General features: G+C 33.3%; 102 protein-coding genes (1 of these 102 running past the window's edge). 31 read left to right on the top strand and 71 right to left on the bottom strand.

Going from position 1 to position 115343, the window contains the following annotated elements:
• A protein-coding gene (locus tag HHX25_RS14520) for a response regulator (protein WP_169674975.1) crosses the window boundary here: on the bottom strand, window positions 1–145 show its start. It extends 269 nt beyond the left edge of the window; 145 of the gene's 414 nt are visible here — the first part of the coding sequence; the start codon lies at window positions 143–145; its stop codon lies beyond the left edge, outside the window.
• Window positions 146–331: 186 nt separating this feature from the next.
• Between HHX25_RS14520 and HHX25_RS14515 the strand changes: the two genes are divergently transcribed.
• Window positions 332–790: an RNA methyltransferase gene (locus HHX25_RS14515; protein WP_169674973.1), complete on the top strand. Its 459-nt coding sequence runs from the start codon at window positions 332–334 to the stop codon at window positions 788–790.
• Between the two features lie 25 nt (window positions 791–815).
• Here HHX25_RS14515 and HHX25_RS14510 read toward each other — a convergent pair whose 3' ends face one another.
• The 14 genes from HHX25_RS14510 to HHX25_RS14445 form a co-directional block, all read right to left on the bottom strand.
• Window positions 816–2246 carry a rubredoxin domain-containing protein gene (locus tag HHX25_RS14510; protein WP_169674971.1) on the bottom strand — a complete coding sequence of 477 codons (1431 nt, stop codon included), beginning with the start codon at window positions 2244–2246 and terminating at the stop codon, window positions 816–818.
• Entirely contained in the window at window positions 2246–5767 is a 3522-nt protein-coding gene (locus HHX25_RS14505; RefSeq protein WP_169674969.1) for a nitrate reductase, read from the bottom strand. Before HHX25_RS14505 ends, HHX25_RS14510 begins: the two co-directional genes overlap by 1 nt.
• A 249-nt stretch (window positions 5768–6016) precedes the next feature.
• Entirely contained in the window at window positions 6017–7456 is a 1440-nt protein-coding gene (locus HHX25_RS14500) for an MFS transporter (protein WP_169674967.1), read from the bottom strand.
• Window positions 7457–7855: 399 nt separating this feature from the next.
• The gene (locus HHX25_RS14495) at window positions 7856–8509 is read right to left on the bottom strand and encodes a response regulator transcription factor (protein WP_169674965.1); all 654 of its coding nucleotides are present in this window, start codon (window positions 8507–8509) and stop codon (window positions 7856–7858) included.
• A gap of 48 nt (window positions 8510–8557) precedes the next feature.
• Complete coding sequence (locus tag HHX25_RS14490; protein WP_169674963.1) at window positions 8558–8947, bottom strand: RidA family protein; 390 nt, start codon at window positions 8945–8947, stop codon at window positions 8558–8560.
• 17 nt (window positions 8948–8964) lie between these two features.
• Window positions 8965–10779: an ATP-binding protein gene (locus HHX25_RS14485; RefSeq protein ID WP_169674961.1), complete on the bottom strand. Its 1815-nt coding sequence runs from the start codon at window positions 10777–10779 to the stop codon at window positions 8965–8967.
• Window positions 10780–10790: 11 nt separating this feature from the next.
• Entirely contained in the window at window positions 10791–11375 is a 585-nt protein-coding gene (locus HHX25_RS14480) for a DUF4202 domain-containing protein (RefSeq protein ID WP_169674958.1), read from the bottom strand.
• Between the two features lie 68 nt (window positions 11376–11443).
• Window positions 11444–11821 (bottom strand): nitrite reductase small subunit NirD, encoded by a 378-nt coding sequence (gene nirD / locus HHX25_RS14475; protein WP_169674956.1) that lies wholly within the window; start codon window positions 11819–11821, stop codon window positions 11444–11446.
• Window positions 11822–11947: 126 nt separating this feature from the next.
• A complete protein-coding gene (nirB, locus tag HHX25_RS14470; protein WP_169674954.1) occupies window positions 11948–14467 on the bottom strand; it encodes a nitrite reductase large subunit NirB in 2520 nt (839 codons plus the stop codon).
• A gap of 157 nt (window positions 14468–14624) precedes the next feature.
• Complete coding sequence (locus HHX25_RS14465) at window positions 14625–16922, bottom strand: FdhF/YdeP family oxidoreductase (RefSeq protein ID WP_169674952.1); 2298 nt, start codon at window positions 16920–16922, stop codon at window positions 14625–14627.
• A 310-nt stretch (window positions 16923–17232) separates the two neighbouring features.
• The gene (locus HHX25_RS14460; RefSeq protein ID WP_169674950.1) at window positions 17233–17844 is read right to left on the bottom strand and encodes a nucleotidyltransferase family protein; all 612 of its coding nucleotides are present in this window, start codon (window positions 17842–17844) and stop codon (window positions 17233–17235) included.
• A 10-nt stretch (window positions 17845–17854) separates the two neighbouring features.
• Window positions 17855–18874, bottom strand: coding sequence for an XdhC family protein (locus tag HHX25_RS14455; RefSeq protein ID WP_169674948.1), 1020 nt, complete (start codon window positions 18872–18874; stop codon window positions 17855–17857).
• Window positions 18875–18883: 9 nt separating this feature from the next.
• Window positions 18884–21103 (bottom strand): xanthine dehydrogenase family protein molybdopterin-binding subunit, encoded by a 2220-nt coding sequence (locus HHX25_RS14450; protein ID WP_169674946.1) that lies wholly within the window; start codon window positions 21101–21103, stop codon window positions 18884–18886.
• A gap of 22 nt (window positions 21104–21125) precedes the next feature.
• Window positions 21126–21587: a (2Fe-2S)-binding protein gene (locus HHX25_RS14445; RefSeq protein WP_169674944.1), complete on the bottom strand. Its 462-nt coding sequence runs from the start codon at window positions 21585–21587 to the stop codon at window positions 21126–21128.
• 278 nt (window positions 21588–21865) lie between these two features.
• Between HHX25_RS14445 and HHX25_RS14440 the strand changes: the two genes are divergently transcribed.
• Entirely contained in the window at window positions 21866–23005 is a 1140-nt protein-coding gene (locus HHX25_RS14440) for a sodium:calcium antiporter (protein WP_169674942.1), read from the top strand.
• A gap of 172 nt (window positions 23006–23177) precedes the next feature.
• Here the strand turns inward: HHX25_RS14440 and HHX25_RS14435 are convergent, their stop codons facing one another.
• From HHX25_RS14435 to HHX25_RS14420, 4 genes are all read right to left on the bottom strand, one after another.
• Window positions 23178–25115, bottom strand: a complete 1938-nt coding sequence (locus HHX25_RS14435; protein ID WP_169674940.1) for a CASTOR/POLLUX-related putative ion channel — start codon at window positions 25113–25115, stop codon at window positions 23178–23180.
• 49 nt (window positions 25116–25164) lie between these two features.
• Window positions 25165–25791 carry a tellurite resistance TerB family protein gene (locus HHX25_RS14430; RefSeq protein ID WP_169674937.1) on the bottom strand — a complete coding sequence of 209 codons (627 nt, stop codon included), beginning with the start codon at window positions 25789–25791 and terminating at the stop codon, window positions 25165–25167.
• Window positions 25792–25908: 117 nt separating this feature from the next.
• A complete protein-coding gene (gene kbl / locus HHX25_RS14425; RefSeq protein ID WP_169674936.1) occupies window positions 25909–27096 on the bottom strand; it encodes a glycine C-acetyltransferase in 1188 nt (395 codons plus the stop codon).
• A 30-nt stretch (window positions 27097–27126) separates the two neighbouring features.
• Window positions 27127–28077, bottom strand: a complete 951-nt coding sequence (locus HHX25_RS14420) for an NAD-dependent epimerase/dehydratase family protein (RefSeq protein ID WP_169674934.1) — start codon at window positions 28075–28077, stop codon at window positions 27127–27129.
• 164 nt (window positions 28078–28241) lie between these two features.
• Here HHX25_RS14420 and HHX25_RS14415 point away from each other — a divergent pair, with 164 nt between their 5' ends.
• Window positions 28242–28703 (top strand): Lrp/AsnC family transcriptional regulator, encoded by a 462-nt coding sequence (locus tag HHX25_RS14415; protein WP_169674932.1) that lies wholly within the window; start codon window positions 28242–28244, stop codon window positions 28701–28703.
• Window positions 28704–28881: 178 nt separating this feature from the next.
• On the opposite strand, the gene HHX25_RS14410 is transcribed toward HHX25_RS14415, so the two are convergent.
• From HHX25_RS14410 to pabB, 13 genes are all read right to left on the bottom strand, one after another.
• Window positions 28882–29436 (bottom strand): hypothetical protein, encoded by a 555-nt coding sequence (locus HHX25_RS14410; RefSeq protein WP_169674930.1) that lies wholly within the window; start codon window positions 29434–29436, stop codon window positions 28882–28884.
• 200 nt (window positions 29437–29636) lie between these two features.
• A complete protein-coding gene (locus HHX25_RS14405) occupies window positions 29637–30509 on the bottom strand; it encodes an SDR family oxidoreductase (RefSeq protein WP_169674928.1) in 873 nt (290 codons plus the stop codon).
• Window positions 30510–30517: 8 nt separating this feature from the next.
• Entirely contained in the window at window positions 30518–30904 is a 387-nt protein-coding gene (locus HHX25_RS14400) for a DUF6326 family protein (protein WP_169674926.1), read from the bottom strand.
• Window positions 30905–31004: 100 nt separating this feature from the next.
• A complete protein-coding gene (locus HHX25_RS14395; protein ID WP_169674924.1) occupies window positions 31005–31580 on the bottom strand; it encodes a Crp/Fnr family transcriptional regulator in 576 nt (191 codons plus the stop codon).
• Between the two features lie 203 nt (window positions 31581–31783).
• A complete protein-coding gene (locus HHX25_RS14390) occupies window positions 31784–32371 on the bottom strand; it encodes an SMI1/KNR4 family protein (protein WP_169674922.1) in 588 nt (195 codons plus the stop codon).
• A 276-nt stretch (window positions 32372–32647) separates the two neighbouring features.
• A complete protein-coding gene (locus HHX25_RS14385; RefSeq protein WP_169674920.1) occupies window positions 32648–33250 on the bottom strand; it encodes a hypothetical protein in 603 nt (200 codons plus the stop codon).
• A 583-nt stretch (window positions 33251–33833) separates the two neighbouring features.
• On the bottom strand, window positions 33834–34040 hold the full coding sequence (locus tag HHX25_RS14380; RefSeq protein ID WP_169674918.1) for a DDE-type integrase/transposase/recombinase: 207 nt from the start codon (window positions 34038–34040) through the stop codon (window positions 33834–33836).
• A gap of 35 nt (window positions 34041–34075) precedes the next feature.
• Window positions 34076–34648, bottom strand: a complete 573-nt coding sequence (locus HHX25_RS14375; protein ID WP_169674916.1) for a hypothetical protein — start codon at window positions 34646–34648, stop codon at window positions 34076–34078.
• 155 nt (window positions 34649–34803) lie between these two features.
• Window positions 34804–35766 carry a YheT family hydrolase gene (locus HHX25_RS14370; protein WP_169674913.1) on the bottom strand — a complete coding sequence of 321 codons (963 nt, stop codon included), beginning with the start codon at window positions 35764–35766 and terminating at the stop codon, window positions 34804–34806.
• 40 nt (window positions 35767–35806) lie between these two features.
• The gene (ade, locus tag HHX25_RS14365; protein WP_169674911.1) at window positions 35807–37426 is read right to left on the bottom strand and encodes an adenine deaminase; all 1620 of its coding nucleotides are present in this window, start codon (window positions 37424–37426) and stop codon (window positions 35807–35809) included.
• The gene (gene tilS / locus HHX25_RS14360) at window positions 37410–38735 is read right to left on the bottom strand and encodes a tRNA lysidine(34) synthetase TilS (RefSeq protein WP_169675213.1); all 1326 of its coding nucleotides are present in this window, start codon (window positions 38733–38735) and stop codon (window positions 37410–37412) included. Before tilS ends, ade begins: the two co-directional genes overlap by 17 nt.
• 3 nt (window positions 38736–38738) lie before the next feature.
• Complete coding sequence (locus tag HHX25_RS14355) at window positions 38739–39377, bottom strand: hypothetical protein (protein WP_169674909.1); 639 nt, start codon at window positions 39375–39377, stop codon at window positions 38739–38741.
• 260 nt (window positions 39378–39637) lie between these two features.
• Window positions 39638–40939 carry an aminodeoxychorismate synthase component I gene (gene pabB, locus HHX25_RS14350; RefSeq protein ID WP_169674907.1) on the bottom strand — a complete coding sequence of 434 codons (1302 nt, stop codon included), beginning with the start codon at window positions 40937–40939 and terminating at the stop codon, window positions 39638–39640.
• A gap of 94 nt (window positions 40940–41033) precedes the next feature.
• Between pabB and HHX25_RS14345 the strand changes: the two genes are divergently transcribed.
• A complete protein-coding gene (locus tag HHX25_RS14345) occupies window positions 41034–41921 on the top strand; it encodes an aldose 1-epimerase family protein (protein ID WP_169674905.1) in 888 nt (295 codons plus the stop codon).
• Between the two features lie 37 nt (window positions 41922–41958).
• The gene (locus tag HHX25_RS14340; protein ID WP_169674903.1) at window positions 41959–43311 is read left to right on the top strand and encodes a DEAD/DEAH box helicase; all 1353 of its coding nucleotides are present in this window, start codon (window positions 41959–41961) and stop codon (window positions 43309–43311) included.
• A 66-nt stretch (window positions 43312–43377) separates the two neighbouring features.
• Here the strand turns inward: HHX25_RS14340 and HHX25_RS14335 are convergent, their stop codons facing one another.
• On the bottom strand, window positions 43378–44640 hold the full coding sequence (locus HHX25_RS14335; protein ID WP_169674901.1) for a glycoside hydrolase family 117 protein: 1263 nt from the start codon (window positions 44638–44640) through the stop codon (window positions 43378–43380).
• Between the two features lie 512 nt (window positions 44641–45152).
• Here HHX25_RS14335 and HHX25_RS14330 point away from each other — a divergent pair.
• Window positions 45153–45827: a class I SAM-dependent methyltransferase gene (locus tag HHX25_RS14330; protein WP_169674898.1), complete on the top strand. Its 675-nt coding sequence runs from the start codon at window positions 45153–45155 to the stop codon at window positions 45825–45827.
• Here HHX25_RS14330 and HHX25_RS14325 read toward each other — a convergent pair.
• The 5 genes from HHX25_RS14325 to HHX25_RS14305 form a co-directional block, all read right to left on the bottom strand.
• A complete protein-coding gene (locus HHX25_RS14325; RefSeq protein ID WP_169674896.1) occupies window positions 45824–46018 on the bottom strand; it encodes a GIY-YIG nuclease family protein in 195 nt (64 codons plus the stop codon). The genes HHX25_RS14330 and HHX25_RS14325 overlap by 4 nt on opposite strands.
• A 204-nt stretch (window positions 46019–46222) precedes the next feature.
• Window positions 46223–46678, bottom strand: coding sequence for an SRPBCC domain-containing protein (locus HHX25_RS14320; protein ID WP_169674894.1), 456 nt, complete (start codon window positions 46676–46678; stop codon window positions 46223–46225).
• On the bottom strand, window positions 46671–47000 hold the full coding sequence (locus HHX25_RS14315; RefSeq protein WP_169674893.1) for an ArsR/SmtB family transcription factor: 330 nt from the start codon (window positions 46998–47000) through the stop codon (window positions 46671–46673). Before HHX25_RS14315 ends, HHX25_RS14320 begins: the two co-directional genes overlap by 8 nt.
• A gap of 119 nt (window positions 47001–47119) precedes the next feature.
• Window positions 47120–47533, bottom strand: a complete 414-nt coding sequence (locus tag HHX25_RS14310; protein ID WP_169674891.1) for a MotA/TolQ/ExbB proton channel family protein — start codon at window positions 47531–47533, stop codon at window positions 47120–47122.
• A gap of 11 nt (window positions 47534–47544) precedes the next feature.
• On the bottom strand, window positions 47545–48876 hold the full coding sequence (locus tag HHX25_RS14305; RefSeq protein ID WP_169674889.1) for a serine hydrolase domain-containing protein: 1332 nt from the start codon (window positions 48874–48876) through the stop codon (window positions 47545–47547).
• A gap of 200 nt (window positions 48877–49076) precedes the next feature.
• Between HHX25_RS14305 and HHX25_RS14300 the strand changes: the two genes are divergently transcribed.
• A complete protein-coding gene (locus tag HHX25_RS14300; protein WP_169674887.1) occupies window positions 49077–50132 on the top strand; it encodes a sensor histidine kinase in 1056 nt (351 codons plus the stop codon).
• Window positions 50133–50849: a LytR/AlgR family response regulator transcription factor gene (locus tag HHX25_RS14295; protein WP_169674885.1), complete on the top strand. Its 717-nt coding sequence runs from the start codon at window positions 50133–50135 to the stop codon at window positions 50847–50849. It begins immediately after the preceding gene.
• A 99-nt stretch (window positions 50850–50948) separates the two neighbouring features.
• Here the strand turns inward: HHX25_RS14295 and HHX25_RS14290 are convergent, their stop codons facing one another.
• Genes HHX25_RS14290 through HHX25_RS14280 form a run of 3 tightly spaced genes read right to left on the bottom strand, consistent with a single transcriptional unit; the run spans window position 50949 to window position 52572 of the window.
• The gene (locus tag HHX25_RS14290) at window positions 50949–51776 is read right to left on the bottom strand and encodes a mechanosensitive ion channel family protein (RefSeq protein WP_169674882.1); all 828 of its coding nucleotides are present in this window, start codon (window positions 51774–51776) and stop codon (window positions 50949–50951) included.
• Between the two features lie 41 nt (window positions 51777–51817).
• A complete protein-coding gene (locus HHX25_RS14285; protein WP_169674880.1) occupies window positions 51818–51997 on the bottom strand; it encodes a hypothetical protein in 180 nt (59 codons plus the stop codon).
• Window positions 51997–52572, bottom strand: a complete 576-nt coding sequence (locus tag HHX25_RS14280; RefSeq protein ID WP_169674878.1) for an RNA polymerase sigma factor — start codon at window positions 52570–52572, stop codon at window positions 51997–51999. The genes HHX25_RS14285 and HHX25_RS14280 overlap by 1 nt, the downstream gene beginning before the upstream one ends.
• 248 nt (window positions 52573–52820) lie before the next feature.
• Here HHX25_RS14280 and HHX25_RS14275 point away from each other — a divergent pair, with 248 nt between their 5' ends.
• The gene (locus tag HHX25_RS14275; RefSeq protein ID WP_169674876.1) at window positions 52821–54530 is read left to right on the top strand and encodes a tetratricopeptide repeat protein; all 1710 of its coding nucleotides are present in this window, start codon (window positions 52821–52823) and stop codon (window positions 54528–54530) included.
• 108 nt (window positions 54531–54638) lie between these two features.
• Here HHX25_RS14275 and HHX25_RS14270 read toward each other — a convergent pair whose 3' ends face one another.
• The 4 genes from HHX25_RS14270 to HHX25_RS14255 all read right to left on the bottom strand — a co-directional run bounded on the left by HHX25_RS14270 (window position 54639) and on the right by HHX25_RS14255 (window position 61030).
• On the bottom strand, window positions 54639–55484 hold the full coding sequence (locus HHX25_RS14270; RefSeq protein ID WP_169674874.1) for a DUF4249 domain-containing protein: 846 nt from the start codon (window positions 55482–55484) through the stop codon (window positions 54639–54641).
• A gap of 85 nt (window positions 55485–55569) precedes the next feature.
• Window positions 55570–57933 carry a TonB-dependent receptor gene (locus HHX25_RS14265; protein WP_169674872.1) on the bottom strand — a complete coding sequence of 788 codons (2364 nt, stop codon included), beginning with the start codon at window positions 57931–57933 and terminating at the stop codon, window positions 55570–55572.
• A 282-nt stretch (window positions 57934–58215) separates the two neighbouring features.
• On the bottom strand, window positions 58216–59670 hold the full coding sequence (locus HHX25_RS14260) for an amidase (protein WP_169674869.1): 1455 nt from the start codon (window positions 59668–59670) through the stop codon (window positions 58216–58218).
• Window positions 59671–59944: 274 nt separating this feature from the next.
• A complete protein-coding gene (locus HHX25_RS14255) occupies window positions 59945–61030 on the bottom strand; it encodes a helix-turn-helix domain-containing protein (protein ID WP_169674867.1) in 1086 nt (361 codons plus the stop codon).
• Window positions 61031–61242: 212 nt separating this feature from the next.
• On the opposite strand from HHX25_RS14255, the gene HHX25_RS14250 reads away from it, so the two are divergent.
• A complete protein-coding gene (locus HHX25_RS14250) occupies window positions 61243–62337 on the top strand; it encodes an adenylate/guanylate cyclase domain-containing protein (protein ID WP_169674864.1) in 1095 nt (364 codons plus the stop codon).
• Between the two features lie 195 nt (window positions 62338–62532).
• Here HHX25_RS14250 and HHX25_RS14245 read toward each other — a convergent pair whose 3' ends face one another.
• The 4 genes from HHX25_RS14245 to HHX25_RS14230 all read right to left on the bottom strand — a co-directional run bounded on the left by HHX25_RS14245 (window position 62533) and on the right by HHX25_RS14230 (window position 68096).
• On the bottom strand, window positions 62533–63723 hold the full coding sequence (locus HHX25_RS14245) for an acyltransferase family protein (protein ID WP_169674862.1): 1191 nt from the start codon (window positions 63721–63723) through the stop codon (window positions 62533–62535).
• Window positions 63724–63844: 121 nt separating this feature from the next.
• Window positions 63845–65002, bottom strand: a complete 1158-nt coding sequence (locus tag HHX25_RS14240; protein WP_169674860.1) for a helix-turn-helix domain-containing protein — start codon at window positions 65000–65002, stop codon at window positions 63845–63847.
• A 73-nt stretch (window positions 65003–65075) separates the two neighbouring features.
• Entirely contained in the window at window positions 65076–66476 is a 1401-nt protein-coding gene (gene lpdA / locus HHX25_RS14235) for a dihydrolipoyl dehydrogenase (RefSeq protein ID WP_169674858.1), read from the bottom strand.
• Between the two features lie 81 nt (window positions 66477–66557).
• The gene (locus HHX25_RS14230; protein ID WP_240964540.1) at window positions 66558–68096 is read right to left on the bottom strand and encodes a S41 family peptidase; all 1539 of its coding nucleotides are present in this window, start codon (window positions 68094–68096) and stop codon (window positions 66558–66560) included.
• A 182-nt stretch (window positions 68097–68278) separates the two neighbouring features.
• Here HHX25_RS14230 and smpB point away from each other — a divergent pair, with 182 nt between their 5' ends.
• From smpB to HHX25_RS14205, 5 genes are all read left to right on the top strand, one after another.
• A complete protein-coding gene (gene smpB / locus HHX25_RS14225; RefSeq protein WP_169674854.1) occupies window positions 68279–68737 on the top strand; it encodes an SsrA-binding protein SmpB in 459 nt (152 codons plus the stop codon).
• A 136-nt stretch (window positions 68738–68873) separates the two neighbouring features.
• Complete coding sequence (locus HHX25_RS14220) at window positions 68874–69401, top strand: hypothetical protein (protein WP_169674852.1); 528 nt, start codon at window positions 68874–68876, stop codon at window positions 69399–69401.
• Between the two features lie 18 nt (window positions 69402–69419).
• A complete protein-coding gene (locus HHX25_RS14215) occupies window positions 69420–71270 on the top strand; it encodes a Xaa-Pro dipeptidyl-peptidase (RefSeq protein ID WP_169674850.1) in 1851 nt (616 codons plus the stop codon).
• 28 nt (window positions 71271–71298) lie between these two features.
• Entirely contained in the window at window positions 71299–71835 is a 537-nt protein-coding gene (locus HHX25_RS14210) for a Crp/Fnr family transcriptional regulator (RefSeq protein WP_169674848.1), read from the top strand.
• A gap of 52 nt (window positions 71836–71887) precedes the next feature.
• Window positions 71888–72448 carry a DinB family protein gene (locus tag HHX25_RS14205; protein WP_169674846.1) on the top strand — a complete coding sequence of 187 codons (561 nt, stop codon included), beginning with the start codon at window positions 71888–71890 and terminating at the stop codon, window positions 72446–72448.
• Here the strand turns inward: HHX25_RS14205 and HHX25_RS14200 are convergent.
• The gene (locus tag HHX25_RS14200; RefSeq protein WP_169674844.1) at window positions 72445–73086 is read right to left on the bottom strand and encodes a protein-L-isoaspartate(D-aspartate) O-methyltransferase; all 642 of its coding nucleotides are present in this window, start codon (window positions 73084–73086) and stop codon (window positions 72445–72447) included. The two genes, HHX25_RS14205 and HHX25_RS14200, sit on opposite strands and share 4 nt — an antisense overlap.
• 157 nt (window positions 73087–73243) lie before the next feature.
• Here HHX25_RS14200 and HHX25_RS14195 point away from each other — a divergent pair, with 157 nt between their 5' ends.
• The 11 genes from HHX25_RS14195 to HHX25_RS14145 all read left to right on the top strand — a co-directional run bounded on the left by HHX25_RS14195 (window position 73244) and on the right by HHX25_RS14145 (window position 83988).
• Complete coding sequence (locus HHX25_RS14195) at window positions 73244–74203, top strand: Gfo/Idh/MocA family protein (protein ID WP_169675211.1); 960 nt, start codon at window positions 73244–73246, stop codon at window positions 74201–74203.
• Window positions 74204–74213: 10 nt separating this feature from the next.
• Window positions 74214–75104, top strand: coding sequence for a 3-hydroxyacyl-CoA dehydrogenase family protein (locus tag HHX25_RS14190; protein ID WP_169674842.1), 891 nt, complete (start codon window positions 74214–74216; stop codon window positions 75102–75104).
• A 76-nt stretch (window positions 75105–75180) separates the two neighbouring features.
• Window positions 75181–75468, top strand: coding sequence for a four helix bundle protein (locus HHX25_RS14185; RefSeq protein ID WP_317169093.1), 288 nt, complete (start codon window positions 75181–75183; stop codon window positions 75466–75468).
• A 186-nt stretch (window positions 75469–75654) separates the two neighbouring features.
• On the top strand, window positions 75655–76893 hold the full coding sequence (locus tag HHX25_RS14180; RefSeq protein WP_169674840.1) for a DUF1015 domain-containing protein: 1239 nt from the start codon (window positions 75655–75657) through the stop codon (window positions 76891–76893).
• 52 nt (window positions 76894–76945) lie between these two features.
• Window positions 76946–77416 carry a DinB family protein gene (locus HHX25_RS14175; protein WP_169674838.1) on the top strand — a complete coding sequence of 157 codons (471 nt, stop codon included), beginning with the start codon at window positions 76946–76948 and terminating at the stop codon, window positions 77414–77416.
• A gap of 12 nt (window positions 77417–77428) precedes the next feature.
• A complete protein-coding gene (locus HHX25_RS14170) occupies window positions 77429–78097 on the top strand; it encodes a YggS family pyridoxal phosphate-dependent enzyme (RefSeq protein ID WP_169674837.1) in 669 nt (222 codons plus the stop codon).
• 102 nt (window positions 78098–78199) lie between these two features.
• The gene (locus tag HHX25_RS14165; protein WP_169674835.1) at window positions 78200–79564 is read left to right on the top strand and encodes an exonuclease domain-containing protein; all 1365 of its coding nucleotides are present in this window, start codon (window positions 78200–78202) and stop codon (window positions 79562–79564) included.
• 2 nt (window positions 79565–79566) lie between these two features.
• Complete coding sequence (locus tag HHX25_RS14160; protein ID WP_169674833.1) at window positions 79567–81528, top strand: DUF3857 domain-containing protein; 1962 nt, start codon at window positions 79567–79569, stop codon at window positions 81526–81528.
• Window positions 81529–81552: 24 nt separating this feature from the next.
• Window positions 81553–82401: an ion transporter gene (locus HHX25_RS14155; RefSeq protein WP_169674831.1), complete on the top strand. Its 849-nt coding sequence runs from the start codon at window positions 81553–81555 to the stop codon at window positions 82399–82401.
• Window positions 82394–83299, top strand: a complete 906-nt coding sequence (gene miaA, locus HHX25_RS14150) for a tRNA (adenosine(37)-N6)-dimethylallyltransferase MiaA (RefSeq protein WP_169675209.1) — start codon at window positions 82394–82396, stop codon at window positions 83297–83299. The genes HHX25_RS14155 and miaA overlap by 8 nt, the downstream gene beginning before the upstream one ends.
• 2 nt (window positions 83300–83301) lie before the next feature.
• The gene (locus tag HHX25_RS14145; RefSeq protein WP_169674829.1) at window positions 83302–83988 is read left to right on the top strand and encodes a GNAT family N-acetyltransferase; all 687 of its coding nucleotides are present in this window, start codon (window positions 83302–83304) and stop codon (window positions 83986–83988) included.
• Window positions 83989–84011: 23 nt separating this feature from the next.
• On the opposite strand, the gene HHX25_RS14140 is transcribed toward HHX25_RS14145, so the two are convergent.
• The 3 genes from HHX25_RS14140 to HHX25_RS14130 are packed head-to-tail and all read right to left on the bottom strand — an operon-like array spanning window position 84012 to window position 86680.
• Entirely contained in the window at window positions 84012–85553 is a 1542-nt protein-coding gene (locus tag HHX25_RS14140; RefSeq protein WP_169674776.1) for a hypothetical protein, read from the bottom strand.
• A 19-nt stretch (window positions 85554–85572) separates the two neighbouring features.
• Window positions 85573–86145: a hypothetical protein gene (locus HHX25_RS14135; RefSeq protein ID WP_169674827.1), complete on the bottom strand. Its 573-nt coding sequence runs from the start codon at window positions 86143–86145 to the stop codon at window positions 85573–85575.
• Window positions 86129–86680, bottom strand: a complete 552-nt coding sequence (locus HHX25_RS14130; protein ID WP_169674825.1) for an RNA polymerase sigma factor — start codon at window positions 86678–86680, stop codon at window positions 86129–86131. The genes HHX25_RS14135 and HHX25_RS14130 overlap by 17 nt, the downstream gene beginning before the upstream one ends.
• Window positions 86681–86855: 175 nt before the next feature.
• Here HHX25_RS14130 and HHX25_RS14125 point away from each other — a divergent pair, with 175 nt between their 5' ends.
• Both HHX25_RS14125 and meaB read left to right on the top strand, forming a co-directional pair.
• Window positions 86856–87410, top strand: coding sequence for a DUF2911 domain-containing protein (locus HHX25_RS14125; RefSeq protein WP_169674823.1), 555 nt, complete (start codon window positions 86856–86858; stop codon window positions 87408–87410).
• A 112-nt stretch (window positions 87411–87522) separates the two neighbouring features.
• The gene (meaB, locus tag HHX25_RS14120) at window positions 87523–88596 is read left to right on the top strand and encodes a methylmalonyl Co-A mutase-associated GTPase MeaB (protein WP_169674821.1); all 1074 of its coding nucleotides are present in this window, start codon (window positions 87523–87525) and stop codon (window positions 88594–88596) included.
• 129 nt (window positions 88597–88725) lie between these two features.
• Here meaB and HHX25_RS14115 read toward each other — a convergent pair whose 3' ends face one another.
• The gene (locus HHX25_RS14115; protein ID WP_169674819.1) at window positions 88726–89889 is read right to left on the bottom strand and encodes a hypothetical protein; all 1164 of its coding nucleotides are present in this window, start codon (window positions 89887–89889) and stop codon (window positions 88726–88728) included.
• Between HHX25_RS14115 and HHX25_RS14110 the strand changes: the two genes are divergently transcribed.
• Complete coding sequence (locus HHX25_RS14110) at window positions 89888–90043, top strand: hypothetical protein (protein ID WP_169674817.1); 156 nt, start codon at window positions 89888–89890, stop codon at window positions 90041–90043. The genes HHX25_RS14115 and HHX25_RS14110 overlap by 2 nt on opposite strands.
• Here the strand turns inward: HHX25_RS14110 and HHX25_RS14105 are convergent.
• The 7 genes from HHX25_RS14105 to HHX25_RS14075 form a co-directional block, all read right to left on the bottom strand.
• Window positions 90027–91964, bottom strand: coding sequence for a tetratricopeptide repeat protein (locus HHX25_RS14105; protein ID WP_169674815.1), 1938 nt, complete (start codon window positions 91962–91964; stop codon window positions 90027–90029). The two genes, HHX25_RS14110 and HHX25_RS14105, sit on opposite strands and share 17 nt — an antisense overlap.
• A 1-nt stretch (window position 91965) precedes the next feature.
• Window positions 91966–92697, bottom strand: coding sequence for a LytR/AlgR family response regulator transcription factor (locus HHX25_RS14100; protein WP_169674813.1), 732 nt, complete (start codon window positions 92695–92697; stop codon window positions 91966–91968).
• A 69-nt stretch (window positions 92698–92766) separates the two neighbouring features.
• The gene (locus HHX25_RS14095) at window positions 92767–93972 is read right to left on the bottom strand and encodes a hypothetical protein (protein WP_169674811.1); all 1206 of its coding nucleotides are present in this window, start codon (window positions 93970–93972) and stop codon (window positions 92767–92769) included.
• Window positions 93973–94354: 382 nt separating this feature from the next.
• A complete protein-coding gene (locus HHX25_RS14090; RefSeq protein ID WP_169674809.1) occupies window positions 94355–94924 on the bottom strand; it encodes a phosphatase PAP2 family protein in 570 nt (189 codons plus the stop codon).
• A 9-nt stretch (window positions 94925–94933) separates the two neighbouring features.
• Entirely contained in the window at window positions 94934–95161 is a 228-nt protein-coding gene (locus HHX25_RS14085; RefSeq protein ID WP_169674807.1) for a hypothetical protein, read from the bottom strand.
• Window positions 95162–95188: 27 nt separating this feature from the next.
• Window positions 95189–95635 carry a hypothetical protein gene (locus HHX25_RS14080; RefSeq protein ID WP_169674805.1) on the bottom strand — a complete coding sequence of 149 codons (447 nt, stop codon included), beginning with the start codon at window positions 95633–95635 and terminating at the stop codon, window positions 95189–95191.
• Between the two features lies 1 nt (window position 95636).
• Window positions 95637–97022 (bottom strand): MATE family efflux transporter, encoded by a 1386-nt coding sequence (locus HHX25_RS14075; protein ID WP_169674803.1) that lies wholly within the window; start codon window positions 97020–97022, stop codon window positions 95637–95639.
• A 360-nt stretch (window positions 97023–97382) separates the two neighbouring features.
• Here HHX25_RS14075 and HHX25_RS14070 point away from each other — a divergent pair, with 360 nt between their 5' ends.
• Window positions 97383–98318, top strand: a complete 936-nt coding sequence (locus HHX25_RS14070; protein ID WP_169674801.1) for a TolB-like translocation protein — start codon at window positions 97383–97385, stop codon at window positions 98316–98318.
• Window positions 98319–98322: 4 nt separating this feature from the next.
• On the opposite strand, the gene HHX25_RS14065 is transcribed toward HHX25_RS14070, so the two are convergent.
• Both HHX25_RS14065 and mnmA read right to left on the bottom strand, forming a co-directional pair.
• A complete protein-coding gene (locus HHX25_RS14065) occupies window positions 98323–99264 on the bottom strand; it encodes an NAD(P)H-dependent flavin oxidoreductase (protein WP_169674799.1) in 942 nt (313 codons plus the stop codon).
• Window positions 99265–99277: 13 nt separating this feature from the next.
• Window positions 99278–100465 (bottom strand): tRNA 2-thiouridine(34) synthase MnmA, encoded by a 1188-nt coding sequence (gene mnmA / locus HHX25_RS14060; protein WP_169674797.1) that lies wholly within the window; start codon window positions 100463–100465, stop codon window positions 99278–99280.
• A 180-nt stretch (window positions 100466–100645) separates the two neighbouring features.
• Here mnmA and HHX25_RS14055 point away from each other — a divergent pair, with 180 nt between their 5' ends.
• On the top strand, window positions 100646–102913 hold the full coding sequence (locus HHX25_RS14055; protein WP_169674794.1) for a fasciclin domain-containing protein: 2268 nt from the start codon (window positions 100646–100648) through the stop codon (window positions 102911–102913).
• An 85-nt stretch (window positions 102914–102998) separates the two neighbouring features.
• Here the strand turns inward: HHX25_RS14055 and HHX25_RS14050 are convergent, their stop codons facing one another.
• The 8 genes from HHX25_RS14050 to lepB form a co-directional block, all read right to left on the bottom strand.
• On the bottom strand, window positions 102999–103700 hold the full coding sequence (locus HHX25_RS14050; protein WP_169674792.1) for a toxin-antitoxin system YwqK family antitoxin: 702 nt from the start codon (window positions 103698–103700) through the stop codon (window positions 102999–103001).
• A gap of 148 nt (window positions 103701–103848) precedes the next feature.
• Window positions 103849–105750 (bottom strand): membrane protein insertase YidC, encoded by a 1902-nt coding sequence (yidC, locus tag HHX25_RS14045; protein ID WP_169674790.1) that lies wholly within the window; start codon window positions 105748–105750, stop codon window positions 103849–103851.
• Window positions 105751–105897: 147 nt separating this feature from the next.
• Complete coding sequence (locus HHX25_RS14040) at window positions 105898–107538, bottom strand: CTP synthase (RefSeq protein ID WP_169674788.1); 1641 nt, start codon at window positions 107536–107538, stop codon at window positions 105898–105900.
• A 309-nt stretch (window positions 107539–107847) separates the two neighbouring features.
• The gene (locus tag HHX25_RS14035) at window positions 107848–108957 is read right to left on the bottom strand and encodes a T9SS type A sorting domain-containing protein (RefSeq protein ID WP_169674786.1); all 1110 of its coding nucleotides are present in this window, start codon (window positions 108955–108957) and stop codon (window positions 107848–107850) included.
• A gap of 396 nt (window positions 108958–109353) precedes the next feature.
• Complete coding sequence (locus HHX25_RS14030; RefSeq protein ID WP_169674784.1) at window positions 109354–110277, bottom strand: hypothetical protein; 924 nt, start codon at window positions 110275–110277, stop codon at window positions 109354–109356.
• Window positions 110278–110286: 9 nt separating this feature from the next.
• Entirely contained in the window at window positions 110287–111738 is a 1452-nt protein-coding gene (locus tag HHX25_RS14025) for an MBOAT family O-acyltransferase (RefSeq protein ID WP_169674782.1), read from the bottom strand.
• A 21-nt stretch (window positions 111739–111759) separates the two neighbouring features.
• Window positions 111760–114909 (bottom strand): efflux RND transporter permease subunit, encoded by a 3150-nt coding sequence (locus tag HHX25_RS14020; RefSeq protein WP_169674779.1) that lies wholly within the window; start codon window positions 114907–114909, stop codon window positions 111760–111762.
• A gap of 54 nt (window positions 114910–114963) precedes the next feature.
• On the bottom strand, window positions 114964–115343 hold a 380-nt coding region (gene lepB, locus HHX25_RS14015; RefSeq protein ID WP_169674778.1), incomplete at its 5' end, for a signal peptidase I.

Genomic DNA, 115343 nt, shown 5'->3' with positions numbered 1-115343 from the left:
TTTTTTCTAAAATATTTAGAGCCTCTTCTCCATTATTTGCCTCAACGGTATTACATTTAAGGTCTAGAGAGGTAACAACCCTGTTAAATTTCATGACTTCAATCATATCATCTTCAATAAGAAGCACTTTTAAATTATTTTTCATCACATAGGTTTAAGTAACTGTAAAAATAATGTAATTGGAACATACAACTATTTTCCTTCGCTAGGCTGAATTTAAGTGTAGGTGAATTGCGATTAAGTGTCGACGAATGGTTTTACACCAAATCTTACAAATAATTTAAGGTTTAATTTTTTTAGTAAATATTTAAGAATAGTTAATTTTGAATTTATGATAGACAACTTCGAAAATGAATTCTTTGGCATAGGTATCCAGAATGGAAAAACACCAGAAAACCTTGGTGTACTATGGAGATCGGCTCAAAACCTTGGAGCCAGTTTTATTTTTACTATTGGAAACAGGTATGCCAAACAAGCTTGCGATACACATAATGCCGTAAAGTCTATGCCTTATTTTCATTATGAGAATTTTGACGATTTTTTTAAAAACCTGCCAAAAGGTGCTCGAATTGTAGGTGTAGAATTAACTGATAAAGCTGAAAATTTAGAAAACTTTCATCATCCAAGACGTTGTGTCTATTTATTGGGAGCAGAAGACCATGGCTTATCTAACCAAGCCATTGAAAAAAGTCATTTCCTTGTCAAATTCAAATCGCAATTAAGCTTAAATGTATCTGTTGCAGGAAGCATTGTTATGTATGACAGAGGTTTGAATAAACCTCGAGCTTAGAGCTTGAGCTTAGTTAAGCTTAATCTTATTTTACCAGCACTTTCTTTTCAAAACGACTCTTTGGTGCTTCACAAAGGGAACATTCATAGGTTTCAGGGAGACTTTCAAAAGATGTATTTGGTGTTATATTTTGTGTGACATCTCCATAAACTTCATTATAAACAGTTAGACAGTCTTTACATTGATAAACTTCTTCTTCAACATACTCTGAGATCACTTCTATGGTTTTTTCCTCTTCGCGTTCTGTCCCAAGTTGCTCAAAATACAACTGGCTTAATTCCATTAGAAGCCCTGGCAACTCAACTTTATCCACATCTTGAACATGCATGATGTATTCTAGTGTATTGGGATCGAAATTTTTAGCATATAATAGGTTATAGGTATCTCTTATTTTAAAATCTCCTATAGCGTCTGGTTGTTTATTTTTCTCTATAACAATAGAAGTGAAATTATAAGTATCACTCTCATAACTCGTAATACCAAAGGTCAATCCATAGGTGCTAATATCGTTTTGATCAAAATTAGTAACAAGATATTTTTTTAAACTCAAGGCATCTTTATCGTTTACTGGGACATGCCAATTCATCTCTAACATAGAATGGCGTACGTTAATACCAAATTTACCTAAAAGCTTTTCCCATTGTAATTTTGACTTAGATGGAATTCCCTTAACAATAAAGGATTTCCATGGCGTAATCGAAATTTTACCAATTTTATTTTCTGCACATAAATCACACATCGCTTTTAAAAAGGCCAAATCGTACCTATTATTTCTCCAATATAGTCCTAACCAATAACTATCTGGCCCAATACGGTTCATCCCCTCATAATACGGAAATGGGTAAAAAGGAACTTCTAAAGGCTTGTCTACCGTCCTGTTATTGGTGTCGACCGCATCGCTTACCAATTCAAAAAGTGTTTCAATGGTTTCTGGTTCTTCTTGTAGAACATTTTCTATAGCAAGTTCTATTTTATCCATATCCCAGCTATAAATGAGTGCTGGATACATGCGTGTCTTTTCCCAACCAGGAAGCCTAACGTATAAATACCAATAATCTTCGTGGCCTGATGCTATAAAATTTATATTACCTGTGAATAGCGGAACCAAACGTTGTTTGGGATCAGTGACATTCACTCTTAAACTTAGTTTGTGCTTAAACTGCTCTATAACATATAAATACTTATCACTGGTAAGCCATGAGGTACTTGATAGTATGTCTGCAGACACATAAGACGATGATATATTTTCTATACCATCTGCCTTGGGTTTGATAAATTGGATTTTATCAAATTTATTAAACTTACTTTTATCTATTTCTTCAGGAAATATAATGTCTTGTCGAGAACCAAAAGAAATCGCATCCAAACCTAAGCCTTCTGCGGCTTCGCAAATATATTTCAACTCGCCTGGTGAGACAACCCCCCCGTTAATTCTTAATCTATATGGTTCTTCCATTATGCTAATACTTTTGCGTTATGAAGTATTTCTCTAACTTCTGTTTTACAACTTCCGCAACCTAAGCCTGCACCAGTCTTGTTACACAGTTCTGTAAAATCTGTACAGCCCTTGGCAATGGCTTCTTCTATATTGCCTGCACCTACCTGACTACAGGAGCAGATCAATTTACCTAATACGGGAGTGTCGTTTGATGCCCCTCGAAGTAGCGTATTCCGCTTATCTGCCATTTCAATTTTACTCTCAATCATGGTTTTAAACTCGGCAAATTCATTTTTATCTCCCATTAAAACAGCTCCAATCAATAAATCATCTTTAACAATACACTTTTTGTAGTACCGTTTTTTAATGTCCGTAAAAATTATTTCTTCATAGCTATCATCATTATCAGGTACAATAATGTCGCCTATGCTACAAAGGTTTAAGTCATTAAACTTTAAAATATTCATCAAAACAGAACCATTATATGAGCAGCTAATATCTCCTGCAATAAAGTTTGCCAGTATAGTCGCTTGTTCTTCTGCTGCCGACGTAATTCCGAACAACTGATTATTAAATTCGGCAATTTCACCAATAGCAAAGATATCTGGGTGCGAGGATTGTAAATGCTGGTTTACTTTTACTCCTCGACTGCAATCAATACCATTTTCTCTTGCTATTTCTACGTTAGGTATGGTACCTATAGCATACACTATAGCATTGGCCGTAATAAGCTTTCCACTCTTTAAGGTAATATTTAATTCACCCGTATCTTCATCGTCAAAAACAGTACTTACCTCATTATCAAAATAAATCTGAATACCGCGTTCTTGAACATCTAGAGCCAATAATTTACTGGAAACTTTATCCAACTGACGCTCCATCAAACGTGATGCCCTCTGTACAATAGTAATTTTAGCATTCTTATGTTTCATGGCAGCAGCCAGTTCTAAACCTAACAACCCTCCTCCAACTATTACAACGTGTTGCTCTTCTGGCGGCAAGTTTGTGGCATCTAGATAAGCTTTGAACTTATCTGCATCAATTTTATTACGCATAGTAAAACGCCCCGGCAGGTCTATTTGAACTCCCTTCGGAATAAAAGCACGACTACCAGTTGCTAAAATCAATTTATCAAACGTATGTTTTTCGTTATGACTATCTGTTACAACCTTATTTTCTTTATCTATATTAGAAATAGACGTTTCTGGATGCACATGGATGTTCAACTTATCAAGCTCTAATTTTTTAATCTTAAGAAGTTGCTCCCAAGTTAATTCCTCTGTTACATATTCGGGCAATAATACTCTATTATAGAATAAATTAGGTTCTTTTGAAAACACATGAATTTCATCAACTTCATTAAACTCACGGTAATTTTGTACAAACCTGAATGCCGCAGCTCCAGCTCCTACAATAACTATTTTTTCTACAGGTTTTTTATATTTTGTAACTGAAACACAGGTAAACTTAAAATCGGGTTCTTTAGATGTTGGATCTATATGTGTATTCGTTAAATTGTTCGTTCTGTTTAAATCACTTTGAAGTTGCTTACCCCAGTGCATCGGTAAAAATACCACACCTTTTTTTATGGTTTCGGTAATTTTAGCTCGTACTCTAACAACGCCATTTTCACTTTTAATTTCAGCAATACTACCATCTTTTAATTTACATAAATAAGCATCTACTGGATTTATTTCTAAAACTGGCGTTGGATAATGTGTTTTTAATCTGGATACTTTTCCTGTTTTGGTCATCGTATGCCATTGATCCCGAATACGTCCAGTCGTTAAAATTAATGGAAAATCCTCGCTTGGCTGTACTGAAGTATTTTTAATCGTGCTTGGCAGATTAAACTGTGCTTTTCCATTGGGTGTATAAAACTTTTTATCTTCAAAAAGCCTCGAGGTTCCCTGGTGTCTATGCTCTGGCACGGGCCACTGGAATGTACCCTCGCTCTTTAACCTATCATAATTTAGAAACGATACATCAATATTGGTTCCTTTGGTCATGGATGCATACTCATCGTATATCTCACTGGCATTATTGTAATTAAACCCTCTGAACCCCATACGTTGTGCAAAGTCACAGAAAATTTCAACATCTGGTCTTGCTTCTCCTGGTGCATCAATTTCTTTTGGTAGGTATGAAATACGCCTTTCGGAATTCGTCATCGTGCCTTCTTTCTCCAACCATCCTGCTGCTGGCAATACTAAATCGGCATAATCTACAGTATCCGATTTATATGAAATATCCTGAACAACCACAAATTTGGCTTTTTTCATAGCCCGTTCAATTTGATGCGTATTAGGCAAACTCACCAAAGGATTAGTACAAGCAATCCATACCGCTTTTAGTTTACCACTTTCTAGAGCATCGAACATTTCTGTAGCTGTATAACCTGGTTTGTCTGATATTTTATCAACACCCCAAAACTGAGCGACTTCACGCCTATGTTCCTCATTCATTAAATCTTTATGAACAGCCAATAAATTGGCCATTCCTCCTACTTCACGCCCACCCATCGCATTGGGTTGTCCTGTAAGCGAAAAAGGACCAGAACCTGGCTTACCTATCTGACCTGTTATAAGTGAAAGGTTTAATAATGATACATTCTTATCGGTTCCAACAACACTTTGATTGAGCCCCATAGCCCACATGCTAATAAAGCCTTTGGAAAGCCCTATAATATCTGCTGCTTTTTTAATATCCTTTTCCGGTACACCACAAAGCTTTGATGCTTGTTTTATAGATGTTGAAAAGATTAGGTCTTTGTAAGCCGCATAACCCTCTGTATGATTTTTTATAAATTTTTCATCAATCAAACCACGTTCAAACAAACGCCTTCCTATAGCATTATAAAGTACAACATCTGTTCCTGGAAGTAATTGGAGATGTAAATCCGCAAAATTCGCAGAGTCTGTTTTACGGGGATCAATAACTATAATCTTAACATTGGGATTTTCCTCTTTACGCTTTTCTATGCGCCTAAAAAGGATTGGATGACACCAAGCTGGATTTGCCCCTGTAATTAAAAAGCAATCTGCCAATTCTATATCTTCATAAGAAATAGGGACACTATCTTCTCCAAATGTTTTTTTATAACCAACTACGGCAGAACTCATACATAAGCGTGAATTAGTGTCTATATTATTGGTTCCTAAAAATCCCTTGGTTAGTTTATTCGCTATATAATATTCTTCGGTAAGGCTTTGCCCTGACACATAAAACCCGACACTATCGGGTCCATATTTTTTTATAATTGATTTAAAAACACGACTCGCTCTACCTAAAGCATCGTCCCAACTTACGCGTTCACGCGGATGCGATCTACTCCACCGCATTTCTGGATATAAAATCCTGTCGGATATGTCGTTTACCACATAATGCAAATTCATGCCTTTAGAACAAAGCATACCTTTATTAACAGGATGCTCCTTATCACCTTCGACAAAAACTTTATTATTAATGTCTTTTTTAACAATGATACCACATCCTACGCCACAATAAGAGCATGTTGTTTTTACTTCATTCTTAACCATTTACAACTGTGTTTTATACGAATTAAAGGATTATTTTTATTCAAAACAAGGCCTGCAATAATTATTGGCAATACCTTAAAAAAGCCTTTTTAAATCATTAAATTGATAAAAATTGGCATACTAAATACAGAATTTAATTCCTTAAAATCTTTGATTTGTTATTCCTGCTTTACTGAAGAAACAGGCCAGCGTTGTTAGCAGGAATAACAGTCACAAAGAAAACCCCGAAGCAAGCTTCGAGGAAAATTTTCAGCTTTTAACTTTTATAGTTTTCAACCCTTGTAGTTCGGAATCACTATCTATAGTTACTTTCGTTGTATTTTCTTTTTCATCTGCCTGAGAAAATTTAATGGCCAACGCGATAATACCAGTTATAATAACCACTAAACCAATCATAAAATAGCCTTGAGAAACAGCTGCTGATGATGCTGCCGACTGTGCTGTTTTTATGGCTTCTTCTCCCAAGCCTTGACTAGCAGCTATAGCTGTTTTTTCTGCTAAGGCAGATTTGGACTTTAGTAAAAAGGCAGCTAAAAATGCGCCAACATTTCCACCAGCTCCCACTATACCAGATACCGAACCTATTGCTTTTTTATTAATGAAAGGCACTACAGAAAACGTAGCTCCTTCTGCCATTTGAACTGACAAACTAAACAATATAAGAAATACAATACCAACAATAATACTTGTTGTTAATGAAAAAGTTACAAGCATGATACCTTGAAGTGTTAATATGAACGAAAGGAATAATACACGGCCTCTCAACCCTTTTAGCTTTCCAAATTTATCGCCAAAAAATCCACCTAGAGTACGTGCAAAGATGTTCATTAATGCAAATGACAAAACTACATTACCAGCCGTAAGTCTTTCTAACTGAAAGGTATTTTGAAGGTAATCATCCATAGTACCATAAACCGTGAGTTCGATACCAAAACTAGCTGCATATACAATAAATAGAATCCAAATTCTATAATCTTTTAATACGGCCAGAAAACCAACTTCATCTTTTTTCTTTTCTATTTTTACTCCTGAAGCCTTTAAATCTTTAAAATTCCCTTGAGGAGTATCTTGTGTAAAAAAGTAATATACAATACCCATTAAAAAACAGATGACACCTGCAATAACCATAGAATACCTCCAGGCTTCTGCTTCTGCAACTCCAAAACTTACTACCGCGGCAGCTATTAAAGGCATTCCCAAACGATTAGCACCACCTCCAAGATTACCCCAACCAGCAGATGTGGCATTGGCAGTACCAACAACATTAGGTGCAAACATTAAAGACGTATGTACTTGTGTTATTACAAATGATGCTCCTATAAAACCAATGAATAAACGACATATTAAAAACTGAAGTGGAGTTTGTACCAATCCAAGTAAAATTACTGGAATAGCCCCTAGAATTAATAGAAAAGTATAGCATAACCTTGGCCCATACTTATCGCATAATTTACCAATAAGCAAACGTGCAAACACCGTTCCTGAAACGGCCAAAATAATAGAATTCCATTTTTGATCTGGAGTCAGCCCCAAATCCTTAACTACATCTGGCATAAAAGGCACGATACCAAACCATGAGAAGAAACACATAAAGAATGATACGGCAGTAATCCAGAATGTACGTATAGATACATCTTTAAAATTGAAAAGTGCTAATTTTGTTGCTTTTTGAGCTTGTGTATTAACCATGATTACGTATTTTAATTTAACACAAAACTAAGTATTTTTACTTAATTTAAAAACACTTAAATACGTAATTTTAAATAAATATCAGATTAATAATTAAGTATTATTGATTTTAAGGATTTGATAAAATAGAAGGTGAAATTTATAAGATTTTTATGATTTTGTTTGATTCTGTTTTTTGGAATCTATAGGCTAAAATCCAAAAAAATACGTAGTATAAAAATGACACTTCTTGAAACGAGCTATCCTTCAGACAGATACCGAAAAGATCTATCAAACATCATATCGAACGTGTGCATGTGTCAACAACTACATCATTTATATTTGAGCTGTTAAAATGTGATTTCTCCTAACGTCGAAATTTAAACAGCAAACTAAAAAACCAGTTTTTTGATTTAAAAATTAAATAAGTTGATACTCCTTAGCCTTATTACTTAATTCCATAATATTTTTCACATCTAGTTTTTTCATTAAATTAAAACGATGTACTTCGGCGGTGCGTTTACTAATCTGTAATTCTTCAGCAATTACTTTATTGTTTTTAAGCTGCAATACTAAACTAAGTATTTGTTTTTCTCTTTTGGTAAGGTTGAACGGATCTGCTACAGGTTCTTTCTTCGGAGCAGTTGCAACATTTCCATTCACAAAATTGTTCATAATGATTGCAGATACATCGCCTGTAAAATACTTACCGCCAGATGCTACTTTGGTCAAAGCTTTTAAAAACTCATCTTTACTGGCTCCTTTTAGCAAATAACCATCGGCTCCTGCTTGAATAGCTTGAACGACATATTCTTCTGAATCGTGCATAGACAATACCAAAGTCTTTACATTTTTATGTTTTTTGGAAACCTCTGTAACCACCTCAATACCATTAAGTTCTGGCATTCTGATATCTACAATTAACAAATCTGGATTGGTACGCTCTAAAACGTCTAAAGCTTCCTTACCATTGGATGCTTCGTCTATGACTACTATATCCTGTTGGTCTTCTAAAAGTGCTTTTATACCGTCCCTTACTAACTCATGGTCATCTGCTAAAACTACGTTGATCATATCCTATATGCTTGAATTCAAGAACAAAAATAACAATTTTAAGTAATACTACTTATTTTCTGATTTTAAAGCAGTTACTTGAATTTCAATTTTCATCTTTTTATCTGCCAGTGCTGCCGAAAACATGGTCGCAGCTGGTTTAATCTCTCCAAAGTATTTTCTTAATACAGGCCAACAAGATTCAAATACATTGGCATCTGGTAAAATATAAGTCACTCTTACTACATCTAATAAACTTGCATCTGCCTGCTCTAGTGTATTTTTTATATTAATCAGACATTGTTCGGTTTGTTCAACTACATCGTTACTAATGGTCATAGTTTCATAATTATAACCTGTTGTTCCAGATACAAATACCCAGTTGTCTTGTACTACAGCTCTGGAATAACCAATATTGGCTTCAAAAGTAGAACCAGAACTTATTAATTTTTTTTTCATATTTAAATAATTTCAAACTAGGACAACGGGATATTCAAGGTAACCCTTGTTCCTTTATTTTTTTCAGAATTAAGAAATAATCGACCATTAATATATTTTATACGCTCCTTCATAAAGGTCATTCCCATGCCGCCTTCTCCTGTTTTTATATTTTTAACCTTTTTAGGGTCGAAACCTTTGCCATCATCATCAACCACAATACTCAAAATATTTTTACTATGTGATAACGACACTAAAATGTGTGTAGAGTCTGCATATTTGATAGCATTATTTATAGCTTCTTGTACAATTCTATAAATATTAATTTCTGCAAGAGAATCCAATCGCTCGGCAAAGTCTGTTTTATTATAAAGTACAATATCTTTTCCTGTAAGCTTTGAAAGTTCTTGCGTAAGCTTTGTTATAGCAGGTACTATACCATAATCGGCTAACTCTGGCGGCGTTAAATTAAACGTCGCTGTCCTTACACCTTTAATAATATTGGACGTTAGTTCTTTTAAATGCTCAATCTTTACTGCTGTTTTATCAATATCACTTATATCTATACTTTCCAGATTATATTTTAGCCCTGTGAGCATTTGTCCTATACCATCGTGTACATCCTTTGCGATACGATTTTGTTCCTTTTCCTGATTTTCAATAATCTTACTGGAAATGGTTTTTTGTTGATTCATTTTCTCTTCAAAACTGGCTTTAGTCAACCGTTCTATTTCAATTTGACCTGCTTTTTTTGAAGTTATTTCTGAAGCTATAATTAATAATTCCGATTTATCGTCGGTAGGACTAAAAGGGATAATTGACATTTCCAGCCACACTTCGACATTTTCTTTTGTTGTAGCTTTAACCTCTCCTTGCCACCCAGTTTTCTTATGTTTTGAAACGATATCATCTATGATAGTTTGTTCATTTTCATGAATCGACAACACTTCAGAAAAAATCGCATTGGTATTGAATTTGCTAAACTTAAATAAGCGAGAAAATTTATTACCCATATGCGTAACAATCCCATCGGGAGTAATACGAGCAAATAATAAGGTTTCGTCCATAGCATGGCTCAAGGCACGTAATTCTTTTATTGATTTTTCCTTAGCTTCACTTAATACATCAGCATCAAAAGCCATTTTTTTAGCTCGCTTCTCTGCTTCCAATAATTCGGAAAGGCTATTTTTTACGGTTTTAGCCGCTGGCCAGAAAATGAGGAGGAACTCGCCAAGTAATAGCAATAGAGTTATGGCCATTAGCACCATTTCTAAGTTACGCAACCACGCTACTTTTTCTTCGGCTTCTAAATCAAATTGATTTACAATTTGATCCATTTTCAATAAAAACGCTCCTTCATTTTTCTGGATGACCTTTAATTCTTCTGTAAATGTTGAAGTTGACACTGTTGAATCATTTTCAATCTTTTTTACAATTGAAATAGCTGCTTTATTTAAAGCATTGAACGATCCACTAATATCCTTAAACATGCCTAAAATAACTTCACTGTTATTGCCTGGTAAATCAAGGCTGTCGCTTCCCTCTTGTAGTGCATAATGTGACGACTCCCATAATTGAAACGTATTTTTAAACGCTTTTTTTAATTTTAATCGTTCTCTTAAGTCATTTTCTATAGAAATCAACAACACTTCTTTTGTTAATTTCTGACTTAGCATACGCTGTCTACCGGCAACATTAATAACCGTAGAATCATTCTGTTGGGCATTTAAATGCTTTCTAATAAGAATTTGGCTAATAACAACTGAAAGTGCGATGGCACTTAACGCAATAATATACAAACGGCTTAGTTTATCAAACGTACGTTGATCTAAAGAATTACCGTTTTTAGTCATGTTATTAAGAATTAATCAATCGCCTGCTTTATTAAAGATAAACTTTTATCTGAAAAGTTAAGTTGCAAGGCTGCTTCATGGCCCTTGTCGGACATTTTAACCCAGGTTTTTTTTAGAATATCGATAACCTTTTCATCGTCATGCTTAGCTGCAAACTCTTCAAAATAATAATCTAAGAAAACTAAACATACGGTGTCCTCTAAGATTTGAGATTCCTCGTTTTTTTTGATGAGTTTTTTGTTTATCAATAAAGATACCCTGTCTATAAATTGAGTATCGTATCCTACCTGTTTAAGAATTTCGGAAGTATACTCTACATGCATTTTCTTTAGTGTTTCTCGCCATTTTAAATAACCTACTCGGTCCATAGGATATTCATCTCTAGCTATTTTCCATCGACAAATGTGCTGCGCACGTGCTGCTATTTGAAGAGCTCTAGAAGCATTTGGATTAAACTGCAGTAATTTTCGAGACATACGTTGAGAGTACAACAACTCCTTTGGATAGTCTAAGCCAAACACATGGTATGTATTTATGTCTTCTGAGTTTTTTTTATCTATTAATGCTATAGTGGTTTCAAATCTTGTTGGCTTCATTTTGTGTAATAGTTGTTTTGAACAATGGTTAACTTTTGCTTTTAGGGCGAAAAGTTAAGATTAGTTCATCAATCTGCAAAGCCAATATACACATTTCCGTCTTCAATCTTAACAGGGTAGGTTGCTATTTTTAAATCTTCTCCTGCAAGATTAGATCCATCTTCTAAGGAAAAATTCTTTTTATGCATCGGACAGGCTACTTTAGGAATATCATCTTTATCTCCTATCATACCAAGCGACAACACCATTTCCATTTTATGCGGGCATAAATTTTGTGTGGCATACCATTTCGATGTTCTCGTAAAATTATAAACCGCTATTTGTTTCGTTTTATATTTAATACAGGCGCCACTATTTTCTGGAAAATCGGACACTTCTCCAACTCTAAACCATGTACTTACACTATCTTCTGAAACCGATTGGTATTGTTCTAATATGTTTTGCATGTTATATAAAAAATTATTTTAATCAAATTATTTAGTCTGAATGAATATCAATGCTTTTTCCCATTTATAAGGTTACAACATTGTATTTCTTCGTAACGGCACTCTATTCCTATCCCTTCTTTAATATTAATTCCAAGCTTTTGGCATTTTTTGATCACGCATCGGTACAAAAACCAAGTTATCGTCTGTATCATCAGAGTTAACGAAATGTTTAAAACGCTTCATCATTTCTGGGTTTTCAATCGCTTGTTTCCACTCACACTCATACTTATTAACCAAACCTTGCATTTCCAGTTCCAATTCTTCAGCAATCCCTAGGGAATCTTCAATAACGACCTGTTTTAAGTATTCAATACCTCCTTCTAGCTTATCTAACCAAGGCGCTGTTCTTACCAATGGACCTGCCGTGCGTATATAGAACATTAAAAATCTATCTAAGTATTTAATAGCTGTTGCATCATCTAATTGCTCTGCAAATAATACAGCATGTTTTGGAGTCGCACCACCATTTCCACACACGTATAAATTCCATCCACCTTCAACAGCAATCAATCCAAAATCTTTTCCTCTTGCCTCAGCACATTCTCGAATACAACCCGATACCCCACCTTTTAATTTATGTGGTGAACGCAATCCTCTATAACGGTTTTCAATGTCTATGGCAAACGTAACACTTTCGTGCATACCATAACGGCACCAGGTAGAACCTACACAACTTTTTACAGTACGTAATGATTTACCATAGGCATGACCACTTTCAAACCCAGCATCAATAAGTTCTTTCCAAATAAGTGGCAGTTGATGCAATTGCGCACCAAATAAATCAATACGCTGACCTCCAGTTACTTTTGTATATAAATCGTATTTTTTAGCGACCTGACCAATAACAATTAGTTTATCTGGAGTAATTTCCCCACCTGCTATTCTTGGCACTACAGAGTAAGTTCCGTTTCTTTGAATGTTAGCCAAAAAGCGATCGTTTGTATCTTGAATACCAACCTGGCGGTTAGGTGTTTCCATGGTAATACTTGCAAATATTGAAGCTATTAATGGCTTACAAATTTCACAACCATGACCTTCACCAAATAAGTTTAAAGCCCCCTGATAATCTTTTACCTTATTTATTTTTATTAAGTCGTAAAGTTCCTGTCTGTTAAAATCGAAGTGCTCACAAATGGTTTCTTTAACCTCTTTTCCTAGCGATTTAAGGGACTCGTTAACCAAATCAACAACCATGGGCTTACAACCACCACAACCCGTTGTCGCTTTGGTTTTAGCAATAACATCTCCTAAATTATTACATTCTCCTTCTGTAATAGAACTACAAATATCACCTTTCGTAACACTTTCGCAAGAACACACTTGTGCAGCATCAGGGATATCCATCACGCTGCCAAATCCTCCTTCTCCTTCACCTCTGGCACCAACGATCAATTCTTCTGCATCTTCTGGAATTGGTAATCCATTCAAGTAAATCTGGTGGAGCATATTATAGTCGGACGCATCACCAACCAAAATACCTCCTAATAATTTTTTGCCATCATGACTAACATTAATACGCTTATATAAGTTTTTCGTTTTATTTTCAAAAACGATAGAATACCCTTTTTCTACTGGCATAAAAGGTTCTCCGTAACTCGCCACATCAACGCCTATCAATTTCAATTTAGTTGACATATCGATATCTTCAGCCATAGTTATATCGGCATTCCCTAAAATTTGGTTCACAGCAACCTCTGCCATATCATAACCTGGGGCTACCAATCCATAAATCATATTATTGTAAAGAGCGACTTCTCCAATAGCATAAATCTCTGGGTCTGAAGTTTGCATTTTGTTATTTACCACAATACCGCCTCGCGTTCCCATTTCAAGATCACATGTTTTGCCCAGTTCGTCACGAGGTCTGATTCCTGCTGAAATCACTAACATTTCAACATCTATCTTATCGTACTCCCCAAATTCCATACCCGTAATGGCATCGTCTCCTAAAATCTTATTTGTAGCTTTAGAGAGGTGTACATTGATTCCTATGGACTCTATCTTTTCTTGTAATACATTACTAGATCGTCTATCTAATTGTCTAGGCATTAATTTAGGGGCAAATTCTACGACATGTGGCTCTAGCCCCATATCCATAACCGCTTTCGCTGCTTCTAATCCTAAAAGTCCACCACCTAAAACGGCTGCTTTTACAGTCCCCGTTCTTCCTTTTTGAATAGCTTCTGCATAAGCAAGCATCGCCTCTAAATCTTCAATGGTTCTATAAACAAAAACACCTTTTTTCTCAATCCCTTTGATATTTGGCACAAAAGGAACCGATCCTGTGGCTAATACTAAATAGTCGTATTTGTAATTTACATCTTTTGCAGTAGTGATTTTCTTTGATGAACGGTGAATATCTGTAATACGCTCATTTGTAATCAATTCGATACCTTGTTCTTCATACCATGATCTAGGCGCCATTTCTAAAGCCTTAGCATCTTGATTATCAAAGAATTCACTTAAATGAACACGATCATATGCAGGTCTAGGTTCTTCTCCAAAAATGGTGATTTTAAAATCTTTTGAACTTTCTTGAGCTACAAATTTTTCACAAAATTTATAACCTACCATACCATTACCGATTACAATGACTTTTTTCATATTTACGTATTTAAACCACAAAACTAAGTAATTATACTTAATTTTTAATACATAAATGGGGTGAATTGTACGCTGATTTCAAATTATTAAAGATTTCTCAAATTCCGAGCTAGATAATTATTTATAAGACAAAAAACCAGTATTAGAATTACACATACTATTCATGAGCCGCAACTGTAATAACAATACTTTTAGATGCAGGTGTTTTGGCTGTATGAGCATAACTATCTATAGGCACTAATACGTTAGCTTCGGGGAAATAGGTAGCACAACAGTTTCTAGGAATATCGTAACCAACCACCTTAAAATTATTTGCTTTTCTAATTTTACCATTGAATTCTGAAGTTAAATCTACAACTTGATGCTCTTCTAGGTTCCTTGTTTTCATATCTTCTCGATTCATAAAAATGATGCGCCTTTCATTAAAAACACCTCGATATCTGTCATTTAGACCGTAAATAGTTGTGTTGAATTGATCATGACTACGTATAGTCATCATAACCAATTCTGAATCTTTAAGTTTCCACTCTGGCAATTTATTTAAGGAAAAATTCGCCTTACCAGTCTTTGTTTTAAAACGTCTTACCCTTGCACCGTTAGGCAGATAAAAACCAGAGGGTTGTTTAAGCCTTTTATTGTAATCCTGAAATCCGTCTACAACTTCCTGAATATCATTACGAACCAGATTATAATTATCTTTATATTGCAGCCAATCTATTTTAGAACGTTCTTTTAAAGTCGCATGTGCAATGTTACAGACTACAGCAACTTCACTTAATAATTTATCTGAGCAAGGCTCTAAAATGCCTTTGGTAGACGATACGACACCCATAGAATTTTCTACACTTTGGGTTTGTATTCCTGTCTTTTGATAATCTTTTTCTGCACGGCCCAAACAAGGTAATATCAAGGCTTCTTTACCTGTAACTAAATGCGAACGATTTAACTTGGTACTAACGTGCACAGTCAAATTACAATTAGCCAATCCTTGTGCCGAATAATTGGTATCTGGAACTGCAGAAATAAAGTTACCTCCTAATCCAAAAAACACTTTGGCTTTTTCCTCGTTCATGGCTTTAATAGCATCAATTACGGAATACCCATGCTTTGCTGTTGGTTTAAAACCGTATTTACTTTCAATTTTATCTAAAAAGGCCTGTGGAGCAGCTTCCCAAATTCCAACTGTTCTATCCCCTTGTACGTTAGAATGTCCACGAACGGGACACGTACCAGCACCTTCTTTTCCTATACTCCCTTTTAATAATAACAAATTAACTAATTCTCTAATATTATCAACCGCATTTTCATGCTGCGTCAATCCCATAGCCCAACAGACAATAATCTTTTTCTTATTTAAAACCAAATCAAAAACATCATTGAAAGTAGCCTTAGAAACACCCGATAATGCCAAACATTCATCAAAATCGAATTGCTTTAAGTCTGAAATGAAAGCATCATAGCCATGTGTATGTTCGTTAATAAAGTCTTTATCGAATACGTTGCCTTCTAATGATTCTTTTTCTAATAATTTTATCAATATAGCCTTAATAAAAGCAACATCGCCATTAATGGTAATAGGCACAAACACATCGGTTAGTTTCGTCCCCCCCGTTAATAATTTAATCGGACTTTGCGGATTCGTGAATTTAATGAGTCCTGCTTCAGGCAAGGGATTAATGGCTATAATTTTTCCACCATTCTTCTTACATTTTTCCAAGGCCGTAAGCATTCTTGGATGGTTAGTGCCTGGGTTCTGTCCTATAACCATAACCAATTCCGCCTTATACAAATCATCTAAAGTCACAGAACCTTTCCCTATACCTAAGGTCTCAGAAAGCGCACTCCCACTTGCTTCATGACACATATTAGAACAGTCTGGAAGATTGGCCGTTCCAAATTCACGAACAAACAACTGATACAAAAAGGCTGCTTCGTTTGTGGTTCGTCCCGATGTATAAAAAACCGCTTCGTCTGGATTATCTAAAGCATTTAAATGGTCTCCTACTTTTTTAAAGGCCGCGTCCCATGATATAGGCTGGTAATGTGTTGCGCCTTCTGCCAAAAACATAGGTTCGGAAAGGCGTCCAGACTTACCTATTTCAAAATCAGATAATCTAGCAAGTTCTTCGACCGAATGGCTTGCAAAAAACACACGATCAATCGTTTTCTTTTGCATCTCTTCCGACATCGCTTTCATACCATTTTCGCAATATTCACCCAAAGAAGAGCGTTCATCATCTGGATCTGGCCATGCACAACCTGGACAATCAAACCCTCCTTTTTGATTTATTTTAGTTGAAATTTTTAGAGCGTTAACTGGTTTTATGTATTTTGAAGCATGATTAACTGCCGATTTCAATGCCTTAAAACCTCCACTATTCTTAGCTGGTTGCGTGACTTTTAAGTTTTTAAATTCTTCTGGTGTATTGGCTTTATCTATTGGAGATGCACTCATAAAATTATGCTATGTTCAATTTTCTATTTTTGAATTGATTTAAACTTTTTATAATTGGCTGCAAAACTCTCTTTTATCCCCACATTTTGTCTTTTTATTACTCCGTAGCAATGCTATGCAATTCAAAAAAGTCTTCATTTGGGAGTAAAATTGCTGTTTTTCGCTTCAATCAAAAAAGTTTAAATCAATTCATTGGTAAAATTAAGTTTTTTTTAAAACAGTCATTCTAATACGATACAAGATAATGGCTTCCTAATGATTTTAATCAATTTTTAAATACAGAGATTGAAAAATAATGCGGATATACTAATTAAAATTCATTTTTATAAAATTTTTCATAATCCTCTTTATAATCCAAATCGATATTTTCTGATTTTGGTTTAAAGATTTTTACAAAGGAAGCATATTTTTTAAGAAGCATTTTAGCACCTTTATCATCTTTTAACTTTAATAATTCTGACAAATACATCTTATCAAAAATAACTGGAACCCCCGAAACGCCATTGGTATATGAAGTTGCTATAATTTGATTGGTTTTGGGTGTGAAATTTTGGGTTAAAGTATTTAGAAAATCTGCATCTATGAATGGTTGATCTGCTAGACAAATAAGCACAGCATCAAACTCTAGTTTTAAATTTAAAATATGATTTGCGGCACAGGCTATAGACTTACCCAAACCTAATTCCCAATTTTTGTTTTGGATAATGGTAACGGGTAATTTACTTATTTGATCACTTATTGCTGGGTAATTGGCTCCTAATACCACAAAAATATCATTAGAGTTGGTTTTTAATGCCGTTTGTATAGCATGTCCTAAAAGTGTCGTATTCCCCCAAGCGAGCAATTGCTTTGCTGTCCCCATACGTTTTGAAGCTCCTGCAGCTAAAATAACGATTGGAATATTTAAAGAATGTTCAGACACTTTGAAACTATTAAGAATGGATCTTCCCTGTCTTTTTACTCAATGATATGGGCTCTTGTTTTCTCGCTACGGACAGTATTTCCGACACTATTGAAACCGCTATTTCCTGAGGCGTTTCAGAACCAATATTAATCCCCGCAGGACCATGAATTACATCTAAAAAGGTATGTGCTACGTCTGGGCAATATTCTATAAATTGAGACAGCAAATCGTCTCTTCGCTTTGATGGCCCCAACAAGCCTATATATACAGGATTGGTATCTTTTAGCTGTACCAAGTATCTGAGATCATTAGCAAAATTATGAGTCATTAATACAATAGCCGTTTGGTCATCAATAGACATTGTTTCCATTTGCTCTGCAGAAACAGCTTGAAAACTAGCTGCTCCTGGAAAATTTGCAATGGATTTAGACTCCGATGGTCTCGAAATAACAGCAACCTCCCATCCTGTTAAAGCCGCATACTTACACAATTGCACCGCATCATGCTCTGCTCCTATTATTACAAGTTTAAAACATGGTGGCATTTTTTGCTTAAAAAGTGACAGCTCATTATGTTCCTTTTGGTTTTGCAGATTACCTTGTAATGAAAAAAGGGAATCTTTAATTTTAACCCAAGAGCCTATTCCAGAAGTTTGACTTTCTTTTTTGCTGAAATAAGACCGAATCTCAAATGAATTTCTTTCTTTTAGGGCATTAGAAAAAGCTTCTTTAAACGCACTGTTTGGTTCAAATATTTCTATTAAAATATATAAAACACCCTCGCATCCTAGTCTATATCGACCATCATAAGTCATTATTTTAGATGTTCCTGTTTTAAAAACAGATTCAGACTGTAATAAAATCTCCTTTTCTACGCAGCCCCCACTCACAGCTCCGATCATTTTACCGTCTTCTAAAATAAGCATTCGTACGCCCGGCTTTCTATAAGAGGAACCATCAAGCGCTACAACCGATGCCAAAACCGATCTAATATCTTTTTTAGCAGCTATGCCTGCTTGGTTTACGATATCTTTAAATTCATGTGTCATAGACGAAAACTACCCTACCACTTTTTCTAAATCCATATTATTTATATACGGCTGTTTGGTTAGCCTTTTTCCTGTAGCTTTATAAATAGCATTAGCAACTGCAGCGCCTACTGGTGGCAATGTCGGCTCTCCCAAACCAGTTGGAGCAATATCGTTTTCAACAAAATGAACATCTATCTCTGGCGGCGTCTGCCCCATTCTTATTAATTGAAAGCTATTGAAATTATTAGATTGAGGCACTCCATTATTAAATGTTAACTCACCATACATACTATGACCTATACCATCTATTATACCACCTCTTACTTGATTTAACGCGCCTAATGGATTAACTACGATACCACAATCTACGGCACAGGTTACCTTTTTAATTACTGGGTTTCCATTCTCCATAGTAATATCTGCTACTTCTGCAACATGTGTGTTATGACAATAGTAAACCGAAAACCCTTGATAAACATCAGGGCCTGTTTTTCCCCAATTAGATTTATCGACTACTAGCTTTATGACACCCTGTAAACGCTCTGGACTATATTCTATATTAGGTTCTGGATTACTTTTTACATTTTCCAATAAATCCAGATGCATTTGTACACGATCAACTTCCAACAATTCAGCTAATTCATCAAAAAAACTTTGTTCAGCACTTGCTAAAAAGTTAGTATATGGTGCTCTCCAAGCTCCCGTAGTAATATTACTTTTATAATTTGCAGTATCTACCTGATAATTCTCTAATGCCGCTGCAGGAAAGAAATTTGGGATTAATCCATACATATTAATATTAACGGCAGCTTCTTTTAAATGGTAGCCTGTCAATTTTCCATCTTTAATTGAGGCTGCTATTTTATATTTGATTGCTGGTCTGTAAATACCTGTAGTCATGTCATCTTCTCTTGTTGATACCATTTTCACAGGTTTCTTGATCTTGTTTGCGATTTCGGCTGTTTCATATATAAAATCGCCATACAATCGCCTACCAAAACCGCCACCTATTCTTGTCATTTCTATATGGATATCTTCGAGTTTTCTGTCTAACATGTCCGATACAACTTTAGCAGCATCCTCGGGAGATTGAATTGGACCAACCAAATGAACTTTTTCTGGAGTTATATTGGCGAAGAAGTTCATAGGCTCCATACAATTATGGGGCAAAAATGGCGACTCATATACACGCTCCAAGATTTTATCTGCGTTTGCAAAAGCCTTTTTAACATTGCCATCTTTTCGTCTTGTATCAAACTTTTCACCATTTAATAAATCCAATAATATTTTATCATGAGATTCTGTACTTTCTAGCTCAGAATCATTTTTCCATACAGCTTTAATCGCTTTTTTTCCTTTTATGGCATCCCAAGTGGTTTTAGCAATCACGACTACTTTATCACTTTTACTTAATTGTGCTGTCCAGTTTTTCTTTTCGCCTTCTAAATGTATTCTAGCTTTCTCTCCAATTACAATCACATCTATAACTCCCGAAAGTGCACGTGCCGCAGTATCATCAAAAGATTCTAGTATTTGTCCGAAAGCTGGAGGTCTTAAAACTGAAGCGTATACCATGCCTTCCTCCTTATAATCTAAACCAAACAATGGCTTTCCTGTAATAATCTTATCAATATCTACATTGCTCGTATTTTTACCAACAATCGTAAAATCCTTAGGGTCTTTTAATGTAACCTCTCCTGGAACGTCCAACAGTGCTGCTTCTTTTACAACATCCCCATAGCCAAGTGTTTCACCTTTAGGATTGGTAATGATACCCTGAGATGCTTTACATTCTGAAGGTGAAATACCCCATTTCGCAGCAGCTGCGTTAACCAGCATTTGTTTGGCGGTAGCACCCGTTTGTCGTAAAGGTTCCCACCCAAGTCTTATAGATTGGCTCCCTCCAGCCAACTGTCGTGTGTAGTTTTCTGTATCAAGAACAGCTTGTTGCACATAAACATCTTCCCAAGGCACGTCTAATTCTTCTGCAATAAGCATAGGCATCGATGTTTTCACGCCTTGACCAATTTCTGGATTAGGCGAAAATATAGTGACTTTCCCTTCATCGGAAATTTTTATAAAGGCGTTGAAATCGTTAAAATTCAACTGACTAATATCTACTGGTGGTTTTACATCGGACTTACAAGCAGTAAACAAGTTAAAACTAATAAGCATTCCCCCACTCGCTAATGCTGAAGTTTTCAAGAATGACCTTCTGCTAAATGTTTGTTGTTTTGAAAGATTCATTTTTTTACTTATTTATTGAGATTTAACTTATTTTATCTGCCGCGACTTTTACGGCCTTTTCAATACTGTTGTATGATGCACAGCGACATATATTTCCGTGCATGGCATCTCTTATTTCCGAATTGGTTGGATTCGAATTCTGATTCAAAAATGCTGAAGCTGTCATAATTTGTCCCGATTGGCAATAACCACATTGCGGAACATCAATTTCTTTCCATGCTTGTTGGACAGGGTGATTTCCGTCTTCTGAAAGCCCTTCAATGGTCGTAATACTCATATCTTCCGCCTGTGAAACCGGGAGTAGACAACTCCTCATAGCGTTGCCATCAACATGTACTGTGCAGGCTCCACACTGACCAATTCCACAACCATATTTGGTTCCTACCAAATCTATGTGATCTCTTAAAACCCACAACAAAGGGGTATCTGCATCTGCTTCTACAGTATGTTTTTTATTGTTAATTTTTAAATTAAAGGTTGCCATATATGAAGTATTAATATTAAACTGAATGTATTCTTTCTAAAAATACAAAAATATAAAAGCTAGCATGAATTATCATTATTGTTTTAACATTGTTTTAAGACATTCTAAAATTTAACTATATAAAGACAATTGTTAAACCTATTAGTTATCAATGCAATAAGTTTTTAAAAATACAAATACATCCGTTTTGTTTTTGAAATTTGTATAAATATAATATCATCTTTTGAGCTTATTTTCTTCATTTAAATTTTTAGATTTGCCAAATACAACAACTACTTATGGCTATAATTTCTTCCCTGGGACTTATTTTAATTACTTGTATTATAATTTGGAGAGCTTGTGATGGCTTTGAAATGGCATCAAACTACCTTGGTAGAAATATGAAAGAAGGTATTAAAGGAGCTACGATCAATGCTATAGGAAGTAGCTTACCCGAATTGTTTACTACACTTTTCTTCTTGTTCGTGTTAAAAGATAAAGATGGATTTTCTGGTGGTATTGGTACGACAGCAGGTAGCGCTGTTTTTAATGCCATGATTATTCCTGCTGTTGTTATTTTAGTCGTTATAGGCAAAGGTATTTCTTCTAAAATTGAAATCTCCAGAAAAGTAATATTACGTGATGGTATAGCACTTATTCTTGCTGAATTGGCACTCATTTTTGTAATTACAGGCTCTTCTTTAAATTGGATTCACGGACTTATTCTAATGGTATTATATTTTATTTATGTAGCTTATATGTTAATAAGTCAAGGTCCTGGTGAGATAGAAAACGATTATGAAGCTGAAGCCGATGGCGGCAATAGGGTTGTTGCATTATTTAAAGGGGATTTATCGACTGTAATTTTGGGCGACTCTAAAATCAATAAAGCAAAGGCCTTTGGTTTATTAGTACTTTCTGTTTTTTTTATTGGTATCGCTTGCTTTTGGCTCGTTGAAGCTTGTGAGCAATTTGGGACTGCTGTCGGTATGCCTATTTACTTTGTTTCTGTAGTCCTGGCCTCTGCTGCTACTAGTGTACCAGATACTATCATCTCTTACAAAGATGCTATGAAGGGTAATTATGATGATGCTGTCGCTAATGCTTTAGGAAGTAATATCTTTGATGTTTGCTTTGCACTTGGTCTTCCATTATTTTTATTTACGCTTATTTATGGACCTATTGAAATGAGTAGCGAAACGATTGAAAATATTGGTCAATTACGCGTGCTACTCCTAATTTCAACTATAATCGTCTTCTTTATATTTGTTTTTGCAAAAAATGGCATCAAGAAACTTCATGCCAGATTGTTATTATTTTTATATCTCTTATTTGTTGCGTACTCTATTGGAAAAGGTGTTCATTACGATATTACTGTTATTAATGAAATATCGAGTTTATTATCTACCATATCGCATTGGTTTGCTTCTGGTTTTTAATCTTACAACTAATCGATTTTGAAACTAGTTAAACCTAAAAATGATTCTTTTTATATATAAATTATACTATTATTCCTGAGAAGGCAGGAATCATTTGAATTGAAACGGGATGTTATAAAGTGAATTCCTCCTTTCGCAGGAATGACAAATAATCATATTAATTTTCAAGGTCCTAAAGTTCATCCTCACTTAAAACAATCAAGAAATCATTTTCTGTAAGCTCTACAGCCATACCTTTGTCTGGGTTAAGCCTTATACCAAAATTATCGTCTAAAGATTTACTTAAGTCTCCTTTTCTAATTCCCAAACAAATTTCATCACGTTGATGGGCGCAGAAAATAGCATCTGCAAAGGTTATGTTTTGCGGGAACGTATCGAAGTACAAAGTGGCTGGTTTTACATATATTTCGCTGCCATCTTCAGAGAAAATATCATCGTAAAAACTCTTCATTAATGACTCTTCGCTTAATTGTGCTAAAATCATGGTGATTAGCTTGTTACTAATAATAAAATCATCGACATTGGTTTGCGTTATGATTTCTTGATTTTCAGAGTTTAACACCTGCGTAATGATATGCAATCCATTGCCATTGCTCACTACTTTTCTTAAAAGCAGAAGAATGATAAGTGTATCGGAATCTATTTTATCTGCAGACTGCTCTTCCATACTCTGCGATAAAATAACAACGGTATCGTAACTTTCTGGGTTTATTGCCTGCAACTTATCTAAATCTAACGGATTAGAATCATGAAGGTTGATATTAAAACCTTCATATTCCGCATTGATATCTTTTATAATACCTTGTAATTCTTCAGTTGGCGCATCAAACATAATATCGAAATCTGAGCCTTCTAATAAATAGTCCGTGGCTTCTTCTATAAAGACTTCTGCAACCTTATGCCATCCTAAAATAAGAATGCGTTTCTTTTTCTGTTCTAGACGTTTGTCAATAATTTTTTTAGTGGTATCTGGGAAAAAGTGTTGTTTGCCTTCAAAGGCAATTGTAGAATCATCTTCTGCCAAAATAACTACGGTATCACCATTTTTAAGTACTGTATCGGCTGGTGGGCGTAATACTAATCCATCTGCTTCAGAATAAACGCCTAAAGGAATACCATCTTTCATATGATAGCTCAATTCATAGAAATTGGTATGATTCCAATCGTCTTCATAAAAATAAATCTCACAACCATCAAATGATAAGATTTCCTTATAAACTGTATCTAATCCACTCGTTAAAGATGTTTGGATAAGCAGTTTCCCCATAATATCCCAACTATCTATTGCAATGATATTTTTATCTTCAAAAAAGCTGATAATATCCCGTTTCTCTTTAGTAAAAATTTCGGCAATTATTGGCAGTTCATTTTTACCGTCTTGACATGCCGTAATTGCTAATATGGATTTAACCGATTGAACATCACTTGCCACTTTTTTATCTACAGTAGCACTCTCTGAACAGTTTGCCAGAATAATTATGGAACGTGCAGATTCTAAATTGACACGTTTCAATTCATTAATGTTGGCATAATCACCTTGCGTCGTAATAACTTCGGTCGTTAAGGTATCTGGAAGACGTTTTGTAATAAGATTATCCATAATCTCTTTATCTTCTCTGGATAAGATAACAACTGAGGCTTTGGGCTCACTTTCATTCGCTAAAATAAGCTCCCTAATAACATCGACCACGCGCTCATTCCAACCTAAAATAATGGTATGATTACTTTCTATAACCTTGCCCCTACCTTTCCTAAAATCGTAAAGCATGGTGTCTAATGCCGTTGTGATAAAACCAATAAGCATAGACAATAAAATAACTCCTGTTAAACCAGAAAGAATCGTTAAAATCTTGAGATACGTTGGTGCATCATTATCCTGGTTCATATTCCCAGGATCTGTCATTTCCAGAAACGTCACCCATATATCTCTAAACATATTGCCTGTATAATCCAAGCTAGGAAATAGGTTTATAAGTAACAGTCGTAACCCTGTAAGAACAACAAAAACAACGATAAATAAAATTAAAAGACTTTTAAATATAGATGCGCCTCCTTTACTTAAAAAACGTTCAGCGCGATAGTTTAAACGTTCTCTGAAAGAATTTTTCATAAGAGTAGGTGATGGTGGTTGGTTTTTAGATTTTTATCTCGAGGAAGATTTAATTCATTTGTTCCACAAATTCGGCCATAATACCTTTAATATGTGCAGAAGACATTTCCATGATAACCCCCATTTCAAGAATCATTTTTCTTTCAGATTCATCAAAATGTCCATCGGAATATGCTACATCCAAAGCACATTTAATTAAAAGCTCTTTACCATGTTCGTTTAAAGACGGCCCTACATTTTTTAAATAGGTTGAAATATCGCTGGAATCTGCCTGCACTTCTTTTATGTAATCATCTAATTGGAAAGAGGTCATATCATTATGTCCATATTTATTAATAATTTTTAGCACCATAACCTTTTCATTGTTATCAATCACACCATCTGCCAACATAATTTTAACCATGACATGACGTATGGCTTGTTCATACATAGCCATGAACGCCTCTCGATCGTCGGATGCTGTATTATTTATAACCTTTGTGATAAAAGTGCCTTTACAATGGTCGCATTCTACATATTCTCCTTTGTTACCTAAAGGAATAAGCGGAATAAAATATAAAGTAAAAAACTGGGTTACTTTTCTGTGCCTGTAGCCTCTATTGGCTTCACATTGCGGACAATTAAATGTTCCTGTTGCTTTGGTTGAACGCACGCCCCTAGTTCCGAAAATGATCATAATTAGTAGATTAGGTTAGATTAAAATTTTGTTTAAATATAGTAATCTTAACTTAAAAAACTAAAAATAGTTACTTAATCAATGAAGCAATCCAGAAACAAACCCAGGCCTAAGAAGCTAAATCACACAAAGTTCCTTACCTATTTTAGTGAAGGCCTGAATGGCTTTATCTAAATGATGACGTTCATGACCAGCCGATAGCTGAACACGTATTCTAGCTTTTCCTTTAGGTACTACTGGATAGAAAAAACCGATAACATAAATGCCTTCTTCCAATAGTTTTGAAGCAAATTCTTGTGCCAATGTGGCTTCATACAGCATAACTGGTACTATGGGATGATCTCCAGGGACGATGTCAAAACCTGCCGCAGTCATTTCTTTTCTAAAGTACTGGGTATTGGTTTCTAGTTTATCACGAAGCCGTGTAGACGTACTTAATATCTCCAAAACCCTGATAGAAGCTCCCACAATAGACGGTGCCACAGTATTTGAAAACAAATAAGGTCTGGAACGTTGTCTTAACAAGTCGACTATTTCCTTTCTAGCTGCTGTGAATCCACCAGAGGCACCTCCTAAAGCTTTACCATACGTTCCAGTTATAATATCTACACGCCCCATAACATTGCGATATTCATGTGTCCCACGACCTGTTTTTCCAATAAAGCCTGTAGAATGACATTCATCAATCATAACCAGGGCGTTATATTTATCGGCCAAATCGCAAATTTTATCAAGTTGCGCAATAGTTCCATCCATAGAAAAAGAACCATCTGTTACTATCAATTTTCTACGGGCTCCTTCTGCCTGAATTAATTGTGTTTCCAAGTCTCTCATGTCGTTATGGGCATATCTAAACCGCTTAGCTTTGCATAAACGAATCCCATCTATTATAGATGCATGGTTCAAAGCATCAGAAATAATAGCATCTTCTCCCCCTAAAATAGGCTCAAATACCCCACCATTAGCATCAAAGGCCGCTGCATATAAAATACAGTCTTCCATCCCCAAGAACGCAGCTGTTTTTTGTTCCAACTCTTTATGAATATCTTGTGTACCACAAATGAAACGTACTGAAGATAAACCATAACCATGAGAGTCAATAGCCTTTTTTCCAGCATCAATAACGTCTGGGTGAGATGACAATCCTAAATAGTTATTAGCACAAAAATTCAATACACCTGAGGATGCTGTTGTGCTTATTTCCGAGCCTTGAGGTGTCGTAATAATTCTTTCAGACTTATATAGCCCTGCAGCTTTAATCTCTTTTAGTTCATTTTGTAGATCATTCTTTATGTTAGAGTACATAACCTTATTTATTTTGATATTTTTTTCAGTTCAAAGTGTCATTTCATATTGGTCTTTCAACTCACGAATCATTGTTTCTGTGATGGACCATAAATTGTATTTAGGCTTCCAATCCCAATCCATTCTTGCCTCGGAGTCGTCTATAGACCTTGGCCATTCTTTAGCAATATCTTGCCTAAAATCAGGTTTATAATCAATTTTAAAATCAGGATAAAGCTCACGAATTTCCGATGCAATTTCTCTTGGAGAAAGACTTATACCTGCTATATTATATGATGTCCTCACTTTAATGTTTTTAATTGGCGCTTCCATAATCTCTATAGTGGCCCTAACGGCATCATCAATAAAAATCATAGGCAAAGCCGTATCTTCTTTTAAAAAACAAGTAAATGTTTTATTTAAAACTGCCTTGTGATAAATATCTACAGCATAATCTGTTGTACCACCACCAGGTAATGACTGATATCCTATAATCCCTGGATAACGAACGGACCTAACATCTAAACCGTATTTAACATGGTAATATTGCGCCCAATTTTCACCGTCTACCTTGCTCATACCATACACCGTGGTTGGATCTAAATAAGCATTATTAGGTGTATGATCTCTTGGGGCGCCTTTTCCAAAAACCGCTATTGAGCTTGGATAGAACACTTTTTCCAGATTATACATTCTAGCAACCTCAAGAACATTTAGCCAGGTCTTTACATTAATATCCCACGTTCTTAATGGGGTCTCTTCTCCTTTAGCTGATAAAATTGCCGCTAAATGATATATTTCTGTGACTCCATACTGTATAACAACTTCTTTAATTCGATCAATCTCCGTAGCATCTACAACTTCAAATATACCATCTGAAGCTTCATCCTTTTTTAAATCTGAAGCAATAACGTTTTCCTTTCCATACCTATCTTGCAAGACTCTAGTAAGTACTTTGCCTACCTGACCATTGGCACCTATTATTAAAACCATCGTATTCATATCCAAAAGCATTATTTACTATCAAATTTAAATATTACAGCTTTTAAAATAAAATATTAAAATAAATTAAGCAATAAAAGCTTAATTTAAAACAAAAAACAGCTATATTTACTATACACATAGCAAATAATCACTTTTTGCAATAATTTTTATTTAACATATTTATGGAGAATTTAGACCAAACGGATATTACGATACTTAGGATTTTACAAAATGACTCTAAAAAAACAGCAAAAGAGATTGCTAAAATTTTAAATTTAACTCCTTCACCTGTTTACGAACGCATACGCAGACTTGAAAACCAAGGCTTTATAAAAAAATATGTCGCCATACTTGATAAAAAATTGATTGAACGGTCTGTAACTACCATATGCCAAGTGTCTATGCGCTACCATAGCGAAGCATTTATCGAAAAGTTTGAAGAACAGATTCAAAATTTAGACGAAGTTCAGGAATGTTATCATATGGCTGGTCAAGTAGACTTCATCTTAAAAATAAATACCAAAGGACTGGAAGATTACCACAATTTCGTGAAATATAAACTTTCAAAAATTGAAAATATTGGGGTGCTAAACAGTACTTTTGTTTTAAAGGATATCAAAAATTCTTCAGAGTTTTATATCTAATAACAAATTTGGAGACGTATACTGTATCATTATTTGTTGTGTTTTTCTTTTTTAAAACATTAAGTCCCACTGGATATTCAACTCGGTTTTTAAATTCTAAAGATTGATTTTACGCAACAGAATGTGATTCTTATTTATTAGATTTTTCTTGTAAACACTATTAATTTACAGTCTAATGCTAAAAATGCCAACCTATCTTTAAGGATATTTCGGGGGTGAATAGTTGGGTTTCAAAGGTACTTCCATCAACAATTACATCTTTATCTCCAGCTATTCTTAAATGTCCTGCCAACCACGGATTCAAATAAAAATTTTTGTAAAATTTCCATACATATCCACCTCCAATGGTAAATACCGTATTATTGTATTCTGAAGTATTTAGCTTGGCATCGGTTTGTATCTTACTGTCCCAATACTCCAAGCCTGTCCCTATCCACCAACCTTCAAGGTCAGATTTAAAAAAGTAATCTACAATTGCCGCATACGCCTTAATTTCATTGTTTGTAAAACCATCCTTTATGATAAAGTCTGGTGTTTCTACTTTTGCAATTACCGCTCGATATCTAAAATGATTGTGACCAACCCAAACCGAACCATAATACCCACCAGTTATATATGGTAATGCATCTAGTTCAAAACCTACACTGATGTCTTTTACTGATTGATTATCTGCTTGCCCATAGGAGAAACTAAAAAACAGTATGAAGCAGATAAATAAGAATATTGCTTTCATGGTATGAATATTTTGAAAGCAACTTACTATAAAGAATTTGTTTATAAAATGATTTTTATCATATAAACAACTATAAAACAACTATTTAAAGCAAAAAAAACAATGATGTTTTACGCTGGTTTGGAACTATAAGTAAAAGTCATGAATCGCAGAAAAGTCCGTGAGGATTTTCAGAAGTAGATGAGAACAAGCGGTTACTTTTACATTGTTGTAGGGTGTTCTATTATTTCTTGAACCAAACTTTCGCTAATATCCCAAAGTTTTTTAGCCACCTCATTATTTGTTGCCCAAGGTTTAGGTTGTTTCTCTTTACAATGTCTAAAATTTTTACCTGAGATTCTTTCAACTTCTTGTGATGAACACATGTAGATGGATGTTTTGGCTCCTTTTTCCGGTGTTTGTAGGAACAGCTTCATAATTGGTGAAATTATTTTGCCAAACAAACCATTTTGAGAACCTAAATTAGTACCGACTTCTCCTGGGTCAACAGAGTTTACAGTTATATTACTATTTTTCAAAATTCTTGCTAATTCATATGTAAAAAGAATATTTGCTAATTTTGAATGACTATAGACTTTCAATGACTTAAAACCGTTTTCAAAACTTAAATCATCAAAATTAATTTCTTTTACAAGCATATGTGCTCCAGATGCAACATTTACAATTCGTGCAGGACTACCAGATTTTATTCGCTCAAGTAATAAATTGGTTAATAAAAAGTGGGAAAGGTGGTTGACGGCAAACATTTCTTCATATCCATCTATAGTAAGTTTTCTAGTTGTATTATAAACACCTGCGTTATTTAAAAGGATGTGCAAAGGTTTGTTATAATTTAAGAATGTTTGAGCTATTTTCTTAACGTCCATTAATGACGATAAGTTTCCAATGATTAAATAAACATTTTGGTTTTCTGTTTCTGATTTAATCTCTTGTACAATTTTTTTCCCTTTTTGAGCATTACGACCCACTAAATATAATTCTGCTCCCATTTTTGCCAGTGCTTTTGCTGAAGCTAATCCAATTCCACTAGTAGCCCCTGTAATAAGTGCTGTTTTGTTTCTTAAATTTTCCATACTAGGCTTTACTTGTTAGTATTAGAAGTTGTTTTATAATACTTAAAAGCAAAAACCGTAATTGCTATGAGCCCTACAGTAGTCATAATTAGAAAAAAGCCATCATCCAAATCATTGGGCGGATTCATAAAGAGTATAAGGATAGACAGGTTAGCTGCACAAACATTTAGCCACTTGTTAGATTTATAGGGTAGCAATTGAGAAAGTACAATCATTAAGATAGGAAGCTCAAGTAAAATTCCCCCAATTAGCATAAGTTCCTCAGTGATTGTGTTGCCGTTCACTATACCATTTTGCATTTCTTTAAGCAAACCAGGTCTGAATAGGTCGTGAATATCTTTAATGATTATATTCATTAATACATACACCCATAAGAAAGAGAGTTTTGTTCTCATATAAAACATATTTTTAATGAGCTACAAAAATATTCTTCTCATAATCGCAATGCATTCACCTCGGTTAACTTCTGAGGTTATAATGAAAAAAATCTAGTATTTATTTTTGGCGTGTAAGTCGCTTACGTATTCTACTTAAAGATTGGGGTTTAATTCCTAGGTAACTTGCCAAATGGTATTGAGGCACTCTTTTAAATAAATGAGGTTTAGACTTTCTTAACTCTAAATAATGTTCTTCTGGCGATAGGTTTCTAAATTTATTTGCTGAAATTAACTGATTCGTGGTAAAATCATCACTAATTTTTCTGTAAATCGGAATAAATTGAGGGTGTTTTTTTAAAAAACGCTCTGTACGTTCAGTTCTCCCTATCGAAAACAAACAATCCTCAAGACATTCGATATAATATTTAGAAGGTTGTTTTTTAATATAGCTAACAGGGACAATTGGGTCGTTTTCTAAAAAAAAATCTGTGTTTTTTTCTTCTCCATCAATTAAAAAATAGCTACGCACACATCCTTTTAAAACAAGGTAGCTTTCCTTAGCATAATCACCCTCTTTTAATAAAATGGCTCCTTTTTTATAATTTTTAATTAAACAGTTCTCTTCGATAATTCTAATTTCCTCCTTGTTAAGAGAAACATATTGAGAAAAATATTTTATTAAAAGTTCACTCATAGTTTTTTTGCTCTACCAACCACTTAACGACCTATTAGCTATAGCAGATGATAAGCGATACATTTAGGAATGGTACTAAGCCAAATATAAATATTTTGCTTTTATTTTTTTTGTTGAAAATGCCAAATTTAATATTTGGCGACTTTGTAAATAAACAAGGTTTTTTGATTGAACTTCAAGGCCCTATGTTTTCTTATTCATTGTTAGCTGCTGACTATTTGTTTCTTTTCCCTCCATTCATAAAGTCCTTCATAAATTCCTTTATTTAAGAATACGCATAAAAATTCAGTAAGAGAGTTTGTTAAGTACACAATATTTTCTGCTTTGTTGTAGATTCTATAATTTTCAATATCGTTTGGATTAATTTCAACAGTCCACATATCAGAATATATCATATACTCAGTAAAGTGAAATGAATTGTCATTTATGCAATAGTCATCTTTTCCGTTATCTATAATTTCATTTAAAGGTATAAGTCTGAATAAATCTTCGTCAGTTTCAAATCCATTACTAAACTTGTATATAGTCTTAAAATCCTTAGGTAATTTTATTTCTTTACTTGCTTCGAAAAGGTCAATTTCATCATCCGTCGCTGGTCTATTTAATTCAATACCACAAAATGATTCATTATCTTTAATCAAATTCAATACATCAATAAGTTCCATCGTTGAGTTAAATTCTATTTTGTCTATCAAATATTTTGTGCCTTCAAAATGTACTGACTCCGATTCTTTACTTATATGAACTTCCTTTGTGTTTGTTTTTGGTCTTAAAAAATTGAAAAGTTTCATATCATTTTTTACTTAAGGTATTGTAGGTACCATTATTCGTTAAGGGACATAGTTTACACAAGTTAAAGATTAAACTTTACACTAAATTAGTTTCTAACCTTATATTTGATTCTTTATTTCTTAACTCCCTTTCATTAAAGAAACCTAAAAAATACTTTCCAAATACTATTGCCAAGATCTTCTCCCCTTACGTATTTTCCTTTTAAAGCTATAGTTAAACACACCCAATAATAAGACTTCCATCTAATAGCTCCATTTTGAGTTACTTTAAGTACTTTATCTTTTTAATATTGCCATTTCACTTCTTGACTTTAATTTTTTAGTCACAGAAATAATTATTATTGATAAAATCATAATATATCCAATAACATTTTTAATTACTCCGAAGTTAGCTATAAACAGAACAATTCCAGTTATACTTCGACCACTACCAATAATTTCGTATTCAGCTCCATTTTCAATTTGAATCGCTAGATAAAGTGACCACAGAAATATTCCTGTCATAAACAATAATGCAAAGAATTGTGTTTTTCCGTAATTCAATATGCTCGGAAGTTTAGAAGAATAATTGAAATTAGGTAAATCAGCTTTTAAAAAGTCAAAAATTTCCTGTTTTACATTTTTATCTTTTACAATTAATTCATCTTCTGAATCGTTTCCATAAAATATTTTTATTTCATTCTTGCCGTTCTGGTTTTCAATCCTTTTTATATAAGAATAAGGAATGCTAAAAAGGTTTTCTAAAAATGATAAGTTTGAAGATTCAGAATTTAATTTATTTAATTCATCTTGTTTAGGATTCCCTTTATAAATTGTTTTATCTTTTATGTAAATCAGTTTGTTAGATTTAGAATCTTTTATCTTCCAAAATTTCTGCATTTCGTTTTTTAGTATTAATGGTAACGGTTGGACTATGATTTCGTTGCGGAAAAATCCGCAGGATTCTTTCCGCCATAGCCGAAAGATAGCTAATAGGTATTGAATTCCGATTAGGAATTCAACCGTAACGAATTATAGTCATTGTTGCCATTTCGTTGTTTTTATTCGGTTCGTTTTTTCATTCAGGGCTCAGTTTTTAATTTCTTTAACTTACTGAAAAAATCCGATTTAATTTATTTGCTTGTTTTGATTTTCGGTTTCCTTTACTCTTTTTATATATCCTGATTTTTTTCCAAGAAAAAAACCTAAAAGGAAGATTCCAACTGGAACTATTAGTACTAAAATTAATTGGATTGGTCCGATTGCTAAATACATATTTTTCTATTTGTTTTTGTGAATTTTTCCGATTTGAGTGCGTTGTCTCGTCCTAACATATGGCTACAGGTTAAAATTGAATTTAAGCAATTAATTTATATACCATATTAGGCGTTTTAAAGTTTAAAGATAAATGTAATCTTATTCCGTTGTATAAATTAATTGCATTTTTTGCAACTCTTTTTGCGTATGTCACTTCAGTAAAGGTTTAATCAAGATAAAATTCATCTTTAAGGATACCATTTACACGTTCTGCAAGAGCATTTCCATAGCAACGGTTTTCCTCTGTCATGCTAATATCGATTTTGTTTCTTTTTAATATTTGTGTGTACAGATTGCTGCAATACTGTATGTCCCTATCAAAATGGTAAACAAGAATTTTAATTCCTTTTGCTTGATATAGAGCCTTAAGCAACGATTACCTTTGTTGTGTCCTCGTTGTTTCTATTTTTACTTATCAATCAAATTAATTACCACAATTACCAATAAGATTACCAAAGTACTTAGAGTAATAAAATACCCTACTGCTTTAAAGTTTAATTTCATAATACGATTACATTTCCAAATTATTAAAAGCAATATTGAAAGTACAATCGTTGCTATTAGGTATTTATTTACATTCAACATTAAAGATATTCTCGCCTCATCTTGTTGACTAAACCCTCCTAATACAATTGAGAAAAAACGACTAAATACAGCAAAAAAAGTAACTGAGTAAGTATAAACTGATTTTTTGTGTTTGGTAATTAATAAAAATATTAGTGCTTGTAAAATTGTAAAGGCAGGCCCTCCAATACTTATATAAAGATTGTGCGCTTCCTTTATGAGAACCCCTGTCCTAGCGTTACTACTATTTAAACTCAACGTCATATCATTCCCTAATATTTCACCTACTACCCAATGTCCAAACTCGTGAAATAAGTAAGTAAAAAAAGCAATTGGTATAAATGACAAAGCAACTTTCCAATTAATTTGGCTTTCTTTTAAATCTTTGTTAATTCTACCAGTTAAGGTTTTAAGCATTATATCTTATTCCTTTTAATTTACAATAAGGCACAAAATTGAACATAACCGATTGGACATATTTCCCTTTTACCTACAAATCTAGAAGATTTTTGATAAACTTAACCACATTGCATTCGAGGAAGATCAATAAAAAAAGATTGGTTAAACTTAAATTAATAAATTTCTTTAATAAACTCTAAAGCGCGTTTTTCGTTATAGTAAACATTCTTTTTGTCTACAAACCCAACATGACCACCATATTGGGGCATTTCTAAATACAGATTGGAATTGTTTTTGGCTTCCTTTACTGGGTAGCATTCTGGAGATAAAAATGAATCGTTTAAAGCATTAATAATTAATGTTGGAACTTTTATGCTAGGGAGAAATTGCAAACAACTGCATTTTTCATAATAGTCTAAAGCATCATCAAAACCATGTGCTTTAGACGTGTAAATATTATCAAAGTCGAACAATGTTTTTATAGATTTTATTTCTTCTGTACTTAAATCGGCTTTAAAATTCTGCTGCTTGGTTTTTAAACGGCTTGTTAAATGTTTTAAAAATCGATCATGGTACAGTTTATTTTTAAAGGTATGCAAAGCTTGAGCCGAACCAAACAAATAACAAGGCACCGATGCTGTAATGGCTGCCTTTATTTGGTCTGGCACGCTGTCTCGTTCTCCTAAATATTTTAAAATCATATTAGCTCCTAAACTGATGCCTTTTAAATAAATTTCCGAATAGTTTTTTTCTGAAATAACATGAGCAATAACTGCTTCTAAATCTTCGGTAGCCCCAGAATGGTAACTACGAAATTTCAAATTATCTTCACCACTGCAACCTCTAAAATTCACACAAACTGCATCAATATTATTATTATTAAAAAGCTTCGCTGCCCCTGTCATATATGGGCGTTGTCCGTTCCCTTCCAATCCATGCAATAAAACAACAAGTTTCCTTGTTTTATTTTTCGAAAAACTCCAGTCCAGATCAATAAAATCGCCATCAAATAACGTCATGCGTTCACGTTCTTGTTCTATATAATTAACACGCCTAACTAAACCAGAATATACCGTTGAAATGAATCCATTTTTAAAAAAGAAAGCTGGTTTATACTTTGACTCTATTACTGGCATATGCTGAGTGTTCTGAATATAAAATTTGGCATTAAAAAAATTAAACTTCTAGAGAAGTAAATTTAAAATCGGTTCCGTTAAACAACCCTTTATCGCTTAGTTTCAACGAAGGAATCACCAATAAAGCCATAAATGACAAGGTCATATAAGGAGCGTAAAAACTACTCCCCATTTCTTTCGCCATCGCATCTAATTCGGCATATTGCTTTCCAATGGTTTCACCATCTTGATCGCTCATTATACCTGCTACTGGCAGTGACACGATTCTTTCTTCGAGATTTGAAATCGCACAAATACCGCCTTTGTGTTTTATAAGCAGGTTAACAGCTTTACAAATAGCTTCATCACTAACGCCAACGACAATAATATTGTGGGAATCGTGACCAACAGAAGATGCAATAGCGCCTTCTTTTAATCCAAAATTCTTAATAAAGGCAATGGCTGGTTTTTGATTTTGATATCTGTTAACAACTGCCATTTTTAGAATATCATTTTCAGTATTAGAAATCAGGTTACCATTTAAAACTGAAGCGCTGGCGATACGTTCATTTGTCACTAATTGCCCTTCTAAAGCTTCTATAACACGAATTTTTTTTGATGTTGATTCAAACCTAAAGTCCGCTATTTCTTTTGTATTGCAATTGAAATTATTTAGGTTTTCAAAAGCAATGGGGCGTATTAAAGATGTTCCTTTATCGAAAACCAATTCGCCATTTATATAGGTTTGAACCGTTTTAAAATTGATGAGATCTTCTACAACAATAAAATCTGCAAAATCATTTTCTTTCAACAAACCAACATCTAAGTTATAATGCTTTACTGGATTAATACATGCGGCTTGCAATACTTTAAAAATATCAATGCCTTTTGCTATAGCTCTGGCACATAAATTATTAATATGATGTAAAAGTAGGTCGTCAGGATGTTTATCATCACTACAAAACATCATATTTTCAAAATGTTCTGGAAGCAAATCTATTAAAGCATCAAAATTTTTGGCAGCACTTCCCTCTCTAATCAGGATTTTCATACCCTTTTCAAGCTTTTCTAAAGCTTCTTCATAGGTAAAGCATTCATGATCTGTTGAAATGCCAGCTTGAATATATTTGGTAACGTCATCACCTCTTAAGCCAGGGGCATGACCATCAATAGGTTTGTTATAATGTTTTGCCCAAGCTATCTTTTTCATGACTTCATCATCATCAAACAATACGCCTGGATAATTCATCATTTCCGCTAAATACTTGATATCTGGGTTTTCTAACAACACTTTAATACCATCTGAATCTATAACGGCTCCTGCAGACTCAAAGATCGTTGCTGGTACACAGGATGGTGCTCCAAAATTGAATTTGAAAGGTACACGCTTTCCATTGGCTATCATAAACTCAACACCTTCAACACCTAATACATTGGCTATTTCGTGAGGGTCTGAAACCGTGGCAACCATGCCATGTTTAACTGCCAACCTAGCAAACTCGCTAGGTACCAACATAGAGCTTTCTATATGTATATGGGCGTCAACAAAACCAGGAAGTATATAATGATTTATATTATGTTCTTTTTCTTGAATAGAAACAACCTTTCCATCCTTAAAAGAGATTTCTCCTTTAAAAATGCGTTTATTTTGAATATCGACTATGTTACCTTGTAGTTTCAAATTTTAATTCAATTTTTAGAATCTCTTCTGTTTGTTCATTGATCTTAAAACGATTATCTGCACGTTTACCTATTATCCAAACAATATCTTCGCCAGAACATAATAATCTAACTTGTTCTTTATCCAATAAGGAAAGTTTTTCGTCTTTAAAATACTTGCTCAATTTCTTTTTACCAGTCATTCCTAATGGATAAAACAGATCGCCATCCTCCCATTTTCTAATGGTTAGTGGATATGTTAACAATGCCTTATCTACATAAATGGTATTGTTATTTTTTTCTAAAATAGCATCAGTTTCATCAAAAAATAACAGTCCCAAATCCATTTCTGTTTGTCTATCTGCTTCAAAAACCGTAATCACTTTTCTTTCTGTTTTTGAATCAATCCTGCTTAACAAGAGATGCTCTCTATCTTTTATTAAACGATGTGTTGCAGACAGCACCTGCTTTCCAGATTGTGCATCCAACAAATTAAGAATGTCATGCCATTCTGTAAACCCATACGCCTTAAATATCTCGAATAAATAAGCTTTGGGGTTGTTTAATTTTTTAAATTCTGAAATCTTAAATACTACTTGATGCTTATCAATCGTTTCAATAGCACTATTTAACACTGACTCTACACGTTCTTCAACAATATCTGAAGTGTCGTTTAAATTTTTAAGCGTATTCTGAAAATTTTGAAGTAGTTGCGGATTAATTTCTTTTAAAACAGGAATAACATCATGCCTAAGTTTATTTCTTAAATATTTGGTTGACGCATTGCTGCTATCATCTCGCCATTTAAGACGATGCTCCTTTGCATATATTTCAATAGCGTCCCTAGAAAATGGTAGCAGCGGCCTTACAATGTTATTATTTATTTCTGGAATGCCTTTTAAACCATCCAAACCTGTGCCTCGGGATAAATTAATCAAAAAAGTTTCCAAGTTATCATCTGCATGGTGGGCTGTTAAAATATAATCGAATTTCAATTGTTCAGCCAAGTCTTCAAACCAATTATAACGAAGCTCTCGTGCTGCCATTTGAGTTGATAGCTTATTTGTTTCAGAATACCTTTGGGTATCAAAACTTTCAATAAATATTTCTAAGTCTAAATTTTCTGCTAATTGTAATACAAAATCTTCATCAGTATCACTTTCATTGCCTCTTAAGTTAAAATTACAATGTGCTAAAGCTATATCTAAATTAAATTGATGGCACAAATATGTTAGAACGACACTATCTATACCTCCTGAAATGGCAATAAGAAGTCTGCTTTCATTTAAGAAAGGTAGATTTTGATCGATATGTTTTTTAAAGTCGGTGATGTTTTAAATTTTGAGTTCATCAAACATAGTGTATAATGCCTCTTTATCCTCTTGGTTTGTATAAGACATAATGAACGACACAGCAAACCCATTTTTTAAGGTCACAAAGTAATCTTGATGAATATCAAATCCGTTATAACTATTTTTCACACTCATGAATACGAAATCCTGAGAGCCTATACGTACTTTGTCTTTCTCTTCTATATACTCAATATCCATTCCTGATTGACGTATCAATTCTTTGGCCTGGATTATATATTTTTTAGGTGTGTCTACATTTGGAAAGCTTCTCAAATTTTCTGCATTAATCAATATTGAAGGATTGAAATCAATTGTAGTTCCTGGTTGAGATCTAAAGACGCTAAGCAACTTAGCAATATTAACCATGGATGCATCTAATGTTTTTTTCAAAGACTCATTATCTCCAGAAACTAAGTCATTACCAGTCTTATAAATTTGATCTGCTTCATCGGTATTTAACATATACCAGTCTGGGTCTACGGGTAACCTGAATTTAAAAAAAGTGTTATCGTAAACACCATCTTTTACCGAACCATAATCGAAAGATAATGGAACATTTACATTTTTTTTACAACCAGAAACCAATAAAACGACTATTAAAACACTTACAAATTTTCTCATAATACAAACTTACAATTTTAAACTTTCAATGATATCTTTTCCTTGGTACAGTTCTAACGTTTATCTTTTTTAACCTCTTAAGACGCTAAGACGCAAAAAAGATTAGTTGGTTACTACTTCTTAACACTGTTTACTACATCAAATACTGCTTACAAAGTACATTCTATCTCTTTATGAAATCTCACTAAAGCGTAAAGACTCCAGGGAGATACAGATACAACTAACTAAAAACTGTTTCTCGAACGCCACCACCCCACTTATTAGCTCTCCAATACTGTTCGCATAGCTTTAGCTTTAACCAAACATTCTTCATATTCTTTTAAAGGATCACTCTTTGCTGTAATAGCACCACCTACAGAATAGGATACATATTCTTTAGTTTCGTTGTAAAGAATACTTCTAATAACGACATTGAAATCGAAATCTCCTGTAGGAGAAAAATACCCTACAGATCCAGAATATAATCCGCGTTTTGTTTCTTCTAAATCTTCAATAATACGCATCGCCGAAATTTTAGGCGCCCCAGTCATGCTTCCCATCGGAAATGTACTCTTAATAATATCTACCGGGTGTGTACTTTCCTCTATGGTCGAAACAACTGTAGAAATCATCTGGTGTACTTGATCGAATGTATATACCTTGGTCAACTCTTCTACTTTAACACTGCCTTTAACAGCGGTTTTGGATAAATCGTTACGTACCAAATCGACAATCATGATATTCTCACTGCGTTCTTTGGTATCTTGAGACAATGCCATTTTTAGAACCTCATCTTCCAAGCTATTATCCGAACGTTTTGCTGTTCCCTTAATAGGTTGGGAAATAACCGTTTTTCCTTCTTTTTTTAAATAGCGTTCTGGAGATGCAGACAACAAATACTTATCGCCAAACTTTAGAAAAGTAGCAAAAGGCGGTTTAGAAATCCTGTTAAGTTTTAAATAGGTTTCTATCGGATTAATTTTAGTGTTTTCCGCATAAAACTCCTGACAAAAATTAGCCTCATATATATCGCCACGATGAATATGCGCCAGCATTTTATTCACTTTTTCAAAATATTCGTCTTTATGTATGCGAAGTTTTATTTTGATATCGTTTGAGACCCTTCGACTTCGCTCAGGGTGGCATACCTTACCACTTTGGATATCGCTTAAATCATTTTCAAGTTCATCATCTACACAATTTAAATACTTAATTTCAACCTGATCATCTTTGAATAAAAATAGTTTTTTAGGCTGAAAAAAGTACAGATCGGGAAACTGTAAGCTATCAAAATTACTAGATTTTAAATCTTCTACATCATTTTTTAAGTCATACGTTAAATATCCAAAAATCCAATCCTGTACATTGGTTTGATATTCCTTAAGCATGTCAAAACTACCATTAAAATTCGTTTGAATACTTGTAAACGCATCTACTGCCAATACAGCATCATATTTCGAATGTTTTTGTTCGTAGTCATTAGAATCTAACCAAACAACGTCATCAAATTGCTGACTCCAAATCAGTAATTGATTTTTAAATTGGTTAGGATTATCTAAACTGTGAATTTGTGTTGTCCTCAATAATAAAATTTAATGTGTAAAGTTAGTTAGAATCCTTAAAAAATTATAAGTTTTGTAGCCTAAACAATTTGATTACCCTAAATATTACTCTTTTATGTTCACTTTGGAAAACGATAAATTAAAAATAGCCATTAAAAATACTGGAGCCGAATTATGCAAAATCACTTCAGTTAAAAATAACATTAACTTTATGTGGGATGCCAATCCAAAGGTTTGGGGAAGCTTTGCTCCTAACCTATTTCCTGTAATTGGTGCTCTAAAAGACAATATCTATTATTATAACAATCAAAAATATACATTACCCAAACATGGTTTTATAAGAAATAATGAGCAAATAGTATTGCAAGATAAAAGCCAGGATGCCTTGACCTTTAAATTAAGTTATGATGAAGACTCTTTAAAAATATACCCTTTTAAATTTGAGTTTCTTATTACCTATCAACTCATAGACAATAAAATTAACATCATACATACTATTAAAAACCATGGTGATGATATCATGTATTTTTCCTTAGGCGGGCATCCAGCTTTTAAATGTCCTGTGTTTGAAAATGAAGACTATGATAATTACACTTTGGAATTTGAACATCCCGAAAATGCTATAACCCATTTAATAAATATGGAAAATGGCCTTATTTCAAATAAGACGAAGCCTGTATTTAACAACTCCCATAGTTTAGCATTAAGTCATGATTTGTTTAATGAAGATGCCCTAATTTTTAAAGATCTGAAATCTAAAAAAGTAACTTTAAAAAGCAAATCACACGGGGCTGTACTTAGTGTTAGTTACAAAGATTTTCCTTATTTAGGTATTTGGGCAAAACCTAATGGTAATTATGTTTGTATTGAGCCCTGGCTCGGTATTGCAGATAACGAAACTACCAACCAAAACCTAAAGGAAAAAGAAAGTATTTTAACATTAATGTCACATCAAACATTTAAAGCATCTTATAGCATTGAAATACACAATAGCCATTTATAAATATTAAGCTTAACTTTGCCAGCTAAATAGTTTTATTTTGAGTTTTGAAGATTTAAATTTAAACACCCCACTTTATAATGCTTTAGAGGACTTGGGGTTTACAATACCAACGCCTATACAAGCCCAAGCATTTAATGTGGTGAGCTCTGGTAAGGATATGGTAGGAATTGCACAGACTGGAACGGGTAAAACGTTTGCCTATATGCTACCTATTCTTAAAAACTTAAAATATTCTACTCAAGAAAATCCGCGTGTTTTAATTTTAGTGCCCACGCGAGAACTGGTTGTACAGGTTGTTGATGAAATCGAAAAGCTTTCAAAATACATTAACAATCGGGTATTAGGAGTTTATGGCGGTACCAATATCAATACTCAAAAACAAGCTGTAGCTCAAGGTATAGATATTCTAGTAGCCACTCCTGGAAGGCTATACGATTTGGCTTTAAGTAGGGTCTTGCAACTTAAATCCATCCAAAAATTGGTTATTGATGAAGTAGATGTCATGCTCGATTTAGGGTTTAGGCACCAATTGATCAATATTTTTGATATACTGCCCGAACGGAGACAAAATATCATGTTTTCGGCTACCATGACCCAAGATGTCGATATGTTGATTAGTGATTTTTTTAAAAGTCCTGAACGTGTTTCTATTGCAGTTTCGGGAACACCTCTTGAAAATATCTTGCAGACACGTTATAATGTTCCTAATTTTTATACTAAAGTCAATTTATTAACATATTTGCTAAATGATACCGAAACGTTTAATAGGGTTTTAGTATTTGTCGCTTATAAACGTATGGCAGATCGTTTGTTTGAAAAGCTGGATGACATATTTCATGATGAACTATGTGTAATACACTCTAATAAGACCCAGAACTACAGACTGCGAAGTATTGAACAATTTCGAAATGGCGAAAACCGTATTTTAATTGCCACCGATGTGATGGCACGTGGTTTGGATATTGATAACGTCTCACATGTTATCAATTTTGATACCCCTCTATATCCTGAAAACTATATGCATCGTATAGGTAGAACTGGACGTGCTGAACGCGAAGGAAAATCGATTGCTTTTTCCACGGAGGCCGAACAAGAGGCTATGGAAGGTATTGAGGCTTTGATGAACATGAAAATACCTTTATTAGAAATGCCTACAGTTGTTGAAGTTTCAACAGAATTAATTGAAGAGGAACGCCCTCAAATAAAGGAACGCAACAATCCAATCAAGCGAAAAAGCGAAGATGTCGCTGGATCAGCTTTTCATGAAAAGAAAGCCAAAAACCAAAAGGAAAATCTTGGAGGTTCCTACAAATTTAAAATTGCCAAAAAGTACAAAAAGCCTAAAACCAGGGGTGATAAGAACTATAATAAGCGGAATAAGAGGAAATAATTTGTTGTTATGTATAAAGTATAAGTGAACAGTCTTCGGTGAGCAGTGTGTTCAATGTAGCTGATACTATTTTCTCATTTGTTTTTTATTCTCGGCTTTAATACGCTTGCGTTGTTTTTCACTTAAAGCATGTGAATAATAAAATTCGGGATTAAAATAGTAATATTTATGGCGTTTCATTTCTGGGTCATGAACATCAAGACTCAAGTCACAATCAAATCGCATAAGAATACTCACAGACGGATTCCAACCGTATGCGGGAGCAAGGTGGGAAAGTCCCCAGGTAATCCCCCTTCCGTCTCCATTGTTTGAAAAAGCATCAGGAATATAAGGGCCCGATGCAGTAGGCATTAACTCTACAATAGAGGCTATCTCAAAGTTAACCCCGTCTTTTGCATATTGTATGGTAAAGTGTTCATTGCCATCTTTTATTACCAGAGCAGCCATCCCCTCTTTAAATGGAAACATAGTGGTTTCATGGCCCGAGTTGATTACAGGATTTAATGGATGTTTTTTAAACGGTCCCAACGGGTTGTCTGCAATGGCCAAACCAGTCATACGAACAAGATTTGGGTTTCCATCAAAATCCGACTTGTAATACAAATAAATTTTATCCTTGTAAACAAATGGGTGCGGATCATGAATTGTATATTGATCCCATTCTCCTTTTTTTCCATTTTCTACCACAACTTTATCGTATGGGATCCAAGGACCATTTGGTGAATCTGCATAAGACACTGCCACAGGACAATAATCTCCTTTTAAACCGCTAGCTTCCATAAAACCTTGATAATACAGGTAATATTTGCCTTTGTAAACCAAAATATCGCAGGTAGTCACCGAGCGCCAGCCTACATTTGGCTTTGGAGGACGTGGTACTGCAACGCCTTGTTCTTCCCATGTAAATCCATCTGTACTGGTTGCATACCAGATTTCGGATAGATCCCAATCTGCAGAAGGAATGGTATCATTGGCTTCTTTCGCTCTATGCATGCCTACTGGTTTTACAGGCGTATTTCTATAGGTATACCAAACATAATATTTTCCGTTTGTAAAAATAACTTTCGACGGGTCGCGACGTGTAATGGTACCGTCATAATTATTATAATCAAACCCCTTTAGTTCTGTATATTTAAACTGGGAATACAATTCATTATCCTCAGGCCTGGCCCCCATATAGTTCGTGTAATTTCGTTCCATGGCTGCACTAAGTGGTCTATTGGGCTTTTCTTTAGGAAGAATAAATGGAAATCCGTCTTGTGCATATAAAGAAGTGCTCCCGATTATTAAACAGATAAGTAATAAACTTAAAATCTTAGCCTTTTTCATAATAATAATTTTGTTCTCTAGTTTGGTTTAAAATACCGCCAGCACTCTTGCTATATGGGATCATATCGGTTATTCGATAACTTTACAAATATACACCAAACTGAAAATTTTAACAAAATTTCTGAAGGTTTGAGCAAGTACAAACTCAACATTTTTAACATTGACTACATTAAAAATCCCCTTATAATCCTTTGTTTAAATCGTTTTCCATTAATAAACAAAGTTCTTTTAAGATTTTGACTCCCTCTAATTCGTGTTTTTTATTACAAGAAAACAGAAGCGACTTCACTCCTTGATTTTACTATCGAATTGTTATTCTTTTTAATCAATTAGTTTTCCTATTTAATTAAGTATACGAAATTCCACTATTTTTTATTAATTTCGAATCAGTTAATCTGTTGATTTATATAGTCTTCATCTAATCCTTCATCTTTTCTGTAAAATCCTCATAAACAAACATCTGAATTAAATACTTTTTTATACCCCAGTTTTCAGTGTAATTATAGCCAGTTATGAAAGAACAAAATGAAACTCAAAAAACAAAAAGGCCTTGGCCAACCAAGGATGCCATGGAACAGATTTACGACATGAAGCTTTGGGGCGATAACCAATCTGCTTTTTATTCAGGTGAAGGCTCACATGCTTCCAAGATAGTAAATCCGTATATAGATGTTTTAACGTCATTTCTAACATCATTTAAAAATCCTGTTGTAATGTGCGATTTAGGCTGTGGCGATTTTAATGTGGGGAAAGAACTTGTAAAGCACACCAAAAAGTATATTGCTATAGACATTGTAACGGATCTTATAGCATATAACAAAGTAAAATTTAAAGAAGATAATTTAGAATTTCATTGTTTGGATATTGCAGTAGATGATCTGCCTTCAGGAGATTGTGCTATATTAAGACAAGTACTGCAACATTTATCTAATGCAGAAGTACAAAATATATTAAGAAAACTAACCGATTTTAAATATATTATTATAACCGAACATGTACCTGAAGGCCCCTTTATACCCAATAAAGATATTATCTCTGGACAAGGTATTAGATTAAAAAAGCAAAGTGGTGTAAATATTTTGGCACCTCCATTTAATTTTAAAGTAAAAGAAAAAAAAGAATTATTATCCGTTATCTTGAATGGCAACAAAGGCATTATCACCACAATGCTTTACAAAGTTTTTTAATATGTATTGTTAATATTCAACTCTTCAATTAGCATATCTTGAAGTATATTTAATTCCACATCATAATTTATGTTTTCCTTCTCATTTTTCTCTAGTTCAGATAAAACCTCGAAAACAAAATTGCCCTCCCAGTATTCGTTCCAATCGTTTTGCAAATCTTTGCTTCTATGATTACCAAATTTGAGCTCCATTTTATGCCTCCTCCATCTTGATTCCATATCAATACTATGGTCTTATTAGAGATGACCTAACGATAAAACATAAAGATACATTGAGACTCGCAAAGCTAAATTATTTACTAAGAAGTTTAGTTTTTTGGGGTTGTATTGTGTAATTTTTAATAAAATAAAAAAGCCCTATTTAAGGGCTCTCATTCCTATAAAGCACTTAATGGTTTATTTTACCAATACCTCCAAGTGCTTAACCAATCTCTCAAAAGCAGAACCCCATCCATTATAGAATCCCATTTCTTCTTGTTGCTTGCAATATTCTGGAGTCGCATGAACCACATTAAAAGTAAATTTAGTTTTCTCACCAACTGCTTCAAAATATGCTTGTAGCTCTACATTTTCTGTCATAGGTTTAAAATCTGCAGAAGTCACGATTTTTTCCAGTTCCACAATTTCTGTATAAGCTCCTTCCGAAATAAACTCAGTTCCATCTGGCATTTGCATGGTATATTTCCATTTTCCACCGACCTTAAAATCATGTTCGATCACTTTAAGATCCATTCCATTAGGAGCCCACCATTTTAATATGTGTTCCGATTGTGTCCAGGCATCCCAAACCAACTGTACAGGAGCATTAAATGTTTTTTCAATTGTTAAAGTTCTATTTGATAAATCACTCATTTTTATTGTTTTTTATTTGAATCTCATTAATGTAATTTTCGAAAGCATCTATTCTATTCTCCCATAGTTTATTATATTGTTTTATCCACAAAAAAGCAGGAATCAGGTTTCGAGGTTGTATTTCACAAAACCGTTCCCTCCCCTTTTTATTTATCTCTATAATACCACACTCTTTTAAAATCTTTAAATGTTTTGAGATCGCAGGGCGGCTCACTTCAAATTTTTCCGCTATGGTATTTACGGTTAATGTTTCGTTAGAAAGCAACTGTATAATATCTCTTCTAACAGGATCGGCAATGGCCTGAAAAACATCTCTTCTCATAATAATTACGTAACTAATCGGTTACAAATATAAAAGTAACCATTTGGTTACGCAAATATTTTCACAAAAAAAATCCCCTTTCATAAAAGAAAAGGGGGTAAATACTATAAAATAAGGCTTTAAGACTTTTGAAATGTTTTTAATATAATGATGCCTATTCTTGGTAAAATAAATGTAATGCTACCAAATACCGTAGTTAAAAACGATATTTTTAATCCACCTGCTAATCTGGCTGTAGACATTCCAACCATCATATCTGCTGCTTCAACCTTATCAAAGGCAGAAATAAGACCTATAATGGAGCCTAAAAACCCTAATACCAGCCCTAATATGCTTGCATCGGATGCTAAAGCAGTCATTTTTTTAGATTTCGTTTGATCTTTTTTTAAATATACAACACCAAATATTAAAAATACTACAGCTGCTAAAAGGCAAATTAAAATCAGTGACATAAAAAACGGACCGCCTTCGTGAAACCTTTTGGATAATTCTGAAAAGAAACCAGGGGCTTTGAGTACATGTAATGTTTTCATAGTTTATAAATTTATTGTTTTTTAGTGAATACTTTTGGTAATTTTCCTGTGTTTTTAAATACTACTGTTTTCGATTTCAAATCGAAGTTTAAAATAACCCCTGAATCTAACAAAGTAGTAAACTCAATTTTCTGTCTAGCTGATAGAGCTATTAAATCCTGGCCTTCCGGCCCACCTTTTAATGTTTTTCCATGCGCTTCAAATACCAAATTAAAAGGCATTTCTTTACACTCATAAACACCCGCATATTGTTTTATCTCTTCTTCTGTTAACTCAATAGTTTTAAAATTCGGCATTATTAAATCTTTTCCTATTACAGCATCAACAGCACTAAACATGATAAACATTAAATCATAATTTAATGCATTAACATTTAAAGCTATTGCGGTTTCAAGTTTTGGAATATATATGGTTATGGACTTAAATGAATCAATACCTCCATTATGTCCATAAATGGTTAATTCATTCTTTGCCATGCTAAAAATTCCACTGCCATATTCGTTTTCAATGGTAGTCATTAATTCAAAACTTTCTTTGGACATTAATTTATTGTGAAATAATGCATTTATAAATACAACTATATCTGAAGGATTAGATACAATACCCCCCGCACCTCCAGGTACACTCATATGTGTTTGATTATCTTCCTGCCATATCGCATCGTTTTCATTATAATAAGACAAACACTCATTTTTACTTATATCTATGCTACTACCATAATATGTATTTTTTAAATGAAGCTTCTCTACGATTCTTTCTTTTAAAATTGTTTTATATGATTTGTTTTCAATCCTTTCCAAAATATACCCCAGCAATACATAATTAGTGTTACTATATTCATGCTTTTCTCCAGGTTGAAAAACAACATCATGTTTTAAAATTTTAGCCAGCATCTCTTCTTGAGTTGTAGCTTTTTGCATCCAGGTATAGAAATTTTCATCATTAGTGATATTAAATATACCACTGGTATGATTTAATAAATTAGCAATAGTGATTTTTGATGCATTTGTAACTTGTGGAAAATAATTTGATAACTTATCCTCTAATTTGATTTTCCCTTCATCTACCAACTGAAAAATCAATGTTGCTGTAAATGTTTTTGTTATAGACCCTATTCTATATTTAGTATCTATTGTTGCTAATTTATTGTCATTTTGATTGATGTACTGATACCCTACAGATTTATTATAAACTGGTTTTCCCTTTTGTAGAATAGATAAACTACCCATTACTTGATTATTTTCATATAATAACTCTAATAAAGAATCCAATTGTTTATAAGTATTATTTTGGGAGAAGCCTATTGTTGTTACCAACAGTAAAAAGGATAATAGTTTTTTCATTTGTGAAGTCATTATTAATTCATTTTTTAAACATGACTCAAACTTATAGTGTTTTTATAATCAATTAATTTAAATGCGATGGATAACCAATTTAACTATTAAAATAGCAAATTGTTAAAAACATCGCTAAATTGGTTATCCATCTACAAAAACCGAATTAGCTTTAAAAAAATGGTATTATTGTAATATTATTCAGGTACATGCTAACAAAACAGTTCTTTTTAAATAAAACGGGGCAGTTATTACTCCATATCACATTTTGGTGTGGAGTTCTTTTATTCTATACATATTTTTTTGGTTTTGATAGTACTGACTTTAGCTACGTCTTATCATTTTCCTTGTTTTTAATGCCTATAACTATAGCAACCACCTATGTTTTTATTTATAAACTCATCCCCGATTATCTTATAACAAAAAAATATTTCCAGTTTGGTATGTATAGTGTATATACCATTATAATTTCTTCCTATTTAATAGTTATTTCAGTGTTTTACGGATTAATCTACTTATCCCATTTCCAATATGCAGATATGGCACCAATTAGTAGAAATCTACTTTTTGTAGCTATAGCTGTATATCTAGTCGTTATATTAGTGAGTGGATTTAAATTATTAAAACTGAACCTAAAACATATTACACAAACCAATAAACTTGAAAATAAAATTTTAGAAACGCAGCTTAAACTTAAGGAGCAGCAACTTAATTACTTAAAGATGCAAATTCACCCTCATTTTTTATTTAACACACTAAATACCATGTATGGTTTTGCATTAAAAAAAGCGGATGAAGCACCAGAAATGATTTTAAAACTCTCTAACTTATTAGACTACCTACTTTATAAAGTTGACAAACCTTTTGTTTTGCTAACAGACGATATTGATCATATAAAAGATTATATTGAATTAGAAAAAATGCGCTTTAATGAAACTTTAGATATTACTTTTTTAACGGCGCATATCCCAGAAGATATTAAGGTCGCTCCTATGCTATTGCTACCTTTTATTGAAAACAGCTTTAAACACGGTGCTATTAAAAATGGTTTGCTATCCATTAAAATAAATCTAACTTGTAAGGATAAAATTATCAATTTTAGTATTGAAAACACGAATAAACAATCTGAACCTCATAAAAATGGTATTGGATTAGAAAATATACGAAAGCGACTGGATTTATTATATAAAGATAATTACACACTAAATCTTATTAATAAAAGCACTTTTTTTAAAGTAAACCTAACATTAAACACAGGAGAATAATTGTTACAGGACCAAGACATATCATGCCTCATTGTTGATGATGAACTTATCGCCAGGGAAGTTATAGAAACACATCTAAAAAGCATACCAAACATAAAAATAATTGGTAGTTGTCATAATGCCATTGAAGCATTTGGTTACATAAGAAACCACAGTATAGATTTAGTTTTTTTAGATATAAACATGCCGGAAATATCTGGAATCTCCTTTGCCAAATCCATTAACAAAAACATCAAAATTATATTTACAACGGCATATCGGGATTATGCTGTGGAAGGCTTTGAATTACAAGCGGTAGATTATTTACTAAAACCGATTTCTTTTGACCGCTTACTAAAGGCTATTAATAATTATTATGAAATATATAGCGAACAAAAGAATGCGGTCCTTGAAAAGTCAAATAACAACGATTTTATGTTTGTTCGGTCTGATAGACGTATGATTAAAATAAATTTTGATGCCATCATTTACATTGAAAGTTATAGTGACTATATCAAAATTCATTTAGCCGATAAGACCGTTGTAACCAGAGAAACGATTAGTGCTATTGAAGCTAAATTACCTGTTAAAAAGTTTATTCGAATCCATAGATCTTATATCATATCCATAAATAACATAACCTCTTTTACAAATGAAGACATTGTAATTAACAATAAATCATTGCCAATTAGCAGAAGCTATAAAAAAGAAGTATTAAGCGTTTTAGAAAGTTTTTAAAAAAGATGCCCCTTTCCAAAGAAATGAAAAGGGGAGTTATAGAAAGTTGCTAAAAACAAGGAAAAAAGTAACCAACCAAAACTTTAACCCTAACTAAAGTCAATCCTTAATCTTTACTTGGCTCTCTACAATATCTTTTATAGGAATAACTAATTTTCCTTTCTCTGTTTTTAACGTCACAGTTATACTATCTATTGTTTCAACTTCCCCTTTAATATTGTTAAATTCGATAACCTGTCCAATTTCGTAAGTTTTTCTCGCATAAAACGCTTTTAAAAGGTCCCCAACCACTTTTTGCGCTCCAAATCCAAATGCTAATGAGAATGCCAGCAAAAAAGCAGCTAAGATCATGGTTAAATTGCTGGTAATAATTTCGGTATTAACACCAGCCTGGTTTAATGCCGTAATTGAAACAAAAACCAATATGATAAAGAATACAACCTGGCTTATAATCTTTGCCCCAGATAAATCCATGGACTCGAAAAAACTTTTGATACCTTTTTTGATCACATTTGCCAAAACCAATCCAACCGTAAATATGACCAATGCTGCAAATAGCTGTGGTAAGTAACCTAAAAGGTTATTTATCTGCTTAGAGATTATCGTTAAATTCATGATGTCTGACACAATAATGATCAACATGATGTACATGACCCATTTCACGAAATTTGAAATAATCTTTATGGTATCGAAATTTAGTTTTTTACCTTCGACAATTTCTATATCGTTTAGTTTATCGTCTAATTTATTAGCTTTAGCAAGTTTTAAAGCTTTCTTTATAATGCGGACTACTAGTTTTGTAACTAGCCACCCAATAAACAAAACAAAAAGTACGACCACCAAATTAAGAAGTATTTTTGTTACCTCTGGCCACATATTACTTAAAGACTCTATGGCTTTATCTTTTAATCCTGTTACTTTTTCCATATTTTAATTATTTTTAGTTTGGCTAAATATTTGTTTGGCTATTATTTGTCCTTTCGTTGTTTCATCACAGATTCTATAAGATCGCCTATATTATAAGAAAACAATGCAGCAAGATCCATAAGCAATTTTGCCATGGCAATATCACTCATAACCTTAGATTTCAGCTCTTTTGGAACTTCCTTAAGGGGCTTGTTTATGTCTTTAAACGGATTATTTTCCATTACTTAAGATTATCGTTATACACTGTTACTAACTTATCTTTGGCGCGTTTAATTCTCATTTTAACGGCACTTTCACCAATTCCTAAAACACTTTCAATATCCTTAATGGAAAGGAAATCTTGGTATTTTAGTAATAAAATCATTTTCTCATCGGGAGAAATTAGGTCCAAAGCTATTTTTAGCTTATCCACTTTCATATCAATAAAACTATAATCATCGTCATAGTCTTCAGAAAGGTTTTCAATATCTTTATAATCTACAGATTGCTTTTCAAATTTTTTGGCAGTATTTCTTGTGACATAATTTACACAATGGTTGTACGTGAAAGCATATAACCATGTTGAAAACTTCGACTTTCCCTTAAAACTCCCCAGCTTAACGAAAAGCTTTAAAAAGACATCTTGGGTTAAATCCTGAGCTTCATCTTGATCTTTAGCAAAACCAAAACACTTATTATATACCAACATGGCATACCTATCGTATAAAATCTCAAAAAGCAATGTATTATTGTCTTTTACAATGCCTTTTACCAGATCTTCATCAGACAGTTTATTGATATCTTCGAGGGTTTTCAAATGGAGCGTTTCGCTATTATAGTTATTAACATTTTAAAGGTCAACATCTTAAAAATGTAATATTATTAATATAAATCATTAAATAAAACAAAAATAAGTAAGTTTTATATTATAGACATTTAAAAAGTTTAGTAATTTGTAAAACAACAATTTTATCAAGAAATAAAATTTTACAAAATGTAACTGAAAATGACAAAATCATCATTAAAGGTTACAGGTGACATTTAAAAATCAATAAATACAAACACATGAAAAGAAGTATACTACTAATCATGGCCCTAAATTTATTTTTTTCTTGTAAAAAAAACAATGAACAACCGAAAGAATTTATAAGCAAAACCACGACCTCATCCAAGTATACCTGTATACCACTGGTTACAGATGCCGAATGGTATAAAAAAGATAACATAGCACCACTTTTAAAGGGCTATGATGCGGTAGACTATAAAATTACAACTCAGAATGCTTTGGTACAGCGTTATTTTAATCAGGGTATGACACTGGCTTACGGTTTTAACCACGCCGAGGCCGCACGTTCTTTTTATTATGCTACAAAACTAGATCCCGATTGTGCCATGGCTTATTGGGGATACGCGTATGTATTAGGCCCCAATTACAACGCAGGTATGGAAGATGATAATTACGAACGGGCTTACGAGGCTATACAAAAAGCAAAAGCATTATCTAAAAATGCAACCGAAAAAGAAAGGAAATTCATAGATGCCATGGCACTACGCTATGCTCCCGAACCTCCTGAAGACAGAACAGAATTAGATACCAAATATTCTGAAGCCATGAAAGTTTTGTATGATCAACATCCTGAAGATACCGAAATTAGTGCTTTATATGCCGAATCACTTATGAATCTACATCCTTGGGACTTAAATGAAAAAGATGGTACGGAAAAGCCATGGACTGTAGAAATCGTAACTCTTTTAGAAAAGCTCATTGCTCAAAACCCAAAGCATCCTGGAGCGCATCATTTTTATATTCATGCGGTTGAGGCCTCTACCACTCCCGAACGTTCCAACATTTCCGCAAAAGCTTTTGATGACGGTTTGGTTCCTGGTTCTGGACACCTGTTGCACATGCCATCGCATACCTACATAAGAACTGGAGAATATCATAAAGGAACACTATCTAATATCGCTGCGGTTGAAGCTGATAGTGCTTATGTTATCGCCTGTCATGCACAAGGGGCTTACCCACTCGCCTACTACCCTCATAATTACCATTTTATGGCTGCTACTGCAACCTTAGAAGGTAATAGCCATTGGGCCATGATTGGTGCCAATAAAGTATCAGAACATGTACACCCAGAAATTATGAAGCAGCCTGGCTGGGGTACTTTACAGCACTACTATACCATTCCTTATTATGTAGCCGTAAAATTTAAAAAATGGGATACCATCCTAAACATGAAATTGAAAACCTATGATTTGAAATACCCCAAAGCAATTAGGCATTATGCTGAGGGCATGGCATATTTAGGCAAAGGAGATATAAACAAAGCTAAAGCTGAACTAATAGAGCTTGAGGCTCTGGCAAAAGATGAAACACTGAATGAGGTAACGGTATGGGACATTAACTCGGTTTATGATTTAGTCAAAATAGCTGAAAAAGTTTTAAAGGCAGAAATTATGGCTCATGAAGGTGATTTAAAAGCCAGTATCGTTCTCTTAAAAGATGCCGTTAAAATGGAAGATGCCTTAAACTATAATGAGCCACCAGATTGGTTTTTTTCTATTCGGCATCATTTAGGACGTATTTATACACTTAACGGACAAAAGAAACTTGCCATTGAATTATATCTTGAAGATCTTGATCGTTTACCTAAAAACGGATGGGCCTATCACGGTATAAAAGTGGCTTATGAAACATTGAATGATAAAGAAAATGCTGAACGCTATACTATACTTTTTAAAGAAAGCTGGAAGCATGCAGATTTTGAATTGTAACATAACACCTTGTTAATCAACAATCAATATGAGATTAAATCAAAAAGGTCTAAAAAAGTTAAACTTAACTTTTTTAGACCTTTTTTGTTTTGATTCAATAATTAAGAACTATTGGAACGTATAGCTTGTTTTCACAACCTGTGTCAACCTAAAATAACCAAAGGCATAATTATCGGGGGTTGTTGTATTAATACAATTACCCTTCAAAGGCACTGGTGTAGAACTAAAAAGACCTGCTCCTTCAGATTGTTCTATCAGAATTTGCATATAATTCGAATAGGCCTCAGAAATGCCAAAAAACGAAATATCAACGACATCCCCTGGTTGGAACGACTCATTTACTTCATCCGTGTCTTCATCATCTTCCTTTTCATACCACATGGGAATTCTATTACCATTAATAAATTCATCATCAAAATCTATAAGTTCTGGCAATAAATCACCTTGTCTTTGAATCTTAAGTAAATAATAATTCTCTTCAGCCTCTGGATCTGTGAAAATAATGTTTACTTCCAATAAATCTTCATCTTCTTCTTCTTTAGACTGATTAACCTCCGTTATATCTACAACTGGCGTCAATGTTTCATTTGCTGTATAAGTTTCTCCCTCATGAATCACTTCTAAAGTATAAGATTGTCCTATTACGGGAATAAACCCTGTATTGGTATACGCGCCATTGTTTTGATGTGTAAAAATGAACTCTGTTCCGTCATTATCGTTAACAACTCTTACAGAAGCATTTGTAACAGCTGTATTAGTATTTGTATCAAAATAAGGTGTCGATTTACTTAATTTTATAGTTTGATCGCTCCCCGTGGTTCCTTTTTCCCAGTCAATAGATGCCTCTATGACCAATCTACTAGGTGCTGTTTGTACATCTACATTTATAACATCATCACATGATGTCAACGTCATTGCCAAAAAAAGTATTACTAATTTAAAATATGTTTTCATGTGTTCGTTTTTTATTGTTTTTTTATTCATAGCATATAACCCTATAATCAAAATATTTAGCTTTATTATGAAGCGGTTCATTTTATTAAAATTTAAAGTTATATGTTACAGATGGCACCATAGGGAAAATAGCTGTTCTGGTAGCTTCATTAATACCTAAACTTTCATTTTGAGCAAAAGAAATTGATGCAGCATTCTTTCTACTATAAACATTGTAGATACCAAAAACCCATTCGCCCTTCCATCGCTTATTTGGTTTTCTATTCGGTCTATAGGTTGCTGAAAGGTCTAGCCTGTGATAAGCTGGTAATCTATCTGAGTTTCTATCTGAAAAACTAGCTATGGATTGTCCTTCATATTGATATTGCCCATTAGGGTATGTTACTGGTCTTCCTGTTTGAAAAACGAAATTACCTCCAAAAGTCCATTTATCATTTAACTCGTAAGCACCCGTGATCGATAAATCATGCGTTCTATCAAAAGAAGAGTTATACCAATTCCCATTATTAATTCCTGGGCCTCCAGCTGTACCTCCCAAGGTTCTTTGTTCTGCTTTAGATAAAGTATAGGCAATCCACCCCGTAAATCTTCCTTCATTTTTACGTACTAAAAGCTCTAAACCATAAGCCCTGGCATCTCCACTTAAAATTTCTGTTTCTATAGTATTTTGCCCAATTAGGTATGATCCATCAATGTAATCTATCCTATCATCGGTTGTTTTATAATAACCTTCAATCTCCAGTGAGTATTTTTTATCGTTAAAATTTCTGAAATAGCCAATCGCATACTGATCGGACACTTGTGGTTTAACATATTTTCCGCTGGCAGTCCATACATCCAAAGGCGTTACCGATGTTGTATTTGACAATAAGTGAATATACTGAGCAGACCTTGAATAACCTGCTTTAATAGAAGAAACTTCATTTAATTGGTATGCCAAAGAAGCTCTTGGCTCTAAATTACCATATGCTTTAATAGTTTCTCCTTTTTTATAAGGAGTCTCCCCTACTTCTATACCACGCTCATAAATACCCAGCAAGCTATTATATACGACAGGTTGGTTGTTCGCGTAGTTTACCATTGACTGGCCTCCTAATCGGCTAAAACCGCTATACCTCAATCCATATTGTAATGTCAAATTATCTGTTACTTTATGCTCTGCATTTGCATATATGGCACTTTCGAAGGCTTTTTTTCTATCCAATGCCAAAGGATTTATAGGAGATGTAGGGGAAGTAGGTTGCACTTGCCCTGGATCAAAATCATAATAAATGCCACTAATTCCAAAATCTAATTTGAACTTATCATTAGCATAGTATTTAAGATCGTATTTTACATTATAATTATTAATTGATGAGATCCAATCAAATTCATCGTCTATAATTTCTAAATCATAATCATACTTACTATAAATTAAGGACAGGTTTGAAAATAAACGATCATTAAAAATATGGTTCCATCTTAAATTTCCTGAGGCATTACCATAACTACTTTTAAAACTTTTACCAAACTTAAATGAGTCCCTGCCAAAATACCCCGAAAGATACAGCTTATTGCTTTCACTTAACTTGTAATTCGTTTTAAGGTTTAAGTCATAAAAACCAAGCCTATCCTTTTCGTTTGCTGCAGCTAAAAACAAATTAATATAAGAGCTTCTACCTGCGACTAGAAAAGAACCTTTATCTTTATACATAGGTCCCTCAACAGCTAGTCTACTTGAAATTAGCCCTATTCCTCCTGTAAAAGCAAGGTTTTTACTGTTTCCATCTTTTTGACGCACATCCAATACAGACGACGTTCTACCTCCAAAACGAGCAGGGATTCCCCCTTTATATAATTTAATGTCTTTAATAGCATCTGCATTAAACACAGAAAAAAAGCCTAACATATGTGATGTATTATAAATAATCGCCTCATCTAATAATACCAAGTTTTGGTCTACGGCACCTCCCCTTACATGAAAACCTCCTGTCCCTTCTCCATTTTTAGTAACTCCAGGTAGCATTTGTAAAGACTTTATAATATCTACCTCCCCTAAAACCACAGGCATTTGTTTAACTGTTTTTATGTTTAATTTGGAAACACTCATTTCTGGTTTCTTAAGGCTTACCCGTTCGGTTTCTTCTGCAACAACGACAACCTCTTGTAATTGCGTTGACTGCTCTTTAATTTCAAAATTTACTTTTTGATTTTGGTCCAAAGTTATTTCTTTGCTCATATTTTCGAATCCCATATAAGAAACAACCAGAGTATAGTTGCCTTTTGGTGCCGTAATAGAAAAGAACCCATACTCATTACTAATGGAACCAACACTAGTTCCTTTTAAAAATACAGACGCTCCAAATGCTGTTTCTCCATTTTTTGCCTCCTTTACTATACCACTGACGGTATAATTTTGCGCTGACAAAACAGCGGTAAATAACATAAATAATATTATTAGATTTTTCATTCGTTTTTTGATTAATGATTTTAAATTTTTTATATGATTTGTTGTTAAGTAATATTTAATCCCTTCTTTTTAATGCTAGGCTTTGCACGCCAGTCCAAACCCAGAAAGTTCGATTAAAAGATTTTTGCGATAGATTTTCATGTTTATACTCCATGGTTTTAATAATTAACTGTTCGTTTTTTGATTATTTGTTTTTTGATGTTTTTGTCACTCCTTACCATTGACATTCTAAATAATAAAAGGTTGCATGAATTGATATTATTTTTGTGTTTTATAAATAATTTATGGTTTAAACATTTCTGGAATTTTAAATCCGTTAGTTAGCATTTCTAGCTCTTTGGCTATTTGTAGCAACTTGTAATCGTGCCATTTCCGACCATGGATTTGAATCCCTACTGGCAACCCCTCTTTGGTTGTACCAATAGGAATAACCACTATGGGATGACCAGGAATAGCTGATGGAAAATTAAATGGGATGAATGCTTTGGTATAGGGCACCTTGCGTCCATCAATTTTGAAAGGCTCTCCTGTTTTTTGATGTTTGAAAGCGGGTACCATGGCAACAGGGGTCAGCCACACATCATATTTGCAAAAAAACCTCGTAAAAGATTCTGATATGGCTTCTTTTAAGTGTAAAGCTTCTACATAATCTTTGCAAGAACTTTTTACGCCTTGACGTACTCCCCTGGCCCATTGCGTATCTTTGTATTTAAATTTTATAGATAGATAAGACGTCAGACCTCTTAGCAGCATCTCATTTTTAATGATTCCCAAATCAAATCCTGTCATTCGTCCCCAAAGATCAATGAGCGTATTTGAACTATAACTAGGCTGAGATTGCACTAATTCATGCCTTGACCGACGGACCTTGTCTAAAAATGACATGTAAACCTCGTTATACGCTTCATCAAGATACAAGCCATCTAGTGTTGGAGCGTAAGCGATTTTTAACTTACCTTCTTCGTATTTAAACTGCTTAAAATCTATGGGAGGGTTGTCTAAAAATTGTTGGTCATTTTCCCATAATACCTCCATGGCAAGTATTAAATCACCAACGTTCCTAGCCAACGGCCCATGGCTTGTTAAATGCCTCCCTAACTGTGGCATGTTAGGTGTTTCCATACTATCCTTGCTCGATAAAGCAGATTCTGTTGTTCGTATACCACAAACTCCGCAAAAGTGTGCTGGTACTCTAATAGAGCCCCCAGAATCTGTTCCTAATTCTAACGCTGTGAAACCTGAAGCTATTGCTGCAGCCGAACCTCCCGAACTCCCTCCAACTACGCAGTTAAGATTGTAAGGATTATTAGTATGTCCAAACCTAGAGTTTATTAATTGCCAGTCAAGAGCATGCAATGCCAAATTTGTTTTGCCTATAATAATAGCGCCTGCATTTTTTAATCTTTTTATCAGCTCTGCATCACTAACTGCTATGTTTCTTTTCAGCTTAGGGCTTCCGTTTGAAGTAACCAAACCCATTACATTAAAAGTATCTTTAACTGTGATTGGTAGCCCATGCAGGGGCCCTAAAACTTTGCCATTACTTAATAAAACATCTTTGGTTTTGGCCTCTAAAACAATATCATTATAATCTTTAATATCGGTTACGGCATGAATGGTTTTATTATACTTTTCAATATGATCTAAAAACTGCTTTACTACTTCCACACATGAGACTTTTCTATCTCTTATAAGTTTTGTTATTTCTGTAGCACTTTTAAAAACTATAGATTTCATAATTATATTTAAAATATTCTAATCTATTTGGTATGATTGTCTATATGGACTTTCGTTGGAGTGTTTTTTTCACTCTATAATATTTCATACATTAAAATCTTCGGCAAAGATGTAACAGATAAGAATATAAAAAGGCTTAGTTTACAAGGGCTATAAAAAGAGAGGTATGCGCCTATAGGGAAACACATGTAAAAATCTAAAAATCAAATAATTAAAAAGATTAGTGTTTAAAAAAAAGAGGGTGCGTGTATACAGGGAAAAAGAAAATCATTCTTTAGGTATTTCTAGTATTAAAAAACTCAGTAGGTGTTTTACCTGTATGTAATTTAAAATGCTTATTGAATGTAGATTTTGTACTAAAACCACAATCATAAGCCAAAGAAATCATGGTATATTTTTTATTTTCAGGAAGCGATGCCAATGCAATAAACGCTTCAATTCGAAGTGCATTTATATAATTATAAAAATTCTTTCCTTCTTTTTCATTGATTACTTGCGATAAATGATTCGGATGTACCTCCAATCTTTTGGACAGCTCAACCAAAGTTAGGTTTTCGTCCTTATAAGACGCGGCTTCATTCATCATCTTGTTTAAGTTGGCATAAATTTCAGAAGCCATAGCTCCATTTAAGCCAGATTTCGCATATTTTTCAGATATCACATTAGATCTTGAAAGAGGCTCTCCTTCTTTCGTATTTTTGGTCTCTATTACAGCATCTTTTATCCTAGTTCCTTCCAGTTCAAAATTTGAATTAAAAATATTCAATTGATTGATACCAAAAACAGCTATACTTAAAACAAAAACAACAACAACCGAAAAAATAATGTTATTCTCGAAAAAGGCAGAAGACAACCAAATAATAGCAAACCCGAAAGAAAGCAACCGAAGCCATTGCAGTTCTTTCTTATCTGTATTGGAAAAACTATCTTGAATTCTTATTTGATATTTTTTTATTAGAATTATAGACCATACCGCATATATTAATCCCGATATGGCTATAACCAAATTATTCATAATAACATACCACTCATAACCTATGCCTTCATTCTTATAGACATATATTTTCTCCGGTCCTGTTAATTTATAAAATGGTATGGCCAAAATGTAAACCAAAAGAGTTGGCAAAAGGTGTAAGATTATTTTCGGAATACTATTCAACGGTTTTCCTGTAATCTCTCTTACATAGAAATACAAAAAGACACCAATCATTACAGGCATCCCAAAATCTACACCTAACCAGTTTGGGTACTGAAAAGTAATTTCCGTAATATTTAAATAATTAAATATTTGGTTAATCGAAATTAGTATGAGCCATAATACCAGAATTTTATCTGCGCGCGATTTATTCTTTTTAATCAATAAAAGAAGTGAAAGAAAAATAGCGATACATATTCCTATTATAAAAAACACCGGTAATTAGAACATTTGGTTTAATATTTAAACAAAATAACGTAATATTCTTTTCTTTATTAGCGTATCATTGAATAAAAGCATCTAAATTCAAAATGTGTTTATGTAAATGATATAGATGCTTAAAAATAAAATCATTATGATTTATCTATATTTACTTAATGCAATTTCACCCGTTATACAAATATTATTTTAGACAGATTCTTTCTTTTGGAATTATTTGGTTGTTTTTTGGTTTAGTTTATATCATGCTTGAATATGGAATTTTAGGTAGAACTACTATATATCCAGCCACAGGAAATAAATACAGCCTATCAACTTCTTTAACCATGATAAGCCTTGGTTGCTTATTAATGGGATTCTCGCAAGGAATTATAGAAATTTTTTGGTTTAAAAAAAAATTTAACAAAAAGTCTTTTTGGACTAAACTTACATTTAAAAGTATCTTTTATCTTTTTTTTATCGTTGTCTTCCTTATCTCCTTAACATTTATAAATAATACTTATTTATATAAAGCCTCTTTATTTGACCCTATAGTAATTGATAGCGTATTGGTGTTTATAAAAAAGTTCTCCTTTTGGAGTACCGTTATATATACAGGGATTATTTTAGATATTGCCCTGTTTTATTCTGAAATTAAGGATTATATTGGTAAAAACGTATTATCTAACTATCTTGGAAAATACCATAAACCGAAACAAGAAACACGTGTTTTTATGTTTCTGGATATGAAATCGTCTACAACTATAGCTGAATCTCTAGGACATAAAAAATATTTTGAACTACTACAAACCTACTATGCAGATATGACCAAGGCTATTTTAGAGACTTCTGGCGAAGTATATCAATATGTTGGGGACGAAATTGTGGTGACTTGGAAAGAAAAACCTGGATTATATAAGAATAACTGTATTCATTGTTTCAGAAAGATTTTTGAAATGATAGATAAGAAAAAGGAGAAATATATTAAGCAATTTGGTTTAGTGCCAGAATTTAAAGCTGGTTACCATATAGGCGCAGTAACCACTGGAGAAATTGGCATCATTAAAAAGGAACTTATTTATACAGGTGACATTTTAAATACTTCTGCTCGAATTCAGGCTGAGTGCAACAACCTTAATTCTAAAACTCTAATTTCTGAAGAACTTGCAAAAAAATTAAAAAAGGATGGTCGGTTTTCGTGTATAAAAGTTGAAAACTTATTACTTCGTGGTAAAAGGAAATCCATACAATTATACAAAGTGATTTTTAATTAATTTAATATCTTAGTTCATTGCCTATTTAACTCGCAATATTATCAATCTTGTTCGTTTATTGCCTCAATATAAACTTTATCTTTTCAGTCACATATAACCTATGTTGGACTCTCTTTGTTCATCAATTAAAGTTCTATCATCATTAGGTTTATCTAATGTTTCTAAATAATTTCATTTTATCAGAATTTTTAAAACTTATTTATCAAAAGCTAGCGATTTACGAACTTGATCCTCCTTTAAAGTTTCTTTTTTGGATTTTATTTTCATCCCAAATACAACTCTTAAAATATTAAATTGTCTTATAATAAGCCAATAGAAGCCAATTATTGAAACCAACGAGAGTACTATTATCAATATAGCTTGAAAAATATATGAAATTTCCATTTGGAGGACTCCATAACCAATAAAAATTAAAACAGGTTGATGTAACAAATAAAACGGATAAATAGCCTCATTAAGTAGTTTTCTGTATTTATGGTCTTTATTAAAATATTTCTTAAAATAACCAATTGCTGTTAATCCGCAGGATAATGAAATGATCATCTCTATAATTCCACGGGAATAATCCTGAATTATTGAGGGCTTTCCTAAAATATAAGGTAATGAAAATAGCAATATTGTAAAAACAATTGTTTGATAAAGGTATAATCTTCTGTCTTTAACTAATGCATCAATTACTTTATAATTTGTAAACAATATAAAGCCACTCATAAAAAATAATAAATAGTAAACAAAATACGCCCAATCATTATACAAAGCATGTGTGCTTTTAGGAAAGTATTGTCTTAAAATTAATTGAGATACTATAATAATTGGAAGCAACCAATTTAATCCCATTTGTCTAGAAGCCGTAGTTATTAGTTTTCCTCGTATTAAATTATAATGTGCGCTTTTCGTATAATTTAAAAATGGTGCTATTAATAAAGAAATGATTAATAAATAAAGGATAAACCATAAGTGGTGCCATGAAATATTACCTACTGGATATGGGCCACCATCAAACATATGGGGAATAAAATCTAAAAGAGAGCCGTAATTATCAATCCGCTCAACATATATCATTAATGGTACCAATGTAAAGAACCCAAATGTGAATGGAATATAAAGTCTTCTAAGACGTTCTTTCACATATTGCCAGCTGGTTCTATGACCAATGGCATAAAAGGTCCCGACTCCTGATACTAAAAACAATAATGGCATTCTCCACAAATGCAACCACCACATAATAGGGTCTAAGAATTCGAATGATTCATCACTATTAACATGCCATTGTTCGGGTCTAAAAATCATACCTACATGAAAAAAGAATACGCTTATTATAAGTCCTATTCTTAACCAATCGATAAAATATTGTCTTTGCCTTTTTGTTTCTTGATGCGCATTCATAACTGTTCGTTTTTTGATTTGCTTCAAAAGTACTGGCAGTTGCAATAGTTTTACGAATTAGCCTATAAGCGAGGTGTACTAGTTTATAGGGACACACAAATAAACATTAATAGCCAGACAGTTAAGAATCTCTATACTGAGAAGGCGTTAGTGACGTTATTTTTTTAAATGCTGAATTGAATGCCGATTTGGAGTTATATCCTACTCTTTCGGCGACTTCTTCAATCGTTAGTTTTTTTCCTAAATCTGTTTTTAAAATAGCTTTAGCTTCATTTATTCTATGAGTTGCCAACAGTTCGAAAAATGATTGGTTTAATCGCTCATTAATAACTTGAGATACATGATGTGAAGTTTCATTTATTGCTTTAGATAAACCTGAAAGAGAAGCCGAACTACTAACATAAAACTTCTCTTGTTTCATTTGGACAATGATCTTGTTCAATATCATATCTTTTTGATCTTCCAGCAATGACGATTTTTTATATTTCAGAACAGGACCTTCTAAGAATGAGGATACTTCTGTGTAATATGATGATCTATTCATAATTTGAAAAGTCGTCAAAAAGACCATAAAACAGATATATAAAAAGATTAGGTAGTCGCCAACATCACTTTCGAAAGTAATCTTAACAAAAATTAAAATAACGGTAATTATCAAAAAATGATAAAACGAATTTCTAAGCGATTTTAACGTTTTATCTGTGGTTTTAAAAATGGTTACACCTCTTTTTTTAGCAGATTGAAGCAACCTGTGAGCTACTACTGCCACATAAGCTAGAATATGAATGATAGTCCCTAAATTAACATAGTTACGAACCCCCAAAGGATCTCCAGTATAGGCTTCAGTAATTTTAAGCTCGGGGATATTTAAATTCATAACATGTATATTGTCATTGTATTTAAATATATCTTCCTGCAAGTAGAAGCATAAACAATAAACAAACCATAGCGCAAAGGGAATAAAGTGAAGCCCATCTTTTCTACTTCTTTTATCACCTAATTGGGATGTCATAAACAAATAAATAAGCGGGGCAATCACAAAATTTAAGGGCTCTGAAAAATTGGTAAGCCACAATACCTTAAAAATATAGCTGGTATAGTTAAGCCAACCTTCCAACATGATAAACGATAATACTAAAATTAGCATCCCCATGTACAGATTTGGAGATTTATTAGGTATCGATTTCTTAATCAAGAAATAAGATATAAAAAACCCAAAGCAGATCCCTACAAAAATGATTAAGCCAATAATATTTGTATGAATAGGAATGTTCTGCATATTCCAAAAATAATAATAAAAAAAGCGAACTCGACAGGTTCGCTTTTCTTTTATTCTAATATATTTTAGTGACTTATATATGTAACGGTCTATCTTCAGTAGCTGCCAAAGCGGCTTCTTTAATAGCTTCTGTAAATGTAGGGTGTGCATGAGACATACGCGATACATCTTCGGCTGATGCTCTGTATTCCATAGCTACAACGGCTTCAGCTATCATATCTGCTGCACGTGCACCTACCATATGAACTCCTAAAATTTCATCGGTTGTTTTATCTGCAAGAATTTTCACAAATCCATCTAAATCCATGCTCGCTCTACTTCTACCTAAAGCACGCATTGGAAATTGTCCCGATTTATAGGCTACACCTGCTTCTTTTAGTTGCTCCTCGGTTTTACCAACTGCAGCAACTTCTGGCCATGTATAAACCACACCTGGTATCAAATTATAATCAATATGTGGTTTTTGTCCCGCCAACGTTTCAGCTACAAATACCCCTTCTTCTTCTGCTTTATGTGCCAACATTGCACCTTTTACCACATCACCAATAGCATAAATATTAGCGGCACTGGTCTGTAAATGCTCATTGACTTCTACCTGCCCTCTTTCATTTAGTTTTACACCAGCAGCCTCTGCATTTAAGCCATCCGTATAAGGGCGACGCCCTACAGAAACCAAACAATAATCACCTTTAAACTCAACTTCTTCACCTTTTTTATTATCTGCTTTCACAATAACCTCATCTCCTACACGCTCAACAGATTTCACTTTATGGGAAGCATTGATCTTAAACTTCTGTTTCTTTAAAACTTTGTTAAGTTCTTTGGATAGACCAGCATCCATGGTTGGGATAATACGGTCCATAAACTCTACAACAGAAACTTCAGCCCCTAATCTTTTATAAACCTGTCCAAGTTCCAAGCCTATAACACCACCACCAATCACAATTAAATGTTTGGGTATTTCTTTAAGTTTTAAAGCTTCTGTAGATGTTATAATTCGCTCTTTATCAATATTTATAAAAGGAAGATTTGAAGGTTTACTTCCTGTTGCGATGATCGTGTTTTTTGCTTCAATTTCTGTAGCTTCTTCTCCAGAAATTGCGATATGAGTTGCATCTTTAAAACTTCCCATACCTCGATAAACATCTATATTATTTTTCTTCATCAAGAAATCAATACCGCCAGTGGTCTGATCAACAACAGCTTGTTTACGAGCAATCATTTTTTCTAAATTCACCTTAACATCACCTGGTATTTCTATACCGTGTTCTTCAAAATGTTTTACAGCATCTTCATAATGGTGCGAAGAATCTAAAAGTGCTTTACTTGGTATACAACCTACGTTTAAGCAGGTTCCCCCCAACGTAGAGTATTTTTCTATAATGGCAGTTTTCATTCCTAATTGCGCACAACGTATTGCTGCTACATATCCACCAGGTCCTGAACCTATTACGGCTACATCGTATGAATTCATAAAATATATTTGATGTTTTTATTTTTAAATCGAACGTAAAAATACGAATGTTTTACGGGAAGGCAATAAAAAATGCCACTCTTATCGTCTACTTTTGATATCTTTTAGAACCCAATCAAACTCAGGGTCTTTTTTTAAATTTCTATCAATAATTGTGGGCAATATTTCAATATCTGGCATTACACCATAGCCATCTGGGTACTGTTTTTGTGGTGCTTCAATTTGCATCATCCCCATCCTTATTTTAAGCTTGGTATTTGGCAATTCGTACATTTTATAAATACCCGCCACAGTACCATTATATGCACCTCCTGTTTCTTCCCCTACAAAAATGGCTCTTTTAGTTGCTTTTAAATGTGTTGATATTAAAGAAGAGGCCGAAAATGAATTCCCATTAATCAAAACATAAATATTACCTGTAAAGTGCAGGGGTTTAGGGGCTTTAATTTTGGTTTGTCTGAACCTATAATACAACTTTCCATTCCGTTTTCTCGTTCTCATTAGGTTCTGAACAACGATTATAGGAGAAACAATACCTGACAATACTTTAATGGTATTGGGTGTCGTGTTACTCATTAAAAATTTTAAGAACGGTATGCGGCTATTTACCTCACTATCTTCAATAAACTTATATTTTTTAGTTGCCAAATACGAGTATAAATAATCTATTTCGGCAATTCTGCCACCACCATTATCCCTTAAATCCAAGATTAGGTTTTTTGTTTTAGCAGAATCTAGTTTTGCAAAACTTCCCTTATAAAACCGCTTATAATTTCCATTGGTAAAGCTTCTTAATTTCATATAAGCAATACTCTTATCAGTACCAACAAAACAAAAATTCCGTGTATATTCTTTGTTCTTTTTTATATAACCATGTCTTCGATTAAACTTACGCTTCTTTTTAAAAGCCAAACGACTTGCTTTTTTTTCTTTTGATGTTCGCTTGATGCGTTTTTTTATTTTGGTAGAGTCTTGTTTTTTAGATGTCTCTTTCTTTTGGATGCGTTTAAACGTCTTGATAAACAACGAGTCCTTATTTTTAAAAGCGACCTTTAGGCTGTCGACATACCCTTTATCTTTATAATAAAAACTAGAAAAATGCCGTCCAACGTATCTATCATGCAAAGTATTATTGTAACCATCGGAGGCAAAACGTGTTTTATATACAGTAATTAAATCTGAAACCAAATCATCATTAATCTTTAGCATTTCACATCCTACTAATGTAGAATCCTTTCCTCTCGTATTTTTCACCCAAAGCTTATTGTCCAGATACTCAAAATCCAGGGCATAAAATTCAAGCTTACGTTTTAGCAATTGTTTACGTTCTTTTTTGGTATACCATTTATTTGCAGAACCTAAAGAAATATGACCTTGCTTAACCTGTGCTACTACTGGTGCCAATCTTTTATAAAAGGCTCTGGAATCCATTGGCGTGTCGATAGACCTTTTTAAACTATCGAATTTAAAATCTAATACTTCCTTAGAGGTATATTGGTATAATTTGGGGTGATGTCTTTTTAATTGACTATATGCCTTGTCTATATCTTCGTGTATGTCTGCTACACCATGCAATTTTGTTATTTGTTCGTTATGGTTTTTAACACTTCTGCAAGACATTAAAATCAGAAAAAATAAAACTAATAAAATTGCTTTTTTCATAAACTCAATCAAATTCTACCTGCTAAAGTAATTTTATTTACTTAAATGTATAATCAATTAATAATTCTTTAACTCATAAATTGCTATTTCAGTAGTATGGCAAGTCAATAACTTCATAAAATTATGTAGTTTTGTGCTCCATGCAAAAAAACGTTAACATACAGAACAAAAAAGCACGCTTTCAATATGAAATATTGGATAAGTACACAGCGGGCATTGTACTAACAGGAACAGAAATTAAATCGATACGAAGCAGCAGAGCGTCTATTGCTGAAAGTTTCTGTGAATTTAACGAGCTAGGAGAGCTTTTTGTTATCAATATGACTATTGAAGAATATGCTTTTGGCAACTATTACAATCATCGCCCTAAAGCAGAAAGAAAGCTTTTACTAAACAAAAGAGAACTTAAAAAGCTATTAAAAGAGGTTCAAAATAAAGGGCTTACCATTATTCCTTTACGATTATTTATTAATGATAAGGGCTATGCAAAAATGGACATTGCTTTAGCAAAAGGTAAAAAACTGTATGATAAACGGGAAACTATTAAAGACCGTGATAATAAACGTGATTTAGACAGAATAAAGAAAAATTTCAAATAATCTTTGTTTTCGTTTCTACCCGCAAGCTTTTCGGTGGCTATATCTATAGAATTGTCTTAAATTTAAGAAAGCATTAACGTTTCAAGACCAACAAAAGCTTTATTTTGTTGATCTAATTTATTTATCACATTTCAAGATGAAAAAAACGATATCGATTATACTATTGTGCATCGTAACACTATCTGTACAATCGCAAGAAAAAGCAAAAAACCATTTAGAAAAAGTACAGACATTGGATAGTACAATCGAGACGTTATATGCTGTTATTTCGGGAGAAAAAGGTGTTAAACGAGATTGGGAACTGTTCAAATTTTTATTTAAGCCCGATGCGAAATTAATCCCATCTGGAAAAAATAAGGAAGGCGCCTACAAAACACGTTATATGTCACCTGATGATTATATTAAAAGCTCTGGTAAATGGCTGGTTGAAAATGGTTTTTTTGAAAAAGAAATCCATAGAGAAATAGATACTTTTGGTAATATCTCCCAAGTATTTAGTACCTACGAATCCTTTAAAAGTGAATCAGACGAAAAACCATTTATGAGAGGCATCAACAGTATTCAACTTTTAAATGATGGCAAACGTTGGTGGGTTATCAATATTTACTGGACTCAAGAAACCCCAAAAAACCCTATTCCAGAGAAATATCTTCCCAAACAATAAAATCAACAATACAAAAACATGTGCAACTCTCTTAGATTAAAGCCTATAGTGTTAACTAGCATCTTATTTGTTACCAGTATCTTTTTAAGTATCGGACAAGAAACTAATAAGGCCGTACCATACTTTAAAAATGGCGAAGCCCAAATTGTAGAGGCTTTTAACGATCCCAGCCAATGGATTAGACAAGACTTATGGGTAGAAACAACCTTTGATACGGATGGTGATGGTAAATTGGATCGCATGCACGTAGCAGTAACAAGACCGCAGCAAACCGAAAGTGAAGGCTTAAAACTCCCCGTCATTTATATTTCAAGCCCTTACTTCGCAGGCGTTGCTCCAAATGTTAATGGGCTATTTTGGGATGTTAAACATGAACTAGGTGAGACTCCAAAAGAGCGTGTGCATCCTGAAGTAACACGAGTAGGCAAACGCCCTATTATATCTAATTCCCATATAAAAAAATGGGTTCCAAGAGGTTATATTGTTGTACACTCATCTTCGCCTGGTACTGGACTCTCACAAGGGGCTCCTACCGTAGGAGGTGAGAATGAGTCATTGGCCCCAAAAGCTGTCATTGATTGGTTATGTGGTCGTGTAAAAGGCTATAAAACCATTGATGGTACCGAAACTGTTACGGCTTATTGGTCTACAGGGAAAGTGGGTATGACTGGCACATCTTATAACGGTACGCTTCCCGTGGCAGCAGCTACGACAGGCGTTGAAGGCTTGGAAGCTATCATTCCTATTGCACCTGTCACCTCTTTTTATAACTATTATAGATCCAACGGATTGGTAAGATCGCCTGGTGGTTATCTCGGAGAAGATGTGGATGTACTTTACGATTTTATTCATAGTGGAGCAGAAGCCAATCGCCCCTATAACAATAAAACTGTTAGAGATACCGAAATGAAAAATGGCATGGATAGAATTACAGGAGACTACAATAATTTCTGGGCAAAACGTAATTATATAGACCATGCAGATAACATGAAAGCAGCCTTATTAATGTCTCATGGGTTTAATGATTGGAATGTGATGACAGAGCACAGTTACAATTTATATGCAAAGGCGAAAGCATTAGGCATCCCAGCTCAAATATATTATCACCAAAAAGGACATGGCGGACCACCTCCCATTAAAATTATGAATCGCTGGTTCACCCGATATTTACACGGTATTAAAAACGGTGTAGAAAATGATGCTAAAGCCTGGATTGTTCGTGAAGACGACAACATGTCCGAACCAACATCCTACAAAGATTACCCAAACCCAGATGCTTCCAACGTAACATTATATTTAACTTCTGAAGCATCTAAAACCGGTGGGTTGCTTACTTCTAAAGTAAAAAAACAAGGCAAAGAGATTTTAATTGATGACTATTCATTTTCTGGCAAAGATTTGGCAACAGCCGAAATCTTAGAACATCGTTTACTCTATGTGACCCCTAAATTAAAAAAGGATATTCATATTTCGGGGGTCCCCAAAGTCACTATTAAATTAGCAAGTAGCAAGTCTGCAGCCAATCTATCCGTTTGGTTGGTATCCTTACCATGGAATAAACAAGATAATGCCGTTATTACAGATAATATCATTACCCGTGGTTGGGCAGATCCTCAAAATTATAAATCGTTAACCCAAAGCAAACCTTTAAAACCTGGAAAGTTTTATGAGGTTTCTTTTGAATTAATGCCCGATGACCAAATCATTAAAGCTGGTCAGCAAATAGGGTTGATGATTTTTTCAAGTGATAAAGAGTTTACCTTACATCCAGAAGCAGGAACCATGTTGACGGTTGATTTGGATGGAACACATTTGACCTTACCTGTTGTTGGTGGTGTCCATACTTTTAATAGGGCTTTGGGAGAATAAAATATTATCTATAAAGATTATTAAAAAAATGAACCCCATCACAGCCCTAATAGAAAAATTGAACGGTCAAAACTTATGGCAAAAAACATTGGAGTTAAAACGGAATGAATACCTAAAAGTAAAAGGTAGTATCGATACCAATTTATACTTGTTAGAAACAGGAGCTGTAAGAATTTTTGTTTTGGATGAATTTGAAGAACATACCATCCGATTTGGCTATCAAAACAATTTAATTGCTGCATTGGACTCTTTTTTAAGTGAAAAGCCTTCCGATTTATATATTCAAGCTTTAAAGCATACCTCCTTAAAAGTTTTAGATAAAAAAGCTTATGTGGATTTTATATCAGAATCTTCCGAAAACACCAAAATATGGCAGCTTATTTTGGAAAACTTTGCACTTCAACAAATGGAAAGAGAGCGCGATATTTTAACAACATCACCTGTTGAGAGATATAACAGAGTTTTAAAACGGAGCCCGCAGCTTTTTCAAGAAATACCCAATAAATATATCGCTTCGTATCTAAGAATGACTCCTGAAACACTTTCAAGAATTAAAAAATCTTAATTTGAATCAATATTTATATGAAGCTTAATTTGAACCTTTGTAAAAAAATATTATGAAGGTGACATCAGAAGCATTAATTGCAGAACTCATAGAAAAAACAAGACTAAACATCAATCAGGTAACCACATGGAACCAAAAAACAATTGATGCACTTAACTGGAAAGAAAATAAAGACATTTGGAGCGCCTTAGAATGCATTGCTCATCTAAATCTATACGGAGACTACTACCTGCCAGAAATAGAACAGCAGATTACTAAAAGCCAATCTAAGCCCGAAACCTATTTTAAAACAGGGTTTTTGGGTAATTATTTCGCTAAAAGTATGCTGCCAAAAGAAAAGCTAAACAAAATGAAAACCTTTAAAGACAAAAATCCCATTGGTAGTGATTTAGACAAAAGAGCTTTAGAGCGCTTTTTAGTACAGCAGGAAAAAATGCTCAAACTCTTGGATAAAGCAAGACATGTAAGCCTTAATAAAACAAAAACTGCCATTAGTATCTCCAAACTATTCAAGCTTAAACTAGGAGATACTTTTAGAGTTGTTATCTACCATAACGAAAGGCATTTGGTACAGGCTCAAAATGTTTTAGAAAATTATTTTGCTGTTCATTAATTCTTATCCTCCAATAAAGGCACAAAACGAAATTCGCCAAATTCTTCTTTCTCAAACTCTTTAGGTCCCTTTCTAATAAAAAGTGTCATAATCTGCACGTTATCCCCAACGGGAATGACCAACCTACCCCCTATTTTCAGCTGACCCAACAAAGGTTTTGGGACAAAGGGAGCCCCAGCGGTAACAATAACACTATCAAACGGTGCTTCATCGACCAACCCCTTGTAGCCATCACCAAAAATAAGTTTTTTGGCACGATAGCCTAACTTGGGCAAAAACTTGCTCGTCTTTTTAAATAATTCTTGCTGACGTTCAATACTGTAAACCTTAGCACCTAATTCACATAAAACAGCAGTTTGATAACCACTTCCTGTACCAATTTCCAAAACTTTATCTCCTTTTTCTACTTGTAATAGTTCACTTTGAAATGCTACGGTATAGGGTTGAGAAATCGTTTGGTCTGCTGCAATAGGAAAGGCTTTATCTTGATAGGCATGGTCTAAAAAACCAGAATCCATAAATAAATGTCTGGGAATTTTGCTTATAGCATGTAAAACATTTACATCTGTTATTCCTTTGGTCTTTAAAACATTAACCAATTGTTGGCGTAAGCCTTTGTGCTTAAAAGTATCTTTCAATGTTAGGGAGCTTTAGTAATGCTAAAATTAGTTAAACATTTGAAAGATGAAAACAAAATAGGCAAAATTTATTTTCACATGAAATAAGCAAAAAATTAGCTATAAATAATCAAATTCATGTTGTAAATATCTTATTTTTGTGGAAAACGTAAAATATATGCTTAAAGTTGGTGTGCTAGGTGCTGGTCACTTGGGAAAAATTCATTTAAGACTCCTTAATCAATCAAAAAAATATAATCTCGTAGGTTTTTATGATGCCGATGAAATTAATGGTAATAATGTAGAAAAAGAATTCGGTTATAAGTTTTTTAGTTCCATAGAAGCTCTTATTGATGCTGTTGATGTCGTAGATATTGTAACACCAACACTTTCGCATTACGACTGTGCGAAACAAGCCATTGCAAAAGGCAGGCATATCTTCATTGAAAAACCAATAACAAATACAGTAGAAGAGGCAGAACACATTAGAGAACTGCTAGCAGAGCATAATCTTAGAGGTCAGGTAGGACACGTAGAGCGTTTTAATCCCGCTTTTACAGCCGTAAAAGATGATATTAAATCGCCCATGTTTATTGAATCACATCGTTTAGCAGAATTTAACCCGAGAGGAACCGATGTTCCTGTGGTATTAGATTTAATGATTCATGATATCGATATTATTTTAAGTCTTGTAGATTCTAAAGTTAAAAATGTCTCGGCAAGCGGAGTTTCTGTAATCAGTGAGACACCAGACATAGCAAACGCTCGAATTGAATTTGAAAATGGCTGTGTGGCGAATCTTACGGCAAGTAGAATATCGTTGAAAAAAATGCGTAAAGCCCGTTTCTTTCAAAAAGATGCTTACATTTCTGTAGATTTCTTAGAAAAAAAATGTGAAGTCGTAAAAATGAAGGATGCCCCTGAAAATCCTGGAGACTTCGATATGATCCTACAAAATGCCGAAGGTGTAAAAAAACAGATTTATTTTGATAATCCAAATATATCGGAAAATAACGCCATTCTCGATGAATTAGAAACATTTGCAGACGCAATAAACAATAACACTTCCCCTATTGTAACGCTTCACGACGGTACAGAAGCACTAAGAGTAGCGACTCAAATAATAAATTGTTTTTAAAAATATTTAGATGAAAAACATTGCAGTTATCGGGGCAGGTACTATGGGTAATGGTATCGCTCATACTTTTGCTCAAAGTGGCTTTACTGTAAAACTTATAGACATAAGTGAAGCTTCACTAGAAAAAGGCATGACAACCATTTCTAAAAACCTGGATAGAATGGTAGCTAAAGAAAAAATCTCTGAAACCGATAAAGCCCAAACCCTATCCAATATCACTACGTTTACCAATATTTATGAAGGTGTTACATCTGTAGACTTAGTTGTAGAAGCTGCTACAGAAAATGTGGATTTAAAACTTGATATCTTCAAAAAATTAGATGAAATCTGTTCTAAGGAAACCATTTTAGCTACAAATACCTCTTCCATATCTATTACACAAATAGCAGCAATAACCTCAAGACCCGATAAAGTAATAGGCATGCATTTTATGAATCCAGTGCCTATTATGAAATTAGTTGAAATTATACGTGGTTATAATACAAGTGACAAGGTCACTAAAAGCATCATGGATATGTCTAAAACTTTAGGTAAAATTCCTGTTGAAGTTAACGACTACCCTGGTTTTGTAGCCAATCGTATTTTAATGCCTATGATTAACGAATCTATAGAAACGCTTTACAATAACGTTGCTGGTGTTAATGAAATTGATACGGTTATGAAATTAGGTATGGCACACCCCATGGGACCATTACAATTAGCTGACTTTATCGGTCTAGATGTATGCCTATCTATACTCCATGTGATGTACGATGGATTTAAAAACCCTAAATACGCCCCTTGCCCATTATTAGTAAATATGGTTAGAGCAGGTAAATTAGGAGTGAAATCTGGTGAAGGTTTTTATGATTATACGAAAAGCAGAAAGGCTGAGCATGTTGCGAAACAGTTTATGAAATAGTGATTGGTAATCAGTTCGCAGTGTTCAGTAATCAGTGTTCAGTTGGTAGCATAATCTCTAAATTAAAATTTAAGTAATGAAGTTTCAAGATTTATTGGCTTATAGAAAGGCATTCGATTTAGCTATGAAAATTTTTCATTTATCAAAACACTTTCCAAAAGAAGAAACATATTCGCTTACAGATCAGGTTAGGAGATCTTCCAGAAGTGTTTGTGCAAATATATCTGAGGCTTATCGTAAAAGGTTATATCCTAAACATTTTGTTAGCAAGTTAACCGACTGTGATGCTGAAAATTCAGAAATACAAACGTGGTTAGAGTTTTCTTTACATTGTGGCTATATTTCAAAAAGAAACTTTCTCTAATCTGATGGGTAGAAAGTAATGAAGTTGAAATATTAATTAACTATATGATACTAAATCCTTGAAAATTCGGCTCCAAATGATGAATTGGCAGTATTCAGTTCGATGTTCGGTATTTAGCGTTTGGTGCTCACTGATCACTACCAACTGATTACTGAACACTGCGAACTGATTACTAAACACTAAAACATGACAAAAATAATCCCATTTAAAGCAGTAAGACCAACGCGAGATAAAGTTAGTTTAGTTGCTGCGCGCTCCTATCAAACATACACCTTAGCAGAACGTGAATCCAGAATGGGCTACAATCCGTTTTCATTTTTACATATTATAAACCCTGGATATAAGTATCACAAACATATTTCTGGAAAAGAACGCTATGCTTTAGTTAGAAATCGCTATTTAGAATTTAAGGAAGATGCTATTTTTATTCAAGATAAAGCACCTAGTTACTATATATATAAAATTGTAAACAGAGAAGGACACATTTTTTCAGGAATCATTGCAGCAGCTAGCTCGGAAGATTATGAAAATGATGTAATCAAAAAGCACGAAGACACCATTGAGTATAGAGAAAACGTCTTTAAAGATTATTTAAAAACAGTTCGTTTTAATGCAGAGCCTGTTCTTTTAACTTATCCAGATAATACCATTATTGGTAACATTATTTCCGAAACACAAAAAGATAGAGCCGAGTTTGAGTTTACGACCACCTACAGAGATACACATTATTTATGGAAACTTGACGATGCTAAATCAATAGACCTTATAAGTAACGAATTCGAAAAAATTGATACAATATACATTGCAGATGGACACCATAGGTCTGCTTCTTCGTATTTGCTGGCTAAAGATTTAAAATCTGAAAACGATAAACATACTGGAAATGAACCGTACAATTACTTTATGACCTATTTAATTCCTGAATCGAACTTAAGAATTCATGAATTCAACAGACTGGTTAAAGATTTAAATGGACTAAGCAAAGAAGCCTTTTTAATTAAATTGGATACCATGTATCGTATTGAAAATAGAGGCAGTGAATTATACAGACCAACTGGCAAACATCATTTTAGTATGTATCTTGATGGCGAGTTCTATTCACTATATCTAAGAAAAAGTAATTATACATTCAAGAATGCTCTTGATGCTTTAGATACGCAGATTCTTTATAAAACCATTTTAGAGCCTATTTTAGGGGTTAAGAATTTACGTAACGACAAGCGAATCGCTTATTCACATGGAAAAAACGATCTGGTAACTATAAAGAATAAAGTCGATAGTGGTGAATTTGAAATAGGTTTTGGCTTGGTCCCTATTACTGTTGAAGAAATGAAGGCCATTGCCAACAATCACTTAACCATGCCTCCAAAAAGCACTTTTATTGAACCGAAATTACGAAGCGGTGTCACAATTTATGAATTTTGATTCATTATTAGGCATTTGATCTTCCATTAAATGAACCTATAAAAAAGTTTATATGAACCCAACTGAAATTATTTTATTGAACTTTTCCGAAATTAGAAAACGTAGTCTAAAACTTTGGCAAGGTATTCCTAAAGAACACCTACATTGGAAGCCTGATGAACAAGCTTTTAGTATTATAGAAATGATAAGACACGTGCTAGAAGGCGAGCACTTATTTCATAAAATAATTGAGAAAAGAGGTAATTTAGGAGCCTACAAATCCCCTTGGGAAAACCTACCTTATAAAAGTATAGATGCAGAACTTAAATTTGCTGAAACTTATAGAGAGGATTTTACTAATATGATTAAAAGTTTTAACACACAGGATCTAGAGCAAATAAGAATTGAACGCAGTGAGGTTGGACAAAGTAAAATACTTGGAGATTACCTTAACCGCATAGCATACCACGAATCTGTGCATACAGGGCAAATGTTATCTTATTTGCGAACTATTGGTATAGACAGGCCTTTAATTTGGGACTAATATTATTTAATAATGAGTATAAAACAAAATCTTAATAATATAAAATCGGCATTACCAGAACATGTAACATTAGTTGCCGTTTCCAAAACAAAGCCCGTAAGCGATTTAATGGAAGCCTATAATGCCGGACAACGTGTTTTTGGAGAAAATAAAATCCAAGAAATGGTAGACAAACACCATGATATGCCTAAAGACGTTGAATGGCACATGATTGGACATGTTCAAAGTAATAAGGTAAAATATATGGCCCCCTTTGTGCGTTTAATTCATGGCGTAGATAACTTTAAGCTTTTAAAAGAAATAAACAAACAAGCCATAAAACATGAAAGGGTTATAGATTGTTTACTCCAGATAAAGATAGCTTCAGAAGACTCTAAATTTGGAATGACACCAGAAGAAGCATCAGAGATTATAAAATCGGATACCTTTTCAGAATTAAAAAATATTAAGGTTGTTGGACTCATGGGAATGGCAACATTTACCGAAGATGAAAATCAAGTAAAGAAAGAATTCAATTATTTAAAAGATACTTTTGAAAATTTAAAGCAAATAAATACCCATAACCATCAATTAAACACGGTAAGTATGGGGATGAGTGGTGATTATCTATTAGCTATTAAATGCGGTAGTACCATGGTTAGAGTTGGAAGTAGTATATTTGGGGCAAGAAGTTATCAATAAGCACTTTAAGAAACAGGCAATACTACAATATGATAGATTGTCTAAACTTAAAAAAACACGCAGTCACACTAACAAAAAAACAAATAAACGCAGAAACATTTTTTGTACGCAATACTAGACATAGAAACTACTGGAGGTAAGTATAACGAAGAGGGCATTACAGAAATTGCAATCTATAAATATGATGGACATCAAGTAGTTGATCAATTTATAAGCTTGGTTAACCCAGAACGCGAAATACAACCTTTTGTAGTAAACTTAACTGGTATTAATAGCAGCATGTTGCGTAATGCGCCAAAATTTTATGAGGTTGCCAAACGTATTGTCGAGATTACAGACGATTGTATTTTAGTAGCTCACAATGCACAGTTCGATTATCGTATTTTAAAAACAGAATTTAGCCGCTTGGGGTTTGATTTTGAAAGAAAATCACTTTGTACGGTTGAACTATCAAAAAACCTAATTCCAGATCAACCTTCCTATAGTTTAGGTAAATTGGTTAGATCGCTCGGTATTCCCGTTACAGATAGACATCGGGCTTCTGGCGATGCTTTAGCCACAGTAAAATTGTTTAAAATACTTTTAGATAAAGACACTACTAAAAGTATTATTCAAGAATCGGTAAGAGCAAATCCAAAACATCAATTAGAGCCAAGGCATATAGATATTATCAATGAATTACCAGCCATAACCGGGGTTTATTATATTCATAAAGCCGATGGAGATATTATTTACATTGGAAAAAGCAATAATATAAAAAAACGTATCAACCAGCATTTTACGAGTACCAATCAAAAATCAAAAAAAATACAAGCTCAAGTTACTGCTGTAACCTACGAGGCTACAGGGAGTGAACTCGTTGCTCTTTTAAAAGAAAGTGAAGAAATAAAACGTGTAAAACCAATTTTTAACAGAGCATTGCGCAGAACAAGCTTCACACATGCTTTATACAGTTTTAAAGATGAAAACGATTATATTAATTTAAAAATTGATATTGCAGACGCACGAAAAAAGCCAGTAACCACTTTTACCAATAGACAAAGTGGCAAGAGTTTTATAATTAAGGCTATTGAAGAATATAAGCTATGCCAAAAATTAACAGGAATTTACAAAACCAAATCCAGCTGTTTCAATTACGATATAAAAACCTGCGAAGGTGCTTGTATACAAAAAGAATCTACTGAGTCTTATAACAAAAGAGTCGAGTTATTATTATCCAAAAACAGCTATTCCAATAAAAATATGGTTATTATTGACAAAGGGCGGGATGTTGATGAACGTAGTGCTATATTAATTGAGAATGGTGTATTTAAAGGCCTAGGGTTCTTCAATCTTAATTATCAAATAAATAACATCGAAGTTTTAGAATCCATTATTACACCAATGAATAATAATCGGGATACACAACACATCATTCAAAGCTATCTTCGTAAAAATAAAAAGGTGAAACAAATTATATTAGACTAAGCATGAAACAAACTTTACTCTTTTTTTTATTAATCTCCAATCTAACTCTTTTTTCTCAATCTAATTTTAACTCTGAATCTTACAGGGTCACCTTAGCAGATATAGAAACAAACACGTTTAAAAAAGATTCCACTGCTAACGCCATAATCATTTACAAATACGGAAATAGCTTTGTAGATAGAGCTGATTATGACTTGATAACCGAAGTAAAACAAAAAATAAAAATATTAAACAAGGAAGGCTTTAATAAAGCTACTATTTCCATCCATTTGTATAAAACCAGCGATAAAAGGGAAAAAGTAGATGACATTGTTGCAACGACTTATAACCTAGTTGACGGAAATGTTACTAAAACCCAATTACTTGAAAAGGATATTTTTAGAGAGGAATACGACGAAAACCACACCTTTGTAAAATTTACGTTGCCCAATATTAAAGAAGGCTCTGTAATAACTTATAGTTACAAACTTACTTCCCCTTTCAAATTTAATTACAAAGGGTGGGATTTTCAAAGTGATGTACCAACTTTATATAACGAATATAGAACAAGTATTCCAGGGAATTGGCACTATAATATTAAATTAATAGGTGGCCAAAAATTAACAACAAATACAACAGAAATTGAGAAGAAATGCTTAGAAGGTTATAGAGGCGGCCATGCAGATTGCGGGAATAGTGTTTATGCCATGAAGGATATCCCTGCTTTTATAGAAGAAGATTATATGACTTCTAAAAGCAATTATTTGGCAAGAGTTGAGTATGAGCTACAAACACTGAAGGCTTTTGATGGTAGAGAATACAATTATGCAAAAACATGGAAAACTGTAGATAGAGAATTTAAAACAGATAAAGATATTGGAAAACAATTAAATAAGTCTATAGATTTAGAAGATTTGTTAACTCCCGAAATTATCAACGAAAAGGGTTTATTAAAAAAGGCAAAAGCTATTTACAAGTATGTTCAAGAAAGCTATACCTGGAACGGAGATTATAAAATATTCAAAGATGTTTCGGTTAAAAATTTAATTAAAAACAAATCAGGAAATGTGTCATCCATAAATATTTTACTTCATAATTTGTTAAAAGAAGCTAATATTAATGTAAAACCTGTATTAATATCAACCAGAGGAAATGGGTTTGCCACAAAAATTTTTCCAGTTATTTCTGAATTTAACTACCTTATCAATCAAGTCACCATAGAAGATACTATCTACTATTTAGATGCTACAGATAACTACTTGGCCTTTGGAGACATTCCTTTTAGGTGTTTAAACCATTATGGCAGGCTTATGGATTTCAAAAATGGCAGCGAGTGGGTAGATATAAAGCCAAGTAAGCCTTCAAATGTTCTTTACAAAGCAGAAATGCATCTTGATGAAAATGAAAACATCTCTGGAAATATAACTTCAAAACGAACGGGATACCACGCTTTAAATTATAAAAAAAAATACTACCCTAACCCTGGAGCCTATATTCAAACTCTAGAAAACAGGTTTCCTTATTTAGATATTTCTGAATTTAAAGTAACAAGCGATGGAATAACCAGTTCAGACTTCAAAGAAACTTACCGTATAGACTATAACTATGAAGATACTGGTGATAACATTTATCTAAATCCTTTTTTTGTTGTTTTTTTTAATGAAAACCCTTTCAGGCTTCAAGAAAGAACATATCCCATCGATTTTGGTTATAAAGACACTTATTTTTATCTATTCAATCTTCGTTTCGATGATAGTAAATATATCATAGCAGAACATCCTGAAGAAAAAACCATCGCCTTACCAAACCATTCTGGTAAAATTACTTTCTCTACTAAAGTTATTGGTAATTCTATTGGGGTTATGCTAAAAATAGACTTTAAAAAAGCTATTTACGGGCCAGAGTATTATGCTTCCTTAAAAGAGTTCATGAGTAAAATTATAGATATCCAAACGAATTCGCTGATACTTTTAAAGAAAAAGTAATCTATCTTTCTTACTTTTGAATACATGGATAAACCCAAAAAAAGGCATTGGAAAACAAAACTTCATGATATTATATATGAAGCTGATACACCTGCTGGAAAATTATTTGATATTATTTTACTTGTAACCATTATTGCAAGTATTATCTTGGTCATGCTAGAGAGCGTTAAAGCTTTCGATACCAAATATCATAATTTTCTCAACATATCCGAATGGGTTATCACCATACTTTTTAGCATAGAGTACATAGCTAGAATGGTTACTGTAAAAAAGCCGTATAAGTATGTTACCAGTTTTTATGGTATCGTTGATTTACTGGCTACCATTCCAAAATACATATCACTAATTTTTGGTGGTGTACATGCCTTAGCTGCTTTACGTGCTTTACGATTGTTACGGGTATTTAGGATATTAAAATTAGCTCGCTATTTAGGCGCATCTAACACATTGTTGAAAGCCTTAAAAGCAAGTCGCGTAAAAATATCTGTCTTTTTATTTACTGTTATTATAATTTCTATCATTCTAGGTACTATTATGTATCTGGTTGAAGGCGATCAAGCTGGTTTTACAAGTATTCCTACCAGTGTTTATTGGTGTATTGTTACGCTTACTACTGTTGGATATGGTGATATTTCGCCTATAACTCCACTTGGACAATTTATAGCGTCAATCGTTATGATATTGGGATATGGTATCATAGCCGTGCCAACAGGGATTGTGTCCGCAGAGTATGCTACACAAAATAAAGCAGATAAAGAACTAGATAAAAGCGTGCCTTTAAACTCTCGGTCTTGTGCTAACTGTATGGCAGAAAAACATAAAGATGGTGCTAAGTTTTGCTATAAATGTGGGCATAATTTACATGATGAATAAAACACTTATTTCCATAGTTGGGCCAACTGCCATAGGCAAGACAGCTTTAAGTATAAAATTAGCTAATCATTTTAATACCGAAATTCTGTCGACAGATTCTCGGCAGTTTTTTAAAGAAATGCAAATAGGAACTGCTGCTCCAACACCAGAAGAATTAGCCGCAGCCAAACATCATTTTATCCATCATAAATCTATAACCGACACCTATAACGTTGGCGCTTTTGAAAAGGATGCCATACATGTTTTAAATACACTTTTTAAAACGCATGATACTGTTATTATGGTTGGTGGTTCTGGATTGTATGTTGATGCGGTCACTAAAGGATTGGATGATTTCCCTGAAGTCGCAAGTCATATCCGTGAATCACTTAACAAGGATTTAGCAACTAAAGGGTTGTCGCATTTACAAGAGCAATTAATGCAGCTCGACACTGTGGCTTACAATTCGATTGCTATTGATAATCCGCACCGCGTCATTCGTGCTTTAGAAATTTGTATTGGCACTGGCAAGCCCTATTCATCTTTTTTAAAAAAGGGAAAATTAAAACGCCCTTTTAAAACGATTACCGTTGGACTCACTGCAGAAAGGTCGACCATATACGATCGCATTAACAAACGGGTAGATATTATGATGCAGGAAGGTTTACTAGATGAAGTTAAAAGCTTAATATCTTTTAAAAAATTAAACGCCTTAAATACTGTTGGTTACAAAGAGTTATTTAATTATTTAAATGCCGAATGGACACTCGATTTCGCTGTTTCTGAAATAAAAAAGAACACACGTCGTTTTGCCAAACGCCAACTCACCTGGTTTAAAAAAAATGATGAAACCTTATGGTTTGATTTCATGACACCAAAAGAAGTTATTATTAATCAAATAAATCAAAAAATATCTTAGCAATGGTAATACCTGAAGATGCTCTAGATAATCCTGTTTGGTTCTCTTTAACCGATTGCCATTCCGATAAGGCAATAGATTATGGTTATGTGAAATTTTTTCATCCAGATTATGGCCCTTTTGGTGCTTTTATAAATAATGCAGACACTAGCATTGCTATAGAAAAATATGCCCAATTAATTGATGATTTTTTTATTGTTGGTGATAAACCCCAAATACCAATAGGCTTTAAGGAACCTATAAAATATGTAGGTTTACAAATGATTATATATCATAAAATAAATTTTCCCATTACCGAAACTATCATCAGGTTAACAGAAGCACATTACAGTGACCTCATAGACTTGGTGAAGCTAGTATACCCTGAATACTTCAAACCAAAAACAAATGAGTTAGGGCATTATTATGGGATATATAAAGATAATAAGCTTGTGGCTGTAACTGGCGAACGGATGCAAACTAATAAATTTATCGAAATAAGCGCTGTAATAACACACCCCAATTATACAGGTAGAGGCTATGCAAAACAACTCATAGCGCACACTGTAGAAGGTATATTTAAGCAAAATAAGATTCCCTTTTTACATGTAGACCAAACCAATCTGGGACCTATACAATTATATAAAAAACTTGGATTTACTCTCCGAAGAAAATTTAATTTTTGGAAAATAAGTAATAAAAAACGTTGAAAACAGCAAACTGTAAGGTAAAATTACTGCATAGTGACATGGCTATATTTAGCATTTACAAGAATACTTTTTCCGCTTGCCAAACTACCCGTGGAGAAGTTAGAAGTATTATGATTAAGTCCTTTTTTGGGGTGGCTTACGTGCGAACGATTGCCTTTATACTGTAAATTAAAATTTACTTTAGGAAGAGCTATAACCGCATTACTGTTTTGGATAATAATATTTAAGTTGGAAAAGGCATCATCGATATCTAAAATCTTTAAGTCCCCTATATTTCCATCTATAATAGCACTTCCTAATAAATGTTTTATAGTGGTATTGGATGAGTTCGAATTTAAAACCATTTGTTTTACATGAACTAATTCAACATCTTCTGAATAACTAAGGTTTAATTCTCCCAAATTCCAATAATTCACATAAATAGGCGAATATGAAGCATTAACGGAAGTAGAACTTCCATTAATGCTATATGCCGTGAATTTTGTATGAGACAAGTCTGCTTTTAAGTCATCAACATTAGCAGCAAACTCTATTTCGCCATGCCTTACATTAACCTTTAGCTTAGCTTTTTTAGGCATTTTTATTTTAATAGTCTTTTTTACTTTAGAGCTAGATTCTCTATTAACCAACCTTTCAATTAAAACTTTTCTGTTTTTTACTAACTTTTCTCGTTCTTCTGCATGCCTTTCGTGCCTTTCAACTATTTTTTCTCGTATTCTTTCTTGTTTCGCCCTATTTCTCTCTTGCTGTGCTCGCGCTCTTTCTTGTTGTGCCCTTGCTCTTTCTTCCTGTGCTTCTGCCTTTCTTTCCATTCTTTCAGCAAAACGCTCACCCCATTCTTGCATACGCTCACCATATTCTTCTTGCCATTCTTCATCAAATTTTTCCGCCCATGCTTTCATTTCCTTACCATACTTCTCTTTCCATTCTTTTCCAAATTTATCACCCCACTCCTCCATTTTCTTAGCGTATTCTTTTCCAAATTTAGACTCAAACTTTTGTGTATATTCTTCCAAATACTTCTCTCCATCCTTTTTATAGGCTTTGTAATCGAACTGAACCTCATTAAGTCCTTCTGGTAATTCAGGTAATGGAGGAAGCACTGGCATTACAGGCATTTCAGGAAGCGCTGGTATCTCAGGAAGTTCTGGTATTTCGGGAATTTCTGGTAATTCTGCCAATTCAAACTTTAACTCTTCTAGTATTGCATGAACAGCCTCATCGTCATGACTTCCTGAGCGATAAACCCAGGAGTTTACTCTGGCTTTGGCTGTAATTGCTACTTGTCTATTTGATGCATCCACATCAACATTCCAGTTTTTCAAGGCATTCTCTAATGCTTCTTTGCTTAAATCATCAGATTCAATATAAGCCTCTATTTCAATGGTATCTTTATTCCATGTGTCAAATACAATATTGCAATGACTTGTATTTAAATCGATAGTAACATCTTCATCTACTCCAATAGATTGCGATATTTTGGTCAACTTTTGTTGTGCTATAAGCCCCCCAGTAATAAGAAAGCCTAAAGCAAATAATTTGATTTTTATAATTATCTTGTTCATTTTTTGATTTTTAGATTGATTATCCTACCTCTTTGGTAATACTATCTGAGGTATTTAATGCCTTTAATTGATCTCTTAAACGGTACAAAAGGTTTAAACGAAACTTCAAATTATCAATTAGCGCATTTACTGTTAACTCGCTTGGTCCCGACTCAGTTAACTCTGTCGATAAACGCTTGTATTCTTTATCGAGTTCATCTAATTGCAGCAAATACCCATCGAAAAGGTCTTTGGTTTCCGGAGTATATTTTATTTTAGATAATTCTAAATTAATACTTGCCAAATAATAATCTTCAACTTTTTTAAGACCAGGAGAAATGTCCCCAAGCGATTTTGTATTAACTGTTTCTGTAGCCACGACTTCTACATCTGCTGGTTTATCTACTGGAGATTGGAAAAACTTAAAAGCCCCAAAACCCAAGCCTAAAAACAATACGATACTTGCTGCTATATGCATCCAATTAAATTTAGTGTTGCGTACTGTTGGTATTTCTTCATTTAACTTTTTAAGAAATCTTTCTTGATGATTTTCTGGCATTTTTTCATGCGTTATTTTATCATCTTTAAACAGCTCTCTAATATCTCGTGCCATCTTTTTTAAGTGTTAACAGTTCTTGTAATTTACTTTTACCTCTCGATAATTGTGTTCTTGACGCCACTTCAGAAATATTTAAAATCTCTGAGATTTCCTGATGGTCATATCCTTCAATTAAATAAAGCATCACAACATATTGATATTTATCAGGTAATTTATTAATAGCTGTCTTTACATCATTTAATGTAATTGCGTCGCCTACGAACCATTTGTCATCATAAGTTGTATCAACCACTTTTAGGTGCACCTCTTCTAACGCAACAAGTTCTTGTTTTTTAGATTTTAAGAGGTCGATACTTTTATTAATAACAATACGTTTTAACCAAGCACCAAAAGTAACTTCAGCTTTATATTGGTCTAGCTTAACAAAAGCCTTCAAAAAGGCTTCCTGCACTACATCCTCCGCTTCAGTAGCATCTTTTAAAAACCGTTTGGCAACAATATACATCCCATCACAGTACTGGTTGTATAACTGTAATTGTGCTTTCCGATTGTTCTGTTTACATTGTTCAATAATGTCAACTTGAAACATGCTAATTCTACTTTTGGTAATAAGTTAGTTCGTTTAAAAGACGATAAAAAAAATGTTGTGTGACAAAAAAGAATATTTTTTCTCGTCTTAAATAAGAAAATTAAAAAAATCTGCGTTAACATTATTAATAATCATCACTTTTTAAAGTATATTTATACCCTTTAAAATTCTCTATATGAACACCTTCTTAAAGCGTATATTAATTCTTTTGTCCGTAATTGCCTTGGGGTTATTTCTATATTCCTTTTTTGTTGAAAATATTTTTTCGCAACGCCTAAGTCCTAAAGATACTGTAGAATTTAAACTGAATGATTTAAAGCTTGAAGTGTTTTACAATAGACCTTCCAAAAAAAATAGAGCTATTTTTGGCGCTTTAGTACCTTTTAATCAAGTATGGCGTACTGGGGCCAATGAAGCTACTACTTTTGAAACCAACCAAACTCTTGACGTACAAGGTATGCCTTTGCCTATAGGAAAATATACGCTTTGGACCGTACCAAAGGATACAACCTGGACCGTTATATTTAATTCTAAACAATATCCTTGGGGTGTGAATTCTGATATGAAACCGATGTGGGATCCTAATTATGATGTTTTAAATATTGAAGTTCCTGTACAGAAATTATCATCTACAGTAGAACAATTTACAATTGCTTTCGATAATTCTACAGACAATTTATTTTTAACCATGGCGTGGGATGATGTGAAGGTTTCTTTACCACTCAAGTAAGCATCAAGAACCAGATATCTAAGTTATTTTTAGACAATCTTATTTAACCTAAGCCTCGTTAAAATTGAATTTCACTAATAAAATAGTAAATTAGACAAACATTTGGTTATTCGTGGCAAAAGAAAAAAAATCTGCACTTGAAGAAAAAAAAGGTGTTTCTATTTCTGAAATTACCAATCAATCTACTATAAAAACCATTAAGGAGAAAAGACGGGCCAAAATTAATACAGATGTTCTAGTGTCCTCCATTTTAAAAAAGGATATTACGGCCTTAAGCAGAGCAATTACTTTAGTTGAAAGTAAAAACCCAATGCACTTAAAAAAAGCGAATACTATAATAAAAGCATGTTTACCGCATGCAAACAATTCTGTTCGTATAGGTATTACGGGGGTACCAGGTGTTGGAAAAAGTACTTTTATAGAGGCCTTTGGCAAGCATATTACTTCAAAAGGAAAACGTATTGCTGTATTAGCTATAGACCCTAGCAGCTCACTTACTAAAGGCAGTATTTTGGGTGATAAGACTAGAATGGAAGATCTGGTAAGAGATAACAATGCTTTTATTCGTCCATCTGCTTCGGGAGACTCATTAGGGGGTGTTGCCAGAAAAACCAGAGAGGCTATTATTTTGTGTGAAGCTGCTGGTTTTGATGTTATTATTATTGAAACCGTTGGTGTTGGTCAAAGCGAAACAACAGTTCATAGCATGGTCGATTTCTTTTTATTATTAAAATTGGCTGGCGCTGGTGACGAGTTACAAGGAATAAAACGAGGTATTATAGAAATGGCAGATGCTATTGCCATTAACAAAGCTGATGGAGATAATTTAAAGCGGGCAAAACTTGCAAAAGTAGAATTTAACAGAGCCCTTCACCTCTACCCTGAAAAACCCTCAAAGTGGCAACCTAAAGTAATTGTCTGTAGCGCCCTTAAAAATGAAGGCATTGACACCATTTGGAAATTTATTTTAGATTTTATCGCCATGACTACTAAAAACAACCATTTTTATACAAAACGAAACGAGCAAAATAAATTTTGGCTCATACAAACCATAGAGGAACAATTGAAATTTGACTTTTTTAATCGTTCCAAAATTAAAAAAGAACTCGAAAATCAATTGCAGCTTATAGAAGCTAATCAAACAACACCTTTTGCTGCTGCCGATTATTTATTAGGATTGGACTAACTCACTAAATTTATTATTAATTCAATTTCTTAAACAAAAAAAGCCTGAAAATGATACCGTTATTCAGGCTTGAGGAAATAAATTTGCTACTAATTCTTAATGTAAAATCATTTAACGAATGGTACTGTATTATTTAATAATTTTTGATGTTACCATGACTTTTGCTGATTCAAATAGATCATCACTACCATTATCTTGAAATATTTTGGTATAGAAAACAGCTGTGGTTTTATAGGTTCCTTCTGGAAAATATTGGGATACTTGTACATTAACATCAGCACTTTCCCCTGGTAGTAACCCGCCGCCAGGAAGTGTTCTATTTACAGTAATTACATTTGCAGGAGGTGTAATAACAGGACTGATATCTTCATAAGTTGTTGCTTTTTGAAAATTGATTTTATGATTCCCCTGATTGACCCATTTTGTTAGGGCTGTAAAATTTCCAGTTGTTCCTTCTGTGACGTCTGGAGTCGTAACCGATGCTGTTTCTATTCTAACTGGATTAGTAACATCTACAACGACATCAATCAGTTGCGTCTTATCATTATCTTCATCCTTAATTACCAAAAAGAACCTCTTAGGGTATTTAAAATCAAAACTAACGTCTCCTTCTGGAAATTTCACATCCATATCTATGGGTGACATAGAGGCATCTTGGCTATAATACAAATTTGATCCTTCATAAGAAACAGTCGGCACTAGATTGGTAAAATCAGTTCCTACTGGCACTAAAAGATAAATTCTTTCGTACCCTACATTAACATCTGCTCTTTTAGAAATTATAATATCATTGGGCAAATCTGGGTTTTTACTTTTTTCAAACGTAAAACCTGTTAGTTTTAAAGTCTCGGGAACAGGTGGTAATTCCTTGACGATACTTACATTGTAATGTAATATTGCTTCTTTGCTTCCTGTAGTCAAGCTAATGGTATATACATGTGCTTTTCCGTCTTCAAAAGATAATGCCGCATCATTTCCTGGTGATATACTAAACTTGCTTAAATTAAGTTCTTCGGATGTAATGGATGCTGCTATATTATCTAGAGATACCGAACTTGGTACAGTAATTTTTATTTCTCCATAAGCAACTTCTTTATTACCTTCAATCTCTGGGTCAATAATCTCTATTGCCGTATGTTGTATTGCAAATAAAGGAAAATCCGAAAGTTTAGCTTCTTCTATATTAACCTCTTGGTTGCTACTAGTGTTTTCATCACTAGAATCACAACTTATTATAAGCAGCATCATTAATGATATAATTCCTATGCTTTGTAATTTAATAATTCTTCTCATGAATCTTTTTATTTATTTTTTAGGACAAACTTATACCATCGTTATGGTATTAATAAATAAAAATGGTGAATCTAATTGTTTTTATGGTAAACGTACTAAAATAGCTGGTGGGTTTAATATGCTTTTTAATAGTATTATTATTGAGCCATACTAAATGTAATGGTATAACATGCTCCAGGATTTGAAATAATGTCTACGGTACCTTTAATTTGTTTTGTTAGTCCCTGTATAAGCTGCATCCCTAAAGACTGACTACTTTTTGATTCAAAGCCCTCAGGAAATCCCACTCCTGTATCTTCTATTGTGAGAACACACTTATCCTTGTTTTTTGATGCCTTTATATTAATTTGACCGCTAGCTTCATCCTGAAATGCATATTTAATACTGTTTGCTATTATTTCATTGACTATTAAGCCACAAGGCACCAAACGATCCATCCCAAGATCTATATTATCGATATCTGTAGTTATAGTTATATTTTGCTCTGGAAGATCGTAGCTCGTATTAAAATAGCTTAACAAATTATCGAGATACGCTTTCAAATTAATTGATGATAGATTATTGGACTTATATAATCTTTCATGTATAATAGACATCGCTTGTATTTTATCTTGAATTTCATGTAAAACTTCAGAAGAACTTTTATGATTCCCAAACTTATACTGAAGTCTTAATAAACTTGATACAATCTGTAAATTATTTTTAACTCTATGGTGTACTTCTTTTAATAGTATTTCACGATCTTCTAAGGTTTGGGATATAACCTTGTTCTTTTCTGCCAGAATTTTATTGCTTGCCTGTTTATTTCTATAGGCATAGAATACTGTTAAAAGGGTAATAGTTAACGCCAATACCCCAATTATTAATACGTTTTTGGTGGTACTTTGGTTTTTATTTTCCAATACCTTAATTTCGTTTTCTTTAGTTAAAAACAGAATCTCTTTTTCCTTGTTTTCTAAATCAAATTTTGCTTGTATTTCCTTTAATTGTTTATCTTTTTCTATAGTAAATAATGAATCTTTAGCTTCATTATATTTTAATATATACTCATAACTTTTTTTATGGTTTTTTCTTCTATCGGAATACTTATGGAGCGCTTCATATACTTTCGATAGCTGTGGTAAAGCCTCTGATTTTAGAGCAGCCGTGAGTGCCTGATTATAATATACCTTTGCCTTCTTAGTATTTTTAAGTTTTTCATAAATCTCTGCAAGAGTTAAATATGTTGATGTATCATCTTCTGTATATCCAGACTCTAAACGTATTTGCAACGCTCTTTTAGAATACATCAGGGCCTGTTTAAAATCTTCTTCTTCTATACTTATTTGAGATAGATTAGCTAATGCAGATATTATAACTTTTGGATAATTAACTTCTTCTGCAATATCTATGGCTTTTTTTAATGTACTTTTAGCCTTTACTATATCTTTTTGCCTCACATACAACTCAGCAACAGCTACTAAAATATAAACTCTAAACTCATCATTTCCAGATTTTTCAGATATTTCCAATGCTCTATTATAATATAATAGGCCATTCTCATTATCTTTTAATCGGCACGAATAGAGCGAGCCAATGTTACCAACTATTCCAGCAACAAGGTTTTCTTTATTATGTTTTTCGTAAATCTTTAGTGCTTTTAGATCGTAATCAAGGGCCTGATCATAATTTCCCATTTTCACATGAGTAACCCCAATATTTTGATAGCATTTGCCTATTCCCAATTCATAATCTAACTCTTCTGATACTTCTAATGCTTTCTTATAATAAAATAACGCTTTTATATGTTCGGATTTATCATTATATAAGTACCCAAGCCTCATATAGAAAAAACCCGTGTTTTTATTATTTACACCCTTTAGCAATTCTAGTCCCTGCTCGGCATAATCTATGGCTTTATCTATCTTAATTTTTTCATATTTGTTAGCCAACTGCTTATAGAGTTCTATCTTTTCTTCCTTAGAAGCTTTAATTAATTTTTGCTCTAAACTATCTGTTTGCGCAGTTAATGAAACATAAAAAGAGAAAAAGCAGAGATAAAAAAACTGTTTTAAAAAGAGTAAAGTTTGCTCCATATTATAAGATATCTAATCGTTCTATTAATTGGCTTCTATATGCCTTACTTATAGGAATTTTATGTCCATTAATAAAAATAAATCTATTTTCTATTTTATCAATTTTATCGAGAGCTACCATATAGGATCTGTGAATTCTTAAAAACTTATCTTGTGGTACTTTTTCATAGAATTCCTTTAAAAACATATTGGCTAAAATCTTTTTGTCCTTGGTGATAATTTGAGTATAGTTATCCATAGCCTCTACCCATAAAATTTTATTTATCTTAACACTTATAAACTGCGATTTATCCTTGATAAAAATGATTTCAGATAGTTTAGCACCAGGTATCGTAGTTTTTGGAGTATTGTTTTCAAGATGTTTTTGTAGCGCTATTTGTACAGCAAAGGACAATTCTTTAGTATTAAAGGGTTTTAACAAAAACGCAAACGGTCTAGACTCTAAGGCTTTTTTAAACGTGTCATCATCACCATAAGCCGTTAAGAAAACGATCGGAATTTTATATTTGTCATAAATATCCTTAGCTGTTACTATACCATTTTTTTCTCCAGAAATATTAATATCCATAATAACAATATCTAGTGTAGCTTCTTCTGCATACTTCATGGCTTCATTATAACTACTTGCAATACCTACAATATCATATCCTACTTTTTTTAAACTGGTTTCAATATCCAATGCAATAGAAAATTCATCTTCAACAATTAGTACTTTTTTATTGTTAATTACCATAAATTCATTTTAGATTTAGCTAACCTCAAAACTATAAAAAAGTACTAATATTGTATTGGATAGATACTATTATTCGCTCTTAATTGTAGACCTAGTGTTTAATATTATTGGTGAGAAAATATCTTCTATTGGATTTAAATCATCACGTATGTCATTAATCTTTGCCCGATTTACATCATATCTTGGAGAAAAGGTAACATTAATATCATAGTCTCCAATTGCAGCACCATCAGTATTAACTTTTAAAATCACAAGACCTTCTTCTCCTGGCTTAATATATGCGCCTTGTAAAGGATCTGACACCTCTAAATAAGCTTCAAATATATTTCCAATTTTATTAGAGGTATTATCTATGTAGCCACTGGCTTTAAGATTTCTTTCTATTGGGTGATTTCCTTTATTGGTCCATCTTAATGAATATATTTGAGTTCCTCCTCCTTCTGTTAAATCTCCTATTGATGCCGAATTACTTTGTAACTCAATGGGGTTTTGAACATCAACAATAACACGGTAGTTCTTTGTTGATTCTGAACCTATAACAGATAAAAGGAATTCGTTTCTATCTGTACTTCTCAAATCATGGTTACTTGTAAAATCAACGGTTAAATCTGTTTCTGGATATGGTGCAAAAGCCGCCAAACCTGTGTTTCCTTGTTTATATTCTAAAGAGGTCCCTTTGTATTCTATAGTTGGAATTAAGTTAGTCAAGTTTGTTTCATTTGGCACAAGGATAAAAATGGCATTCCAGTTAGTCCCTGGGTATTCTACTATTTTAGTAGCCATTATATCTGATGGCAGTTCTGAATTTTTGCTTTTTTCGAATTTAAACCCTGTTATTTTTAGTGTTTCCGCTGCTGGTTCTTCTTTTACTACCGAAACCAAATAACTTATGCTTTTTTCTGAGTTATCTTTAGAAGTAATGGTATAAGCAATAGCGCTACCCACTTCAAAAGACTGTACAGAACCCACTGCTGGGGATATTTCGAATTTAGATTCGTTAAAATTAACAGAAGCCAAACTTAAATTAAGGTGGTCTGTTGCAGCTGGAACAGTAATAATAATTGTACCTGGTGTTTTTTCTTCACCACCAACAATTTCTGGCTGTGTTAAACTAATATTGGTATAAGAAACTCCAGACAATTGAAAATCATCTAATCTTGCAGCTGTTAAATCTACTTCAGAACCATTGTCATCGGATGGTTTACTATCATCTGAACTACACCCAATAAATAAACTAATCAATAAAAATATGCTTGTTTTAAATAAATTTTTCATTTTTCTTCTTTCTTGATGGGACATTTTTTTAATTAGACAAAGATATTCCCATCGAAAAGGCTTATAAAATTAATATGGTGAACACCATCTTATTCTTGGTGAGCAATTAAAATGACATGGTGAATTAACTGAAAATCAGGAAAAAATTTTCTTTAATTAAAAATGTATTAAGATTTTATAATTATTTATACTAACTATCTGCAATTTGTCATAATCAAATTTTGTCCATCTGAACCTGTTCCAAACCTCGTGTTTAAACTATTGAAATCAGTATTATGAGATTATCTATCTAGGCAACAGATAGGTTCACATGCATTCGGATGACATAAAGAATCTATTTGTCATACAAAATGGATATTCAATTATTTATTAAATCTAGTCGTTAAGAAGCAATAAATCGTTTTAAAAGGTATTTAGCCAATTTATAAAATAGAAACCCTGAAATGGCACCAAATGTCAATCCACATACAATATCTAACGGGTAATGTACACCAACATAAATTCTACTATATGCTACCACGGCACTCCAAAATAGTAAAATAAAAATGAGGTTTCTATGAAATTTCCTTAACATTAAACCTGCAAAAACAGCAGCTGCCATTGAGTTTGATGAATGCCCAGAAAAGAAGCCATATTTACCGCAACGAACAGCTATGAATCTCATTTGATCAATTAGATTAGCTTCCCCACATGGTCTGGGGCGCTGAAATCCTCGCTTGAATACGTTAGTGATCTGATCTGTAAAGGTGATCATTAAGGCAACTACCACTACGAAAACCAGTAATGACTTTAGCCCATATTTTTTATAAAGCATGAATAACAAAATAGCATACAATGGAATAAACGTAAGTTTGTTTGTTATTATCAACCATAAGTTATCCCAAGGTGTTGAACCTAGGTTATTCAAATACAAAAATAATTCGGTATCGTACTCTAAAAGTTTTTCAATCATAGTTATATGCTAATCTTCATATTTTGTTATTTCACTATCGTAAAACTCTGTAGCAAGCTTTATAGCATTTTCAGTTTCACTTTTTAACTCTTTTTGATCTTCAGCATCAAAGTCCTCAAACCATTCTACTTCATCATCTTCAAGATTAATAATAAATCTGGGAAATTCGGTATGAATTACAAAAATGGCATTAGGGTATTCTGTATTATCGCCTAATATAAATTTTGGGAGTGTCATTTTTTGAGTTTAAAAATTGTTGAAATATTAATTACTTTTTTGCATTGGTAAAGACTTCTTCTTGTAATTAAGAAATACCTTGTCGAACCGTTGTTCTAACATCATTTTTTTATCATTATCATTAATTACAAAACTAATTTTTGTTAACCATCTATTTGAAATGTTAGAATAGTCAGATTCTATTTCTTTAGTATCAGAGAGAAATATTGTTTCTTTTCCATCTTCAGCAAATATAAGGCTACTTCCATTAAATGTTTTTATATTAGTCCCGCTTAAAATTGTAGCATTAAGAAATTCATAATTAGCCAAACTTTGAAATGAGACAAAAAGTTGCCCATATTCTGATTCTGCAATCTTTACCCCTTTTATTTTAGCTATTAAATCTTCTGTGTAAGTATCTACATGTGTACGCTCCATGGCCTTTATATTTCCAAAAGCTGCTAATACTTTATCTATAGTTTTTAATAATTTCATATCAGTTTTTCAAAATACTCCTGGCAATTAATTTCTTAGTCAAATAATTAAATCGAATATACAATAAAATAGCTGCGGTTGATAAACCTGCCAATAACCCTAACCAAATACCAAAACTACCATATACAGTTTCCTTTCCTAAAAACCAACTCACAGGAAAACCAACCAACCAATACGATACAAATGTAATAATAGTAGGTATTTTAACATCTTGTAAACCACGTAAAGCCCCTAAAACCAATACTTGAATGCTATCACTTATTTGAAAAATGGCTGCTGCTATTAGCAGCTTAGATGCGATACTTACTACTTCGGTATTATCAAGTAAATTCTTGGCATCATCAAAATCTACATATAACTTTGGTAGTTGATTATGAAATATAAAGAACAACAATGCGAAGCCGATTGCAAACATAGTTCCCATTAAAAATAATGAAAATGCAATACGGCGCAGTTCATAATATGCTTTAAGCCCTTTTTGATTACCAACACGAATCATAGAAGCTACACTTAGCCCCATAGCTACCATAAATGTCATAGACGATAAATTAAGTGCGATCTGGTTGGCAGCTTGCGGATTTTTACCTAATAATCCACTTAACCATATGGCTGCTGTAAAAATAGCCACTTCAAAAAACATCTGCATGGCACTTGGCGCACCTAAATTGATAATTTTTTTAAGCATTAATTTATTTAAAACAAAAAACTTAATATTTGTTACAAAGGCTTTGGATTTCTCTTTTCCCTTAAGTAAGAACCATAAATACCAAACCATAATAATACGTGACACCAAAGTTCCGTAAGCTGCTCCTACAATGCCAAGTTCTGGAAAACCTAGTTTTCCAAAAATCAATACATAGTTTAAAATGATATTTATAATATTTGCCAATAATGTTGAATACATTGGATATTTGGTCATGGACAACCCATCACTAAATTGTTTAAAACCTTGAAAAATAATTAAAGGGATTAAAGAAAAGGCAACTAAATCTAGATAGGGAATTGCCAATTCTACAACCTCAGCGGGTTGCTTCATTAAATACATTAGGGGTTTTGCAAAAAATACCATCAAGAAGAGTAAAACCCCTAAAACAGTACATAGAAACAAGCCGTGCTTAAAAGAGGATTTTCCTTTTGTAAAGTCTTTTGCTGCATCTGCCTCTGCTATTAGAGGTGTTATGGCTGTAGAAAAACCAATGCCTAAGGACATGGCTATAAACATAAAACTATTACCCAAAGATACTGCTGCCAATTCGGCTGTTCCCAGCTGGCCTACCATAATATTATCAACAAAACTCACAAAGGTATGTCCTAACATACCAAGCATTACTGGTGCAGCTAATTTCCAATTATAGCTAAATTCTTTGGTATAGTGTTTAAATTGCATTAGACAAAAATAGTCTTTAGCCTTATATTTTTAAGAATTTTGTAATCTTCTTTTAATTTTTGTTAAAAATTAACAAATGTTAACAGTTGTTGATAAGTCTGTACAACTTTTAAATTGATTTATTGTAGTATTTTCATACATTCGTGAAGCTGTAAAAATGCAAACTAAATAAACAACAGCACTTTAGGAAACATTTAGCTTTTTATTTTAAAGGGATTAGAAGTATCAAAGCTTATAAGTTTCAGCGTTTAATTAAGGAGGGATTTAAATTCCTCCTTTCTTACTTATTAAGATTAAGATTAACATTCCTTTTAGAATTTTAAATATCCACTTTAGTATCTTGTAATAAATACATTTGTTATGAAGTACTTCTATCTATTTATTTTTATCACTCATGCTTTTTTAGGCTTTTCACAACAACCAACCAAGCCTTTTATACCTGAAATTGTAAAACAATTTCCTAATGTTCGTGATGTGGCTATTTCTCCTAATGGTGATGAAATTATGTTTTCTGGACAGAGCATTATGGGGAATCTATCTGCTATCATCACCATAAAAAAGAAGGGAAAGGAATGGGGCACTCCACAAGTTGCCTCGTTTTCTGGTCAGTTTTTTGACCTAGAGCCTTTTTTCTCTAAGGATGGTTTAAAAATCTATTTTGTTTCTACAAGGCCTTTGGATGTTGCATCAAACACCCCAAAAGACTTTGACATATGGTATGCAGAACGCGCCTCTCTTAGTGGTGATTGGTCGCAGCCCATAAATATGGGAAGCCCAATTAATACAGAGCATGGCGAATTTTATCCTTCGATAGCCAACAATGGTAATTTTTATTTCACCAGAGATAATCCTAATTTAAAACGTAAAGATGATATATATGTGAGTACATTTATTAATAACTCTTATTCTGAACCTGAAATGTTGCCAGATAGCATAAATTCTACTGGATATGAATACAATGCTTTTATCGCTCCAGACGAATCTTATTTAATCTATGGCTGTTATAATAAACAAGGAGGCTATGGCAGTGGTGATTTGTATATTAGTTATCGCACACATGATGGATGGTCAAAAGCTAAAAATTTAGGAAAAGCTATTAATACGAAAAAAATGGATTATTGCCCTTTTGTAGATAGCCAAACTAATACTTTATACTTTACGAGCAAACAAGATAATACGCAAATAGATTTTGAGACTCCACTATCAATCAATGAACTATTAAAAGAGTTTAATAAATATGATAACGGACTGAGTAGGCTATATAAAATCTCAGTGAGTGCATTACCTAAAAAATAAGTCTTTATAAACTAGAAATCTTCTCCTTAGCCACTTCAAACTCCTCTAAGATATCAGTAATAATTTGAGAAACAGGTTTGATATCATGAATTAACCCAGCAATTTGACCTATTTCCAGTTCCCCTTCATCTAAATCTCCTTCAAACATACCACGTTTGGCACGAGCTCTTCCTAGTAATGTTTTTAATTGTTCTATAGATGGTGATGACTTATAGAGTTCCTGAATATCTTCATAGAATTTATTTTTGACCAAACGCACAGGGGCCAATTCTTTTAGTGTTAATTGGGTATCTCCTTCCTTAGCATCAACCACTACTTTTTTAAATGCATCATGTGCTGAGCTTTCTATACTTGCAACAAATCGACTACCAACCTGAACCCCATCTGCTCCCAAAATCATGGTTGCTAACATCGCTTTTCCTGTAGAGATACCACCTGCCGCAATTAACGGAATTTGGATTTGCTCTTTAACCATAGGAATAAGGGTTAACGTTGTTGTTTCGTCTCTACCATTATGCCCACCAGCTTCAAAGCCTTCAGCAACTATGGCATCTACGCCTGCTTCTTGTGCTTTTAAAGCAAACTTCACACTACTAACAACATGTACTACAGTAATGCCACGTTCTTGTAACCAAGACGTCCATATTTTCGGATTTCCAGCTGAAGTAAATACGATCTTCACACCTTCTTCCACAATAATATCCATGATGTCTTCGATATTAGGATATAGCATAGGAACATTAACACCAAAAGGCTTATTAGTAGCCTTTTTGCATTTTTGGATATGCTCTCTTAAAACATCAGGATACATAGAACCTGCCCCTATGAGGCCTAAAATACCAGAATTACTTGCTGCCGACGCTAAACGCCAACCACTATTCCAAATCATACCCGCTTGAACAATAGGATACTCAATATTAAATAATTCGGTAATTTTGTTATTCATATCATTTTATTTATTAGGAAATAACTCCAGAACCTACAAGCTCATCTTTTAAATACCATGCTACAAACTGCCCTTCGGTTATTGCAGATTGAAACGTTTCAAATTCGACATACAAGCCTCCTTCTACTTTATATAGTCTTGCTTTTTGCAATGGCTGTCGGTATCGGATTCTAGCCATGACTTCCATAGTTGCATCCAGTTCTAACTCTAAATCTTCCCTAATCCAATGCAATTCATCATCTGTTACAAACAAGGCTTTTTTTAATAAACCTGGGTGTTCTTTACCCTGTCCTGTGTAAATAACATTTTCATCTACATCGGTATCAATAACAAACAAAGGTTCTACCGTACCTCCAACGGCCAGGCCTTTTCGCTGACCTTTGGTAAAGTAATGGGCACCTTGATGTTTACCTACTATTTTACCATAATCAACTTTATAGTCAATTTTACGAGATAAATATTTTAATTTCTCTTCTTTAGAATTAAATTCGGTTTCGGCATGAGCAAAAACATCTTGCTCTTTTGGTATTTCAACTATAACACCCTCTTTGGGTTTTAATTGTTGCTGAAGAAAATCTGGTAATTTCACTTTACCAATAAAGCACAAACCTTGAGAATCTTTCTTTTCGGCAGTCACCAAATCCAACTTAGTAGCTATTTCACGTACTTCAGGTTTTGTCAATTCCCCTATAGGAAATAATGATTTTGCCAATTGATCTTGGGATAACTGACATAAAAAATAAGACTGGTCTTTATTATCGTCAACGCCTGCAAGTAATTGGTAGATCGCTTTACCTTCTTTTTGAATAGTCCCTTTCCTACAATAATGACCTGTAGCTACATAATCTGCTCCAAGCTCTAAAGCAATCTTCATAAAAACATCAAACTTAATCTCTCTATTGCAAAGTACATCTGGGTTTGGTGTTCTACCTTTTTCGTATTCATTAAACATGTAGTCAACTATACGCTCTTTATACTGCTCGCTTAAATCAACCGTTTGAAAAGGTATTCCTAATTTTTCGGCTACTAATATGGCATCATTACTGTCATCTAACCAAGGACATTCATTGGATATTGTCACCGAATCATCGTGCCAGTTTTTCATAAATAAGCCAATAACCTCGTACCCCTGCTCCTTTAATAAATAAGCAGCTACACTAGAATCTACACCTCCTGAAAGTCCAATAATGACTCGTTTCATTTTAAATAAATTAGGCTGCAAAGATACGCATATTTACAGAAAATGATTATCGAAATACGGTTTCATAAATCACTTATTAAAACATTTTTGTTTATCTTATTTCAAAAAATATTAAACAAAATTTGGATTTTTGTTTAATTATTTTATATGTTTGTTAAACAAAATAAAACTATAAATATTATGAAACCATTAAATGCTTTAAAAAAATTGCCACTCATATTGATTGCAATGTTACTCATTGTAGCATGTAGCAATGATGATGATAACACTACTCCTGTGGTTGGAACACTAAACATTGTTGAATTAGCATTAACAGATTCTAATTTATCAAATCTGGTAGCCGCACTACAACGCGCAAACTTAGCTACAACTTTGCAATCTGGTACTTATACCGTTTTTGCACCCAGCAATGCTGCATTCGAAACGTTTTTATCCGATAAAGGGTTTGCTTCTTTAAATGATGTCCCTGTAGATGTACTCACTCAAGTATTATTAAACCATGTTATAGAGGGGGAGTTTAATTCTTCTAGCCTTAGCACTGGTTATAATAGCACATTAGCTACAGAAAGTAGTACCAGTAACAAGTTGAGTATTTACATAGATACATCTTCTGGTGTAAAATTAAATGGTATTTCCGATGTTTCTACACCTAACTTACAAGCCTCTAACGGCGTGGTGCATATCGTTGACAAAGTAATAGACTTGCCTACTGTAGTCGATTTTGCACTTGCTGATGACACATTCTCTACTTTGGTTGCGGCGTTAACAAGAAATGATTTAACATTCGATTATGTTACTACATTATCTACGCCTAATGGGACAGCCCCTGCTCCTTTTACAGTATTTGCTCCAACAAATGATGCTTTTGGGGATTTATTAACGGAACTTGGAGTAGCATCTCTAAACGACATCGACGAACCAACACTAAAAGCTACTTTAGACCTACATGCTGTAGCTGGAGCTAATGTATTAGCTTCTGCTTTAACAGATAATATGCCTGTAACTACCTTAGGTGGAGAGATCACAGCCAACGTAACTGGAGGCGCAACACTTACCGATGTAAATGGCAGAGTTAGCAATATTACCGTTACAGATGTACAAGCTGCTAATGGTGTTATACATGTTATCAATAAAGTTGTCTTACCTCAATTACCAAAAAATATTGTTGGCGTTGCACTTGACACTCCCGAATTAAGTGACCTAGTTGCTGCACTACAAGCAGCTGATGGTGATTTAGTTAATGTATTAAGTGGTGCTGGACCATTTACTGTATTAGCTCCTAACAATGCTGCTTTTACTGCATTCTTATCTGAAAATAATTTTGCTACTTTAGGAGATGTTCCAACAGATGTATTAGCTCAAGTGCTATTAAATCATGTTATTTCTGGGTCTACATTAATGTCGACTGACCTCGTTGGTTTAGGTTCTGGTTATGCTTCTACTGAAGCTACTGGTGCAGGCGACAATAAAATGAGTATCTTCTTCGATACTTCAAGTGGCGTGACCTTTAATGGCATTTCGACAGTTGACACACCAAATATCGAAGCTACTAACGGAGTTATTCATATTGTTGATGCTGTAATTGGATTACCCAACATTGTCGATCATGCTATTGCTAATCCAAATCTAACAAGTTTGGTAGATGCTTTAACAACTGGGGGCAATACCACCTTTACAGATTTATTATCTACACCAGGTGATTTTACTGTTTTTGCACCAACTAATGATGCGTTTACAGCATTTACAAACCCAAATACAAACGATTTAAATGATATTTTATCTAATCATGTTGTCGCAGGTGCTACAGCTACATCTTCTGGCTTGACCAATAGCTATGTAAAAACGGCTGCAACTTTCGGAGCCACTTCAAATAATTTAAGTTTGTATATCAATACAGATAACGGTGTAACACTTAATGGTATGTCTACAGTAGCTATACCAGATATTATTGCATCTAATGGCGTTATACATGCTGTAGATGCCATAATAGATATACCAACCGTTGTCACTTTTGCTACAGCCGACCCTACCTTTTCTACTTTAGTAGATGCTTTAACGACGTTAACACCTGCTACAGATTTTGTTGCCACGCTTTCTACAGCAAATGGAACAGCCCCTGCTCCCTTTACAGTATTTGCTCCAACAAACGATGCTTTTGCAGCAATAACCGTTCCTGAAGAAGCCACATTAACTCAAGTCTTGTTACATCATGTAATTGGTGGCATGAACGTGACTTCTGGTGATTTAAACAATCCAGGAAATACTATGGCTCCAAGCTTGGAAGGTGATGATCTTACTATAACTTTACCTGGTACTGGAAATAATATCGCAGATTTAACTGATGGCTCTGGAAATTCAGATATTGGAATAATAGCTGTTGATGTTCAAGCTGGTAACGGCGTGATACATGTTATAAATAAAGTAGCCATTCCAGATTTGACAAATTAGTTTGATTTGTTGATTGTAGACATTGTTAATCGTGGATTAAAATTGTCTATGAAAAAGGAAGCTCCTTTTAAAAAAGGAGCTTTTTTTATTTTTCCTTTTTGTATTTTCCTTGTGTTGAAAAGTCTTTCTGATTCACTAATTTTCCATTTTCATAGTATTTCCAAATACCATGTTTTTTTCCATGCTTATATCTTCCTTCTGTAATCAACTCGCCTTTTGGGTTATAAAACTTTGAATCACCATGAAGCTCCCCATTAACATAAATAAAAGATTTTAAAACAACATCTTTAACAGAATACCAGGTTGAAGCACCATCTAATTTTCCATCAATATAATTTTGTTTTTCTGCTACTTGTCCATCAGGATAATAGACAAAGCGCTCACCATGTAAATTTCCTTTATTATTATAGTGCTCTAAAGTTAATAGTTTATCGGAGTTTTTCTGATAATATTTCCATGTTCCAACATATAGCTTCCCATCCATTGTTCCTTCACTAATAAGCTTTCCTCTAGATGTAAAAAACTTAACATAGGTTTTATTATCATTTTCATTGAAAGTTCTTGTAGCCGTTAAAACGGGTTTCTTTCTAATATTTTTATAAAACTTAAAAACTCCTATCTCCTTTCCATGCGAAAATTCACCTTCATACCTAAGAACATTGGTATTCTTAAATGTTTTTTTCCAAATACCATGACGCTTTCCGTTTTCATCAAATTGATTAACACTTTGAGAGAAACTTGAACCATAAATTAATATAGCAAGCAGTGTAAATATTACCTTTTTCATTTTAGACTGTCTTTTTTGAGAGTTCATTTTTTTAGAACAACACTAATTAAACGAAAATATTATTTTCAAATTGTATAACAAAAAAGTTGCCATATTTAACAAAACATGGCAACTTCTTTGGTAAAAGTCTTCTTATCAGAAATTATATTTATCTTTTCTTCTTTTGCTGTGCCTGTTTTTGTTTTTCTGCCTGCTCCATCATTTCCTGCATACGTGCCTGGAATTTGCTTTGCTTTTTAGGTTTCTTTTTATTCTCTTGAATCTGAGCATGAATCTTATCTTCATCAAGGATATAATTTTTGATCACTAAAATAATACCAATACTAATCAAGTTAGAAATAAAGTAATACAAACTTAAACCTGAGGCATAGTTGTTAAAGAAAAACAACATCATGATTGGTGAAAAGTACATCATATACTTCATCATTTTCCCCATATCTGGCATACCTTCTTGTTGTGGCTGCGTGTTAACCTGTTGCCCTGTGGTTAAACGCATGTAGAAGAAAATTGCAATAGATGCCAATAATGGAAACAAACTTACATGATCCCCATAAAAAGGAATACTGAAAGGAAGGTTTGCTACCGTATCATAAGATGATAAATCCTCAACCCATAAAAAGCTTTTCTGTCTTAAATCGAACGCCGAAGGGAAAAACTGGAATAACGCATAAAATACCGGCAATTGTACCAAGGCTGGCAAACAACCACTTAACGGGCTAGCTCCTGCTTTAGTTTGCAAAGCCATGGTTTCTTGTTGCGCTTTCATTTTATTGTCTTTGTACTTCTCGCGGATGGCATCTAATTCTGGTTTCAGAATTTTCATTTTTGCCTGCGATAAAAATTGTTTATACTGTACAAAAGACAGTAATAATTTGATTAAGATCGTCATAACAATAATGGCAATTCCGTAAGGTAAAAACCCTCCTAAGAAACCAAATAAGGGAATAAAGACATATTTATTAATCCAGCCGAAAATACCCCAACCAAGTGGTACAATCTCGTCTAAATTTCTATCATATGCATTTAATATTTTATAATCGCTTGGACCGTAATACCAATCCATTGTTTTATTAATCTCACCACCAGCCAATTCCAAAGGCAGTTTTGCTACAAATGCCTTCGTATAAACAGTATCTACTTCTTCATCCTGAACTAGGTTTCTAGATTCGAAAGCTCCTGTTTTAAATGGAGCATCTGCTAATAAAACAGATGTAAAAAAGTGTTGTTTAAACGCTACATAACTAACATCCTCTGCGGTATCTTCTGTCTGCTCTTGCTGCCCTAAATAGTCATCCTTACCGTCTTCGTATTCAAAAACCACTTCGGTATATCTATTCTCATAAGAAATACTTTTTGCATGACGATACGTTTTAAGATTCCAATCTAAATTAACTGCTTGCGAACTGTTAATCACATCACTAAATCCTTGAGAACGAACCGTGAAATCAATCATATAGTCGTTATTTTTTAACTCGTAACGATATTCCAAAAACTTACTTTCCGATACTTTTAGTTTCATAGAAACAATGGTATTGTCACCATTTTTAGTTACAGTAGGTACAAAATATCTATCTCTTGTATTAACTATACGGCTTTCGGTAGTTCCAAAATTAATATTAAAAGAAGCATTATTATCTTTTACAATATAGATTGGTTCGTCATTAAAATCTACAAACTCCTTTAACCTGACTTCTGATAAATACCCGCCTCTATTATTAAACTTTAAGGCAAATAAATCGGTTTCAACCAGTGTTTCATTGTTTTCTGAAGCTAAAGTTTCCGAATATGCTAAAACACCAAGTTTATTCTTTAGATTAACTAATTGAAGGGAATCTGAAGTAGCACCAGCTGTATAATCTTCAGCAGTCGTTATTTTTGCCTGGTTTGGTTCTGAAGCTTTTTTCTCTGCTTTTATTTGTTCCTGCTTAGCTTTTTCTTGAGCTTCCAGTTCTTCTGGCGTTGGCTGATTTTGCCAAAGCATATACATTAATATTCCGAAAATGAGTATAAACCCTATGACCGAATTAATATCTAATTTTTTTTCTTCCATATTTTAATTTCTGTCATTCTGAAAGCACTATAAAACCTCTTTGTTAGATATTTTGCTTTACTCAAATGACCATACTACTAGTTTAAGTTTAATGAGGTTCCCTGCTTTGTGGGAACGACAAATAGCTAATCAATAAGCTCTCCAATTTTAACTTTGTGCCATACTGACACCCTTTTGATCTTTTTTATGATTTAAAGCTGCCTTTACAAAAGCCACAAACAATGGATGTGGATTAGCAACCGTACTTTTATATTCTGGATGGTATTGCACACCTACAAACCAAGGATGTTCAGGAATTTCAACAATCTCTACTAAGCCTGTATCTGGATTTAAACCTGTTGCCAGCAAACCTGCAGCTTCCATTTGTTCCTTATAGTTACTATTAAATTCGTAACGATGTCTATGACGCTCCTTAATAATATCACTCTTATATGTATCATGCACGATGCTTCCTTGCTTTAGTTCGCATGACCAAGCTCCTAAACGCATCGTTCCCCCTTTGTCTGTTATGCTTTTTTGTTCTTCCATCAAATCAATTACTGGATTTTTGGAAGTGATGTCCATTTCTGTTGAGTTTGCATCAGCCATACCTAAAACATTTCTTGCAAATTCGATGACTGCCATTTGCATCCCCAAACAAATTCCTAAAAAAGGGATATTATTTTCTCTAACAAACTTAACGGCTGTAATTTTTCCTTCTATGCCGCGCTCTCCAAAACCTGGTGCTACTAAAACACCATCCAGATGTCCTAGTTTAAGTTTGATATTATCGTTATTCAAATATTCTGAATGGATGGATTCTATTTTAACTTTCACCTCATTCTCTGCTCCTGCATGAATAAAGGCCTCCAAAATAGATTTATATGAATCTTGCAGTTCTACATACTTTCCAATGAGTCCAATAACAACTTCCGTTTTTGGATTTTTATGACGGTGCACAAAGCTATTCCATCTATCAATATCGGGTGCAGAACTTTCTAAATTTAATTGTTTTAAAACGACTTTATCTAAACCTTCTTCCAGCATCAAATTGGGGACATCATATATCGTTGATGCATCAATAGATTGAATGACAGCTTCTTCTTTAACATTGCAGAATAGGGCGAGTTTGCGACGCAAATCTTTTGGTAGATCGTGTTCTGTTCTACAAACCAATATATCGGCCTGCACCCCACTCTCCATAAGTGTTTTAACACTATGTTGTGTTGGTTTCGTTTTTAACTCTCCTGCTGCAGATAAAAACGGTACGAGGGTTAAATGAATTACAATACCGTTATCTTCTCCTAAATCCCATCGTAACTGACGTACGGCTTCTATATATGGTAAGGATTCTATATCTCCAACAGTACCACCTATTTCGGTAATCACAATATCATAATCACCCGATTTTCCTAAAAGTTGTACGCGACGTTTTATTTCATCGGTAATATGCGGAACGACCTGTACCGTTTTCCCTAAAAACTCACCACGTCGTTCTTTTTGGATGACACTTTGGTAAATGCGTCCTGTAGTTACATTATTGGCCTGACTAGTAGGTACATTTAAAAAACGCTCATAATGTCCTAAATCCAGATCGGTTTCTGCTCCATCTTCTGTAACATAACACTCACCATGTTCGTATGGATTCAGTGTTCCTGGGTCTACATTAATATATGGATCTAATTTTTGAATAGTAACCCGATACCCTTGAGCTTGTAATAATTTAGCCAGTGATGCTGCTATGATGCCTTTTCCTAAAGACGATGTAACCCCTCCGGTTACAAAAATGTATTTTGTGCTTTGTGTCATGTTGCGCTTATAAACGCAGGCAAATTTACAAAATTAAAATAGTTATTTCAGAATTAGTTTTATGTTATTTAAGGGGAGTTTTTAACAATGATTTGGACAAGAAAAAAGAGAATGAAAATTTAAAACTGCTAAATGAAAAGCTCCCAGAGTTGCAATCCTAAACTGAATAAATTAAAAAATAAAGTTAAATACTATCAAATAATTGACAACAATAAGGCAAATGATCCCTATAAAACTTATATAAAACACCAAGTCGGTTTTAAAAAAAACCAACTTGGCAACTTTTTTTAATGCTAATTTACAAAGCATTTATATTACTACTTTTTTGTTAACTTTTGAACCATTAGAGCTTATAACCGACACTAAATAAATACCTTTTAAACCATTAATTGGAATTGAAAGATCTTCTTTAAATTTATTGATCTTAAGTTTATTTATCATACGTCCGCCAATATCATATAATGCCACATCTCCTGTAGTTTCAATATTTTTAATGACAAGGCTGGAAGGCGTTGAATAAACTTTAATGTTTGATGCGTCAGCATCAACAACACTAAGTGTTGTATTACTAACACCGCTTCTATCATAGCCACTAACGGTTGCCCATGCTATTTCTTGCAATTGTCTTCCCAATGTGTCGCCAGGAGAATCATATGGAATCCCCCAAACATTATTTGTATTTACAGTTAAGCCTTCTGGTGATTTCTTATATATAGTTGCATACATGACACAAGCAATAAAATAACTGCCTATCTCATTAAGATGAATATCATCACTATAAAAATGTTCAATGGAATTAACACCACTCAAGGTATTATTCTCAATGGCATCATAAAGCCTCCCCATGGCTTGACCTCCTGGTATAATTAAGACTTCTTTGTCTGGGTTTAATGCATTTGTATAATCTGCAATGCCTTCCCATTTCACCAAATCGTCATCTAAACGTTGTCTCCATGGAAGATGGTCATCATTATCATAAGAACACCCAACTAAACCAGGGCCACTATTAATACAATGCCATGTTTCGTAGATATACATTTGACCATTAGGACTATGCTGGTGAAAAAAGTTATTGAAATTATCGACTATCTCGTAGGTGTTCGACCAAGTTAAGTGATTTTGCAAAGGTACTGCTTCCGTGACAATCAAACGGTCATAATTACCTGTAGGTAGATCTATACTATAATCCCAATCTCCCTCTCCTCTTTCGGGGTTTTCCCATTGATTCGACAAAGGGGAGCCATTGATTATTTGTTTCGCAAAATTATAAGTAGTTTCCGCATCGTCATTAGCAAGTTCATCGATCATTTGTGGAATCGTGTGAGCGATTAAACTATGTCCAATAAAATAGACCGAATGGTCTTGGGCTATTAATGAATTTGAAAAAAGCAGCAATAATAAGTAAGATAATTTTCTCATTGTAGGTTAAGGTTTTTAAGCTAATTTTAAATAAATAAAGGCGATTGTTTTTTTATATAGAACTCATCTTGACTTTTCCTATTTCTTAAAAAGTCAAGATGAGTTCATAATTAAATATATAACAGCCAACGATAAAAATTTCCTACCATTGGATTAAAAAATTGAAGAGCTGTAAAAGGAGCCAGACAACAATCTGTTTTACAGAATATTGAAAAGAGGATGTCTAAAAAGTATGTTCTATGTCATATTGAGCTTGTCGAAATATTTTTAAAATACTGATAATCAATATTGGTTTCGACAGGTTGCACACTGAGCGTAGTCGAAGTGCTCAACCTGACAAATCAAATTATAAAGATTTTTAGACACCCTCATGAGGTTATAATATTCGTCTAGCATTTATTTTATCCTTATGTTTTTCAAATAATTTTCAGTAAAATAAATGACGCCATCTGAATTTAGGTGGTGGTAATCGTAGTAATATTCTGGATTCAATACAGATTGTGAAAAGTCGTAAACCTTTATGCCTTTGATATTTTCCATTGTTTTTAGGAATTCATAAACCTTGGTAAGACCTCGTTTAGTTCCTAATAAATTTGGTGGTATAATGAATATAATTTCGGTTTTATGAGATAAAGCCAAATCTATAGTTTTCATTAGAACTTGCTTACTTTTTTTAAATCGGTCTGAATCTGGTCTTGAACTCCAGGTATCGTCAACCAATGTCTTTTTTTTAGCCGATAAATAATCTATTTCTTCTACAACTTGAGTTTGTTTTTTCTTTGTTTCCGGGGCATAATACAACCACTTTTTCTCTAATTTGCTCCTTAAGTATGAATGAATACGTCCATATTTATTTTCGGAATCGAAAAATATATATCGTGTCAAAAAAGACATATCAAAAGGCTCAATATCAAAAGTATTTGTTGCAAACGGATGTGTATCTGAAAACATCAACTGAGGTGGTAAGATATAATAAAGCTGTTTTACTGTATTCTTTTTTGAGTAGAAGTAATCCAGATAAAACAACTGTTCATTAATACCACAAACAGCTCCTCCTTGTCCTAAATTGACTATTTTTTTATTTAGTATTCCTTCTACCCGATCATGATTACCATGTCTTGAAAAATTTCTGGCCTGAGATATGCCTAAAAAAGCGATATCGTACTCATTTTTTTCTTTTAAAAACAAAAGATTACTTTCTGTTTCACTATTTAAAAAGCCCTTATTTTTAACAAGTGTTGACGTCACTGAAATAGGGACACAAATAAGGATCATTAAAATTATTAGATACTTGACCAATTGAAATAGAAAACGCTTCATACCCTTTATTTAAAATGCAAAGTATATAAATTCGGTTTTGTTAAAATCTCCATAGTAGAAGAGTATAAACCCAAGAAATAAATAAAAAACCCACCTCATGTATTTTGCTTGTTTGAATCTAAACTCAGCAATAGCATATTGTTGTTCTCTTCCTTTCCATTCTATTAAAATAAAAATCATTATAAGCATTAGTGTGGTATAAACGCCCCCCATTTTTAAAAATTTAGGTACGGTAAATAAGGAAAGAGACGTAATCCTTGCCATATAGTGTAGCGCATGTTGAACATTATCTGCTCTAAAAAAGACCCAACCTAAAAGCGTTAGCCCAAATGTTTTTAAGATGTTTAAAAACTCGTTTACAGATGGATAGCTTTTTCCTTCGGCCACAACGTTTGTATTTACCCTATTTTCGTGAGTTAATAATAAGGGTAAAAAGTAAATAGCATTTAATACGCCCCAAACAATAAAAGTCCAATTGGCACCATGCCAAAACCCGCTCACTATAAATATTATAAATACGTTTCTAATTTTTGACCACACACTCCCTCGGCTACCTCCCAATGGTATATAAAGATAATCCTTAAACCATGTCGATAACGATATGTGCCAACGTCTCCAAAACTCGGCAATATCTCTGGAAAAATATGGAAAGGCAAAATTTTTCTTTAAATGGAATCCAAAAAGTCTGGAGGTTCCTATTGCTATATCTGAGTATCCTGAAAAATCCCCATAAATTTGAAACGCAAATAACAGAGCCCCCAAAAGCAACGTACTACCCGAATAATAATCTGAATGAAGAAAGATCTCGTTCACATAGCGGGCACAATTATCGGCAATGACCACTTTTTTTATTAAGCCCCAAAGTATTTGTCGGAGCCCATCTACCGCTTTGCTATAATCGAATGTTCTCTTTTTATAAAATTGTGGTAGTAAATTTGAAGCTTTTTCAATGGGACCTGCAACTAACTGAGGGAAAAAGCTAACAAATGCTGAAAAGGAAATAAAATCCTTTGTTGGCTCCATTTTTCTTTTATAAACATCAATGGTGTAACTCAATGTTTGAAATGTATAAAAACTAATACCAACTGGTAATACGATATTTAAAGAACTAGCTTCTATTCTCATATTAAAGAAGGAAAACATCGTTGTAAAATTATCAATAAAGAAATTATAATATTTAAATACACCGAGTAATCCCAGATTTACTACAATGCTAATCCAAAGCAAAATTTTCCTTTTTGTTTTATGTGCTTCTTTTGCGAGTTGGAATCCAACCGAATAATCAATAACAGTACTAAAAAGTATAAGAAAAAGAAATCGCCAATCCCAACATCCATAAAAAAAATAGCTAGCTATAACTACAAATACGTTTTGAAGCTTAAGGTTTTTATTGAACACAAACCAGTATAATATAAAAACTATTGGTAAAAATATTGCAAAATCGATGGAGTTAAAGAGCATAGTACTTATCGAGTTCTTTATTTAGAGAAGTTTAAGCGTCTTTCTTTTCAAAACAAACAGCGGTAAATAAAAAAAGATGCCTATTAAAGAAAATAACAATCCTCCTATGGATCCTACCGCAAACGAAAACCAAAACGCTTCATTTTGTCCGCTCCAAACAAAAGGGATTAATCCAACAATGGTCGATACTATGGTAAGAATAACGGGTATTATTTTATAATTAAAGGCTTTAAAATAGAGCAACCTAGTATCTCTATTGGGGTATTGAACTTTTAAATTATTGAAGTCATTGATAATGTACAGTGCCGAATTAACACTAATACCGCACAATAAAATAAAAGACGCATAACCACCTTGATCAAAATTGAAATCGAAGAGGTAAAAGGTTAAAAATACGCCTATAAAAGAAATGGGGATCATACTTATTATGGCAAAGGGTTGTTTTAAAGATTCAAGGAGAATGGCGCAGATAAAAAAGATGATTAAAATGACTATAAACAAATAGTAATATTGTGTTTTATCCTTTTTGTTCCATCTATTATATTTTTGCTCAAAAATTTTATAGCCTAAGGGTAATTCTGGCTCGAAACTTTCTATATTTTTCTTTCTTACTCTTTGGGCTAAAAGCGGCGTTCCAAGAAAATCATATGCCACTGTTAAACTGTATTGTTGATTATTTTTTTTAATAGTATTTCCTGTTTTTCTTTTTTCAATGGAAGCTAACTGATCCAGCTTGTATTGTTTATTCTGAATTGAAATGGGCGTATTTTTTAAGTCCCAAACATTAAATTTTTGGTATTTATCCGATATCAATTTTACTCTTTGTAATTCATGGTTCTGAATAATAGAAGGTAATTTACCTGAATATACTTGATTTTTTAGGTATCCATACAATTGCGTTTGTGAAACATTGGCAAGGGCCAACTTATTGTCATCAAAATCTAAATAATATTCGTAAAGTGCATGATCTCTCCATCTACCGCTAGTTATTTCTACATCCTTTACCCTGGAACCTGTACTGTCAATGAGTTGTTGTTTTAATTGTTCGGCATAACGATATAATCTGTCATAATTATAGCCTTCTAATACAATTCTGTTGCTTTTTGAACCAGATCCCAGAGCATTGGAAAACCCTCTACCAACACCGCTCACCGTCCAATCTAAGCCTCCCAAACTAACCACTTTAGATTCTAATAAGCTTTTTAACGTATAAGGGAACCCGCCAAATTCATACTCTTCCTTAAAATAAATCGAAATATTTGAGTTTCTGTAACTGGAGATTCTGGTTTCAAAAAGTTCAATTTCATCAAATTTACTAAGATAAGCCTCCATATTAGTTATGGCCTCATTAAGTTGTTGTATGGTGCAACCATCTGGCATCTGGCCTGTTACCCTTAATGATGTTCTTTCTGGCTCAGAATAAAAGGAACTTTCAAAAACATCTTCAGTAAATAATCTTAAAGCACCTCCTATTATTTTTTCTAAAGTGGGTCTAACTTCATTTGCAAACCATTCAGTACCTATACTTTTATTGTATATGTTAGCAAAAAAATCTTCATTTTCAATTTCTTTTGGCAATAAATGAAAAGGGATTCCAAAACCTAAAACGAAAACAACCACAAATACCCATTTTAAACGTGGCTTTTTCATAAAAAAAAGAACTTGACTATACCAATTTGTAAATTTTACAATACGTTTTTTTCGTTTTCTAGAAAAGCGCATTCGTTTTTTAGATAAACTCATTTTATCTAACAAAGCGGGTACAAAATATAGCGACACCAATAAAGAAACACCAATATTAATAGCAATAACCAAAGCAAAATCCAATAAGTCGGCGCGTTGCGTTTCCTTTAATAAAAAAATAATCATCAACGCTCCAATGGTCGTAAGCGTGGCAGCTAAAATGGCTAAAAAGGCTTTCTTATTCCCTTTATTTCTTATATGGTCTATCATAATAATACTATTATCTATAATAATCCCAAAAGAAATGGTAATACCCGCAAATGAGTATAACTGTAATTCTACGTTAAACAGATAATAAAAAATAACCGCTATTAGTAAATTAGTAATGATACTTAAAAACAAAATGGTTAAATACTTAAAACTTCTATTAATTATTAAAATAAGTATGAGTAAAATCAGAAAAGAAAACAGGGTTCTTTTTTGTATTTTCTGTAACTCTTCAACAACATATTCTGTGGTATCCTGAGTAAGTTTTATACTGTAACCACTATCTAATTCACCATTCAAAGCAATAACTTTAGCTTTAACTGTATTTGCCAAATCAATGGTATTAACATTTTGTTCGGCATATATGGTCATATTAATGGTATTTAATCCATTTATCCTATAATAGCTATTTACATCGGCTTCTTTATATTTAATCTTTGCTATATTTTCTAAATGAACAATCCTATTCCCAATTTTTTTTACTGGTATTCTATTCCAGTTAATTTCTGTTTCTGGTTTATAAGATAAACTGATTGATATTTTATGATGACTATCACCATTCGTCTTAAAAATACCATGTCCTAATTCTTTTTTATTCAAATAGCTACCAATAGCCTGTTGAATATCATTTACGGAGAGCTTTAATTGTAAAAGTACTTTGGAATTATATTCTACAACCCATTCAAAAGGAGCTGCTCCATGAAGATTCACCCGGTTAACACCTTTAATCATCGATAATTTTGGTAAGATATACTTCTCGGCATATTTCTTGATAAAATATGGGCTTTCATTAGCATGCACACTATAGGACAGTATAGGCGATTTATTTTCATTAGCAGCACTTAATGACAAGTTTGGATAACTAACACCTTCAGGGAATTCGGTATAAGATTGACGAATCAAATTTGCCAATTCGAACCGAACCGCATCCATATTAATATGGTTTTTGAACTTTAAAGAAATATTACCCCTACCCTTATCAGATGTAGAACTAATATTCTTGATACCTTTAACCGTATTAAAAACACCTTCCAGTTTTGAGGTCACTTCCTGCTCGATAACTTTGGCAGAAGCATCTCTCCAACTGTAATTTACATGTATTGACGGCAAGGTTTTAGTTGGAGCCAATTGTACACTAATTAGGGGAATAAGACAGGCTCCAACAATGGATAGACATATGAACGCAATAAGCGTAGAGAATGTAGAAAGCTTAAAGTTCATATAACCATTTGTATAAAATTATTATTTACTATGCTTTTTATAACGTTAATTTAATCAATTGACACTTTTAAATAAACGGTCCCACCTAAACCTGTCTTGATAATTTGAAAATAAAACACATTGTACCTTGCCTATAATATTTGACTCTGGTACAAAACCCCACCTGCGGGAATCTTCGCTACTTTTTCTGTTGTCTCCCATCATAAAATAATAATCCTGGTTAAAGGTATAACTCGTTGATTTTTTATTATTTATATAATACACCCCGTTAATCTCCTTAATTTTGGAATTTTCGGAACTATTTATTGCCCGTTCGTATAATGAAAACGTTTCTGGACTTAATTCTATTTTCATCCCTTTTTCGGGTACAACAAAAGGCCCCATATTATCAAATGTCCATTTTTTATCAGGTAATTTTGCAAATAGTTTTTTTT

The sequence above is a fragment of the Flavivirga algicola genome (assembly GCF_012910715.1).
GTDB classification, from domain to species: domain Bacteria; phylum Bacteroidota; class Bacteroidia; order Flavobacteriales; family Flavobacteriaceae; genus Flavivirga; species Flavivirga algicola.
The sequence above is the reverse complement of the archived record's forward strand: the minus strand, read 5'-3'. Positions and strand labels throughout refer to the sequence as shown.

What these genes read in the sequence shown, in the direction of transcription:
- HHX25_RS14180 (WP_169674840.1), top strand. Translation starts at nt 75,655, where the DNA reads ATGACAAAAATAATCCCATTTAAAGCAGTAAGACCAACGCGAGATAAA.
- HHX25_RS14490 (WP_169674963.1), bottom strand. Translation starts at nt 8,947, where the DNA reads ATGAAAAAAAAATTAATAAGTTCTGGTTCTACTTTTGAAGCCAATATT.
- HHX25_RS14275 (WP_169674876.1), top strand. Translation starts at nt 52,821, where the DNA reads ATGAAAAGAAGTATACTACTAATCATGGCCCTAAATTTATTTTTTTCT.
- HHX25_RS14505 (WP_169674969.1), bottom strand. Translation starts at nt 5,767, where the DNA reads ATGGTTAAGAATGAAGTAAAAACAACATGCTCTTATTGTGGCGTAGGA.
- HHX25_RS14220 (WP_169674852.1), top strand. Translation starts at nt 68,874, where the DNA reads ATGAAAAAAACGATATCGATTATACTATTGTGCATCGTAACACTATCT.
- HHX25_RS14105 (WP_169674815.1), bottom strand. Translation starts at nt 91,964, where the DNA reads ATGGAGCAAACTTTACTCTTTTTAAAACAGTTTTTTTATCTCTGCTTT.
- HHX25_RS14055 (WP_169674794.1), top strand. Translation starts at nt 100,646, where the DNA reads ATGAAACCATTAAATGCTTTAAAAAAATTGCCACTCATATTGATTGCA.
- HHX25_RS14040 (WP_169674788.1), bottom strand. Translation starts at nt 107,538, where the DNA reads ATGACACAAAGCACAAAATACATTTTTGTAACCGGAGGGGTTACATCG.
- HHX25_RS14210 (WP_169674848.1), top strand. Translation starts at nt 71,299, where the DNA reads ATGAACCCCATCACAGCCCTAATAGAAAAATTGAACGGTCAAAACTTA.
- yidC (WP_169674790.1), bottom strand. Translation starts at nt 105,750, where the DNA reads ATGGAAGAAAAAAAATTAGATATTAATTCGGTCATAGGGTTTATACTC.
- HHX25_RS14110 (WP_169674817.1), top strand. Translation starts at nt 89,888, where the DNA reads ATGAATCTTTTTATTTATTTTTTAGGACAAACTTATACCATCGTTATG.
- HHX25_RS14080 (WP_169674805.1), bottom strand. Translation starts at nt 95,635, where the DNA reads ATGAAATTATTAAAAACTATAGATAAAGTATTAGCAGCTTTTGGAAAT.
- HHX25_RS14300 (WP_169674887.1), top strand. Translation starts at nt 49,077, where the DNA reads ATGCTAACAAAACAGTTCTTTTTAAATAAAACGGGGCAGTTATTACTC.
- HHX25_RS14345 (WP_169674905.1), top strand. Translation starts at nt 41,034, where the DNA reads ATGTTCACTTTGGAAAACGATAAATTAAAAATAGCCATTAAAAATACT.
- HHX25_RS14495 (WP_169674965.1), bottom strand. Translation starts at nt 8,509, where the DNA reads ATGATCAACGTAGTTTTAGCAGATGACCATGAGTTAGTAAGGGACGGT.
- HHX25_RS14480 (WP_169674958.1), bottom strand. Translation starts at nt 11,375, where the DNA reads ATGAAGCCAACAAGATTTGAAACCACTATAGCATTAATAGATAAAAAA.
- HHX25_RS14325 (WP_169674896.1), bottom strand. Translation starts at nt 46,018, where the DNA reads ATGGAGCTCAAATTTGGTAATCATAGAAGCAAAGATTTGCAAAACGAT.
- HHX25_RS14030 (WP_169674784.1), bottom strand. Translation starts at nt 110,277, where the DNA reads ATGAAGCGTTTTCTATTTCAATTGGTCAAGTATCTAATAATTTTAATG.
- HHX25_RS14390 (WP_169674922.1), bottom strand. Translation starts at nt 32,371, where the DNA reads ATGAAACTTTTCAATTTTTTAAGACCAAAAACAAACACAAAGGAAGTT.
- HHX25_RS14265 (WP_169674872.1), bottom strand. Translation starts at nt 57,933, where the DNA reads ATGAAAAATCTAATAATATTATTTATGTTATTTACCGCTGTTTTGTCA.
- HHX25_RS14440 (WP_169674942.1), top strand. Translation starts at nt 21,866, where the DNA reads ATGGCTATAATTTCTTCCCTGGGACTTATTTTAATTACTTGTATTATA.
- HHX25_RS14075 (WP_169674803.1), bottom strand. Translation starts at nt 97,022, where the DNA reads ATGCAATTTAAACACTATACCAAAGAATTTAGCTATAATTGGAAATTA.
- HHX25_RS14485 (WP_169674961.1), bottom strand. Translation starts at nt 10,779, where the DNA reads ATGACTAAAAACGGTAATTCTTTAGATCAACGTACGTTTGATAAACTA.
- HHX25_RS14090 (WP_169674809.1), bottom strand. Translation starts at nt 94,924, where the DNA reads ATGATTGAAAAACTTTTAGAGTACGATACCGAATTATTTTTGTATTTG.
- HHX25_RS14035 (WP_169674786.1), bottom strand. Translation starts at nt 108,957, where the DNA reads ATGAGAAAATTATCTTACTTATTATTGCTGCTTTTTTCAAATTCATTA.
- HHX25_RS14215 (WP_169674850.1), top strand. Translation starts at nt 69,420, where the DNA reads ATGTGCAACTCTCTTAGATTAAAGCCTATAGTGTTAACTAGCATCTTA.
- HHX25_RS14125 (WP_169674823.1), top strand. Translation starts at nt 86,856, where the DNA reads ATGAACACCTTCTTAAAGCGTATATTAATTCTTTTGTCCGTAATTGCC.
- HHX25_RS14385 (WP_169674920.1), bottom strand. Translation starts at nt 33,250, where the DNA reads ATGCAGAAATTTTGGAAGATAAAAGATTCTAAATCTAACAAACTGATT.
- HHX25_RS14285 (WP_169674880.1), bottom strand. Translation starts at nt 51,997, where the DNA reads ATGGAAAATAATCCGTTTAAAGACATAAACAAGCCCCTTAAGGAAGTT.
- HHX25_RS14195 (WP_169675211.1), top strand. Translation starts at nt 73,244, where the DNA reads ATGCTTAAAGTTGGTGTGCTAGGTGCTGGTCACTTGGGAAAAATTCAT.
- HHX25_RS14375 (WP_169674916.1), bottom strand. Translation starts at nt 34,648, where the DNA reads ATGCTTAAAACCTTAACTGGTAGAATTAACAAAGATTTAAAAGAAAGC.
- HHX25_RS14260 (WP_169674869.1), bottom strand. Translation starts at nt 59,670, where the DNA reads ATGAAATCTATAGTTTTTAAAAGTGCTACAGAAATAACAAAACTTATA.
- HHX25_RS14430 (WP_169674937.1), bottom strand. Translation starts at nt 25,791, where the DNA reads ATGATCATTTTCGGAACTAGGGGCGTGCGTTCAACCAAAGCAACAGGA.
- HHX25_RS14290 (WP_169674882.1), bottom strand. Translation starts at nt 51,776, where the DNA reads ATGGAAAAAGTAACAGGATTAAAAGATAAAGCCATAGAGTCTTTAAGT.
- HHX25_RS14145 (WP_169674829.1), top strand. Translation starts at nt 83,302, where the DNA reads ATGGTAATACCTGAAGATGCTCTAGATAATCCTGTTTGGTTCTCTTTA.
- nirD (WP_169674956.1), bottom strand. Translation starts at nt 11,821, where the DNA reads ATGCAAAACATATTAGAACAATACCAATCGGTTTCAGAAGATAGTGTA.
- HHX25_RS14205 (WP_169674846.1), top strand. Translation starts at nt 71,888, where the DNA reads ATGAAGGTGACATCAGAAGCATTAATTGCAGAACTCATAGAAAAAACA.
- lpdA (WP_169674858.1), bottom strand. Translation starts at nt 66,476, where the DNA reads ATGAATTCATACGATGTAGCCGTAATAGGTTCAGGACCTGGTGGATAT.
- HHX25_RS14230 (WP_240964540.1), bottom strand. Translation starts at nt 68,096, where the DNA reads ATGTCTTGCAGAAGTGTTAAAAACCATAACGAACAAATAACAAAATTG.
- HHX25_RS14050 (WP_169674792.1), bottom strand. Translation starts at nt 103,700, where the DNA reads ATGAAAAAGGTAATATTTACACTGCTTGCTATATTAATTTATGGTTCA.
- HHX25_RS14445 (WP_169674944.1), bottom strand. Translation starts at nt 21,587, where the DNA reads ATGGCAACCTTTAATTTAAAAATTAACAATAAAAAACATACTGTAGAA.
- HHX25_RS14420 (WP_169674934.1), bottom strand. Translation starts at nt 28,077, where the DNA reads ATGAATACGATGGTTTTAATAATAGGTGCCAATGGTCAGGTAGGCAAA.
- miaA (WP_169675209.1), top strand. Translation starts at nt 82,394, where the DNA reads ATGAATAAAACACTTATTTCCATAGTTGGGCCAACTGCCATAGGCAAG.
- HHX25_RS14250 (WP_169674864.1), top strand. Translation starts at nt 61,243, where the DNA reads ATGCAATTTCACCCGTTATACAAATATTATTTTAGACAGATTCTTTCT.
- mnmA (WP_169674797.1), bottom strand. Translation starts at nt 100,465, where the DNA reads ATGAAACGAGTCATTATTGGACTTTCAGGAGGTGTAGATTCTAGTGTA.
- HHX25_RS14330 (WP_169674898.1), top strand. Translation starts at nt 45,153, where the DNA reads ATGAAAGAACAAAATGAAACTCAAAAAACAAAAAGGCCTTGGCCAACC.
- HHX25_RS14405 (WP_169674928.1), bottom strand. Translation starts at nt 30,509, where the DNA reads ATGGAAAATTTAAGAAACAAAACAGCACTTATTACAGGGGCTACTAGT.
- HHX25_RS14140 (WP_169674776.1), bottom strand. Translation starts at nt 85,553, where the DNA reads ATGAACAAGATAATTATAAAAATCAAATTATTTGCTTTAGGCTTTCTT.
- kbl (WP_169674936.1), bottom strand. Translation starts at nt 27,096, where the DNA reads ATGTACTCTAACATAAAGAATGATCTACAAAATGAACTAAAAGAGATT.
- HHX25_RS14100 (WP_169674813.1), bottom strand. Translation starts at nt 92,697, where the DNA reads ATGGTAATTAACAATAAAAAAGTACTAATTGTTGAAGATGAATTTTCT.
- HHX25_RS14115 (WP_169674819.1), bottom strand. Translation starts at nt 89,889, where the DNA reads ATGAGAAGAATTATTAAATTACAAAGCATAGGAATTATATCATTAATG.
- HHX25_RS14370 (WP_169674913.1), bottom strand. Translation starts at nt 35,766, where the DNA reads ATGCCAGTAATAGAGTCAAAGTATAAACCAGCTTTCTTTTTTAAAAAT.
- HHX25_RS14355 (WP_169674909.1), bottom strand. Translation starts at nt 39,377, where the DNA reads ATGAGAAAATTTGTAAGTGTTTTAATAGTCGTTTTATTGGTTTCTGGT.
- HHX25_RS14510 (WP_169674971.1), bottom strand. Translation starts at nt 2,246, where the DNA reads ATGGAAGAACCATATAGATTAAGAATTAACGGGGGGGTTGTCTCACCA.
- HHX25_RS14415 (WP_169674932.1), top strand. Translation starts at nt 28,242, where the DNA reads ATGGAGAATTTAGACCAAACGGATATTACGATACTTAGGATTTTACAA.
- HHX25_RS14305 (WP_169674889.1), bottom strand. Translation starts at nt 48,876, where the DNA reads ATGAAAAAACTATTATCCTTTTTACTGTTGGTAACAACAATAGGCTTC.
- HHX25_RS14095 (WP_169674811.1), bottom strand. Translation starts at nt 93,972, where the DNA reads ATGAAAAATTTATTTAAAACAAGCATATTTTTATTGATTAGTTTATTT.
- HHX25_RS14185 (WP_317169093.1), top strand. Translation starts at nt 75,181, where the DNA reads ATGAAGTTTCAAGATTTATTGGCTTATAGAAAGGCATTCGATTTAGCT.
- HHX25_RS14160 (WP_169674833.1), top strand. Translation starts at nt 79,567, where the DNA reads ATGAAACAAACTTTACTCTTTTTTTTATTAATCTCCAATCTAACTCTT.
- HHX25_RS14310 (WP_169674891.1), bottom strand. Translation starts at nt 47,533, where the DNA reads ATGAAAACATTACATGTACTCAAAGCCCCTGGTTTCTTTTCAGAATTA.
- HHX25_RS14465 (WP_169674952.1), bottom strand. Translation starts at nt 16,922, where the DNA reads ATGAGTGCATCTCCAATAGATAAAGCCAATACACCAGAAGAATTTAAA.
- HHX25_RS14455 (WP_169674948.1), bottom strand. Translation starts at nt 18,874, where the DNA reads ATGACACATGAATTTAAAGATATCGTAAACCAAGCAGGCATAGCTGCT.
- HHX25_RS14395 (WP_169674924.1), bottom strand. Translation starts at nt 31,580, where the DNA reads ATGAGTGAACTTTTAATAAAATATTTTTCTCAATATGTTTCTCTTAAC.
- HHX25_RS14190 (WP_169674842.1), top strand. Translation starts at nt 74,214, where the DNA reads ATGAAAAACATTGCAGTTATCGGGGCAGGTACTATGGGTAATGGTATC.
- nirB (WP_169674954.1), bottom strand. Translation starts at nt 14,467, where the DNA reads ATGAAAAAAGTCATTGTAATCGGTAATGGTATGGTAGGTTATAAATTT.
- HHX25_RS14170 (WP_169674837.1), top strand. Translation starts at nt 77,429, where the DNA reads ATGAGTATAAAACAAAATCTTAATAATATAAAATCGGCATTACCAGAA.
- HHX25_RS14320 (WP_169674894.1), bottom strand. Translation starts at nt 46,678, where the DNA reads ATGAGTGATTTATCAAATAGAACTTTAACAATTGAAAAAACATTTAAT.
- HHX25_RS14435 (WP_169674940.1), bottom strand. Translation starts at nt 25,115, where the DNA reads ATGAAAAATTCTTTCAGAGAACGTTTAAACTATCGCGCTGAACGTTTT.
- HHX25_RS14240 (WP_169674860.1), bottom strand. Translation starts at nt 65,002, where the DNA reads ATGCAGAACATTCCTATTCATACAAATATTATTGGCTTAATCATTTTT.
- HHX25_RS14410 (WP_169674930.1), bottom strand. Translation starts at nt 29,436, where the DNA reads ATGAAAGCAATATTCTTATTTATCTGCTTCATACTGTTTTTTAGTTTC.
- HHX25_RS14025 (WP_169674782.1), bottom strand. Translation starts at nt 111,738, where the DNA reads ATGCTCTTTAACTCCATCGATTTTGCAATATTTTTACCAATAGTTTTT.
- HHX25_RS14155 (WP_169674831.1), top strand. Translation starts at nt 81,553, where the DNA reads ATGGATAAACCCAAAAAAAGGCATTGGAAAACAAAACTTCATGATATT.
- HHX25_RS14270 (WP_169674874.1), bottom strand. Translation starts at nt 55,484, where the DNA reads ATGAAAACATATTTTAAATTAGTAATACTTTTTTTGGCAATGACGTTG.
- HHX25_RS14065 (WP_169674799.1), bottom strand. Translation starts at nt 99,264, where the DNA reads ATGAATAACAAAATTACCGAATTATTTAATATTGAGTATCCTATTGTT.
- HHX25_RS14315 (WP_169674893.1), bottom strand. Translation starts at nt 47,000, where the DNA reads ATGAGAAGAGATGTTTTTCAGGCCATTGCCGATCCTGTTAGAAGAGAT.
- HHX25_RS14500 (WP_169674967.1), bottom strand. Translation starts at nt 7,456, where the DNA reads ATGGTTAATACACAAGCTCAAAAAGCAACAAAATTAGCACTTTTCAAT.
- HHX25_RS14515 (WP_169674973.1), top strand. Translation starts at nt 332, where the DNA reads ATGATAGACAACTTCGAAAATGAATTCTTTGGCATAGGTATCCAGAAT.
- HHX25_RS14135 (WP_169674827.1), bottom strand. Translation starts at nt 86,145, where the DNA reads ATGGCACGAGATATTAGAGAGCTGTTTAAAGATGATAAAATAACGCAT.
- HHX25_RS14450 (WP_169674946.1), bottom strand. Translation starts at nt 21,103, where the DNA reads ATGAATCTTTCAAAACAACAAACATTTAGCAGAAGGTCATTCTTGAAA.
- smpB (WP_169674854.1), top strand. Translation starts at nt 68,279, where the DNA reads ATGCAAAAAAACGTTAACATACAGAACAAAAAAGCACGCTTTCAATAT.
- HHX25_RS14070 (WP_169674801.1), top strand. Translation starts at nt 97,383, where the DNA reads ATGAAGTACTTCTATCTATTTATTTTTATCACTCATGCTTTTTTAGGC.
- HHX25_RS14245 (WP_169674862.1), bottom strand. Translation starts at nt 63,723, where the DNA reads ATGAATGCGCATCAAGAAACAAAAAGGCAAAGACAATATTTTATCGAT.
- HHX25_RS14175 (WP_169674838.1), top strand. Translation starts at nt 76,946, where the DNA reads ATGAACCCAACTGAAATTATTTTATTGAACTTTTCCGAAATTAGAAAA.
- HHX25_RS14085 (WP_169674807.1), bottom strand. Translation starts at nt 95,161, where the DNA reads ATGACACTCCCAAAATTTATATTAGGCGATAATACAGAATACCCTAAT.
- HHX25_RS14130 (WP_169674825.1), bottom strand. Translation starts at nt 86,680, where the DNA reads ATGTTTCAAGTTGACATTATTGAACAATGTAAACAGAACAATCGGAAA.
- HHX25_RS14400 (WP_169674926.1), bottom strand. Translation starts at nt 30,904, where the DNA reads ATGAGAACAAAACTCTCTTTCTTATGGGTGTATGTATTAATGAATATA.
- HHX25_RS14020 (WP_169674779.1), bottom strand. Translation starts at nt 114,909, where the DNA reads ATGAACTTTAAGCTTTCTACATTCTCTACGCTTATTGCGTTCATATGT.
- HHX25_RS14335 (WP_169674901.1), bottom strand. Translation starts at nt 44,640, where the DNA reads ATGAAAAAGGCTAAGATTTTAAGTTTATTACTTATCTGTTTAATAATC.